The following is a 111,653-nucleotide window of genomic DNA, read 5'->3' on the forward strand; positions in this document are numbered from 1 at the left end:
CCGTCTGAAGGATTGGCGGCGCGTCGCCACCCGATACGACCGCTGCCCGGAAACCTTCTTCTCCGCGATCATGCTCGCCGCAACCGTCTTGTTCTGGCTGTGAAATTCAATGAGTCTGGACCCTAGCAGACAGTCCGGCCCTGTGGGAGCCTCGGAGCTTCTTCCGTCCGGGACCAACCGATCTTGGCGTGGCCTCCAGCCTCTTGAACTTCGCCCCGGCATTCGGGGTGCGAGAGGCGCTCTTGCATTGCCGGAGCGGGCTTGCACGGCTGGAGGGGCATCCTGCGCCTTCGCCGACCTGATCCAAAAGAGCGATGCGTCAGCCCGGCGCCGCATGGCAACCGGGCCTTCGAATGCGTTTCTGGTGAAGCCCGGCCTGGTCAGGACTCCCGCAAGCGCAAGGGGGCGCGGCTCCGGTCGTTGACCCCGTCAACGGCCTTCTTCAGCAACACAAGGAAGGCTTGCTGTTCGCTCTCGTCCAGTCCGGCGAGGATCTCGCCCTGAATCTTCACGATCAGTGGGTAGAGGCTGTCCAGCACGGCCTCGCCCGCATCGCTCAGGCGCAGCTCCCGTGCGCGGCGGTCGCGTGTGCTCACCACACGTTCCATCAGGCCCTTCTGCACCAGCCGGTCGATGACCCCGCCTATCGTCGTGCGGTCGTAGGCGATCATTCCGGCCAGCGTTGCCTGGTCGGTTCCCGGATTGAATCGCGTTGCGTTCAGCGCTGCGAACTGCACGGGCGTCAGGCTGTGCCCGACCTCGCCGAGATCCTCCACGAAGATCGACACCGACGCCTGATGCAGGCGACGTATCAAGTAACCCGGCAATTCGCTCAGATCTCTCAAGATTCTTCTCCGGTTTTCCTCGCAAGGCTGGCTCGTTCTTCTAGCGATTTGACGCCTGATCGCCAACCATCAAGCGGTTACCACCATTTGACAGGTATGCTGATGATCGGTATACTTCCTAAATTGCCGGAAAGCCACGGGATCGTGGCGCGACGGCCAGGGTTGCTCTGGGACGGAGGAGGAGACGATGCAATCTGCCGGGGATACGACGGAACATCCGCTGTCGAATGACGAGGCTGCCGCGCTGCGCCAGCTCTATGCGGATTTCGAGGCGAATCATCTGATGCCGCTGTGGACGCAGACCAACGATCTGATGCCGTTCCACCCCAAGCCCAAGGCGGTGGCCCATGTCTGGAAGTGGTCCGATCTCTATCCGCTCGCGCAGCGTTCGGGCGACCTCGTGCCGGTGGGGCGGGGTGGCGAGCGCCGGGCGATCGGACTTGCCAATCCGGGTCTCGGCGGCAACGCCTATGTCAGCCCGACGCTCTGGGCCGCGATCCAGTACCTTGGCCCCAAGGAAACCGCGCCCGAGCACCGGCATTCTCAGAATGCATTCCGCTTCGTCGTCGAGGGCGAGGGCGTCTGGACCGTCGTCAATGGCGACCCGGTGCGAATGAGCCGGGGCGATTTCCTGCTGACGCCCGGCTGGCATTTCCACGGCCACCACAACGAGCTCGACAAGCCCATGGCCTGGATCGACGGGCTCGACATTCCGTTCTCGCAGCAGAACGACGTCGGCTTCTTCGAGTATGGATCGGAGCGCGTGACCGACTACGCCACCCCCGATTTCTCGCGCGGTGAGCGGCTTTGGTGCCATCCCGGCCTGCGTCCGCTTTCCGGCCTGCGAGACACCGTGTCGTCGCCCATCGGCGCTTACCGCTGGGAATACACCGATCGCGCCCTGACCGAGCAACTGCTGCTGGAAGAGGAAGGCCAGCCCGCGACCTTCGGGCCGGGCCATGCCGGGGTGCGTTACGTCAACCCGACAACCGGCGGCGACGTGATGCCCACGATCCGCGCCGAGTTTCATCGGCTCCGGGAAGGCGTCGCGACCCGACCGCGGCGTGAAGTCGGATCCTCGGTCTTTCAGGTGTTCGAGGGCCGGGGTGCTGTCACGCTTGGCGAAACCGAGCACAAGCTGGAGAAGGGCGATCTCTTCGTTGTGCCCTCCTGGGTGCAGTGGTCGCTGCAGGCGGAAACGCAGTTCGACCTGTTCCGCTTCTCCGACGCGCCGATCATGGAGCGGCTGCATTTCCACCGCACCCAGGTGGAAGAAAAGTGAGCGGCCTCGCAGAGGCGCGGGAGGCGCTTCGTCAACGGCTTGGCAAGGGGGCGCGCTATGACGATCCCGCGGCGCCTGCGCGCGAACTCGCGTTGGCGCGCATGGGGACGGCGTATTTTGCCCGCAAGCTCAACGAGCTGTCGGATGCGGCCCTTGCCCTGCCGGCGCTGCCTGCCGGGTTGACCCGACGCCATGTCATCGCCGGGATCAGCTACGAGGCGCGGGCGCTGGCCCAACTCGCCGAATGGGCGCGAACCGGGCAGGATGTGGCGGAGGGGGATCCCTTCGCCGCCATCGCCCCGGCGGTCGAGCTGGCGGTGACCCTGCCGGCCGAGGCGTTGCGCCACCTTTTCCGCCATTCAGAAGTGCATCTCAATGTCGAATGGCGGGATCTGACGGCAAAGGACTGGGATGCGCCGGTGCGTTTGCCCGGCGGCAGGGTCGTGACAGCGCGCGGCATGGCCTCTCGCCGGGCGCGATCCATCTGGCTGGGCGCGATCGATCTGGACAATGGCGGCGCCTTCGATGACTTGCCGCCGGACCTGATCGACGCGCTTCTTGCCGATCCGACCGGTGCCGCGGGCCATCCGTCACCCGTTCTTCGGCCGGATGATCGCCCCGCCCCGTCGCAGCTCGATCCCGCCGGGGGCGACGTGACGGTCTCGGGATCTGCTGGCGATCTGGCGCGCTGGATCACCGGCCGGGGCATTCGCCAGATTGCCTTCGACGGCGGGCCGGCCTTCGAGCCCCCGCTCCGTAAATTCTACAACGATCTCGAACATCAAGGATAACACCATGTCCGCAGCACAGAACGCCTCGGAGAGCCCCGAGGCCAGACTGTTCGCCTCGCCCACCTACCCGGTGGTTCCTGTCGAAGGGGAAACCGCCGCCTATCCGGTGCACCGCATCTTCTGCGTGGGCCGCAACTATGCCGAACACGCCAAGGAAATGGGTGTCGAGGTGGATCGGGAGGCGCCGTTCTACTTCCTCAAGGATGCGCAGAGCCTCGTCCTGACAGGCGCGACCGTGCCCTATCCGCCCGGCACCTCGAACTATCACTACGAGATGGAGCTGGTCTTCGCCATCGGCAAGCCTGTGTTCCGCGCCTCGGTCGAAGAGGCGGCGGCGGCGATCTATGGCTACGCGACCGGGCTCGACATGACGCGCCGCGACCTTCAGCTCGAGGCGCGGGCGAAGCAGCGGCCCTGGGATCTGGGCAAGAACCTCGAGCAATCTGCGATCATCGCACCGATCACCAAGGCGGACGCCTTTGGCGAAGTCGGCCCGCAGCGTATCTGGCTTTCCGTCAGTGACGCGGTGAAGCAGGACGCGCATCTGTCCGATCTGGTCTGGTCGCCGGTCGAGCTGGTGGCCCATCTTTCGCGGTTCTATCATCTGGCGCCGGGCGATCTGATCTATACCGGCACGCCCGCCGGAGTCGGGGCGGTGGTCGCCGGCGACCGCATCCATGGCGAAATCGACGGGCTCGCGCCGGTCGATCTGACGGTCGGGCCGGCGGAATGAAGTTCCACGGCTATTTCCGCAGTTCGGCCGCCTATCGCTGCCGTATTGCCTTCAACCTCAAAGGCCTTTCGCCCGACTTCGCTTCGGTGCATCTGCGGCGCGGCGGCGGCGAGCAGAAGTCCGAAGTCTACCGCACGCTCAATCCCCAGGGCCTCGTTCCGGCGTTGGAGGTGGACGGGCTGGTGCTGACCCAGTCGCTGGCCATCATTGAATGGCTGGACGAGACCTGGGCCGAGCCGCCGCTGCTGCCGGCCGACAAGGATCTGCGGGCGCGGGTGCGCGCCTTTGCCCAGGCCATCGCCTGCGACATCCATCCGCTGCAGAACCTGCGGGTGCTGGCCTACCTCAAGGAGGAACTCGGCCACGGCCAGGACGTGGCCGATGCCTGGTGCCGGCGCTGGATCGGCGACGGGCTGGCGGCCTGCGAGGCGCTGCTCGCCCGCGAGGAAACTCAGGGCGACTTCTGCTTCGGCGATGCGCCGGGGCTGGCTGATATCTGCCTGGTGCCGCAGATGTTCTCGGCCATCCGCTTCGGGGTGAACATCTCGAACCTGCCGCGGCTGGGCGCGATCCTTGCCGCATGCGAGGCGCTGCCTGCCTTCGCGGATGCCCGGCCCGACCGTCAGCCCGACGCTGAAGCGTAAGCGGGCCGCAAAGATGTCGAGGTCGGGCGCCAGTTTGCCCGGCCCCGACATAGCTTGTGGGGCCGCCCGCGAGAACTATGCCGGTAGCTGGCGAAACTGCCGGGGCACGAATGTCTCGGCATGCTCGATCATCGTCCGGTATCCGTCGGAACCAACGGCCAACGGTTCCGGCCGGTTCGAGACCAGGGTGATGACGGCCTCGGCATAGCCCTGAACATCGAGGACCGGAATCGCCAGCGCGTAGAGTCCGGGGATGAAGGTTTGCAGCGCCTCGGTCACCACTTCGCGCCTGGCCGCTTGCCGCAGGTCCGAGAAACTGCCCGGATCCATGTCGGGCGCCTCGATCGCCAGCCGCTCGATCGCTAGGCGCTCGGGCAGCCAGGCCATGAAGCTGCGACCCGTCGCCGAATGCAGCATCGGCAGGGTGGAGCCCACCCCCAGCGCGGTGATCAGCTGCGCGGAGGATTTTTCCCAGCGTACTACCGTCGCGCCAAAGGCCCCCCAGACCGACAGCATCCCCGTGCAGCCCGAGTGCTCCACCAGATCGGGCAGGGCGTCAGCAGCGCGGTTGACCACGTCGATGCGGGCGATCGCCGCTGTGCCGATGCGCGCCGCCGCCGCGCCCAGATCATAGGTTCCGCTTTTGCGGTGCTGCACCATGCCGGTTTCGACAAGACTGGCCAGATAGCGGTGCGCCTTGGCCGGCGCCATCTCCACTGCCACCGCGATCTGCGAAAGCGTCATCGGCCCCGAGGCACCCGACAGGGCCAGCAGAATTCCTACCGAGACCTCGACCGACTGTACCCCGCGACGGCGCTCCGTTTCATTGTCCATCACCGAACCGCTCAAGCTCCATCCTGATTGCCGCAGGGATGTCGGCCTTTTGCAAAGCCGGGGGCTTGCCCGCGACGAAGGCCCGCACCTCGCGGCCTTCTGCAACCGTCACCGTGTCTACCGCGAAGGCATATAGCAAGGTGAGGCTTGTCCGGGTCAAGCCATCGATCCGCGCGGCAATGGTCAGCGGGTCATAGAAGCGCGCCGGGGCCAGGAACTGACACTTCGCCTCGATGAGCGGCGTCCCCAAAAGGTCGTGTTCTGTCGCCAGGCTGTTCTGGTCGAAACCGCATTCCTGAGAAAGAAGGTGAAATGTCGCGTCCATCCATCTGAAATAATTTGGATAAAAGACGATACCCGCAGCATCGCATTCACCCCATTCTATGATCCTTCTGGTCCGGAAAGCTGGCATGGGCACCTCCTGAGGCTTGACAAATTACGCATTGCGAAACTAATTACGTCATACATCTTTGGCAAGTGGCCGCGAGGGGGAGCCGATGGGAGAGACCGGACATATGAAGATCACCATTGCCGGGGCGGGGCCGGCGGGGCTCTATGCGGCAATCCTGATCAGGCGTCACAGGCCGGACATCGCTCTGCGTGTCGTCGAGCAAAACCGCGCCGACGACAGCTTCGGCTTCGGGGTCGTCTTCAGCGAACAGGCGCTTGGGTTCCTGGAAGCCGAGGATCCCGAGACGGTGGCGTTGATCGCGCCGCATATGCAGCACTGGTCCGATATCGCCGTCGTCCACCGTGGCGAGCGCATCGTGATCGACGGCGTCGGCTTCTCGGGCATCGGGCGGCTTCAGCTGATCCAGCTTTTCCAGAAGCGGGCGGCCGAGCTGGGGATCCACCCTGAATATTCGACCCGCATCGAAGACCCGGCGGCGCTCGACAGCGATCTGGTGATCGGGGCGGACGGGCTCAACTCGGTGGTTCGCGCCAGCGGCGATCATGGGGAAAGCGTGGTGTCGCTCGACAACCATTTCGTCTGGTATGGCGCCGACCGCCCGTTCGATGCGCTGACCCAGACCTTCATCGACACCGAATTCGGTCCGATGAACACGCATCACTATTCCTACATGCCGGGCCGCTCGACCTTCATCATCGAGATGCGCCCCGAGGTGTTCGCGCGCACCGGCTTTGCCGATATGGCCGAGCCCGAATACCGCGCCGTCTGCGAGCGGCTGTTCGCCGGAACGCTGGAAGGCGCGCGGCTGATCGAGAACCGCTCGGCCTGGCGGCGGTTTCCGAAGCTGTCCTGCGCTCGCTGGCACGACGGCAACCGGGTGCTTGTGGGGGATGCCCTGCATACCGCACATTACTCCATCGGCTCGGGCACGCGGCTCGCACTCGAGGATGTCGTTGCCTTGATAGCGGCGCTGCGAGAGCATGACTGGAATGTCGCGGCGGCGCTGCCGGCCTATCAGGCCCGGCGCGCGCCGGTGCTGGCCAAGATCGTCGATGCCGCAAACCGCTCGGCGGATTGGTATGAGGGGTACGACAGGCATATGGCGCTGGAGCCATGGCCGTTCGCGTTGTCCTATATCCGCCGGGCCGGCAGGCTCGACGCGGCACGGCTGCGGGCGCTTGCGCCGCAGTTCAGCGCCAGTGCCGAAGCGCGGGGCCTCAGCCTCGACGCGGAGGTCGCGGCATGAGCGTCGAGGCCCGGACCCGCACCCCCGATATCGAAAGCCTTGCGGCGGAGGTGGGCTTCGATCTGCCCGCGGATTACAATGCCGGCCGCATTCTGTGGGACAATCTCGACCGCAACCCGGACGCGACGGCGATCATCCACGATTCCAGGAACTGGACCTATGCCGAACTGATCGCCGAGGCGGCGCGGATCGGCAATTACCTGCGCGATCGCGCAGCACCCGGCGACAGGGTGCTGCTGTTCATGGACGACGAACCGGCCTATCCGGCGACCATCATGGGGGCGATGCGCGCGGGCCTTGTGCCGATGCTCATCAACACGCTGTCGCCGCGCGAGCTGATCGACTTCTTCCTCGAGGACAGCGGCGCGTCGTTGGTCGTTACCTCCTCTGCCTTCCGCGCGGCTTTCGACGCCGATGCGCCGGTGATCGATGCCGGTCAGCGCCCTTGGGCCGGCGCGCCCGACACGTTGGCAGAACATCCCACCACTCGGAACGACATGGCGTTCTGGATGTACTCCTCGGGCTCCACCGGCCGGCCCAAGGGCGTCGTCCACCGGCACGAGGATGTGCCCTACATCAACGCGACCTATGCCGCGCATGTGCTGCGTCTGGTGCCCGGCGACATCTGCTTTTCCGTTCCCAAGGTCTATTTCGCCTATGGATTCGGCAATTCGGTGGTGTTTCCGTTCTCGGCCGGCGCGGCGGCGCTGCTGCTGTCGGGGCGTCCTGACCCGGCGGCGATCTTCGACCAGATCGGTCGCCATCGCCCGACCGTGTTCTTCGGCCTGCCGACGCTCTATACCGCGCTCATGCACCACAAGGGTGCGGACGGGGCCGATCTGTCGTCGCTGCGGCTCTGCCTTTCGGCGGCCGAGGTGCTGTCGGCCGATATCGCTTCCGCTTGGCGCAAGCTGTCCGGCCTGCCCATCGTCGAAGGGCTGGGCTCTACCGAGATGCTGCATATCTACCTTTCCAACACCGAGGCGCGGCAGGTCATCGGCTCGTCCGGCCGGATCGTGCCGGGCTATGCCGTGCGGCTTGTAGCCCCGGACGGTCGCGAACCTGGTCCCGGTGAAGAGGGTGTGATGCAGGTGCGTGGGCTATCGTCGACGCAGGGATATTGGAACCGCCCGGACAAGACGGCCGAGACCATTCGCGACGGCTGGCTGGACACCGGCGACCGCTTCGTCAGGGATGCCGAAGGATACTACTTCTACAAGGGCCGCGCTGACGACATGGTGAAGGTCTCGGGCCAGTGGGTCTGGCCGATGGAGATCGAGCTTGCGCTGAACGAGCATCCCAAGGTGCGCGAAAGCTGTGTCCTGGCGGTGCCCCTGGCCGATCAGCGCCTGACCATCCGGGCCTTTGTGGCGCTGGTGGACGGAGTTTCCCCGGACTCTGAACTGACGCGCGAGCTCCAGGCGCACGCGCGGCGCAACCTGCTGCCGCACAAATATCCGCGCGAGGTATTCTATCTGCCGTCGCTGCCCAAGACCGGCACCGACAAGATCGACCGCCAGGCACTGCGGCGCGATCCGGCGGCCGCGGGCGCATCGCAGGGATAGCAGTTTCTCCCGGCGGCGATGGTTCGCCGCCGGGGCTGCGACAGGCCGCCGCCGCATCAGTCCTTGCGGCCGCTCACGACGTCGATGTCCGGTGCATCCACCGCCTTCATCCCGACCACATGGTATCCGGCGTCAACATGATGCACCTCGCCGGTGACGCCGGTTCCCAGGTCCGACAGCAGAAAGAGGGCCGCGTTGCCCACTTCTTCCTGGCTGACGTTGCGGCGCAGAGGGCTGTTCAGCTCGTTCCATTTCAGGATGTAGCGGAAATCCCCGATACCGGCTGCCGAAAGCGTCTTGATCGGCCCGGCCGAGATCGCGTTGCAGCGGATGCCCACCTTGCCCAGATCCTCGGCGATATAACGCACGCTCGCCTCCAGCGCGGCCTTGGCTACGCCCATCACATTGTAATGCGGCATCACCTGTTCAGCCCCGTAGTAGGACAGAGTCAGCAAGCTACCGCCCTCGGGCATCAGATCCGCGGCGCGGCGGCAGACGGCGGTGAAGGAATAGACCGAGATGTCCATCGTCACCCGGAAATTGTCGCGGCTGGTATCAACGTAACGGCCGCGCAATTCGGCTTTGTCGGAAAAGACGACAGCATGGACGACGAAATCGAGCTTGCCCCAGATATGGCCGAGATGGTCGAAAAGCGCGTCGATCGAGGCCTCGTCAGTCACGTCACATTCGTGGATCTCGGTAGCGCCGATCTGTGCCGCCAGCGGCTCGACCCGTTTTCTGAGCGCGTCGCCTACATACGAGAACGCAATCTCTGCCCCGGCATCGGCAAGCGCTTTGGCAATTCCCCAGGCAATGGACTTTTCATTCGCCAGGCCCATGATCAGCCCGCGCTTTCCCGCCATCAATTTGTTCGACATTCGCTTTTCCTCACCGATCTCATCAGTCCTCGGGTTTTCCTAAGTCAGATGAGAGTCATAGGCAAGCATGTGAAACATATTGGAAATATTCGTATATCTCCGGCATTCCGTGCGAAAATCCTGTGCCAAAGGGCACAGCTGAAAAGCCACGGGTGAGCGATTGATCGAGACAATTCAGGCAAGCAGTTGAGCCGTGACTACATGTCTCAAGGCAGACGCCTGCCGCGTCATCCTTTGCGCAAGCCCGGTGATCGACAATGTCTTTATTTTGCTTATGAAACTTGCCTTCATCCCGTAACGGTAATCATCGTACCCCACGGATCGCGCAGTTTGAGCGCGGCGCCTTCGGGGGTGATCTCGACGCCATGTGCCGCTGCTCGGGCAAGGATTCCCGCGCGTTCAGCCGGATCGCGGAGGACGATCTCGAAGGACTCGAGCCCCGCCATATGCTCTGGCCGCGCTCCGGCGCCCCGGCTGTTCCAGGTATTGCTGCCGATCTGGTGGTGATAGCCGCCGCTACCGAAGAAACTTGCGTTGGGGATGCGGGCCGTCACATCGAAGCCGAGAACATCGCGGAAAAAATCTTCGGCCACCCTGGTATCGCCGACCTGAAGGTGGATATGGCCAACGATCCCGCCTTCGGGAAACCCTGTCCAGCGCGTTCCGTCTGCGGCGCGCAACAGGTTCTGTCCGTCCAACAACCTGCTGGAGAGGCGTAGCCCCCCATCGGGATTGCTCCAGCCCGACGGCGGTCTGTCGGCGTAGATTTCGATCCCGTTTCCTTCTGGATCCGCCAGATAGATCGCCTCGCTGATCGTGTGGTCGGTGGCGCCTTCCAGTGCGACGCTATTTTCCGTGGCGAAGGCAAACCAGCGGGCGAGATCGCTCCGACTGGGCAGGAGGAAGGCGGTGTGAAACAAGCCGGCTTGCCGGGGGTCGCGCGGTGCAAGCCCCGGGTCGCCGATCAGTTCGAGCAGTGGTGCCGTGCCGGTTCCGAGCACTGTCCGGTCGCGACTTTCCCCGATCAGAGACAGGCCGAGCATGCTGCGATAGAACGTCGACACCAGCGCCAGGTCGCGCACCCGCAGACGAACCCTGCCGATCCGCATCGGCGCGGCGGACATCTCGAACCTGTCGGCGACCATGCTGTGGGATACGGTCATGCTCGATCTCCCTCATGAACCGATGGGTGGGGCAGGTCGCTTGCGACCGCCGAGACTGGATCAGTCCCTTTTGCGACGAAGCGCAAAGGCGCCATCGCCCAGCAGCGCCTGCACGATCAGCGTGATGGCCCAGAAGGCGGGAAACTCCCAACCACCCCCCTCGTTTGAGAAGAAGAAACCGGCGGCCCAATGCGGTGCATAGATCGACCCAAGCAGAATCGGCAAAAGTGCGAGCGAGACCCAGCGTGTCCATACGCCGAGGATCAGGGCGATACCGCCAAGAAGCTCCGCGGCGATGACGATGTAGGCAAGCGCTGCAGGAAAGCCGAGGCTCGCAAAGAAACCGGCCGCTCCTGCGGGCGTGAAAACAACGATCTTCAACAGGGCATGTGCCAGAAACAGGATCCCCATCGAGACGCGCAGAATGGTGGCGGCCAGGTGGGCATTGTCGACTCCGGCGATCAGGGGCCGGTGAGGCTCCCCGGTTGAAAGCGCAAAGGTCATGTCAGGTCTCCATGAAGGATTCGCCTTGAAGCGGCACGAGAAAAGACATGGCCCTGTTCTGACGACATGATAATGCCGCTTTCGAGAAGATAATTGCATCCAGAATGGAAGCAATCGCACGACCTTCTCTACCAAGACGCCGTGCTGCGATAGCGTGCAGTCAGGAAGTCCACCAGCACGCGCACCTTGGCAGCCAGATGCCGGTTGTGCGGATAGAGGACATGGACGCCGTAGGCTGTGGGTTCAAAAGGCTGCAAGAACCTCTGCAACTTGCCCGACCGCACAGATGGACCGACGACGAAACTCGGCAAACAGGCGAGGCCCAACCCGGCCTCGGCGGCCCGCAGGCAGGCTTCGGCGTTCGAATAGCGTATCCGGCCAGTCACGGGTGCCAGGAAGTCAGCACCGTCAGCAGTCCGGAACGGCCAGCGGTTGGGTTCACGGAAGTTGGTGTCGATGATGCAGTCGTGCCCAGCCAGGTCGCCGGGTGCGTGCGGCTCTCCTCGCCGCGCCAGATAGGTGGCCGAGCCGACGACAAGCAGCCGGACATCGCAGAGCCGGGTAGCGACCAGCGACGAGTCCGCAGGCCGCCCCACCCGCACGCCCATGTCGAATCCTTCGTCGACCAGATTGACCACCCGATCCGTGAAGTTCACGTCGAGTTCGATTTCCGGGTAGCGGGCCGCGAAGTCGTTCAATGCCTGAGCGAGTTCGAGCGTCCCGAAAGTGAGCGGTGCGGTGAGCCGCAACAGGCCGCGCGGCTCCTGCGAAATGTTCCGCACCGAGAGGTCGAGTGCGGCCAGATCATCGAGGATCGGACGGATGCGAGCATAGTATGCTTGGCCCGCCTCGGTAGGGGAAACCGCCCGCGTGGTGCGATTCAAGAGGCGCACACCCAGTTCGGCTTCCAACCTCGAGACAAGCTTGGAAGCCTGTCCTGACCTTGTGCCAAGCCGCTCGGCGGCAGCCGTGAAGCTGCCAGCCTCCATCACCGCCACGAACATTCGATCCGAATCCAGTCGGTCCATCTATTCACCACGTTTTCGCAAGGTATCAGTGCCAAAACTGGCGCATTACATCTGCTTTGGCATAAATGGAACATCCATTTCTGGATGCCGATCAGACTGTGGCAAGGCAGCTATCCAGTTCCCCACGCCCGAAGTTCATGCGGCCACCTATGCGAATAAAACCACCGGGCAGCTATACGGCCGAGGCGAAGCACAGGACACTCTGATGAAGTTCGGTTCGGGCGGTAGCAACGGAAGGCGCGGCCTCCAGCGCTGTGACTTGTGGCCCAAACGTGTGTGAAACTGTCGGCCCACGATCCGACGGTCGTCCGTTCGGCACCGCGTTCGGATCTACGCCAGACTACCCTACGATACGAATCGAACTGCTTACACAGTGCTTACATTGTGATGATCGGTTCGCTCTGTAAGCAGATGGCGCCCCTTGGGGCGCCATCTATGCTTTTGAAAAGTCTACCGAATATTGGAGCGGGCGAAGGGATTCGAACCCTCGACCCCAACCTTGGCAAGGTTATGCTCTACCCCTGAGCTACGCCCGCATCCTTGGGTGAGCGGTGATTTACAAACTCGGCCCGGGACCCGCAAGGGGGAAATACGCATCGCCGCGGAAATTTTCCCCCAATGCCGGACCGGCGCGCGAGACAGTACCTATTCCAACTCGACCAGAAGATCCTTCGCATCCACCTGCGCGCCCGGTGTCACATGCACGGCCTTCACCACGCCTTCCCGGTCGGCATGTATCCCGGTTTCCATCTTCATCGCTTCGATGGTCAACAGCAGATCGCCGGGCCTGACCTTCTGACCCGCCGCAGCCGCGACCGACGCGACCGATCCCGGCATCGGTGCCCCGATATGCGCGGCATTTCCGTCGCTCGCCTTGGGTCGTGCGGCCGTCTTGGCCTTGACCTGCCGGTTGGGAACCCGAACCACGCGGGGCTGGCCGTTGAGGTCGAAGAACACGCGCACCTCGCCGTCGTCGCCGGTTTCCCCGACGGTCTGCAGGCGGATTTCCAGCGTCTTGCCCGGGTCGATCTCGGCCGTGATCTCTTCGCCCGGCGTCATCCCGTAAAAGAAGGTCCGCGTCGGCAGCGCGCGCACCGGGCCATAGGTCGCATGGCGGGCACGGTAATCCATGAAGACCTTCGGATACATCAGGTAACCGTTCAGATCCTCGTCATCGACGATGACTTCGGCGCCGTCTTCGGCATCCTTGGACAGTTCGGCCGCAACCTGCGCCCGCGTCGCTTCCAGGTCGACGGGCGGCAGATGCGCGCCGGGACGGTCGGTTATCGGTGCCTCACCCTTCAGCACCTTGCGCAGGATCGGTTCGGGCCAGCCGCCATGAGGCTGGCCGAGATTGCCGCGCAGCATGTCGATCACGCTGTCGGGAAAGGAAACCTCGACCGCCGGGTCCTCGACCTGTGCGCGGGTCAGCCCCTGCGCGACCATCATCAGGGCCATGTCACCCACGACCTTGGAGCTTGGCGTGACCTTGACGATATCTCCGAACATCCGGTTCACCTCGGCATAGGCTTCGGCGACCTCGTGCCAGCGTTCCTCAAGGCCCAGACTGCGGGCCTGCGCCTTGAGGTTGGTGAACTGCCCGCCCGGCATTTCGTGCAGATAGACCTCGGATGCCGGGGCCTGAAGGCCGGATTCGAAAGCCGCATAGTGGGCGCGCACCGATTCCCAGTAGTTGGAGATTTCGCGGATCGCACCGATATCGAGCCCCGTATCGCGTTCGGTGCCCTTCAGCGCCTCGACGATCGAACCGAGCGTGGGCTGCGAAGTATTTCCCGAAAGCGCGTCCATCGCGCAATCGACCGCGTCCACACCCGCCTCGGCGGCGGCAAGGATCGTCGCCCCGCCAAGTCCCGATGTGTCATGGGTGTGGAAATGGATCGGCAGGCCCACCTCTTCTTTCAGCGCCTTCACCAGCAGACGCGCGCCCGCCGGTTTCAGAAGGCCCGCCATGTCCTTGAGGCCGAGCACATGCGCCCCTGCGTCCCGCAGCGCCTTGCCCATCGTCACATAATAACCCAGGTCGTATTTCGAACGCGCGGGATCAAGCAGATCGCCGGTGTAGCAGATCGTGCCCTCGCATACCTTCCCCGCCTCGACCACCGCCTCCATCGCCACGCGCATGTTCTCGACCCAGTTCAGGCTGTCGAAGACGCGGAACACATCGACGCCCGTCCGGGCGGCCTGTGCCACGAAGGACTGGACGACATTGTCCGGATAGTTCGTATAGCCGACCCCGTTAGAGGCGCGCAGCAGCATCTGGGTCATGAGGTTGGGCATCGCGGCGCGGATATCGCGCAGCCGCTGCCACGGACATTCCTGCAGGAAGCGGTAAGCCACGTCAAATGTCGCGCCGCCCCAGCATTCGACGCTGAAAAGCTGCGGCAGGTTCGCGGCATAGGCCGGCGCGACCCGGATCATGTCGATCGACCGCATCCGCGTCGCCAACAGCGACTGGTGACCGTCGCGCATCGTCGTGTCGGTGATCAGAAGCTGCGTCTGCGCCGCCATCCAGTCTGCCACCGCCTGCGGGCCCTTCTCCTCCAGCAGGGTGCGTGTGCCGGGGGCGGGGCTATCGGTGCGCAGCGTCGGGGGGCGTGGTGTCTTTATGTCGGCGGCAGGCAGCGGGCGGCCCGAGGTCTCGGGATGCCCGTTCACGGTGATGTCCGCGATATAGGTCAGGAGGCGCGTCGCACGGTCGCGCCGCTTTCTGAACGTGAAAAGCTCGGGCGTCGTGTCGATGAACTTGGTCGTGCACTCGTTCGCAAGGAAGGTCGGATGCTTGAGCAGGTTTTCGACAAAGGCGATGTTGGTCGAAACGCCCCGGATACGAAACTCGCGCAGCGCCCTGTCCATCCGGGCTATGGCCATCTCCGGCGTCGCGGCCCAGGCCGTCACCTTGACCAGAAGCGAGTCGTAATAGCGGGTGATCACGCCGCCTGAATAGGCCGTTCCGCCATCGAGCCTGATCCCCATCCCGGTCGCGGAACGATAGGCCGTGATCCGGCCATAATCGGGAATGAAGTTGTTCTGCGGATCCTCGGTCGTCACGCGGCATTGCAGCGCGTGGCCGGAGAGCGTGATCGCGGACTGGTCGGCGGCGCCGGTAGCGTCAGCCAAGGTCGCGCCCTCGGCAATCAGGATCTGGGCGCGCACGATGTCGATGCCCGTGACCTCCTCGGTCACGGTATGTTCGACCTGAATGCGAGGGTTCACCTCGATGAAATAGAACTTCTCCTCATCCATATCCATGAGGAACTCGACCGTGCCGGCATTCTGATATCCGACCTGACGCGCGATCTTCAGGCCGAGCTCGCAGATCTCCGCGCGTTGCGCGTCGGTCAGATAGGGGGCGGGTGCCCGTTCAACCACCTTCTGGTTGCGGCGCTGGACCGTGCAATCCCGTTCGAACAGGTGATAGATCTGGCCATGCGTGTCGCCCAGGATCTGCACCTCGACATGGCGCGCGCGCTGGATCATCTTTTCCAGATATCCCTCGCCATTCCCGAACGCCGCCTCGGCCTCGCGCCGCCCCTCGCGCACCTTGTCGGCCAGTTCCTCCGGATTCAGGATGGGGCGCATCCCGCGCCCGCCGCCGCCCCAGCTTGCCTTGAGCATCAGGGGATAGCCGATTTCCGCCGCCTCGGCCCGGATCGCGTCAAAGTCATCGCCCAGCACTTCGGTTGCGGGGATCACGGGCACGCCCGCCTCGATTGCCACGCGGCGCGCGCTCGCCTTGTCGCCAAGGGCGCGCATCGTATCGGCGCGTGGCCCGATAAACGTGATACCGGCAGCATCGCAGGCCTCGACGAAATCCGGATTTTCGGACAAGAGGCCATAGCCGGGGTGGATCGCATCGGCGCCCGACATGCGGGCGACGCGGATGATTTCAGGGATAGAGAGATAGGCGCCCACCGGCGACAGACCTTCGCCGATGCGATACGCCTCATCGGCCTTGAAACGGTGGAGGCTCAGCTTGTCTTCTTCGGCAAAGACGGCGACGGTTTTCTTGCCCATCTCGTTCGCGGCGCGCATCACGCGAATGGCGATCTCGCCCCGATTGGCGATCAGTATCTTTTTGAACGATGTCATGAAAACCCCTCCCGGCACCTCGGCGCTCCTGCGACAGGTTGCCTCATTCGTGGTTTATTTTGCAACTGCAGAAATTTTACAAAGATGACCGGCGGCGCGAACGGAAGTGGAACAAACCTTTCCCTTTCCGAGCGAAGCGTCTAGATTGCCCGGCATGAACGATTTCGACGAATTCGATGCTTTCGAGGCCGGGGCGCACCAGTCCCTGTCGGCCCGCGCCCTGGGCGCGCGTCAGGTCGCCTATCTGGATGACCTCAACCCGGCACAGCGCGCCGCAGTCGAGGCGCTGGACGGCCCCGTGCTCATGCTTGCCGGGGCGGGGACGGGCAAGACCAAGGCGCTCACGACCCGAATCGTCCATCTGCTGAATACCGGCCGTGCCCGTCCGAACGAAATCCTCGCCGTGACCTTCACCAACAAGGCAGCACGCGAGATGAAGGACCGGGTCGGCCGGATGCTGGGCCACGCGGCCGAGGGGATGGGCTGGATGGGCACGTTCCACTCGATCAGCGTCAAGCTGTTGCGCAGACATGCGGAACTTGCGGGCCTTCGTTCCAACTTCACCATCCTCGACACGGATGACCAGATCCGGCTTCTCAAGCAGTTGATCCTGGCCGGGAATATCGACGAAAAGCGGTGGCCGGCCCGCCAGCTTGCCGGAATCATCGACAACTGGAAGAACCGGGCCTGGACCCCGACGCGTGTCCCCGCGTCCGAGGCGTCGGCCTTCAACAACCGGGCCGTCGAGCTCTATGCGGCGTATCAGGAGCGTCTGCGCACCCTGAACGCAGTCGATTTCGGCGACCTCCTTCTGCATGTCGTGACGATCTTTCAGGCGCATCCCGATGTGCTGGAACAGTATCAACGCTGGCTGCGCTACATTCTGGTGGACGAATATCAGGACACGAACGTCGCGCAGTACATGTGGCTGCGGCTTCTGGCGCAGGGCCATTGCAACATCTGCTGCGTCGGCGACGACGATCAGTCGATCTATGGCTGGCGAGGGGCCGAGGTTGGCAACATCCTGCGGTTCGAAAAGGATTTTCCGGGCGCGCAGGTGATCCGGCTGGAGCAGAACTACCGCTCTACCCCCCATATCCTCGGCGCGGCGTCCGGTCTTATCGCCTCGAACAAGGGTCGGCTTGGCAAAACGCTCTGGACCGACGCGCCCGAGGGTGAGCGGGTGCGGCTTATCGGCCATTGGGACGGTGAGGAAGAGGCGCGCTGGATCGGCGAAGAAGTCGAGGCGCTGCAGCGCGGAACGCGCGGCCTTGATCCGATCAGCCCCGATCACATGGCGATCCTGGTGCGGGCCAGCCACCAGATGCGCGCCTTCGAGGATCGTTTTCTGACCATCGGTCTTCCCTATCGCGTAATCGGCGGCCCCCGGTTCTATGAGCGGTTGGAGATCCGCGACGCGATGGCCTATTTCCGCCTCGCCGTGGGTCCGACCGACGATCTTGCCTTCGAGCGGATCGTGAACACCCCGAAACGGGGCCTTGGGGACAAGGCCCAGCAACTGATCCAGCGCGTCGCGCGCGAGGCGGGCGTGCCCCTGCTGGAAGGCGCGCGCCGGGTTGTTTCCGAAGGATTGCTGGGCGGCAAGGGGCTGGCCGAGCTTCGCAGGTTGGTGACGCAGATCGACCAGTGGCACGACCGGGTGCGCCGGGGCGAGCAGAACCACATCGAACTTGCGGAACAGATCCTCGACGATTCGGGCTATACCGCCCATTGGCAGAACGACAAGACGCCCGAGGCCCCGGGCCGGCTCGAAAACCTCAAGGAGCTGGTCAAGGCGCTGGAGCAGTTCGAGAACCTTCAGGGATTTCTCGAACATGTCGCGCTGATCATGGATAATGAGACCGAGGACACCGCCGAGAAGGTCAGCATCATGACGCTTCATGCGGCGAAGGGGCTGGAGTTTCAGGCGGTCTTTCTGCCGGGATGGGAGGACGGGCTTTTCCCCAGCCAGAGATCGATGGATGAAAGCGGGCTTTCCGGCCTCGAAGAAGAACGGCGCCTTGCCTATGTCGGGATTACCCGGGCCGAGGTGATCTGCACGATCTCGTTCGCCTCCAACCGCCGCGTCTACGGGCAATGGCAATCCGCGCTTCCGTCGCGCTTCATCGACGAACTGCCCGAAGACCATGTGGAGGTTCTGACGCCGCCGGGGCTTTACGGCGGTGGATATGGCGCGGCCGGCATGACCTCTGGCGTCGAGGCGCGGGCGGCCTCGGCCAATGTCTATAATTCACCGGGGTGGAAGCGCCTTCAGGAACGCGCGGCGACGCGCCCGGTCGCTCAGCCGCGCGAAAGCCGCAACGTGGTCATAGATCTGGAGGCCGCGTCGAGCTTCACGCTGGGCGACAGGGTGTTTCACCAGAAATTCGGCTATGGAACGGTGCAGGGGATCGAGGGCGACAAGCTTGACGTGTCTTTCGACAAGGCCGGGTCAAAAAAGCTGGTCGCGCGTTTCGTGGTCGCAGCGGATCAGGCTGACGACGTCCCCTTTTGATTGGCCCTTTTGACCGGTCTTGAGGGGGTGCCGGCGGGTCCGCAGTAGCGGGCATGTCGATGTGCACGCCCGACCTTCGCGCAACAGGAGCGCGGTCTTCGCAACACAGGGCCTTCCCGACACAGGGCGATCTTCGCCAACTCGGATCAAGCCGCTGCAAGCGTCCCGCGATCAAGCTCATCTCTGGGGGTTGGGGTGCGGCGACCTCCAGGGAGGAGGAGGGGAGGTCGCCGCTTGTAGCGTGGCCCCAGGGAGGAGGAGGGGGCCGTCGCATACCGTCTGGACCCGAAGGTCCGAAATTCAGGTGCGGTGACCTCCAGGGAGGAGGAGGGAGGTCACCGCCTGTAGCGTGGCTCCAGGGAGGAGGAGGGAGCCGTCGCATACCATCTGGACCCGGAGGTCCGAATTCAGGTGCGGCGACCTCCAGGGAGGAGGAGGGGAGGTCGCCGCCTGTAGCGTGGCCCCAGGGAGGAGGAGGGAGCCGTCGCATACCATCTGGACCCGGAGGTCCGAATTCAGGTGCGGCGACCTCCAGGGAGGAGGAGGGGAGGTCGCCGCCTGTAGCGTGGCCCCAGGGAGGAGGAGGGGGCCGTCGCATACCGTTTGAGCCAAAGGCCCGAATAAAAGGACGGCGACACAGGGAGGAGGAGGTATCGCCGTCAGTCAGAAAGCCCTGGGAGGAGGTAGGGCCCTCTGTAGGAAACTTACTTGCGCCAGGCTGCTTCGAGCGCGACGCGGGTGATCATCGACCGGCTGATGCCGAGGTCGTTCAGTTCGCGGGTTGACAGCGCACTGAGTTCGCGCACAGTCTCGCGGTAGATGCGCCGGCGTTCGAGCGTCTCACCGAGGCGAGCAACCAGTGCTTGGGCGCGTTCTGCCAGACCGATGTGGCCGGCGCGGATGTTCGATGCATATGCCATTTCAGGCCTCGTCTTTGAAACTCTGTGCGAAGGCGCTTGGGCGTCAGCATTTCCGTTCGCTGTTAGGGCAAACATAGCCAATTGCTGCGAATGCACAATGCGGCAAACCGTCAATGCTGCCATGCGGCAAATGCATAACGTTCGCTGACCTATTTTCATCGCCAATTATCGCCTTTGCCGATTTTGCGGGCAGGATGCGAATGACCTGCGGGCGCCCCTTGTGTCCCCCGCAATAACTGACAAGTAAGGTGGCGTGTTTGCGCAAGGAGAGAACCATGACCATTTCCCGCGAGGCTGTTCTTCAGGCACTCGAATCTGTTTCGGTCGCCGGCGGCGGCACGCTGGTATCCCGGGATCTGGTTCGCGCCTTGTCGGTCGAGGGCGGGACGGTCAGATTCGTGATCGAAGCGGCCACCCCGGAACAGGCGCGGGAACTGGAGCCCGCGCGCCTTGCAGCGGGTGACGTCTTGCGCGCCCTTGCGGGCGTCGACAGCGTGTCCGTGGTCATTACGGCGCATGGTCCGGCCCCGCGCCCGAATCCTGCGCCGCAGCCCGCTGGTCCTGCGCCCAGCCTCAAGATCGGCCAGCACCCCACGCCGCAGGCCGGCGCGCAACCGGTCGCCGGTGTCGCGCGGATTCTGGCGATCGCTTCCGGCAAGGGCGGTGTGGGCAAGTCGACCGTGTCCAGCAACCTTGCCGTGGCGCTTGCGCGTCAGGGGCGTCGGGTGGGCCTGCTCGACGCAGATATATACGGTCCGTCGCAGCCCCGGATGATGGGCGTGAACAAGCGTCCCGCCTCTCCGGACGGCAAGACGATCATTCCGCTTCAGGCGCATGGCGTCACGATGATGTCCATCGGTTTGATGCTCAAGGAAGACGAGGCGGTGATCTGGCGCGGCCCGATGCTGATGGGGGCGCTGCAACAGATGCTGGGTCAGGTCGCCTGGGGCGAGCTTGACGTGCTGATCGTCGATCTTCCCCCGGGGACGGGGGATGTTCAGTTGACGCTGTGTCAGCGGACGCGGGTGACGGGGGCCATCGTGGTGTCCACGCCGCAGGACGTGGCGCTGCTGGACGCACGCAAGGCGCTCAAGATGTTCGAGACGCTCAAGACGCCGGTCCTCGGCCTGATCGAGAACATGTCCACCTATATCTGCCCCAAATGCGGCCATGAGGAGCACATCTTTGGCCATGGCGGCGTTCAGACTGAGGCGGCCCGTCTCGACCTTCCCTTTCTGGGCGCGATTCCCCTGAGCCTCGACGTCCGGCTCGCAGGTGACGCTGGCACACCGGTCGCCGCCGGAGAGGGTCCTATAGCCGACGCCTATGCGCAGCTTGCGAAGGGTCTGGTGCTGGGCGGAATGGCCTGACTTCGACACCCCTCCGGGAATTCATGGGAAAAGATGCTGGACGCGCGACGCGCGCTCGAATCACGGGCGCGTGTGGCGCGTGTGAGAGCCGGAAAATCTCCCTAATCGAGCGACGCGCACGCCAATCAGGCGGACTTTCTGTTGCCTGCCTGCATCACCTGAGGATCGATGTTTCGGGGGCGCCGGGAATTCTTGGAAATTCTTTCATCTCACCGCCCCAACTATATATGGGGACCTCCTGCCCAGATGACGCAATTTATGCGCCTCTGCTCCCGATCTGTTCTCCCGAGCGCTCGCGTTTTCGCGAGCAATCCCGCCAATCCTCCCGAAAATAACCGTTGCTTCCCATGATTTCCCATGGCATTCCGGTTCCAGACGATGGGACGGGCAGACAAGGGGCGACAAAGAACCCCGAGGCGACCAAGCAGGCTTCATACAGGCACCCCGCTTCATCATCACAACGAAGAAGATCCGGCCCGCGCGAGCAGCATCCCCCAAGGTGGTAAGCGTAACCGGACGAACCCGATTGACGGGACGAGGGCGGCGGATCGGGCAGTGGCAGCAGCCCGATCCGCCGTTTCATTTCCGGCGGGTCAGGAACGGAAAAAGCCGGAATACCGGCATAAACGGGACAGTTGAAAGGCCGCAGCAAGTGGCGCACACGTTCAGAGGCGAGTTCAACCAGAAGGTTGATGCGAAGGGCCGGGTCTCCATCCCCGCGCCCTTCCGCCGCGTTCTGGAGGCAGGCGACCCCGACTGGGCCGACGGGCACCGCCCGCGCTTCGTGATCGTCTATGGCGATGAGCGGCGCAAGTTCCTGGAATGTTACACGATTTCCGCCATGCGAGAGGTCGAGGCGCAGATCGCCCGGCTGCCGCGCGGCTCGGGCACGCGGCGGCTGCTCGAACGGGTCATGATCACCCTGTCGCATTCATCCGAGGTCGATGAGGACGGGCGCATCGTTCTCCCGCAGAAGTTGCGCGACAAGATCGGTCTTTCGGCCGAAGCCGTCTTTGCGGGGGCACTCGATACATTCCAGATCTGGCAGCCGGAAACCTATGAGGCCGATCTGGTCGAGGCGGCGCAGGCAGAGCTTGAGGCCCTGCCCGAAGGCGCGGATATCCTGTCGCTTCTGGGCGACCTGCCGGGGGATTGACCCATGGCGGATGGCAGTCCCCATATCCCGGTTCTGCTGCGCCCCCTCCTTGCGGCCGTGGCCCCGGTTCACGGCATCTGGCTGGACGGAACTCTGGGTGCCGGCGGCTATGCAAAGGGGCTGCTGGAGGCCGGTGCCGCGCTTGTGATCGGAATTGATCGCGATCCCCTGGCGCTGGAACTGGCCGGGGCCTGGGCGCAGGGGTTCGGGCCCCGCGTGCAGCTTGTTCAGGGGACTTTCAGCGAACTTGATGCCCATGCGGCGGAACCGTTGCAGGGCGTGGTGCTGGATCTTGGCGTGTCCTCCATGCAACTCGATCAGGCAGAGCGCGGCTTTTCCTTTACCCGGGAAGGCCCCCTCGACATGCGGATGAGCCAGTCAGGCGAAAGCGCCGCCGATCTGGTGAACTCCCTGCCCGAAGGTGAGCTTGCCGACATCCTGTTCCAGTTCGGCGAGGAGCGCGCCTCGCGCCGGATCGCGCGCGCGATTGTCGCGGCCCGCGTGGTCAAGCCGTTCGAGACGACGCTCGAACTCGTCCGCGTCATCGAAGGTTGCCTGCCCCGCCCCAAGCCCGGCCAGAGCCATCCGGCGACGCGCAGCTTTCAAGCCATCCGCATCGCGGTGAACAGGGAATTCGAGCAGCTTGTCGCAGGGTTGGAGGCCGCGGAACGCGCGCTTGCACCTGGGGGCAAACTTGCTGTCGTGACCTTCCACTCGCTTGAGGATCGCATCGTGAAGCGGTTCCTCCAGGTGCGGTCGGGGCAGGGCGGTAACGCCAATCGTTATGCCCCCGAACAGGCCGCGGATGCGCCGCGTTTCCGCATCCTTACGCGCAAGGCGGTGGGCGCGGATGAGGAAGAGCTTGCAGCAAATCCGCGCGCCCGCTCGGCGCTTTTGCGGGTAGCCGAACGGACGACGGCACCGGCGGGGCCGGTGGACCGTTCCGCGCTCGGCGTGCCGCGTCTCGCAGGGGGGGCAGGCTGATGCGTTCGGTCCTTTATGTGCTGACGGCCCTTTCGGTGATGGCGCTGGCCTACTGGGCCTATAGGGAAAACTATCAGACCCAACAGGCGCTGCGCGAAATCGGGGCGCTCAACCGTGAAATCCGCGCGCTGAATGAGGCGCTGAGCGTTCAGCGCGCCGAATGGGCCTATCTCAACCGGCCCGAACGCCTGCGCGAGCTGGCCGATCTCAACTTCGACCGACTGGGCCTTTTGCCCCTGGCGCCCGAGCAGTTCGGCACGGTCGAAGGCGTTCCCTTCCCGCTGCCACCCGAAGCCGTGATCGACCCCGGCGCCCTGACCTCTGATCTGGAGAGCGAGATATGATCCGCACGCCCCTGCGTCCGCTGGCCCGCATCCTGCTTGCCCGTCAACGCGGTGAAAACCCCGACGCGATCGAGCGCGAGAACCTCCGCCTGCGGCACGAGGCGATGCGCGACCGTGCGCGTCTCCGGGCCGAGAGCCGTCTGTTGCTGCTGGGGGTCTTCTTTTTCGCAGCCTTCACGGTGATCGGCGCGCGCATGGGGCTGATGGCCGCCTCGGAACCGCAGGAGCCGCGCGTGGCCTCCTCGGGGGCGGATATCGTGGCGCAGCGGGCCGATATCGTGGACCGCAATGGCCGCATTCTCGCCACCAACCTCGTTACCCATTCGCTTTACGCCCAGCCGCATCAGATGATCGATCCTGAACGGGTCGCGGTAAAGCTGGTCGAGCTTTTCCCCGATCTGAACCACGATACCCTCGTGCGGCAGTTCACCGATCCGGAGCGTCGGTTCATCTGGATCAAGCGCCGCCTGTCGCCCGAACAGGTTCAGGCGGTTCACGACATTGGCGATCCCGGTCTGCTGTTCGGCCCGCGAGAGATGCGGCTTTATCCCAACGGCAGGCTTGCGGCGCATATTCTGGGCGGCGCGGGTTTCGGCCGTGAAGGCGTGAACTCGGCCGAGATCATCGGCGTTGCGGGGGTCGAGCGTCAGTTCGACGAATATCTGCGCGATCCGGCCAATGCCGCCGACCCGCTCGAACTGTCGATCGACCTTTCGGTCCAGGCAGCCGCGCGCGAGGTTCTGGAAGGCGGGATGCGCCTGATGAACGCCAAGGGCGCCACCTCGATCATCCTCGATGTCCGGACGGGCGAGGTGATCTCGATGGTCTCGCTCCCGGATTTCGACCCCAATACGCGGCCACAGCCCCTGACCGAGGGCGACGCCTCGGACAGCCCGCTGTTCAACCGGGCGGTTCAGGGGGTCTATGAACTCGGCTCCACCTTCAAGGTCTTTACCACCGCGCAGGCAATTGATGAGGGGCTGGTCAATGCCGGTACCCGGATCGACACGCGCGGCCCGATGACCTGGGGTCGGTTCCGCATCCGCGACTTCCGCAACTACGGGCCGGAACTGACGGTGACGGACGTGATGGTCAAGAGCTCGAACATCGGCACCGCGCGGATTGCCATGATGTTCGGGGGACGGCGTCAGCAGGAATTCCTGCGCACGCTGGGGTTCCTCGATCCCTTGTCGGTCGAGTTGTCCGAGGCGCCGGGTGCCCGGCCGTTGTTGCCGCGCCAGTGGTCAGACATCTCGACCATGACGATTTCCTATGGCCACGGACTGTCGGCCAGCCCGCTGCATCTGGCCGCCGGCTATGCCTCGATCGTCAACGGGGGGACGCTGGTGCGGCCCACGCTCTTGCGGCAGGATCAGCCGCAGGTCGGCGAGCGGATCATCTCGGAACATACCTCTGCGGTGATGCGCGACATGCTGCGGCAGGTGGTGACGCGGGGCACGGCGAGCTTTGGCGATGTGCCCGGCTATGCCGTGGGCGGCAAGACCGGGTCCGCCGACAAACCGCGTCCCGAGGGGGGCTATTACCGCGACCGCGTCATGGCGACCTTTGCAAGCTTTTTCCCCGCCCATGATCCCCGCTACGTCCTTGTCGTGACGCTGGACGAAGGCGTCGAAACCTCGGGGCCGGAACCGCGCCGCACTGCCGGCTGGACGGCGGTTCCTGTCGCGGCCGAGATGATCCGCCGCACGGCGCCGTTGTTGGGGATGCGCCCGGTCATTGAACCCCGAGTCGAAGATGCAGTAACACTCGTCCGCAACTGAAAGGCGGGCATATGACACAGACGAAATCCCTCGCAGAGCTTGGCCTGCGCGCGCAGAACGGCGAAGAGGCGCGGATCACCGGGCTTTCGGTCGACAGCCGCGAGGTGAGGGAGGGGCACCTGTTTGCTGCGCTGCCGGGCGCAAGGCTGCATGGCGCCGAATTCATCCAGTATGCCCTGCGGATGGGGGCGGGCGCGGTGCTGACCGATCCCGCCGGGGCTCGCGCCGCGCGCGAGGTTCTGGCGGGCTCGCCCGTGCCGGTGATCGTGACGGAAGACCCCCGCGCGGCGCTCGCCTTTGCGGCGGCGCTGTGGTTCGGGCGCCAGCCCGAGGTCATGGTGGCCGTCACCGGCACGAACGGCAAGACCTCCGTGGCGACCTTCGTGCGCCAGATCTGGACGGCGCTGGGGCATAATGCCTGCAACTTCGGGACAACGGGCATCGAGGGCGCCTTTGCCGCGCCCCTGAACCACACGACGCCCGAACCCATCACCCTGCATCGCCTGCTGGCCCAAATGGCCGACGAGGGCGTGACCCATGCCGCGATGGAGGCATCCTCCCACGGTCTGGACCAGCGCCGGCTGGATGCGGTGCGGCTGCGGGCGGCGGCCTTCACGAATTTCACGCAGGATCATCTGGATTACCACGAGACCTTTGACGCATATTTCGCAGCCAAGGCAGGGCTTTTTGCGCGGGTGCTGCCGGATGAGGGCGTCGCGGTCATCAATATCGACGATCCGCGCGGAGAGGATATGGCCGCAATTGCCCGGCGGCGGGAACAGGATGTGATTACCGTGGGGCGTGCCGAAACAGCCGACCTGCGCCTGATCGGCCAGCGTGCCGAAACCGTGGGGCAGGAACTGCGGTTCGCATGGCAGGGCCAGGCGCGGCAGGTGCATCTGGATCTCATCGGTGATTTTCAGGCCTCGAACGTTCTGGCCGCCACCGCACTGGCGATCGCGGCGGGCGAAAGGCCGGATGCGGTTTTTGACGTGCTGCCCGGCCTCGTGACGGTGCGCGGACGGATGCAGCATGTAGCGACACGGCGGAACGGCGCGCCGGTTTTCGTGGATTATGCCCACACGCCCGACGCGCTCGCGACGGCGCTGCGCGCGCTGCGTCCACATGTGATGGGGCGGCTTCTGGTGGTGTTCGGCGCCGGCGGGGATCGTGACAAGGGCAAGCGCCCGCTCATGGGCGTGGCGGCGCGGGATCATGCGGATGTGGTCTTTGTCACCGACGACAATCCCCGGTCCGAGGTGCCCGCGGATATCCGCGCCGCCATCCTTGCGGCCTGCCCCGAGGCGAATGAGGTCGGTGACCGGGCCGAGGCGATCCTGCGCGCGGTCGATGCCCTGGGGGCGGGCGACGCCCTGCTGATCGCGGGCAAGGGCCATGAGACCGGGCAGACCATCGGCGATTCCGTTTTTCCGTTCGATGATGCGGAACAGGCCAGCGTCGCGGTCGCAGCACTGGACGGAGGCTTCTGATGGGGCGGCTTCTGATGGCGCCGCTCTGGACATCGGATGACGCGGCGCGGGCGATGGGCGGCGAGGTGCGCGGCAGCTTCGACATCACCGGGCTTTCGATCGACACGCGCAGCCTGAAACCGGGCGATCTGTTCGTCGCGCTGACGGCGGCGCGCGACGGCCATGACTTCGTCGCGCAGGCGTTGGAAAAGGGCGCCGCCGGGGCGCTGGTTTCGCGCGTGCCGCCGGGGGTGGCGCCGGATGCGCCCTTGATCGTCGTGCCGGATGTTCTGCCCGCGCTCTGCGATCTGGCGCGGGCCGCCCGTGCCCGGACAAGGGCGCGGATCGTGGGCGTCACCGGCTCGGTCGGCAAGACATCGACCAAAGAGATGCTGCGCACGATGCTTGCGTCGCAGGGGCAGGTCCATGCCGCCGAGGCGAGCTTCAACAATCACTGGGGCGTTCCCCTGACGCTTGCCCGGATGCCGGCAGATGCGGATTTCGCCGTGATCGAGATCGGGATGAGCAATCCGGGCGAGATTTCACCGCTTGCCCGGCTCGCGCGGCCGCATGTCGCGATGATCACCACGGTTGCACCGGCGCATCTTGCCGCCTTTGGCAGCCTTGAGGGGATCGCGCATGAGAAGGCCGCGATCCTTGACGGGTTGGAGCCGGGCGGCACGGCTGTCTTGCCCGCCGATCTGGGCGTGACGCCGATCCTGACGGCAAAGGCGGCAGAGGTCGGGGCACAGGTCGTGCTTTTCGGCACTGGCGCTGCCGCGGATCTGCGGATGATCAGCGCGACTGCGGCGCAGGATACGCTCGTCGTTCGGGCCGAGGTGATGGGTGAGCCGCTTCTCTACAAGGTTCTCGCCGCAGGGCGCCACTTTGCCATGAACGCGCTCGGCTGCCTCGGGGTGGCCGGCGCGCTGGGGGTGGACCGGACGCTGGCCGCGCTCGACATCGGGCTCTGGAGACCGCCGGGCGGGCGCGGGTCGCGCGAAACCATCGTGCTCGATCTTGTCGAGGACGATTTGCGGTTCGAGCTGATCGACGACGCTTTCAACGCCAATCCGGCCTCGCTTGCGGCGGCGCTCGAGGTGCTTGCGGCGGCGAAACCTGCCGACGGGATCGGCCGCGTCTCGGGCGGACGTCGCATCGCGGTCCTGGGCGACATGCTGGAGCTTGGCGCCGACGAGGCCGTCCTCCACGCCGAAATCGCCAATTGGAAAGATCTGCGGGCGGTGGACCGTGTGCATTGCGTCGGCCCGCGGATGCGCCACCTGTGGCAGGCGCTGCCTGCCCGCAAACGCGGCGAATGGGCCGAACGGGCCGAAGACATGGCCGCCCGTGCGCGGCATCTGGTCGATGCCGGCGATATCGTGCTGGTCAAGGGGTCCAAGGGAAGCAAGGTCAGCCTGGTTGTTGACGCGCTGCGGAAATTGGGCCAAGCGGACGCGGAACAGAACCGGGGGACGGCCTAGGAATGCTATATTGGTTGACGGAGTTCGGTGATGGCGGGATGTTCAACCTCTTCCGCTACATCACCTTCCGTGCGGGCGCTGCCTTTTTCACGGCGCTGCTGTTCGGGTTCATTTTCGGCCGCCCCCTGATCGACCTGTTGCGCCGCAGCCAGCGGAACGGGCAGCCGATCCGGGACGACGGCCCGCAAAGCCATCTGTCGAAGGCCGGCACACCGACGATGGGGGGCGTGCTGATCCTCGGCGCGGTGCTGACCTCGACCCTGCTCTGGGCGCGGCTCGACAACCCCTATATCTGGATCGTTCTTCTGGTGACGTTCAGCTTCGGCATGATCGGCTTTGCCGACGACTATGCCAAGGTGAGCAAGAACAACACGCGCGGCGTGCCGGGCCGGGTCCGGATGGGCCTCGGTCTTGCGATTGCCGCCTGTGCGGGCATTGCCGCCGCGGCCTTTCATCCGCCGGAGCTGACGAACCAGCTTGCGTTTCCGGTGTTCAAGACGGTCCTCCTCAACCTCGGGATATTCTTTGTTCCGTTCTCGATGCTGGTGATCGTGGGGGCGGCCAACGCGGTGAACCTGACTGACGGGCTGGACGGGCTGGCGATCATGCCGGTGATGATCGCGGCCGGGGCGCTTGGCGTCATCGCCTATGCCGTCGGGCGGGCGGATTTCACGCAGTATCTGGACGTGCATTACGTTCCGGGCACGGGCGAAATCCTGATCTTTACCGCGGGGCTGATCGGCGGCGGGCTCGGGTTCCTCTGGTATAATGCGCCACCGGCGGCGGTCTTCATGGGCGACACCGGCAGCCTCGCGCTTGGCGGCGCCCTGGGGGCCATCGCGGTCTGCACCAAGCATGAGATCGTGCTTGCCATCGTGGGCGGCCTTTTCGTGGTCGAGGCGCTGAGCGTCATCATCCAGGTGCTTTACTTCAAGCGCACCGGCAAGCGGGTCTTCCTGATGGCGCCGATCCATCATCACTTCGAAAAAAAAGGCTGGGCCGAGCCGCAGATCGTGATCCGCTTCTGGATCATCTCGCTGATCCTCGCGCTGATCGGACTTGCGACGCTGAAGGTGCGGTGAGCCTTGCGGCGAGGCCGGCCCGCGTGCAGGCTCGATATCATGGGTGAAGCTTTATGATTCCCGTTCGTGGATATGAAGGGCGCCGGGTTGCGGTGCTGGGCCTTGGACGCTCCGGGCTTGCCACGGCGCATGCCCTGCGCGCAGGCGGGGCGGAACCGCTTGTCTGGGACGACAGCCCCGAGGCGCGCGACAAGGCGGTGGCCGCCGGGTTCGCGCCGCATGACCTGACGCGGGAACAGGCGTTTGACGGCGTGGCCTCGCTGATCGTGAGCCCGGGCATCCCGCATCTTTACCCGAGCCCCAATCCGATCATTGCCCGCGCAATGGCCGCCGGCGTGCCGGTGGACAATGATATCGGGCTCTTTTTCCGGTCCTGGGGGGCCCGCGGCTGGGAATCGATGGACCAGACGCCGCGCGTCGTTGCCGTCACAGGCTCGAACGGGAAATCCACGACGACCGCCCTGATCCACCACATCCTCTCCGTCTCGGGCCGTCCGTCGCAGATGGCAGGCAATATCGGGCGTGGGGTTCTGGACATCGAGCCCGCGCAGGACGGTGAGGTCGTGGTGCTGGAGCTTTCCAGCTATCAGACCGAACTCGCCCGGGCGCTGACGCCGGATATCGCGGTCTTTACCAACCTGTCGCCGGATCACCTCGATCGCCATGGCGGCATGGGGGGCTATTTTGCGGCCAAGCGGCGCTTGTTCTCCGAAGGTGGGCCGGATCGGGCGGTGATCGGGGTCGATGAGGTCGAGGGACGCTTTCTGGCGAACCAGATGGCCGAGGCGCCCGAGGACGACCGCCTGATCCGCATCTCCTCGGGGCAAAAGCTGGAAGGCGCCGGCTGGTCGGTCTTTGCGCGCAAAGGCTTTCTGGCGGAATGGCGCAAGGGGCGGCAGGTGGCATCCGTCGATCTGCGGGGCATCCGGGGCCTGCCGGGTGCGCATAACCATCAGAACGCCTGCGCGGCCTACGCTGCGGCGCGGGCGCTCGGGCTTGCGCCGCGCGTCATCGAAGAGGCCTTTCATTCATTCGAGGGATTGCCGCACCGGACCCAGATCGTGGGGGAACGGAACGGCGTCACATTCGTCAACGACAGCAAGGCGACGAATGTCGACAGCGCCGCCAAGGCACTTCAGGCTTTCCCTCGCATCCGCTGGATCGCGGGCGGGCTTGGCAAGGATGGCGGCATCGCGGCTCTTGCCGGTTATCTGGCCCCCGTGGTCAAGGCATATCTGATCGGCCATTCCGCCCGGGAATTTGCGCTTCAGATCGGCACCACCCCGCATGAGGTATGCGAGACGATGGAACGCGCCGTCGAAAGCGCCATGGCCGAGGCCGAGCCGGGCGAGGTGGTTCTTCTGGCCCCGGCTGCGGCGAGCTTTGATCAATACCCGAACTTCGAGAAGCGCGGCGAACATTTCACCGCGCTGGTTCAGTCCCGGCTCTGACCGTTCTTTTTCTGCGCGGCCAGCGCCTCGATCTGCGGGCGCAGGTGTTCCAGTTGATAGCCATGCCGTGCGGGTAAGCCTATAAGGTCATCGGTCGGCTGATCGCCCGCCTGCGACAGGGCCCAGACGGTGGATGACCGGTTGCCCGACGCGCAATAGGCCAGGATGGGGCCATCCGCCGCCGCAATCGCCTCGCCCTGGGCGATTACGTTCTCCATCGTAAGCGCACCGCTGATCACGGGATTTTCCACAAACTTGAGGCCCGCCGCCTCGGCCGCCGCGCGGATCTCGCTCGCGTGATGATCGGGCGCGACCTCGGCATCCGGACGGTTGCTGATGATCGTGGTATAGCCCGCGTCCCGGATCGCCGCGACATCCTCCGCCGCGATCTGTGGCGAGACGGCGTAACCGGGGGTAAGGGGGCGTATCTGCATCGGCGCGTTCCTTTTTTGCTCGGGTCTGGCTTGTGGGCGAGGCTTTGTCGCAGGTTATCCGCCAGCGGGCAGAGAAGAAAGTGCTGCCGCACGCCGCGATCTGCATAAAAACATGACTGCGCCGGATCGGCGGGCCAACAGCGCCTGCCTTTCTGCGACATTTTATTCAACCTTGACCTGTATCAATTCCGGAAACGGGGGAATCAGCGTATGCTTGGTCATTACAGAAGACATGCTTGGAAGAACCCCGATGGCCACGCCGCTTGAACGCCGCAGGGCACAGCTTGAACAGCGTCTGCAAGAGCTGGGTCTGCGACTGGAACGCATCGAAGAAGAGCTCGACAGTCACGACAGCCGTGACTGGCCCGAACTGGCGACCGAGCGCGAACCCGATGAGGTGCTGGAACAGATGGGAAGCGCCGGATTGCGTGAGATGCGGATGATCGAGGCGGCGTTGCAGCGGATCGAGGCCGGCGATTACGGCCGTTGCCAGCGCTGCGGTGCCGCCATCGCCGAAGAACGACTGGACCTGCTGCCTTTTACGCCGTTCTGCCAGCGTTGCGCGTCCTGATGCGGCAGCCCGGTTGACGATGTAATTTTGAACGAGAGGAGGAGACGATGCTTCACACCCCCAAGCGCATGGCCGATCTGGCTGAACAGATCGCGACCCGCGCCGAAACGCTCGCCCCCCAGGATGAAAAGCTGCGCGCCCTGCTGAGCGAAATGCAGGAACTTGCCCGCGTGCTGCCGCCGGAAACCAGGGAGCGGGCCGGTGCCGAAGACGACTGCGAATATGAGGCGATGTTCAACAACATGCCGATCTGAGCGGGGCAGGGGCTGGTGCCGCGCTTCAGCCGCCGCCGATGCGGGGGCGTAATGCGGTGCGGTTGTTGCTATGCATTCGCCTCGTCTGACCTCAGCCGAGGATTATGCCCGTGACGACCAGTGCCAGCCCCAGCGCGGAAAGGCCAAGGGACGATATGTTGATGATGACCGCACGCTGAAGCCGCGCGCGCTGCTCTTCCTCGCTCAGGGCGGCGCGGCGCAGGCGCAGCGCGATGGTTACGCACCAGCCGATCCCCGCGATACCCGCCACGGTCATTGCGGCCCCGATCCAGACAAGCCAGTCCATCATCCCTCCTTGTGATCCTTTCGCCTGCCCTAGCCCAGCGGGGACGGGGCGGCAAGTGGCTCCACCCTGAAGCGCGGCCCCTTGAAGCGCGGCGGCACGGCCGCTAGGAAGCACAAAACTTCAGGAGAGAGCGATGAGCGATGTGATCAGCGACGAGACCTATAACGTCACCGCAGAAGAGCTGCGTCAGTTCATCGAGCGCTACGAACATCTGGAAGCCGAGAAGAAGGACATCACCGAGCAGCAGAAAGAGGTGATGGCCGAGGCCAAGGGGCGCGGCTATGACACCAAGGTGCTGCGCAAGATCGTCGCCCTGCGCAAGCGTCAGCCCGACGACATCGCCGAGGAAGAGGCGGTGCTGGAAATGTACAAGGCCGCGCTTGGCATGAGCTGAGCGCGCGACCGCATCAGGGGCGCGGGGTCAGGGGCGCAGCACCCGTACCCCGGGCATCCGCGCCATCGCCTCGACATCGGCATCGTAGATCGCGTCGAGCTGGTCGATATAGTCCTGGGTCCAGTCCGGCATGTCGATTTCCATGTCGAGCGCGTCGGCCTGACCGAATTTTTCCAGATGTGCGGCGATGATCCGGTGGCGGTCGGCAGGCGCCATGCCCGGTGCGATGGCCTGTCGCAGGCTGCGCATTCCCCGCTTGTTTATCAGCGTTTCGACGAGGTCGAATGCCCCTGCCAGCTCCAGGCTATCGTCGATGCCTGCCATGTCGCGCATCACCGTTTCCCAGATCACAGGCGCGTCTTCGTCACACCAGACCGTCACGGTCGCATCCGGGCAGGCCTCGCGGATCGAAGCGACCGTATTCGACCAGCGCAGCGTCGCGGGATCAAGGAGCAACGCGGCCCCGGTCTGTTTCGGCGCGTTGCCCTTGCTGATCAGCGTCTGCAGAAAGGTCGCCGGACTGCGCATGGAGAGATAAAAGGCCGTGGGCGCGTCAGGGAAAAGCTGACGCAGGCCGCTCGTCTTCTCGCCGGCGCGGGCATAGATCTGGTTCTGCGCCAACGCCCAGTTCGGCTGGCCGAGGAAATTCTCGTTGCAAAAGATGATGCGGTCCGGGCTGTCCTCATCCATCACGTTTTCCAGCAGGAAGGCCTGCGTCTCGGCCGAGGCCGGCGCCCCGCCGAGCGTTTCCAGCGCCTCGCGCAGCACATGCCTGAACCGGGCCGGACCGGCGACGACCGTCCCCGCCTTCGAAAGCGGCCCCCGATCGCGCAGAAGGGATCGGCAAAGGCGCTCTGACTCGGTGCAATGGGCGCCGAGGTGATAGATGATCTGCATCGTGAACCGCTTTCCGGACTTCCTTTGCGCCGGTTATACCTGCATTTCTGGACAGGAAAACGCCTTTCCTGTAACCGGGGCGCCATGCAAGCGCAGGATCCGTCACAAACTTCGTTGCTGCGACCCGGTTCAGGAGGCGCGCGCGGCGTCTTCAACCTGTGGTCCCTCGGTGCGATTCTGATCGCGCTGCTTGTTCTGGCGCCCATCGCGACGGTGATCTGGCTTGCGTTCAACCCGGTCGAGAATATCTGGCCGCATCTGACGCGCACGACGCTGCCGCGCTATCTGTCGAACACGCTGATCCTGATGCTGGGGGTGGGTGCTGTCACGGCGGCGGTCGGTGCGACGACAGCCTGGCTTGTGTGCATGTACCGCTTTCCGGGCGCGCGTGTGCTGGAATATGCGCTTTTGCTGCCGCTGGCGGTGCCGGCCTATGTCGGGGCCTATGCGCTTGTTGATCTGCTGGAATATTCGGGTCCGGTGCAGGTCGCGCTGCGAGAGGCCTTTGGCTGGGCATCGGCGCGGGACTACTGGTTTCCGCGCATCAGAAGCCGCGGCTTTGCCATTCTGGTCCTTTCCGCAGCGCTTTATCCTTATGTCTATCTTCTGGCCCGGGCCGCGTTCCGCGAACAGTCCGGCGCGTCCTATGAGGTTGCGCGCGCCCTTGGCAGCGGCGGCCTGAGGCTCTTTTTCCGGGTGGGGCTGCCGCTTGCGCGGCCGGCCATCGCGGTCGGCGTGGCGCTGGCGATGATGGAAACCGTGAACGATTACGGCGTGGTCAGCTACTTTGCGGTCCAGACGCTGACCACGGGCATCTTTACCGTCTGGCTCTCTGCCGGCAATCCGGGGGGGGCCGCGCAACTTGCCACCGTCATCCTGGGGCTCATCCTGCTGCTTGTCGCGCTGGAACGGCTGAGCCGCCGTCGCCAACGCTATTTCCAGAGCGCGCGGCACAGCCGCCCCATCGAAAAGCGCCGTCTGAGCGGCGTTGCGGGTCTGGGTGCAATGTTCGCCTGCGCGGTTCCGGTGGCGTTGGGGTTTGTGGTGCCGCTGGGGGTCATCCTCTGGCACGCGCTGCAACGCCCCGATCTGTGGCTTGCGCCCGGATTGCTGCGGGCGCTGCGGCACACGCTGGTTGCAGGCGGTGCGGCGGCCTTTCTGGCAGTGCTGGCGGCGCTGTTCCTTGTCTACGGCGTGCGGCTGACGGGGCGCAGCCTGCCGAGGCTTCTGTTGCCCTTTACCACCATCGGCTATGCCGCGCCCGGGGCGGTGCTGGCCGTGGGGTTGCTGATCCCGCTGGCGGCAATGGATCATCGCCTTGCCGACGGGATCGCCGCGCTGACCGGGAACGATCCCGGGCTCATCCTGACCGGCACGGCCTTTGCGGTCGTGCTGGCCTATGTGATCCGCTTTTTCGCGATCGCGCAGGGTGCGGTCGATGCCGCATTCGGCCGGGTCTCGCCCAGCCTGCCGATGGCCGCCCATTCGCTGGGACGCGGGCGGACAGGGGTTCTGACGGCGGTCTACCTGCCCTTGATGCGGGGGACGGTGGGCACGGCGCTGCTGCTGGTCTTTGTGGATTGCGTCAAGGAACTGCCCGCGACGCTGCTGCTGCGCCCGTTCAACTACAACACATTGGCGACGCTTGTGCATGAAAAGGCCAGTACCGAGGCCCTGACCGAAGCCGCGCCTGCGGCGGTTCTCATCGTCCTGGTGGCTTCGGCCGCGGTGGCGCTGCTTGCACGCGCCAATCGCTGAAAGACTTGCACCCGCCCCGCCCCGCTTGTATCTGAGGCGCGTGCCCCTATAGCTCAGCTGGTAGAGCGTCTGATTTGTAATCAGAGGGTCGGCGGTTCAAGTCCGTCTGGGGGCACCATCTTGATCGGAAGAAATCGACCTGCTGAAGGCGCTCCCTAACCCGCTTTCCTCAGCCGCTCTGCTGCGCAATCGGCAAGGTCATTTTCGGCAGCGGTGCCGGGCTTGAACTCGGGCCGGGGCGCATCCTTGGCTTGGGTGGAAACAGGATTGCGCAACACGCTGACCTGATGCGCCGTGAGGTTCTGGAACGAGGGAAGGGCCATCTTGCGAACTCCATCAACATGAAACCGGAAAAACTCGTGCAGGCATCACCCGCAATGCGTGAGAGCGGCGGGCGATGACGCACGACGTTTATCATGAAAACGATTTCTCACAAAGGTTGTATCTTTGGTTTGAACTCGCTTTCTTTGACCGGTTGGTCAGATCAGCGTGACGGCAAAGCGGTTGATCTGCAATTCCTGCGGCGGATGGCGCAGTTGCACGATCAGCCGGCGCTGGACGTCCCCGCCGGTCACCGGCAATGGCAGTCGAAGCAACGTAAGCTCCGGATTCAGATGCCATTCGGTGACGGGGCCGTCGCTGGGCTGATCGCCCGTCATGTCCCGCAGGAACACATCCGCCACGAGATCGGAACCACCGCGCAGATCAGCCTCAATATAGCAGGTGCCTGCCGCCGCAAGCGAGGGCCCGCCCAGTTCGATCGTCATCCAGTCGGCGTGGGTCCGGCTGATGACAGTGATGGCCTGATCCGAAGGAGTCACGAGCGCGCCGATGTCCGACGGCAGGCAGATTCCGAAACGGGGTCCAAGCGCCTGAAACCCCTGCATCTGGATGCTGCGCGCGGAACCGGCCTTCGTGCCTTGCAGGTCCTTTTTCAGGTCGAATCGTTCCGCCCCAAATGTGGCGAGCATTGCGGCGGCCGCGTCGAAGTTCCGCACTGCAGCTTGATAGAGCGTTGTCACCCGTGTCTTCCTGTTCATGATTTCCAGTTGCGGCAAGCTTGCATCACGCACGCGGGGAGTGCAAACGACAACAGGCATTCTTATTCCACGCAGCATCGGAAACCGTGATCTGAAACCGGGCTTCCATTGACCTGATGATGGTGATCTGCGATGCCGGCCGCGCTTCAGATCGGAGATGCCATGCAGGACAAGACGCAGGACAAAACGCTGGACCGGGCCGAGTCGGATCTTCTTTCGGTGATCCTGCGGCTGCATGCGGCGGGCGGCAGGGTGGAGCGCGACGCCCTTTCTGTCGAGGCCCGCGGACGTGGGCTGGAGGTCGGCCGCCCACTGGCGCGCCTCAAGACGCTGGGATTCGTTGAGGAATGGGAGCGGCGGCCGTTCTTCCTGCGGCGCTGGTTCGGCGCGCGTGCGGTGGCCCTTGTGCGGCCGACTGAGGCGGGCCTTGCGTGGGCGCCCGCGCCTGAGCCTTCTGAAGGTGCTGAGTCCTTTGCGGACGATGCCCTCGCGGACGCTGCGGTGTCGGAAACTGCGCCTCCGGTTCCGCCTGCGGATGCGCCCGTTGCCGTCCCGTCTGTGCCGGACTCCCCCGCCGACCTTCAGTCAGAAACGCCCGCGCAGGATGTCCCCGAGGCTGTTGAAGCCCCCGAGATCACGGAAGCCCCGGCGGCGCCTGTGTCGCCCGAGGCGCCGCAGCCCACCCCTGTCATTCCGCCGCGCGCCCGTGCGCCTGTGCGCCCGCCCGTCGGCTATAGCGACGAACTCGGCGGTGTGCCGGTCGAAGTCGCCATTCGCATGCCTGTGGATGAAGAGGTTATGGAGGGGCTGCGCGACATGCTTTCGGTGGTGGGCATGGAACTGACCATGGCGGGCGAGGCGCTGATCGCCGACCGGATAGGCAAGGGCGCCTCGGCCGGTGAGGCGCTGTCGCAGGTGGTCCTCTTTGCCTTTGCCCATGCCATCCAGCTTGAGCACATGTCCGCCGGCGGGCTGGAGGCAGCTGGGCTCCGCGATTACGCGGTCGAGGTCATGCGCGAGATCGAAAAGCTGCGTGACGGCGGCGAGATCGGCGATGACCGGTTCGAGGCCGACATGCGCAGTCTCTGGTCTCTGGTCGAGGATGCACCGGATCAGGCGGCGCGGGCGGCTGCGCTGCTGCTCGATCCCGTCGGGGGGGCGGCGCCGACGGCGATTCTGCCCGACGATCTGCGTCAGGCCGATGAGGACGATACCGACAGCGAAAGCTACTGATCTCCGCAAACCGCGCTTGCCTGCGCCGCGGGCGATGGGGCAGTCTGCATCCAGGGCCGCACGGCAGCGGGACGGGGAGAACGAATGGCACCTGTGGTGGAACGGCGCGGGACGCTGACGCGGCGCGGCTTTCTGGCGGGCAGCGCCGGCGGGCTGGCTGCGGCGGGCATTTCGCGACCCCTCTTGGCCGCTGGCCCTGACCGTGCCACGGATGTGCTGTTGAACTGGTATCGGCTGGTGCTGGAACTTGTCCGTCACACCGCGACCTATTCACCCCCCGTCGCCAGCCGGTCCTTCGCCTATCTGGGTGTGACCGCGCATGAGGTCTTTGCCGCAACAGGGGCCGCAACGCAGAGCCTTGGCGGGCAATTGCAGGGCCTGAACGCGCCGCCCGCCGATCCCGGATGCGATACCGCTGCGACGCTCAACGCCGCGCTTCTGCATGGGGTCCGGGCGCATTTCGGCAATACAGGGCCTACGGGCCAGCGGGCGATGGATGCGATGGAGGCCCGGCTGGCCGCCCGCGCGCAATCGGGGCTGGGGGCAGGGTCCATCCGCCAAAGTCAGGAACTGGGAGAGGCCATCGCCCACCACATCGCCGCCTGGGCGGCAGAGGATGGCGGTGCCGAGGTGGCGAACATGGGCTTTCCGCTGGAATGGCCCCGCAAGGATGCGGCGGGCATCTGGGTTCCCACCAGCACGCTCGGCCAGCAACAGGCGCCGCTGTTGCCGCATTGGGGCGCGAACCGCAGCTTTGCGATGCCCGGCGGCGGCACCTGCGGCCTGCCACCGCCCCCGGATTATTCGGAAGAGGCGGGTTCAGCCTTTTACGCCGAGGCGCTGGAGGTGTTCGAGGTCACCACCCGGCTGACGGATGAACAAAAGCTGATCGCGCGTTTCTGGTCAGACGATCCGATGCTGTCGCCGACCCCCCCGGGACACTGGATCGCGATCCTGCTGCAGATAGCGGAGCGGGACGGTCTGCCACCCGAACGTATCGCGGCAGGGCTCGCCTTGCTGGGGGTTGCGGTGGCCGATGCTTTCATCGCCTGCTGGCATGAAAAATATCGCCACGATCTCGTGCGGCCCGTCACCTATATCCGCAAAGTGATCGACCCGGCGTGGCAGCCGCTTCTGATCACGCCTCCGTTTCCGGAATATCCATCGGGCCATTCCACGCAGTCAGGGGCGGCCGTCGCGGTGCTGGAATCGCTCTTCGGCACGGATTTCGCCTTTGTGGACACCACGCATGTAGATGATGGCCTGCCGGCGCGGTCGTTCCCATCGTTCCGCACCGCCGGGGCCGAGGCGGGGATTTCCCGGCTTTACGGTGGTATCCACTTCCGCGCCGCGATCGAGCGCGGTCTGGAACAGGGTTATTGCGTGGGCGCCTATGCCGCGGCGTTGCAGTGGCAGGCCTGAGATGACGATGCGTGTTCTTGCCGCCCTGATGATGGTGCTGCCGGGCCAGCTTGCCGCCGGCGCGCCCGCCGTTCCGCGCTTTGAAGATGCCACTGCGGCGGCCGGCCTCGTTGCCGGGTTTCACGGCGGCTGGGAATATATGGTGGGGGGCGGCACCGCGGCCTTCGACTGTTCGGGCGACCTGCTGCCCGATCTCTTCATCGCGGGCGGTGAGGGGCCGGCGACGCTGTGGCAGAATGCGTCAGAGGTTGGCGGCGCTCTCTCGTTCCGCGAATTGCCGCTGGCGGAACTCACCGGGGTGACCGGGGCCTGGCCGCTCGATATCGACGGGGACGGGATCACCGACCTCGCGGTGCTGCGGGTGGGGGAGAACCTCCTATTGCGGGGGTTGGGCGACTGCCGGTTCGAACACGCGAACGAGCTTTGGGGCTTTGACGGGGGCGATGCGTGGTCCACCTCTTTCGCCGCGACGTGGGAGCCGGGGAGCGACTGGCCCACCCTTGCCGTCGGGAACTACATCGACCGGACCGAGGATGCCTTTCCCTGGGGGTCCTGCACTGAAAACTGGCTGCATCGCCCGGGCGAGGGGGCACGTTTTGCCCCGCCCGTGCCGCTGTTGCCAAGCCACTGTGCGCTCTCGATGCTCTTTACCGACTGGGATCGTTCCGGCCGCCCCGCGCTGCGGATCTCGAACGACCGGGAATATTACAAGGGAGGTGAGGAACAGCTCTGGCATCTTCCGCCCGACGGTCCGCCGGTTGCCTATACCGAGGCCGAAGGCTGGCAGCGCCTGCGGATCTGGGGCATGGGCATCGCCTCGACCGATCTCACGGGGGACGGATATCCCGACTACTTCCTGACAAGCATGGCGGATAACCGGCTGCAGACGCTGGCGCCTCAGGATGCCGGCCTTCTGCCGCGCTATGTGGATATCGCCTTTCCCCGGGGCGTGACGGCGCATCGCCCCTATTTCGGCGAGGTTTTGCCCTCGACCGCATGGCACGCGCAGTTCGCCGACGTGAACAATGACGGCCGGGCGGATCTGTTCATCGCCAAGGGGAACGTGGACAAGATGCCCGATTTCGCCCGCGAAGACCCGAACAACCTGCTGCTGCAGCGTGCCGACCGCACATTCGAAGAGGCGGGGGATCGGGCAGGCGTCGCCAGCACCCGTGCCGGCCGGGGCGGTATCCTGGCTGATTTCAACGCCGACGGCCTGCTGGATCTGTTGGTCGTGAACCGGGGGGCGTCGGTCGAGCTGTGGCGCAACGCGGGACCGGACGGGGGGCCGATGAACTGGATCGCGCTGCGCCCCCGGCAAGAGGGGGGCAACCGCGATGCCATCAACGGCTGGATCGAGGTGCGGACGGGCGCCCATGTGCAGCGGCACGAGATCACCGTTGGCGGTGGTCATGCAAGCGGGCATCTGGGCTGGCATCACTTCGGCCTCGGGCCGCAGGAAACGGTCGATGTCCGCATCCTCTGGCCCGGACAGGTGGAAGGGGACTGGCAGAGCCTTGCCGCAAACGGACACTACCTGATCGACCGGGCCGATGGCGTGCAGCGGCTGCAGCCGGGGCGCTGAGGCGCCGCGCCCCGTCAAGCGTTGAGAGGTTACGCGTTGAAGAGGAAGTGCAGCACGTCGCCGTCGCGGACCTCGTAGGTCTTGCCCTCGACGCGCATCTTGCCGGCCTCTTTCGCTCCCTGCTCGCCGTTCAGCGTGACGTAATCGTCATAGCCGATCGTCTCTGCCCGGATGAAACCGCGCTCGAAATCGCCGTGGATCACGCCGGCCGCCTGGGGAGCGAGCGTGCCCTTGCGGATCGTCCAGGCGCGCGCCTCTTTCGGGCCGACGGTGAAATAGGTCTGAAGGCCCAGCAACTGATATCCTGCCCGGATCAGGCGATCGAGTCCGGCCTCCTCCAGCCCCATTTCCGAAAGGAACATCTCGGCCTCGTCCGGGGCAAGCTGGCTCAACTCTTCCTCGATCCGGGCCGAGATGATGACATGGGCCGCGCCTTGTTCCGCGGCCATTTCTGCCACGCGCGCCGTCTGGCTGTTGCCCGAGGCGGCGCTCGCTTCCTCGACATTGCAGACATAGAGCACCGGCTTGGCGGTCAGAAGCTGGAGCATGTTCCACGCGCGCCGGTCTTCCTCATCCACAGCAACGGTCCGGGCGGGCTTGCCATTTTCGAGCGCCGCCAGCGCCGCGCGCAGCAGCCGGTCCTGCGCCACCGCGTCCTTGTCCCCGCCCTTGAGCTTGCGCGCAAGGTTCGCAAGACGCCGCTCGATGCTCTCCATATCGGCCAGCATCAGTTCCGTCTCGATCGTGTCCGCATCGGCGATGGGGTCGACGCGCCCCTCCACATGGGTGATGTCGTCATCCTCGAAGCAGCGCAGCACATGGGCAATGGCGTCGCATTCGCGGATATTGGCAAGAAACTGGTTGCCCAAGCCCTCACCCTTTGACGCGCCGCGCACAAGGCCCGCGATATCCACGAATGTCATGCGGGTGGGGATGATCTGTTTCGATCCGGCGATGGCCGCCAGCCGGTCAAGACGTGCGTCCGGCACCGCGACCTCGCCGACATTCGGTTCGATCGTGCAAAAGGGAAAGTTGGCAGCCTGCGCCGCCGCCGTCCGGGTCAGCGCGTTGAACAGCGTGGACTTGCCGACATTCGGCAAGCCGACGATCCCCATCCTGAAACCCATTTTCATCCCCTTGCGCGGTAAAGTCGCCGCTTCATAGGCAAGCGGCCGCAGTTTCGCAAGCGCGGGCTGCGCCATGGGGCGGGGCCCTTGCCGCTGTGCCCGCGCGGATTTCCGGAGGCCGTCCAAAACTGAATCGCCGCCATTGATTTTCCGCGCTCGTTTCTGCACTACCCAGTGAACCGTTGCAGGAGGTGCAGATGACCCGGATCGACCAGAAATTCGCCGCGCTGAAGGCCGAAGGCCGCAAGGCCTTCGTCGCCTATATCATGGCGGGCGATCCGGATTACGACGCGTCGCTCGCCGTGATGAAGGGGCTGCCCGGGGCGGGGGTGGACGTGATCGAACTGGGGATGCCCTTTACCGACCCCATGGCCGACGGTCCCACGATCCAGTTGGCCGGTCAGCGTGCGCTGGAGGCCGGGCAGACGCTGGAACGGACCCTGCAGATGGTGCGAGAGTTCCGCAAGGACGACAGCACCACCCCCATTGTCATGATGGGCTACTACAACCCGATCTACAGCCGTGGCGTTGACCGCTTCCTGGCGGATGCCAAGGAGGCCGGGATCGACGGGCTGATCGTGGTCGACCTGCCGCCCGAAGAAGACAGCGAGCTTTGCCTGCCCGCGCAGGCTGCGGGGCTGAACTTCATCCGCCTGGCGACGCCCACAACCGACGCAAAGCGCCTGCCCAAGGTGCTCGAAAACACCAGCGGCTTTGTCTACTACGTCTCGATCACCGGGATCACGGGCGCCGCAGCAGCCCAGGCCGCCGATGTCGCGCCGGAAGTCGCCCGGATCAAGGCCGCAACCGATCTGCCCGTGATCGTGGGCTTTGGCATCACCACGCCTGAAAGCGCGCAGGCGATCGCCGGCGTCGCGGATGGCTGTGTGGTGGGGTCCGCCATCGTCAAGCTGATCGGCGAGGGGAAACCCGCCGCCGATGTCCTGGCAGAGGTCGCCCGGCTGGCAGGCGGGGCCCACGCCGCCTGATCGCGCGCGCGGAGCGGTAGAAAGAAATTGCCAGAAACCAGCGGCAACTGGTAGGAAAAGCTTACCAGTTTCCAGGAAGCGCCATGCCCGTCATCACCTGTATCGAAGATCTTCACCGACTCTATCGCCGCCGCGCGCCGCGCATGTTCTACGACTATGCGGAATCGGGCAGCTGGACGGAACAGACCTTTCGCGACAACACGACCGATTTCGGCCAGATCCGCCTGCGCCAGCGCGTGGCCGTCGACATGACGAACCGCAGCACCCGCACGACCATGATCGGGCAGGATGTGGCGATGCCCGTTGCGCTCGCCCCGGTCGGCCTGACGGGGATGCAGCACGCGGACGGAGAGATCCTCGCCGCCCGCGCGGCCGAGGCGTTCGGCGTGCCCTTCACGCTTTCGACGATGTCCATCTGCTCGCTCGAGGATGTGGCAGAACACACGACGGCACCCTTCTGGTTCCAGCTTTATGTGATGAAGGACACGGATTTCGTATCGCGCCTTCTGACCCGGGCCCGTGCCGCGCGGGTGTCGGCGCTGGTCCTGACGCTCGATCTCCAGATCCTCGGGCAGCGCCATCGCGATCTGCGGAACGGGCTGTCGGCCCCGCCAAAGATGACGCTGCCGACCGTCATGAACCTTGCCACCAAATGGCGCTGGGGCATGGGGATGTTGCGGACCCGGCGACGGTTCTTCGGCAATATCGTCGGTCACGCGAGCGGCGTCACCGATGCATCATCGCTCATGAGCTGGACGGCGGAACAGTTCGATCCGCAACTCGACTGGTCCAAGGTCGCGCGGCTGCGCGACGAATGGGGCGGCAAGCTCATCCTCAAGGGCATCCTCGATGCCGAGGATGCGCGTATGGCCGCCGACATCGGGGCGGATGCGATCATCGTCTCCAACCATGGCGGGCGGCAGCTGGACGGAGCGATTTCCTCGATCCGGGCGCTTCCCTCGATCCTCGATGCGGTGGGCGACCGGGTCGAGGTCCATCTGGACGGGGGTATCCGGTCCGGGCAGGATGTGCTCAAGGCGGTCGCGATGGGCGCACGCGGAACCTATATCGGCCGGGCGTTTGTCTATGGGCTGGGCGCGCTGGGACAGGCAGGTGTCACGCGCGCGCTTGAGGTGATCCACAAGGAACTCGATGTCTCGATGGCGCTTTGCGGCGAACGTGACATCCATAACCTCGGGCGGCACAATCTGCTTGTGCCGCGGGGGTTCGAGGGCGACTGGCAGGTCTGACCGGCCGTCAGGGCTTCATGCGATAGCCGATCCGGAACCAGTACCAGCAGAGCGCCAGCAGCCCCGCCGAAACGCCGGTGCAGACCACGAGGCCGAGCACGGGTGAGCTGTCGGATTGGCCGATGATCCCGTAGCGCACCCCGTCGATCAGGTAAAAGACCGGGTTCCAATGGGTGATCGTGTACATCGGCTCCGGAAGCACCTCGGCCGAATAGAAGGTGCCTGACAGGAACGAAAGCGGCGTGACGACGAAGTTGGTGATCGCTGCCATCTGGTCGAACTTGTTGGCATAGATCGCCGCGATGATCCCGAGCGCCGAGAGCATGGTCGCCCCCAAGAGAACGAAGGCAAGCGCCCAGAGCGGATGCGCGACGCCCATCCCCAGCACGAGCACCATCACCAACCCGATCACCACCGCAACCAGAAGACCGCGCGCGACGCCGCCCGCGACATAGCCCGCCACCAGTTCGCCCGCCGAGAGCGGCGGCATCAGCGTGTCGACGATATTCCCCTGCACCTTTGCGATCACGATGGATGAAGACGTGTTGGCAAAGGCGTTCTGGATCACTGTCATCATCAGGATGCCAGGCGCAAGGAAATGGAGAAACGGCACCCCCATCACCTCGCCGCGTGCCGGGCCGATGGCAAGCGCGAAGATCCCGATAAAGAGGCCGGCCGTCACCAGCGGCGCGGCCAGCGTCTGTTGCCAGACCGACAGGAAGCGACGGATTTCCCGTTCGGCAAGCGTGCGCATCCCCAGCCAGTTGACGCGCCCGAAACGCCGAATGCCCAATTCAGGCGCCGATGCGCCAAGTTCCTGGTTCATGCCATGCATCCCGTCTTCCCCTGTCCCGAAGTCGCGTGTCTTGAAATCGCGGCCCGCGCCTTGTATCTCGGACCGTCCTTACTAAAATAGGGGCTCAACAGAATTCTCCAAGGTGGTGCAGCCCTCTCGGTTGCCGCCCCGGATGGCAAGACCCGGAGGCCATGTATGTCCTGGACTGACGAGCGTGTCGAGACGCTCAAGAAGATGTGGCAGGAAGGCCAGAGCGCCAGCCAGATCGCAAAGGAACTGGGCGGGGTGACCCGTAATGCCGTGATCGGCAAGGTGCACCGGCTTGGCCTGTCAAACCGCGTCAGCGGTGGGCGACCCGAAGACGAGGCGCCGGAACCCGTCGCCGCTTCCCCGGCGCCGGAACCGGCACCCGCGGCCAAGGGTGCGGCGCCCCGTCCGGCGGCGGCCCCCCGCCCCGATCCGGTCGCGGAACCTGCCGCGGCCGTTCGCGAAGAACCGCGCCCTGCGCCCGCCGCCCAGCCCCTGCCGCCGCGCCGCATGGTGGTTCCGGCGGGCCAGCCCCTGCCGCCGCAGCCCTCCGCGAATGAAATCAGTCCCGAGGCGTTGGCCTCGGTGCGAGAGGTGGAAAAGAAGGCGCGCAAGCTGACGCTGATGGAACTGACCGAACGGACCTGCAAATGGCCGATCGGCGACCCGGCGACCGATGATTTCTGGTTCTGCGGGCTGCCCAGCCTTCCGGGCAAGCCCTATTGCGACGCCCATGTCGGGGTGGCGTTTCAGCCCATGTCGTCGCGCCGCGACCGGCGCCGCTGAACGCGCCATAAGGTGACAAAGGCCCGGCCCGCGCCGGGCCTTTTCAGTTGCGACCCAGAAGCCGTTCGAGCCCGCGCCCGAGCTCGCGTTCGATGATTTCGCGGCCCTCTTCCTCCAGCCGGCGGCGCGCGGCATCTTCAAGCCGTTCGCCTTCCTGCTGTTCCACGCCCAGCCGTTCCAGCGCGCGGCGCGCTTCCGCCTCGGCCTGCTGTTCCAGCGCCCGCCGGTCGATCTGTTCCTCCAGGATGCCCTGAAGATCGAGCCGGACCGAAGGATCGGCCCACGGCCCCGTCACGATCACCGGGACGCGCAACCCGCCGCTGCCATCGGCGCCCGTCAGGGCGGTCGGCAAAAGCCGGTAGTCGAGCGTCCGGGCGCCCAGATCGACCTGTCCCTGCCCGGTGGCGCGCAGCAGCGGCGCGCTGAACAGAAGGTCGTCGTTGCGCATGATGCCCCCCTGCATCGTGAAGCTGCCGGAAATGCCGTCAAAGATCGTCTGTGCGCCTTCGCCGACATAGCTCGCGTCGAGCCGCCGCAACATCCCCACAAGGTCGAGCCCCTGAATGGCGCCCTGACCAAGGCTGATGCGACCCTCACCCGACAGGCTGCGCATGATCGCCGCGACCGAGTTTCCGGACCCCAGAAAGCGAACCTGCCCCGAGGCGTCCGCGATCAGCCGGTCCTGCCCCGCAAGCCAGCGCAGAAGCGGCTGCATCCCGATATCGTCCGCGCGCAGGTTGCCGCCGACCGAAAGGCCGCCCCGCGCATTGATGACGAATTCACCACTGACACGCCCGTCAAACGGCCGCAGGTCACGCAGGTCGAAGACCGCGCGCCCGGCGTCGAGGCGCATCAGGATGTCGGTCGGGCCCAGTTGCAGACCCGCCGCCTCGATCCGGTTCGCCGCAAGGGCGATTTCGGCATCAACGAGGTGAAGTGCGCTGAAATCAAGCGGATCGGTCGACCAGCCGGTCGCAGCCGGGGTGGTGGCGCCAGAGGTTCCGCCGGATGTTCCGCCCGCGGACGGCCCCGCCGCTTGCGGCAGCCGCAGGTCATCGGCGTTGATCCGTGCCGTGATCCGCGGACGCTCGGGCCCCGGGCGCATATCTGCCGAGAGCCGCATCTGCGTCCCGCCCAACCGGAGATCGCCGTTTCGCAGATGAAGGCTGCCCTCGGGCGTATAGGACAGATCGCCCGCAATCATCGACGCACCGTCAACCGGCAGGGATGCACCCAACAGGGGCACCAGCGCCCGGGCGTTTTCGGCGCGCAGCTCGGTCCGGCCCTCGGCGGCAAGCGGCGCGTAGCCCGCGCGGCCGTTGAACGTGACCGAGGCCGCACCATATCGTGCCTGCAAGGATAGTGGCGCAACCGCCCCGGTCAGGGCCGCATCGGGATCGCCGATCCGCGCCTCGAAGATCGCAGGCTGGCCCTGATGCAGGGCAGAACCCCGGAGGTTCACTGTCTCGGCGCCCCGCTCCAGTTCCAGATCGAGCGCGCTGACCGTCTGTTTCTCACCCGTCCCATGGTCGATATAGGTGATCTCTCCGTCCTGCAGGGTGATCCGTGGCAGAGCCGTCGGGGTGCGGGACGTTTCGGGGGCGGGTGTGCTCCGTGCGGCTGACGGCGTGTCGGCCGACTCCAGCTGCCAGTTGACGCGCCCGTCGCGGGCACGCTCCAGCAGCAGGCGCGGTTCCACCAGCACGAGATCCCGGATTTCCACCCGACCGGACAAGAGCGCGGCAGGCTCTATCCCGACCTCCAGCCTTTCCGCCCGCAAAAGCGGCGTGTCAGCGGCCCAAGGGGCATTCCCGACCTCGACCCCTTCGACCCTGACGCCCATGACGGGCCAGAGGCTGGGGCGAAGATCGCCCGTGATGATGAGGGTGCGGCCCGTCGCGGCCTCGAACCGTGCCGCGGCCACGGCGGCCACGCGGTCGGCGGGCATCAGGATGATGACCAGAAAGGCCGCAATGCCAAGCGCGAACAGGGCAAGGATGAACCGGAACAGAATACGCATGGGCCCCCGCAGGATCTTGCCGGCCCATTGTAGCAGGGCCGGCCCGAGAATACTTGCGGTAAGCGTCGTTCCGGTGGCAAGCCCCCTGACTTGGAGACCGGGGGTTTCCGCGCAAATCCCCGTCAGGCGGCCGGCGCGGGTTCCGGCACAAGCGTCGGGCGCTGCGGTTCGAGATGCGAAAGATAATCCGCACACCAATGGGTTACGTCATGAGACAAGAGCCGTTTCATCATGTGCTCCCACCGTTCCTTCCGCTCGGCCAGCGGCATGGAGAGGGCGCGGGCGATGGCACGCCCCGTCCCCTCGGCGTCATGGGGGTTGATGAGAAGTGCGGAGTCGAGTTCGCGCGCGGCCCCGGCAAAGCGCGACAGGACCAGCACGCCGGGATTGGCCGGGTCCTGTGCCGCCACGAATTCCTTGGCCACCAGGTTCATCCCGTCGCGCAGGGGGGTTACTAGGCCCACCTTCGCCATCCGGTAAAGGCCCGCAAGCAGCGGCCGGCGCAGCGATCGGTTGATATAGCGCATCGGCACCCAGTCGAGCGAGCCGAGCGAGCCGTTCAGCCGCCCGGCAAGCGACGCGACATTTTCCTGCATCGCGGCGTATTCAGGCACCTCGGAACGCGACTTGGGCGTGACCTGCAGGTAGACCACCTTGTCCTGAAACTCGGGATTGCCCTTCAGAAAGGCCTCGTAGGCCGCGATCCGTTCGGGGATGCCCTTGGAATAGTCCAATCGGTCCACCCCGATCAGCAGGTCGCGCCCCTGCATCGAACGGGCCATCTCCCGGATGCGTCGGTCATGGGCGGCATCCTCGGCGAGTTCCGCGAATTCGGCCGTCTCCATGCCGATGGGGAAATCGGCTGCGATGAAACTGCGCCCATAGGCGCGGAACCGCCCGCCCCCGATGCGGTCGCCCGACCCTTCGCGACGCAGGCAGGCGGCAAAATTGTCCACGTCATAATCGGTCTGGAACCCGACCACATCATAGGATGCCAGTCCACGCAGGATGGATTCGTAGACCGGAACCGAAAAGAACACATCCGCGGGCGGCCAAGGGATATGCAGGAAGAACCCGATCCGGTTCTGGACCCCGCGGCGGCGCAGCTCCTCGGCAAGGGGGATCAGGTGATAGTCATGGACCCAGATCACGTCATCGGGCCGCAGCAACGGGACCAGCCGGTCGGCGAAAAGCCGGTTTACCCGGAAATACCCGGCCATTTCGCGGCGCGCGTATTCCGCAAGGTCAATACGGCAATGGCAGATGGGCCAGAGAACCCGGTTCGCGAACCCGTTGTAATATTCGGCGACGTCGCGATCGGTAAGATCGGTCAGCGCATACTGGATTGCGCCGTTGTTCATGATGCTCAGCGGTCCCGGCTCTGCCTCGCCGGTAGATTTGCCGGACCAACCCATCCAGATGCCGCCACGCTCTTTCAGGGCGGCGTGAAGGGCGACCGCAAGACCACCTGCCGGTGGATTGCCTGCCTTGTCCGGAACGGGGACTCGGTTTGAAACGACCACCAGGCGGCTCATGTCTCAGGCCTCCGGTCGTCGGATGATGCGGGCAAGGCGGGTCATGATGCGATCTCCTCCAGTATCTGCCGGAGCCGTTCCGGTGAGCGCAGCGTTGCCTGCGCGGAGGAGGGTTGTTCCTGTTCGGTAATGCGGATCGAGACCCCGCCCAGCCCGTTTGCCACGGCAAACATCGCCTCGTCGGTCACGTCGTCGCCGATGGTCAGGGGTCTGCGTCCCGTGAAGGGGCTGCTGTCCAGAAAAGCCCGGATTGCACGTCCCTTGTCCTTTGATGCAGGCCGAAGTTCCACGACCATCTTACCGTGCAGAAGCTCCCACCCTTGTCCGATACGGTCCAGCTGCTTTTCCATCAACGCGGCGACCGTGGCGGCGGTTCCCGGCGCCTGCCGATAATGAAGGGCAAGCGCGCCGCCTTTATCCTCATAAAGCACGCCGGGAAGGTCCGTGGGCACGGCCGCCAGATCGGCGCGCACGTCGTCCAGCGCGGGCGGGTTGTCAGAAGGTGTAAAGACGCCGTCGGCACCGCGCCGTTCCGCGCCATGAAGCCCCGCGACCGCGAAACGGGCCGGGTCGAAAAGCTGGTCGACAAAGGCGACCTGCCGGCCCGTCACCAGCGCCAGCGCCCCGCCCATTCGGGTGCGCAACCGTTCGAGCGTGTCGATCAGGCCGGGCGGCACGCGCACATCCTCTGGCCGTTCGGCCAGATCCAGAAGCGTGCCGTCGATGTCGAGGAAAAGCGCCCAGTCGCCGGGCGCATCGGCCAGCGCGGCAAGCAAGGGCTCGCCATCCGCGCGGGGAATGGAGGTGGGGGTTTTGACTGTCATGCAGGGGAGGGTAGGCAGAAGGCGCTGCCGCTCAACCCCCGGCGGAGAAATTTATCGGTGGGGAAATTTATCCGGCCCGACAAACAAGACAGCCGGCAAATAAAAAAACCCGGCAGCCCTGCGGCGCCGGGTTCTCGGGATCATGTACCTGAAATCAGGCTTCCGCAGCCTCTTCGGCGTCGGCCGACCGCAGACCCGAAGGCGCCGCGATGTTCGCGATGACGAAGTTCCGCTCGATCGTGGGCTTTGCGCCTTCCGGCAGGGCCACATCGCTGATGTGGATCACGTCGCCGATGTTGCGGCCCGACAGGTCCACCGTGATGTGATCCGGGATGTCACCGGCGGTCACTTCCAGTTCGACCTCGGCGCGCACGGTCACGAGCGTGCCGCCACGCTTCAGCCCGGGGGCCGCTTCGTGGTTGATGAACTCGACCGGAATGAACAGGTTGATCCGGCTCGTGCGGCGCAGGCGCATCAGGTCGAGATGCGTCGGCAGGTCCTTGACGACATCGCGCTGCACGTTGCGGCAGATGACGCGCACGTCTTCCTGACCTTCGACCTTCAGGTTGAAGAGGGTCGAAAGGAAGCGGCCTGCCTTGAGGCGCTTCAGAAGAGCGTTGTAGTTGATGTTGATGGGAAGCGGATCGACGCCGCCACCATAAACGATACCGGGTACGTTGCCCTCACGACGAGCTTGACGAGCGGCCCCCTTGCCTGTCCCCGTCCGTACCTCGGCGTGAAGATCAGGGATCTCACCAGCCATAGAGGTTCTCCTAGAATGAGGCGGGCATCCTCCAAGGGTGCATGCCCGCGTGAGCCTGCGCCTATAGGGCAGATTCGCCGCGCTGTGAAGCGGAAAAGCGGCCCGGCCCATATCCGTGCTGGACATGCGGCGCCGGGGGCGCTAAGGGCGCAGCATGATCAACAGCGCCCCCCATATCCTGACGCTGCGACGCCGACGCCCTGTCTGACGTCTGATCCCGCGCGCCTGCGCATTTCCTGCATCTTTCCGAAATCATGACGCCGATTGGGTGCGTTGACTTGGCCCTGTGCCTTTGGCACGTCTTGTGGCCTGACAAAAGGATGTTTCACATGATCCCCTCCGTTCTGCCGACCTATAACCGTGCGCCGCTCACCTTTGTCAAAGGTGAGGGAAGCTGGCTGATCGCAGAGGACGGGCGCCGATACCTGGATCTGGCGGCGGGGATCGCGGTGAATGCCCTGGGCCACGCCCATCCCGCGCTTGTGCAGACGCTGACCGAACAGGCCGGGCGGGTCTGGCATGTGTCGAACCTTTACCAGATCCCGCAGCAGCAGGCGCTGGCCGACGCGCTGGTGGAAAAGACCTTTGCCGATACGGTCTTCGTGACCAACTCGGGCACCGAGGCGGCCGAACTGGCGATCAAGATGGCCCGCAAGTTCTGGTATGAGCAGGGCGCGCCCGAACGGGTCGAGATAATCACCTTTCAGGGGGCGTTCCACGGCCGGTCCAGCGGCGCGATCGCCGCTGCCGGGTCGGAAAAGATGACCAAGGGCTTTGGCCCGCTGCTGCCGGGCTTCGTTCATCTGCCCTTTGGCGATCTGGAGGCGGTCAAGGCCGCGCTGAACGACCGGACCGCCGCGATCATGGTCGAACCCATTCAGGGCGAAGGCGGCATCCGTGCGCTGGACGATGCCTTCCTGCGCGGTCTGCGGGACCTGTGCGATACGACCGGAACGCTGCTGATCCTGGATGAGGTGCAGTGCGGCATGGGGCGGACCGGGCGGCTCTTTGCCCATGAATGGGCCGGGATCACGCCGGATATCATGATGGTGGCCAAGGGCATCGGCGGTGGTTTCCCGCTGGGCGCCGTCCTCGCGACCGAACGGGCCGCGGGCGGCATGGTCGCGGGCAGCCACGGCTCGACCTATGGCGGCAACCCGCTGGCCTGCGCCGTCGGAACCAAGGTGATGGAGATCATCGCCGATGACGCCTTCCTCGCCGAGGTGCGGCGCAAGGGCGCGCTGTTCCGCCAGCGGCTGGAGGGGTTGGTCGCCGCCCATCCCGAGGTGTTCGAGGAGGTGCGTGGCACCGGGCTTATCCTCGGGCTCAAGTGCCGGGTCACCAATACCGATGTCGTGCAGGCCGGCTATGGCGCCGAGGTGCTGACCGTTCCGGCGGCCGACAACGTCATCCGACTTCTGCCTGCCCTGACCATCAGCGACGAAGAGATTGCCGAGGCGGTGGCCCGGCTGGATCGTGCCGCATCGGCGGTGGAGGCAGCGGCCTGACATGAAGCACTTTCTGGATATCCACAAGACGTCGAAATCCGACCTTCGCCAGATGCTCGATCAGGCAGCGGCGATGAAGGCGGCGCGCAACGGCCATCCCAAAGGCACCAAAGATGCGGATCAGCCGCTGGCGGGGCGTATGGTCGCGCTGATCTTCGAAAAACCCTCGACCCGGACGCGGGTGTCGTTCGACGTCGGCGTCCGTCAGATGGGCGGCGAGACGATGGTGCTTTCGGGCAAGGAGATGCAGCTCGGCCACGGCGAAACCATCGCCGACACGGCGCGGGTGCTGTCGCGCTATGTCGACATGATCATGATCCGCACGTTCGAGGAGGCCGTCCTGCTCGAGATGGCCGAATATGCCACTGTGCCGGTCATCAACGGGCTCACCAACCGCACCCATCCGTGCCAGATCATGGCCGATGTGCTGACCTATGAGGAGCATCGCGGTCCGATCGCCGGGCGCAAGGTGGTCTGGTCGGGCGATGGCAACAACGTCTGCGCGTCCTTCATCCATGCGGCGGGGCAACTGGGGTTCGACTTTACCTTCACCGGCCCGCCCACCCTTGACCCCGAGGCCGAGTTCATCGACCTCGCCCGCGCCCAGGGCGTGCGGGTGGAGGTGGAGCGTGACCCGATGAAGGCGGTCGAGGGCGCCGATCTGGTGGTCACCGATACCTGGGTGTCGATGCATGACAGCCAGTCCACCCGGGAACGCCGCCACAACCAGTTGCGCGGCTATCAGGTGAACGAGGCGCTGATGGCGCTCGCCAAGCCCGATGCGCTCTTCATGCACTGCCTGCCCGCCCATCGCGAGGATGAGGCGACGAGCGCCGTCATGGACGGCCCCAACTCGGTCATCTTTGACGAGGCGGAAAACCGGCTTCATGCGCAAAAGGCGATCATGCGCTGGTGCCTCGGCGTCTGATTCCGACGTCTGATCAGGTTCCGCGCGGCTTGGCCCGAACGGTGGGTTCTGCCACGCGCGGATCCTCGGGCCACGGGTGGCGGGGGTAGCGCCCCCGCATGTCCTTGCGCACGTCGGCATAGGAATTTGCCCAGAAGCCCGGCAGGTCCATCGTCACCTGCACGGGCTTGCCGCCCGGCGACAGCAGTGTGATCCGCAGGGGCAGGCGGCGCGGCCCGACCGTGGGGTGTTCGGTGACGCCGAAGAGTTCCTGCAGGCGGACGGTGATGCCCGGCGCCTCTCCGTCGTAGTCAATCGGCACGCGGCGGCCGAGCGGGGTCTCGAACTGCGCCGGGGCCAGCCGGTCCACCATCTGCAACTGGTCCCAGCTCAGGCTCTGGCGCAGGGGCTCCAGCAGGTTCAGCCCGCGCAGGTCGTCGGCTGTGCGGCAGCGCCCCAGATGCGGCAGCAGCCAGTCCCCGGCCCGGTCCAGCAGCCCGGCGTCGGTCATCTCGGGCAGGTCGGCGCCCTGGGTGCGGAGCAGTTCCACCCGCGCGGCAAAGCGGCGGGCGGCGTCGGTCATCCCGCAGGCCGCAAGCCCGAGGTCGCGCACCCCGTCCAGCGCTGCCTGCGCTACGGCCTCTTGCGGCACGTCGCGCCAGATCCGGTCATCGAGAACCAGTGCCCCGAACCGTTCCTGCCGCCGCGCGAGCACCCGGCGGTCGCGCCGCGACCATTCGCACAGGTCGTTCCGCGCGATCTGGTCGGAAAAGAGGCGGCGCAGGGCGGCCTCCGGCAGCTCGATCGCCTGACGGATGCGTGCCTCTCTCGTGTCGCCGTCAAGATCGGTGGCGACGATCAGCCGCGCGCGGGCAAGCGGATCGCCCGCATCCATCGCAGCGCCCTTGCCGCCCGAAAGCACCCAGCGGGGCGCGTCACCCGATCGCCGCAGCCCGACGCGGTCGGGATAGGCAAGTGCCGCCATCTCGGCCGTATCGAACTGCCCGGCAGCCGCCGTCATCCGCTTCAGGCGGCGTGCCTCTTGCCGGATACGGTCCACGGTGGCGCGGTTCACGTCAAAAGGCCGGCGCGCGGCAAAACCCTTGGGGTCGGTCACGGCCTCCAGCCGCAGCGCGAGGTCCGGCGGTGCCCCGCGCAGCGGATCGCGGTCCGCCAGCAGCGCGGCCAGCGGCGCGGCATCCTGCCCGGCGGTCATCAACATATGCCCCAGCCGGGGATGCAGCGGCAGCGCGGCCAGCCTGCGTCCGTGATCGGTAATCCGCCCGCCCGCATCCAGCGCGCCCAGATCGGCCAGCAGCGCCCGCGCCTCGGCCAGCGCCGGGGCCGGCGGCGGCGTCAGGAAGGCCAGACCGCTGTCCCCGCCCCAAAGCGCAAGTTCCAGCGCAAGGCCAGAAAGGTCAGCCGCCTCGATCTCGGCGGGGGGAAAGGGCAGCAGCGCGCCTTCCTCCCCCCTGGTCCAGAGCCGGTAGCAGATGCCGGGTGCCACGCGTCCGGCGCGCCCGCGACGCTGTTCCGCCTCGGCCCGCGTCACACGTTCCGTGACCAGCCGCGACATGCCCGATCCGGGATCGAAGCGCGCCCGCCGTGCCCGGCCGCCATCGACCACCACCCTGACATCCGGAATGGTCAGCGAGGTTTCCGCGATGGCCGTCGCCAGAACCAGCTTTCGCCCCTCGGCCGCCGGGGCAAGTGCCGCGCGCTGCGCACCCTGTTCCATCGCCCCAAAGAGCGGGAAGGCATGCACATCCGCCGGCAGGTGCGGGCGGAGCAGCGCCTCCACCCGGCGGATCTCACCTTCGCCGGGCAGAAAGGCGAGCACGCTGCCCGGGGTCTCGGAGAGCGCCTGAAGGATGAGTTCTGCGATCGCCGGCTCAAACCGCGTCCCCACGGGCAGGGGGCGGGGCAACCAGCGCGTTTCGACCGGAAAGGCGCGCCCGGCCGATGTGACGACCGGCGCGTCGTCCAGCATCGTGGCGACCGGCCCGGCATCGAGGGTCGCGGACATCACGAGAAGAAGCAGGTCGGGCCGCAGCGCCGTCCGCAATTCCCATGTCAGGGCAAGCCCGAGATCGGCGTTCAGGGACCTTTCGTGAAATTCGTCGAAGATGACAAGGCCGATGCCCTCCAGCGTCGGGTCGGCCTGTATCTGCCGTGTGAGGATGCCTTCGGTCACGACCTCGATGCGGGTGCGGGGGCCGACCTTTGCCTCGCCCCGGATACGGTAGCCCACGGTTTCCCCGACGGGCTCGCCAAGCGTTTCCGCCATGCGTTCGGCCGCGGCGCGCGCCGCAAGACGTCGGGGTTCCAGCATGACGATGCGCCCGTCCACATGGGGCAAAAGCGCGAGCGGCACGCGCGTCGTCTTGCCCGCGCCCGGCGGGGCCTGCAGCACGGCACGGCCCTCCCGCAGAAGGGCCGCAATCAGGTCGTCGAGAACGGAATCAATCGGAAGTGTCGTCACCCGGCCCTTATCGCCGGCGCATCACCGCGCGTCCATAGATCGAGTCGGTGGTGACCTCGGTCACGCGCGCGATATCCCCGTCGACGACATAGGTCATGTTGAAGGGGAAGACCCGGCGTTCCGCCATGTCGCGTTCGGAATAGCCGGCGACGCGACGGTATTCGCCGTTGCAGGTGATGCGGTTGCCGTTCGCCTGCGCATTGCCTACCGCAACCTCGCTCCGGCGACGGCCGTCAAAGATCGCAAGCCGCGCCTGGCAGGCCTCGGCCACCGGCACGTCGCGCAGGACCGCGTAAAGCGCGGTCAGCGGATCCACGGTGCCGGCCTGCGTCGCCGGGTCGACGTCGCGTTCGCTGGGTTCGCGCGGGGGGCTGTAGCTCATGACCTGGGGAACACCGGCCTGAAAGTTCATGCGGGACTCGACCTGCCGGCGGCCGTTGTCGCTCGATTCCTGATAGCTGGCGGGGACGAAGCGGTCGGCGGCGCGGCGCCCCGTCACCTGCGCGTCATAGCGGACCTTGCGGATCGCGCCCACCAGGCCGGTGCTTTCCAGGCGCCCGGTCACGGCATAATCGGCATCACGCTCGGCCGCGGAAAAGGCAAAGGCGCCGGCGCGCAGGCCCATGAAGTGAAGATCGAAGGCGACCCGGCTGTCCTGCGCTATGGCAGGCAACGGAAGGGCCAGCGAAACGGCCAGTGCGGCCATCAGGGGGCGGAAGGATTTCATTGGCGGTTCTCTGTCGACAGGGGCGGGCAGCCTTGGCCCTTTGGTCTGGACATACAACGCCCGCCCGGGGCATCAAAGCCACGGTGGTTCACCAATGGTGACAGTTTCGTAATGCAGACAGCAGCATGAGGCCGGAAATGGATGTCGCCGCGCTTGCCCGGGGGGTGGCGGCGGGCGACCGGCGCGCGCTGGCGCGGGCGATCACGCTGGTCGAAAGCGCGCGCGCCGATCATCGCCTTGCGGCGCAGGACCTGCTTGATCGTCTGGGGCGGCGGCGGCGGGCGCTGCGGATCGGCCTGTCGGGAACGCCCGGTGTGGGCAAGTCGACCTTTATCGAGGCGTTCGGCCTGATGCTCGTAGGGCAGGGGCTGCGGGTTGCGGTGCTGGCGGTCGACCCGTCCTCGGCGCGGACGGGCGGCTCGATCCTCGGCGACAAGACCCGGATGGAGCGGCTGAGCCGCGCGCCAAAGGCCTTCATCCGCCCGTCGCCCAGCGGTTCGGAACTGGGCGGGGTCGCCCGCCGCACGCGTGAGGCCGTGGCGCTGTGCGAGGCTGCGGGCTTTGACATCGTCCTGATCGAGACCGTCGGGGTGGGACAATCTGAGACGCTGGTCGCGGGGATGAGCGACGTCTTCGTCCTGCTGCTCGCACCCGCAGGGGGGGATGAGTTGCAGGGCGTCAAGCGCGGCATCATGGAGATGGCAGACCTGATCCTTGTGAACAAGGCGGATGGCGACCTGCGCGACGCGGCCCTTCGCACCTGCGCCGACTACGCCGGCGCGCTGCGCTTGCTGCGGCGGCGCCCGCAGGACCCGGATGATTTCCCAAAGGCCATGACCGTTTCGGCATCATCCGGCGACGGGCTGCCCGATGCCTGGGCTGCGATCCGGGAACTGGCGGAGTGGCGGCGGAAGACGGGCGTTCTGGACGCGATGCGGGCGGATCAGTCGCGCCGCTGGTTCGAGGAAGAGGTCCGCGCCGGCCTGCTGCGTCGCCTGACCGGGGACGATACCCTGCGGCGGGCGATGGACTCGCTGGGCGCGCGGGTCGCGGCGGGCGACCTGGCACCGTCTGCGGCGGCGGCCCGGATGCTTGCCCGGATCGAAGAGGGTGTTCGGGGGCGGGCCGAAGAGCAGGATGAATCGCTTGACGCCCCAGAGGATTGCCCTTAAACGGCCCCGATGGAATTCGGGCGCGTCACCGGCGGCGCCCCTTGACGGTACAGNGTCACCGGCGGCGCCCCTTGACGGTACAGGACAAGGATAAGAACCATGTCGCGCGTTTGCGAACTGAGTGGAAAAGGGCCGATGACTGGCAACAATGTCAGCCACGCCAACAACAAGACCCGTCGTCGGTTTCTGCCGAACCTCAATGAGGTGACGCTGATCTCGGACGCGCTGGGTCAGTCGTTCAAACTGCGGGTGTCGGCTTCGGCGCTGCGCTCGGTCGATCACCGTGGCGGCCTTGACGCCTTCCTTGCGAAAGCCAAGGACGAAGAGCTGTCGGCCAAGGCGCTGAAGATCAAGAAAGACATCCAGAAGGCACAGGCCGCCGCCTGAGCCCCGCCCGCCGGTGAGCGGTAAGGCCCCGCGCAAGCGGGGCTTTTTGCGTTTCCGGCTGGAACCGTGGCGGGCTCGGCTGCGCGCTTTTGCCTCTTTCTGAAAAGCGCCGGTTGGGCTATCGCGGGCACATGATGCCGTGGTCGCGAATTCTGTCTGGCGTGCTGCTTGCGTTGACGCTCTTCCTCGGGGCGGCAGCGACCGGTCAGGCGCGCGGGGCGATGGCCGCGGGCCTCCAGATCACGATCTGCACCACCGCCGGGACCGAGACGATCCGGCTGCACGACCCCGCCCATATGCCGCAGGGGGCGGGTCACTGCCCCGACTGTGTTCTTGGAGTCGCCGATCTTTGCCCCGACACTCCCGCGGCGCTGCCGGACGGGTCCATCGGGTCCATCCGCTATCTGCTTGCCGGCCAGGGCGCCGCCGGTCAGCCGCCGCAGGTCGCGCGCGCCCGCGATCCGCCTTTCCTGCTCTGACGTTCCGAACCTCAGACAACGAAAGGACCGACCATGTTTCCGAAACTTGCCCATCTTGCGGCTGTGGCCGCGCTTGCCCTGCCCATCACCGCGCCTGCCGTGCTTGCCCATGACGGGATGGCCGTGCGGGACGCCTATGCCCGCGTGACCATGCCGACCGCACCCACCGCGGCCGCCTTCATGGTGATCGAGAACCACCGCGCCATCGACGACCGCCTGATCGCGGTCCGTTCCGACGCGGCAGAGCGGGTCGAACTGCACACCCATCAGCAGGACGATGCAGGCGTCATGCGCATGATCGAACTGGAGGACGGCATCGCGATCCACGCGGGCGGAGAGCACGCCCTGGTGCGCGGGGGCGACCACCTGATGTTCCTCGGGCTGACGCGGCCGCTGTCGGATGGTGACATCGTGCATGTCACGCTGACCTTTGAACAGTCAGGCGATTTGGAGGTGGAAATCCCCGTGGACCTGAACCGTGCCGAAGATGCCGCGCCCCATGATCACGGCGCGGGCCACGGTCATTCGGGGGGACACTCGTCCGGGACCAGCCACAGCCACTGAGGCATCAGACCTGAACCTCAGCCCAGCATCTCTGCGACCCAGGCCGGCACCACCTCGGTTGCCGGCCCATAACGCCCGTCGGAAAAGTCACCGGCGCCTGCCGATCGTTCGAGGTTCAGCTCGACCGTGTGGGCCCCGGCGCGCGCGGCGTCCTGCACAAAGGCCGCTGCGGGAAAGACCGTCCCGCTGGTGCCGATCGCCACGAATATCTCGGCCTCGCGCAGTGCCTGCCAGATCGTTTCCATGTGATAGGGGTATTCGCCGAACCAGACGATATCCGGCCGGGTCTGCGCAAGGCTGCATTCGGGGCAGGGGTCGGCGGGCGACATGCGCGCGGGCGCAGGCCAGCGATGCCCGCAATCGGCGCAGAGCGCGCCTGTAAGGCTGCCATGCATGTGAAGAACGTTCCGGCTGCCGGCGCGCTCATGCAGGTCATCGACATTCTGCGTCACGATCAGGACATCGCCGGGCCATTCGGCCTCCAGCCGCGCCAGCGCGTGATGCGCCGCGTTCGGCGCGGCACCAAGTGCGTTTTCCCGTCGCGCGTTATAAAAGTCGTGCACCAGTTGCGGGTTTCGGGCAAAGCCCTCGGGAGTGGCAACCTCGGTCAGGTCATAGCGGGTCCAGAGCCCCGACTTGTCCCGGAATGTTCCGAGGCCGCTTTCGGCGGAAACGCCAGCCCCGGTGAGCAGGAAAATCCCCCCACCGGCCCCGCGGCGGATCATTGCGTGCAGTAAGCTTCGGCGGTCTGGCTGAAGCGGTTGTAGCGCGCCCAGAACTCGCTGTCGCGCGTCGTGCGGGATGTGCGGATTTCCTGAGACTTGTGCGGGTCACGGAAGAACTGGGCCGCCTGCCGCTGATCGCCCCGGGTCAGGGTCGCGTTCGCCGCCTGCTGGATGCACCGGCACAGCTGCCGCGTGGCGGCCTGCCGCCCGGACTGGAGGCACGCCGATTCTATCGGACCTGCGGATGCCATTGTGGGGACGAGCGGTAGGCAAACCGCGGCGATGAGCGCCGCAAGAGCTAGGTTCTTCATGCACTGCCTCGTTCATGGGGCGCAGAGGTTTGCCCCCTGTCACCCGATCCATGGGATTGCCTCTGGCACCACCTATAGCAAATTGACGCAAAATCATCAATCTGGCCGCAATTTCCGTGAAACGCTACATCTGCCACCGCGCGCGGCCGTGGCTACAGAAAGCTGTAGCCGCCCGGGGCCGCATCATCGGCCGCGCGAATCGTCGCGTCCGCTGGCGCATCGCCTTAATTTCCATTGACCGTGCACGGGTTCCAGCGCATATCCCGGCCCATGACCGAGCTCGACAAGATCCGCAATTTCTCCATCGTGGCGCATATCGACCACGGCAAATCCACGCTTGCCGACCGGCTGATCCAGATGACCGGCACCGTCGCCGCGCGGGAGATGAAGGACCAGCTGCTCGACAGCATGGACATCGAGCGTGAGCGTGGCATCACGATCAAGGCCAACACGGTACGGATCGAATATCCGGCGAAGGACGGCCAGACCTATATCCTGAACCTGATCGACACGCCTGGCCATGTCGACTTTGCCTACGAGGTCAGCCGCTCGATGCGCGCGGTCGAGGGGTCGCTTCTGGTCGTCGATGCATCGCAAGGGGTCGAGGCGCAGACGCTCGCCAACGTCTATCAGGCGATCGACGCGGATCACGAAATCGTCCCCGTCCTGAACAAGATCGACTTGCCCGCGGCCGAACCCGATCGCGTGAAGGCGCAGATCGAGGATGTGATCGGCATCGACGCAAGCCAGGCGATTCCGATTTCCGCCAAGTCCGGGCTCGGTATCCCCGAGGTGCTGGAGGCCATCGTCCACCGTCTGCCGCCCCCCAAGGGGGACCGGAACGCGCCGCTCAAGGCGATGCTGGTCGACAGCTGGTATGACGCCTATCTGGGCGTCGTCGTCCTGATCCGTGTGATGGACGGGGTGATCCGCAAGGGCGACCGCATCAAGATGATGCAGACGGGCGCAGTCTACGGCATCGACAAGCTTTCGGTTCTCAAGCCCCAGATGGTGGACATCCCTGAACTCGGGCCGGGTGAGATCGGGATCTTTACCGCGTCGATCAAGCAGGTGCGCGACACCCGCGTCGGCGATACCATCACGACCGAGAAAAAGGGCACGGACAAACCGCTGCCTGGCTTCAAACCGGCGCAGCCGGTGGTCTTCTGCGGGCTTTTCCCGGTCGATGCCGCCGATTTCGAGGATCTGCGCGACGCCATCGAAAAGCTCGCCCTGAACGATGCGAGCTTCAGCTACGAGATGGAGACCTCGGCCGCGCTTGGTTTCGGCTTCCGCTGCGGCTTCCTGGGTCTGCTGCATCTGGAGGTTATCCGCGACCGTCTTGAACGCGAATATGACATCGACCTGATCACGACGGCGCCGTCGGTGGTCTATCACGTCCATATGCGCGACGGGTCGGTCATTGACCTGCACAATCCCGCCGACATGCCCGACCTGACCCATGTGGACCATATCGAAGAGCCGCGCATCAAGGCCACGATCATGGTGCCGGACGACTATCTGGGCGATGTGCTCAAGCTTTGTCAGGATCGCCGGGGCGTCCAGCTCGACCTGAGCTATGCCGGATCGCGCGCGATGGTCGTCTATGACCTGCCGCTGAACGAGGTGGTCTTTGACTTCTATGACCGGCTGAAGTCGGTGACCAAGGGCTATGCCAGCTTTGACTATCAGATGATCGGCTATCAGCAGGATTATCTGGTCAAGATGCAGGTTCTGGTGAACGACGAGCCGGTCGATGCCCTGTCTATGATGGTGCATCGCGACCGCGCCGAGATGCGGGGCCGGGCGATGTGCGAAAAGCTGAAAGAGCTTATCCCCCGTCACATGTTCAAGATCCCCATTCAGGCCGCCATCGGTGGACGCGTCATCGCGCGCGAAACCATCGCGGCATTGCGCAAGGACGTGACGGCCAAGTGTTACGGTGGCGACGTCACCCGAAAGAAGAAGCTCCTGGAAAAGCAGAAGGCCGGGAAAAAGAAGATGCGGCAGTTCGGCAAGGTCGAAATCCCGCAGCAGGCCTTCATCAACGCGCTCAAGATGGACAGCTGAGGCCAGCAATCATCCCGGAAGGCCGGCTTGCGTATCCCGCAGCCGGTTTTTCCATGTGCGCAGGCTGGTTCCGTGAGACTGTTCCTGCCGCTGTCGCAAATCAGGTCGCTTAGGTCACGCCCCGGGTTTGTGCCGCCACGGCCGACTTGTCGATCACGGACCAGACCGAGACGATCTTGCCGTCCTGGTACTCGTAAAAGACATTCTCCTGGAACCGCACCCGCGCCCCGTTCACCGGCAGCCCGAAGAGCTCGCCTACAGGGGTGCAGTCGAAAATCAGTCGGCTCGCGATCATCGGAGGATCGCAGATCAGGGTTGCGATATTGAAGGAAAGATCGGGGATCGCGCGGAAATCTTCGACGAGCATGTCCTTGTAGCCCTGCAGGCCGATGACGCTGCCGTTGTATCGCACCCCGTCGGCAACATGCTGATGCAGCGTCGCCCAGTCCTGACGGTTCAGGCAGGCAATGTAGGCCCGGTAGGCCTCTGTGGTTTCGTCGCGCGTCATGTGTCCACCTCCTGCAACCCGTCCGTTTGTTCCTACAGCCAGTTCGGCGAGATCGCCAGCCTGACGCGTTGTCCGCTCCCGTCTCTACATCGCGCATAAAAAAAGCCCCGGCATATTGCCGGGGCTTTCTGGTCAAACCTTGGCGGTTACTCGGCCGCCTGCAGGCCCGCGCCGAGGGCCGCGCGCGCGGCGCGGATGCCGTCGGCATAGGCCGGGCTGATCAGCGCGAAATGGCCAAGGGCACGTTCGGCGATCTCTTCCGGGATGCCCTGCATCGCCTCGGCAATGTTGCCATAGAGACGCTGACGCTCGTCATCGTTCATCACCCGGTCATGCAGCGCCCGCGCCTGGCTGTAGTCGTCATTGCCTTCGCGGTGGTTATAGCGCGCGGCATCGCCCGAAATCCGCAGCGGCGGTTCTGCCGTGCTCGGATCTTCCTTGGCGGAGGCGGGGATCGAGTTCGGCTCGTAATAGGCGTCCAGATGCCCGGTGCGCTGCCCGAAGAAGTTCATCTGCCCGTCCTTGTGGTAATGGTGGACGGGGCAGCGCGGTGCGTTGACCGGCAGGGCCTCGTAATGCGTGCCAAGGCGATAGCGATGCGCATCGGCATAGCTGAAGACCCGGGCCTGAAGCATCTTGTCGGGCGAATAGCCGATGCCCGGCACCTTGTTAGAGGGGCTGAAGGCCGCCTGTTCGATCTCGGCGAAGTAGTTTTCGGGGTTCCGGTTCAGCTCCATGATGCCGACCTCGATCAGCGGATAGTCGCTGTGGGGCCAGATCTTGGTCAGGTCGAACGGGTTGTAGGGCGTCTGTTCCGCATCAAGTTCAGGCATGACCTGCACGCAGAGCTTCCATTTCGGGAAGTCGCCGTTCTCGATCGTGCCGAACAGCGCCTCCTGATAGCCCTCGCGGGTGCGGCCGATCACGGCTTCGCCCTCACGGTTGGTGTAGTGGGAATGGCCCTGCATGGTCTTGAAGTGGAACTTGACCCAGAACCGCTCGCCGTCCTTGTTCCAGAACGAATAGGTGTGGCTGCCATAGCCGTTCATCTGCATCGGTGTCCGGGGAAGGCCGCGATCGGACATCAGGATCGTGACCTGATGCAGCGCCTCGGGGCTCAGGCTCCAGAAATCCCACATCGCGGTGGCCGAACGCAGGTTCGATTTCGGATGACGCTTTTGCGTGTGGATGAAGTCCGGGAACTTGTACGGATCGCGCACGAAAAAGATCGGGGTGTTGTTGCCCACGACGTCCCAGTTGCCCTCGTCGGTGTAGAACTTCACCGCAAAGCCGCGCACGTCGCGTTCATGGTCGGCGGCGCCGAGTTCACCGGCGACCGTCGAAAACCGCGCCAGAAGCTCGGTCTTCTTGCCGACGTCGGCAAAGATGCTCGCGCGGGTATAGCGGGTGATGTCATTGGTGACCGTGAATGTCCCGTAGGCGCCCCAACCCTTGGCATGGACCACACGCTCGGGGATACGCTCGCGGTTCTGATGGGCCAGTTTCTCGATCAGCTGGTAGTCTTCCAGCAGGACCGGGCCGCGCGGACCTGCGGTCAGGGTGTTCTGGTTGTCGGCGATCGGCGCGCCGCCCGTGGTTGTCAGTCGCGTGGTCACGTGAACCCTCCTGGCTTCTTCATGTCGATTCCCGGGTGACTATGCCGGCTTCTTTGAATAATTATAAATCGTATTTTCTTCTCATGATGATAAGTTGGCCTTATGAGGGTGACGCTCAAACAACTCGCCTATTTCATCGCACTTGCCGAAGAAGGGAACTTTGGACGGGCGGCCGCGCGGGTGCATGTGACGCAGCCGGCGCTCTCGATGCAGATTCGCGAACTGGAACAGGCGCTGAATGCGCCTTTGGTCGAACGCCGTCCGCGTGATATCCGCCTAACCCGCGTGGGCCGGGAGGTTCTGGCCCGCGCCCGCCGCATCCTGTCCGAGACCGAAGAGCTTGAGGCAGCGGCGCGACGTCAAGGGCTCTTGGGCAGGCTGAACCTTGGGGTGATTCCGACCGTGGCGCCCTATCTTCTGCCACCTGTCCTTGGCGCCCTGCGCGACTCGGGCATCACGCGCGACCTGCGCGTGAGAGAGGCACAGACCGCGCAATTGCTGGCCGCGCTGGACGCGGGGCAGCTCGATGCGGTGGTGATCGCGCGTCCCACCCCGGCACCGGATCGTGCGATCCTGCCTCTCTTTACCGATCGGTTTCTGCTTGCCGGGTCTGCCACAGGGCTTCGCGGCCTTGCGCAGGTGTCCGAGCATCTGCGGCCCGTCGCGCTCGATCCCGAGCAGTTGTTGCTGCTGGACGAAGGGCATTGCCTCGCCGATCAGGCGCTGGAGGTTTGCGCCATCGACCGCCGGCAAACGCGGATCGACCTCGGCGCGTCCTCGCTCTCTACGCTCTGTGGTCTGGTGGCGCAGGGGTTCGGCCTGACCTTCCTGCCCGAGATTGCCCTGCGGTCCGAAGAGGCCGCCGCCCCCGACATGCGTGTCCTGCGCTTTGCGGCGCCGGAACCGGCGCGCGACATCGCCCTTGTGCGACGGGCCAAGACAACGGATGACGGTTGGTTCGCTGCGCTGGCCGAGCTCATCTCGGGCGCGGCGGCGGGGCTGCTGGATCATGCACGGCGGGTATGTCCGCCTGCCACCTGATCCGATTGCCGAGCCTTGGCAAAGCGCCTATGTTGACGGGAACGACGATCACGGGGGAAGTCCGTTGCGCGACCTGAAGATACCCGACCAGCGCCATCCCGAAAAAGCGCGCCGCCCGGTCAATGAACAGCCCAAGAAGCCCGACTGGATCCGGGTCAAGGCGCCCACGTCGGCGGGCTACAAGCAGACGCGCGACATCATGCGGGAAAACCGTCTGGTCACGGTCTGCGAAGAGGCCGGTTGTCCCAATGTCGGCGAATGCTGGAGCCAGGGCCACGCCACCATGATGATCATGGGGGAAATCTGCACCCGGGGCTGCACCTTTTGCAATGTCGCCACCGGCAAACCCCAGACGCTCGACGCATTCGAGCCGGGCCGCGTCGCCCATGCGGTGGCCAAGCTGGGCCTGAACCATGTGGTCGTGACCTCGGTCGACCGGGACGATCTGGACGATGGCGGGGCCGATCATTTCGCCCAGACGATCCGCGCGATCCGGCATCGTTCGCCCGCGACCACCATTGAGGTTCTGACACCGGATTTCCTGAAATGCGATCCGTCGGTTCTTGAAACGGTTGTGGCCGCGCGGCCGGACGTGTTCAACCACAACCTTGAAACCGTGCCGGGCCTTTACCCCGAGGTGCGGCCGGGCGCGCGGTATTTCCACTCCCTCCGGCTGCTGCAGCGGGTCAAGGAACTCGATCCGTCGATGTTCACCAAGTCGGGCATCATGGTCGGCCTTGGCGAAGATCGTCAGGGCGTGCTTCAGGTGATGGACGACATGCGGGCCGCCGATGTCGATTTCCTGACCATCGGCCAGTATCTTCAGCCAACGCCGCGCCACCACCGCGTGGACCGTTTCGTGACGCCCGACGAATTCAAGGCCTATGAAAAGGCGGCCTATGGCAAGGGCTTCCTGATGGTTTCTGCCACGCCCCTTACAAGGTCGAGCTATCATGCCGGCGACGATTTCGCGCAGCTGCGCGCGGCGCGTCTGGCAAAGCTGGGGCAGGCCTGACAATCAGGCCTGCGGTCACTGCACCGGCGCGACCCGCAGCAGATAGTCGGCCAGCGCCTCACGGTCGGCTTCGGGCAGTTGCGCGAGGTTTTGGACCACCTCTGCCATGCTGCCCCCGGCGCTGTCGAAGTCGGGGGTGAAGCCATAGGTGAAATAGGCCACCAGATCTTCGCGGCTCCAATGCAGAAGGGCCGGGCTGATATTGGGGATGCGGCCCTCGCCCGCGGGGTTGGGCGCGCCCGCAAACCAGCGCGACGTTTCCAGCGCCCCCAGCGCGTTCCGTGGCGTATGACATTCCCCGCAATGGGCGAGCGCCTCGGCGATATAGCGCCCGCGGGTTTCTGACGGGGTCAGATCGCCCTCGACCGCCCAGCCCTCCGCCTCGAAGAACAACGTCTTCCACAACCCGGCGGCGGTGCGGACGTTGAACGGAAAGGCGAGTTCATGCGGTTCGGTCGGGCGGTCCGCAGGGGGAAGCGTGCCCATGAAGGCGTAAAGATCCACAAGGTCCTGCGGCTCCATCCGCGCATAGGCGGTATAGGGGAAGGCCGGGTAGTAATGCGCCCCGTCCGGCGACACGCCCCGCATCACGGCATTGCCAAAAGCCTCAAGCGACCAGTTCCCGATCCCGTAGGTCGGATCGGAAGAGATATTGGGCGCGACGAAGGTGCCGAATTCGCTGGCAAAGCGGCGGCCACCGGTCAGGACAAGCCTGTCATCGCCTTCCGCGCCCTCGGCGGAATGGCAAGAGGCGCAGCCGGCCGCCCAGAACACGTTTTCACCGCGCGCGGCATCGCCTTCCAGCCCTGCGAACCTGTCCGGCGGCAGGGTGTCCGGTTGCGTCAGCCAGAGTATCGCCGCCCCCACGAGCAGGAGCAGCGCGACCAGTCCTGTCAGAAGCCGCCGCAACCCAAAGCGGCGCTGTCTGCTGCGTTTGAAATCCACGCCTTACTCCGGCGCCCGGTAGTCGCGGTGGCAGGCGCCACAAGCCCCGGACAGCCCGCCCATCGCGCCCTGGAGCGAGGCGAGATCGGTCCCCGCCGCCGTCTCCATCTGCGTCGCGGCGGTGCGGAGCGTTTCGAACCGGCTCAGGAAATCCTCGTAATTGTCCCAGATGACCGGCAGTGCCCGTGTGCCGCTGATCGAGGCGCTGTCCGTCCCTTCGGGCCAGAGCCCGTCCTGATCGCGGGCCGCGGCCTCCGACAGGGCCGCCGCGGCCGCGCTTGCCGTCGCGGCGTCATAGGGTGTCGTGCCCCGCGCCATGTTCCCGAGCGTCGCGAGCTGTTCCTGAAACAGCTTGAACTGCGCCTGACGGGTCGCGACCGCCTCTTGCTGCGACTGGGCCGAGGCGAGGCCACCCAAGGCCAGCGTCGCCGCGATTGCCGTGCCAAAGAGAAGGAAGTTCAATCGCTTCATGCCGGGCCTCCTGCCGTGATGATGCATTGCCATTCGCGGAAACGCTAACACGCGACCGGGCCAAGGGCAAACGGCAGCTTGGGCCGGGCGGCGCTGACCCGCCGCCCTTGCGCGGTGACCGCTCAGAAACGCGGCGCGCAGAAACGGGGCGTTCAGAAACGCGGGGCGCGGCCCCGGACGGGCTCCATCGTCGCCCAGTCGGGCCAGAGGCCGAAAAGCTCGATCCCGGCCAGGATGAGGCAGACCGCGATGATTCCCAGAACCAGCTTGACCCGTGCGGCCGAGGGCGGCCTGCGCGCCCATCTCGCCATCCGGAGAAGCCAGATCAGGTTCATTCCGGAAATCTCACCTTGCCGATATAGGGCAGGTTGCGGTTGCGCTGCGCATAGTCGATGCCATAGCCCACCACGAATTCATCGGGGATCGTAAAGCCTGTCCAGGTGGCGGCGATATCGACCTCTCGCCGCGACGGCTTGTCGAGCAGCACGCACACCTCCAGCCGCTTCGGCTCGCGCGTTTGCAGCAGCGAGACCACATGTTTCAGCGTAAAGCCGGTATCGACGATATCCTCGACGACCAGAACGTCGCGCCCCGCGATTTCGCCGCGCAGATCCTTGAGGATCTTGACCTCGCGGCTGGAACTCATCGCGTCGCCATAGCTTGATGCCTCAAGGAAATCGACTTCGACCGGCAGGTCGATTTCCCGCACCAGATCGGCGATAAAGACGAAGGACCCACGCAGAAGCCCCACCACCACAAGCTTGTCGGTCCCCCGGAAATGCTCCGTAATCTCGGCCGCCAGTTGCTCTACCCGCGCGGCAATCGCCTTTGCCGAGATCATCTGGTCAATCACATAAGGTCTTGTCGGCATGTCCGCCCCTTGATTTCGCAGCCGCATCATAAGAGAACGCAAGCCACATTGAACAGTCCCGGGGGCCTCATGCCGACCCACACAGAAAAGCGCAAGCTGCCCTATACGCCGCAAGAGATGTATGACCTCGTGGCCGATGTCGGCAGCTATCCGAAGTTTCTTCCGTGGAACTCTGCCGCGCGCATCCGTTCCCGCACCCCGATCGAGGGCGGAGAGGTGATGGAGGCCGATCTGGTGATCTCGTTCAAGGTATTCCGCGAAAGGTTCGGCAGCCGGGTGACGCTCTGGCCCGATCGGCGCCGGATCGACACGGAATATCTGGACGGGCCGTTCCGCTATCTCAAAAGCTACTGGCAGTTCAATGATCTGGACGGCGGGTGCGAGGTCGAGTTCTTTGTGGATTTCGAGTTCCGCAACGCGATCCTGCAGGGGATCATCGGGGTGGTCTTCAACGACGCCATGCAGCGGATCGTGCGGGCGTTTGAGCGGCGCGCGGTCGAGCTCTACGGCGTTCGTCCGCCTTTGCGGTGACCTGCCGTCAAGTAAGCGCCGCGACCAAAAGCCTCAGCGCATGTTCGACGGATTCGGCGCGCACCCGCGACCGGCCGAGCGGCCCGAATTCCACGGTCTGTGTCACGGTTGAACTGCCGCGGGTGGCGATGCCAAAGCAGACGCGTCCCTCTGGTTTGTGCTCCGACCCGCCGGGACCGGCGATGCCCGTGACCGCCACAGCCAGGTCCGCGCCGGAACGGGCAAGGGCACCCAGGGCCATTTCGCGTGCGACCTGTTCCGAAACGGCGCCATGGGCGTCGAGCGTCGCCCCGGCCACGCCGAGCATATTGACCTTGGCCGCGTTGGAATAGGTGACAAAGCCACATTCGAACACATCCGACGCGCCTGCGATTTCGGTCAGCGCGCCTGCCACAAGGCCACCGGTGCAGCTTTCGGCGGTCACGATGCGGACGCCGTTCGCCCGCGCGGCGTCGATCAGCCGGGTCGCCGTCATGCCATCAGCACTCCGTGCGCGACCGCAGCGGCGGCCATCACCACCAGTGCGGCCAGAACGCCGGCGATCACGTCGTCCAGCATGACGCCCATCGGCCCGCTTTGCCGGTCCGCCCAGCCCACCGGGCCGGGTTTCCAGATGTCGAAGAGGCGGAACATCAAAAACGCCCCAACCCAGCCCGGCCAGGGAAAGACCCACGGGTCCTGCGCCATGTACCACATCCCGAAGGACAGCGGCCAGAGCGCGACCCATTGGCCCGCGACCTCATCCACCACGATCCAGGAAGGGTCATGGTCGTCCTTGCCGGCAGTTTCCACACCGACCGCCCACCAGCCCAGCCCGAACACCACGACGGTCGCCAGAACCAGCAGCGGAAAGCCCCCCGCGACATGGATCAGGTACCCAAAGGGCAGGGCGGCAAGCGACCCCCACGTCCCGGGACCCGGGCGCAGATAGCCGACATAGAGGAACGACGCGATCACCCTCGTCATGCGGATACCAGCGTTACGGTCGCGATGGCGGCAATCCCCTCTTCCCGACCGGTAAAGCCGAGTTGTTCGCTCGTCGTGGCCTTGACGCTGATGCGGTCGGTCCCCACCGAAAGAATGGTCGAAAGCGTGGTGCGCATCGCCTCGGCATGGGGCGTGATCTTGGGCCGCTCGCAGATCAGTGTCACGTCGGCGTTGCCGATCCGGAACCCCCGGCTTCTGGCAAGTGTTGCAGCATGGGACAGGAAAATATGGCTTTCGGCGCCCTTCCACTGCGGATCGCTGGGCGGGAAATGTCGTCCGATATCGCCCTCGGCCAGCGCGCCATAGATCGCGTCGGTCAGCGCATGCATCCCCACATCCGCGTCCGAATGTCCCTGAAGCCCCCGCCCATGCGGTACCTTGACGCCGCAGAGCCAGACATGATCGCCGGGCCCAAAGCGATGAACATCGAACCCGTTGCCCAGCCGGATATCCATAGACATTGCCCTTTCCGGCAGCAGCCTGGCGGCGCGGGCAAAGTCGCCCGGCAGCGTGATCTTCAGATTATCTTCGTCGCCTTGGACGATGGCCACGTCAAGCCCCGCCGCACGGGCAACCGCCACATCATCCGCGGCATCGCCGCGATATGCGCGATGGGCGGCGAGGATTGCCGCAAAGTCGAAGCCCTGCGGTGTCTGTGCCCGCCAGAGCCCTTCGCGATCCTGCGTGCCTGTGACCCGCCCGCCCTCGCCACGCCAGAGTGCATCCGTCACGGCAAGCGCAGGGGCAGCCGCCGGCGATTGCTCCAATGCCGCGAGCACCCGTTCGACCAGCGCGACAGTCACGCCCGGGCGCGCGCCGTCATGGATCAGCACCTGTCGCGGCGGCGCGTCCGAGAGCGCCTCCAACGCGTTGCGGACAGACTCGGTCCGGCTCGCCCCCCCTTCGACCAGCCTCAGATCGACATGCAGGTCTTCGGCCAGCGCCCTTGCACGGGGGATGTCATCGGGGTGGACCACCAGAACAATGCCGGACGGGTTGGCGGCCCTTACGGCGCGGATAGTATGCGCCAGCACAGGCATCTCACCAAGCTGTTGCCATTGTTTGGGAATCTCTCCGCCCGCCCTTGTGCCGCGGCCTGCGGCGACGATGATCGCTGTCCATGTCATGGCGCTGTTCCTTAGCTGCAGGATTGTCTAAAAGATACCCGGACTGGTGACAATCCTGCCGCGTCGGCACCTTTGTCGCACAAAGTTTAAGCGAATGATGTTTCGTGGCCTCGGTTTTGCCCGGCTGAATTGCCATCGCATACGTGAGAGCTTACGAACCGTAAGCAAGCGCACAAGGAATGAGCAGTTGACCGTTAAGATGGCAGATATCGCGCTGACGCCGCCCGTTTTTCTGGCGCCGCTGGCGGGCATTACCGATCTGCCTTTCCGCAGGATCGTGTCCCGTTTCGGGGCGGGACTGGTGGTTTCCGAAATGGTCGCAAGCCAGGAGCTTGTGACGGCGCGCCCATCGGCCAAGGCGCGCGCGCGGATGGAGCTGGGCCTTGGCGAGGCCAATACTGCCGTGCAGCTTGCCGGCCGCGAAACCCACTGGATGGCCGAGGCCGCGCGCATGTCTGAGGCCGAAGGCGCCCGGATCATCGACATCAACATGGGCTGCCCGGCCAAGAAGGTCGTGAACGGCTATTCAGGCTCGGCCCTGATGCGCGATCTGGACCACGCCCTGCGGCTGATCGAGGCGGTCGTGGGCGCGGTTTCGGTTCCCGTCACGCTCAAGACCCGCCTGGGTTGGGACGATGCGCTGATGAACGCGCCGGACCTTGCCCGCAGGGCGCAGGGGGCGGGGGTGCGGATGGTGACGATCCACGGCCGGACCCGCTGCCAGTTCTACAAGGGGAGCGCGGACTGGGCAGCGATCCGTGCGGTGAAAGAGGCCGTGTCGGTGCCCGTGATCGCCAATGGCGACATCGTGGACAGCGCCACGGCGCGCTGCGCGCTGGAAAGATCGGGCGCTGATGGCGTGATGATCGGGCGCGGCGCGCAGGGGCGTCCGTGGCTGCTGGCCGAGGTCGCAGCCGATATCTGGGGGACGCCGCGCCCAACTGTGCCGCAGGGCGCGGCGCTCGCCGATCTGGTGGCCGAGCACTACGAGGCGATGCTTGATTTCTACGGTCCGGAACTGGGCCTGCGCACGGCGCGCAAGCATCTGGGATGGTACGCTGCCGCGGCCGATGCGCCGGACGCGCTGCGCCATGAACTGCTGACCCTATCGGCCCCCGCGCAGGTGCTGCGCCGTCTGCCGATGGCCTTCGACGAAAGGCAGGCAGCATGAATGGCGCACCCGTGACCGGCGTGATCTGGACCTCGCTGCCGATCCCGGCCTTCCTGATCGACGGGCGGGATTGCGTGATCGAGATCAACCCTGCGGCCGAACTCTTCATGAATACCTCCAGCAAGGCGCTGGCGGGGCAGAAGGTGCTGGACCGGATCGCCGTCGATGCCCCGATGGAAGAGGCACTGGGACGCGTGCGCATCAACCAGTCGGCGCTGTTCGTGAATGACGTGGACGTGGGGACGGGGGACAAGCCGCCGGTCCATTGCAACATGCAGATCGCCCCGATTGCGGACGCGCCCGAACATGTGCTCTTGCTCATTACGCCCCGGGAAATCGCAGGGCGGCTCGGCCGGGCCTCCTCGGTCAAGTCGGCGGCGAAATCCGCGATCGGCATGGCCGAGATGCTGGCGCATGAGATCAAGAACCCCCTGGCGGGCATTTCCGGCGCGGCGCAGTTGTTGTCGATGGGGCTGTCGAACGGCGACCGGGAACTCACCGACCTGATCGTCGAGGAAACGCGCCGGATCGTGAAGCTGCTGGAGCAGGTGGAACAGTTCGGCAACCTGCGGCCACCGGATTGCCGCGCGGTCAACATCCATGACGTGCTTGACCGCGCCCGCAAATCGGCGCGGATGGGCTTTGCCGCCCGGATGCAGGTGGTCGAGGATTACGACCCGTCGCTGCCGCCCACCTGGGCCGATCCGGACCAGTTGTTGCAGGTGTTCCTGAACCTGCTCAAGAACGCGTCCGAGGCCGCGGGGCCAGAGGGGGGCACGATCCGCCTGCGCACCTTTTACGACCTGTCGCTGCGCCTGCGCCAGAAGGACGGCAAGGGCGGTCGCCCCCTGCCGCTGACCGTCGAGATCATCGATGACGGCCCCGGCATCCCGCCCGAGATCGCCGGCGACATATTCGAGCCCTTCGTCTCGGGACGCGAAAACGGCACGGGGCTTGGCCTCGCGCTGGTGTCCAAGATCATTTCCGACCACGACGGCTGGATCGCGGTGGATTCGGTGCCCGGGCGCACCGTCTTCCGGCTCTCGCTGCCCATGGTGCCCAAAGAAAAGGAGTCTGACTGATGGACGGCACGGTACTTGTCGCCGATGACGACCGCACCATTCGCACGGTGCTGACCCAGGCGCTGACCCGGGCGGGGTGCAAGGTGCACGCGACATCGAGCCTCATGACGCTCATGCGGTGGGTTGAAGAGGGCAAGGGCGATCTGGTCATTTCCGATGTGATCATGCCGGACGGAAACGGGCTCGAGATGCTGCCGAAGATCGGTGAGGCCCGGCCCGGATTGCCGGTGATCGTCATCTCGGCGCAGAACACGATCATGACGGCGATCCAGGCGGCCGAGGCAGAGGCCTATGACTATCTGCCGAAGCCCTTCGACCTGCCCGATCTGATGAAACGTGCGGCCCGTGCGCTGGAAACCAAGCGCCGTACCGCGCCGCGCAAGGCCGAGGTGCGCGAAAGCGAGGACGATCTGCCGCTGGTTGGGCGTACGGCCTCGATGCAGGCGCTTTACCGGCTGGTCGCCCGGGTGATGAACACGGATATTCCGGTTCTGGTGACGGGCGAAAGCGGCACCGGGAAATCGCTCATCGCGCGCGCGATCCACGATTTTTCCGACCGGCGCAGCCTGCCTTTCGTGGTCGCCTCGGCGGCGGATCTGGCGGGCGCGGATGGTCCGTCGCTATTGCTCGGCCGGGCCAAGGGCGGCAGTCTCGTGTTCGACGAGGTCGCCGATTACGACGAGGACGCGCAGGCCCGGATCGTGCGGATGCTGGACACGATGGGCGACAACGCGCCCCGCATCATGGCGACCTCGCAGGCAGATCTGATGCGCCGGATGGAGGCGGGGCAGTTCCGGCAGGATCTGTTCTACCGGCTGGGTGGGGTGGCTATCGCGGTCCCGAGCCTGCGCGAAAGGGTCGATGACATTCCGCTTCTGGCGGACCACTTCCTTGCCCGGGCCGAGCGGGAAACCGGCACCCTGCGCCGTTTCGCGCCGGCGGCCATGGACCTGATCCGGGCCTATAGCTGGCCGGGCAACGTGCGGCAGTTGGAAAACACCATCCGCCGCCTTGTCGTCACCAGCCCGGAAGAGGAAATCACGCGGGCCGAGGTCGAGGCCGTCCTTGGCAACCAGCCCGCGATGGAACCGCTGCGCGGCGATGGCGATGGCGAGAAACTCTCGACCTCGGTCGCACGACATCTCAAGCGGTATTTCGACCTGCATGGCGGACAGCTTCCGCCGCCGGGGCTCTACACCCGCATCCTGCGCGAGGTCGAGTTGCCGCTGATCGAGATCGCGCTGGACGCGACCGCCGGTAATCAGGCGAAATGCGCCGATCTCCTGGGGATCAATCGCAATACTTTGCGCAAGAAGATCACGGATCTGGATATTCGCGTGACACGGCGCCGGAAGTTGATGTAAAACCGCAACACAGGCGTGGCAGTTCGGTGCCACGACAAGCGGAAGGTCGCATGGCAGCGACCCATAACTGAGGGCAGGGCCGGTGCAACGGGCCGGACGCATATTGACCTGGCAGCAGATCGACCGCTTGCGTCGGATGCGAAGGGTTCAGAACGGCCTCACGCTGGGCCTTGTGCTGCTGGCGCCGGTTCTGGTGGCCGCCACGCTCTATGCCTTTGGACCGTTCGGGCGCGGCACTTCCTCGATGGCATTGCGGCTGATCGTCCTTGCGGATCTGGTCTATATCCTGCTGGTCGCGACGCTGGTGCTGTCGCGGGTGGCCCGGATGATCGCCGACCGGCGCCGCAGATCTGCCGGCTCGCGGCTCCACCTGCGGCTGACCGGGATCTTTGCCAGCGTCGCGCTGGTTCCCACGGTTCTTGTCGCCGTCTTTGCGGTCTTCACGATCAATATCGGGCTTGAGGGATGGTTTTCGGACCGCGTGCGACAGGTGGTCGGCGCATCGCTCGCCGCGGCCGAAGCCTATGAGGGCGAACACCGTCGCGACCTGACGCAGGACACGCAGGCGCTTGCCGGCTACCTGGTATCGGCGCGGCGCGCGAGCTACTTCATGTCCGATGGCGATTTGCGCCAGTTGCTGACCCAAGGTCAGGCGCAGATCCAGCGGGGCCTGCGCGAAGCCTTCGTGATCGACGGGGCGGGCGAGATCCGCGCCCGGGGCGAACGGTCCTATCTCTTTGATTTCGAGGAGCCGACGGCGGCCGAGATCGCGCGCGCCGATGCGGGCGAGATCGTCATCATCGAGGACTGGACCGCATCCGAGTTCCGGGCACTGGCGCGGCTGCCGGAGTTTGTGGATCGCTACCTCTATGTCTCGCGCACCGTCGATGCCTCGATCCTGAGCCTCTTGGACGACACGCAGGAATCCGCCCGGCTTTATCAGCAGCTGGAGCGGGAGCGCGGGCGGCTGATGTTCGAATTCGCGCTTCTCTACCTTGGTTTCGCGGTCATCCTGATCCTCGCCTCGATCTGGGCGGGGCTATGGCTGGCGGAACGGCTGGCGCGGCCCGTGGGGCGTCTTGCGGCGGCGGCCGAACGTGTGGGCGATGGCGACCTGAACCAGCAGGTGCCCGAGGAAAAAAGCGATGACGAGATCGCCACCTTGGGTCGCGCCTTCAATGAGATGACCAGACAACTCCGTCATCAACGCGCCACGCTGCTGGACAATACCCGCCAGATCGAGGAACGGCGGCGCCTGTTCGATTCCGTCCTGTCATCGGTGACGGCGGGGGTGATCGGGCTTGATGCCGCGGGCGGGATCGAATTCGCAAACCCCTCGGCGTTGCGCCTGCTGGAGCTTCCGGACGGGGTCGAGGGGCGCCATCTGGCCGAGGCGGTGCCGGAGTTTGCCCCGCTGCTCGAACGCCTGCAGGAAAGCGGACAGCCGGCGGCGCAGGAAGAGCTGCGCCTGTCGCGTGCCGGACGGTTGGAAAACCTGCTGGTGCGCATGGCCGTGCGCCGCGCCGAGGCGAATGGCGACGAGGGGCATGTGGTCGTATTCGACGATGTGACCGACCTTGTCAGTGCGCAGCGGATGGCGGCATGGGGCGATGTCGCGCGGCGGATCGCCCATGAAATCAAGAACCCGCTGACGCCGATCCAGCTTTCGGCGGAACGCATCAAGCGCAAGTTCCGCCTTGCGGTCGGGGATCAGGCGCCGGACCTCGAACAGCTTTCGGATGTCATCATCCGTCAGACCAATGACCTGCGCCGCATCGTGGACGAGTTTTCCAAATTCGCCCGTATGCCGGAACCCGACCGGCGCAGCCATGACATCGTCAAGCTGGCCCGCGATGCGGTGGTCCTGCAGGAAGGGGCGCTGCACGGGGCGCAACTCACGGCCGAACTTCCGCCCGGCGAGATCGTGGTCGAGATCGACGCGACGATGATCTCTCAGGCGCTCGGCAACCTGATCAAGAACGCGGGCGAGGCGATCGAGACCCTGACCGAAGCGGGTGCGCCCGAAGGCTATCGCCCCGAGGTTCGCGTGACGCTCGATGGTGGCGACGACATGCTGGTCATCCGGGTGATGGACAATGGCGTGGGTCTGCCGGAAGACCGCGCGCGCCTGTTCGAACCCTATGTGACGACGCGGGAAAAGGGCACCGGCCTCGGCCTGCCCATCGTGCGCAAGATCATCGAGGAACATGGCGGGACGCTGATCCTCGCCGACGCCCCTGTCTATGGTGGCAGCGACCGTCCCGGTGCGATGGCGGAAATCCGGCTGCCGCGGCTGCGGCGCCGGGAAAAGACACTAAGGAAAGCGGTATAGAGGAACGGAATGAGCGATATCCTGATCGTTGACGATGAGCGCGACATCCGCGAACTGATCGGCGACATCCTGCGGGACGAGGGGTTTTCGACCCGCCTTGCCGCCAATTCGGACGAATGCGCGGCCGCGATCAACGCCGAGGCGCCGGGGTTGATCATCCTCGACATCTGGCTCAAGGACAGCCGGATGGACGGGATCGACATCCTGAAGACTGTCAAGCGTGACAATCCCGACATTCCGGTGGTCATCATATCGGGCCATGGCAATATCGAGATCGCGGTCGCCGCGATCAAGCAGGGTGCCTATGACTTCATCGAAAAACCCTTCAACATAGACCAGTTGCTGGTCGTGATCCGCCGTGCGATGGAGACGTCGCGGTTGCGGCGGGAAAACTCGGAACTGCGCCGCCGCGACCTGACGTCCTCCGAAATGGTGGGGGTCTCGGCCGCGTTCCGCACGCTCAAGGCGCAGCTCGACAAGGTCACCAAATCGAATGGCCGTGTGATGCTGAGCGGCCCGTCCGGTTCCGGAAAAGAGGTCGCGGCCCGCTATATCCACGCCAATTCGGCACGTGCGGGCGGGCCCTTTGTCACCGTCTCTTCCGCCTCGATCGAGCCGGAGCGGATGGAAGAGGTGCTGTTCGGCCGCGAAACCCCCGAACGCGGGATCGAACCCGGCCTTCTGGAACAGGCCCATGGCGGCGTGATCTATTTCGACGAGGTGGCCGACATGCCCCCCGGGACGCAGTCAAAGATCCTGCGGGTGCTGGTCGACCAGACCTTTACGCGTGTGGGGGGCGCGGACAGGGTGCGGGTCGATCTGCGCGTGATCTCCTCCACGACGCGCAACCTCAAGGCAGAGATCGCCGCCGGTCGGGTCCGTCAGGAACTCTATGACCGGCTGAACGTGGTCCCGGTGCAGGTGCCCGCCCTTGAGGAACGGCGCGAGGATGTGCCGGAACTGGCCCGGCACTTCATCGAGTATTTCAACAAGTCGCAGGGCCTGCCGCTGCGTCAGATCAGCCCCGAAGCGCAGGCGGTCCTGCAGACGATGACCTGGCCCGGAAACGTGCGCCAGCTACGCAATGTGATCGAACGCGCCCTGATCCTTGGCGACAGCACCGGCCCGATCGAGCCGCGCGATCTGCCGGGTCAGGAAGAACCGGCGGCGGGCGAAGGCCGTATCGTTCTGGGCGGTGGCCTTGCAACGCTGCCCCTGCGCGAAGCGCGGGAACTGTTCGAGCGGGAATATCTGCTGACCCAGATAAACAGGTTCGGGGGCAATATCAGCCGGACGGCCTCTTTCGTCGGGATGGAACGTTCGGCGCTCCATCGCAAGCTCAAGTCGCTGGGCGTCGCGACCGGCACCAAGTCCAGCGGCCGGCTGGTGCTAATCGAAGACGAATAGGGCGCGATTGACCCGGCGCGCCGGTTCTGCGATGCAGAAGGCTGAACCGCAAGGGACCTGCATCGCATGAAGGTAATCATCTGTGGCGCCGGGCAGGTCGGCTGGCAGATCGCCCGCCATCTTTCGGGCGAAAAGAACGACGTCACCGTCGTCGATAACAACGTGGAACTGGTCCGCCGCGCCGCCGACACGCTTGACGTGCAGGGCATCGCGGGTTTTGCAAGCCATCCTGACGTGCTTGAAAAGGCCGGTGCCCGGGACGCGGACATGATCATTGCCGCGACCTATTCCGATGAGGTGAACATGGTCACCTGCCAGGTGGCCCATTCGGTCTTCGACATCACGCGCAAGATCGCGCGAATCCGGTCCCAGAGCTATCTGGACGCGATCTATTCCGACCTCTACCGGCGCGAACATCTGCCGATCGACGTGATCATCAGCCCCGAACGAGAGGTGGCCGAAGCCGCGCTTCAGCGACTGGCCGCGCCGGCTGCCTTTGACACCGAAAGCTTCATGGGCGGCCGGGCGCAGCTTCTGGGGATCGCGCTGGATGAGGATTGCCCGGTCCTGAACACGCCGCTTCGGCAGCTCAACGATCTCTTTTCCACGCTGCGTGCCATCGTGGTGGGGGTCCGGCGTGACGGCACGCTTTTCGCGCCCGAGGCGAATGACCAGCTGTTTGCCGGCGACCAGATCTATGTCTTCACCGATACCGAGGACGTGAACCGCGCGCTCGAGATATTCGGCAAGACCAACAAGAAGCAGGAGCGGCTGGTCATCATCGGGGGCGGGAATGTCGGGCTTGCGGTCGCCCAGGCGCTGGAGCGCCGGACTCAGCGGGTGCGCGTCAAGATGATCGAGAAGGACCGCGCCCGCGCCGAACGTGCCGCCGATGCGCTGGAACGCACCATCGTGCTGCATGGCGACGGGATGAACATCGACCTGCTGCAAGAGGCGAATGTCGAACGCGCCGACGCCGTTCTGGTCGTGACCGATGACGACAAGACGAACATGCTTGCCGCCGTGCGGGCCAAGTCGGCGGGCGGGGCGATGGCCATCGCGCTGGTGAACGACCCGACGCTGGTGCCGCTGATGGGGCCGCTCGATATCGACGCCTATATCAACCCGCGCGCCACAACCGTTTCCTCGATCCTGCGCCACATCCGGCATGGGCGTGTCCGGGCGATCTATTCCATCGGCGATGCCGAGGCCGAGGTGATCGAGGCGCAGGTCCTGTCGACCTCACCGCTCGCCGGGCAGGAGATCCGCGACATCGACTTTCCGGAAGGCGTTCTGGTGGGTGCAATCCTGCGGCAGGGCAAGCTGATCAAGCCGTCGGGGGACAGCCGCATAGAGGAAGGCGATATCATCGCCCTTTTCGCGATGGCCGCCGATATCCCCGAGGTGGAGCGCCTGTTGCAGGTCTCCATCGACTATTTCTGACGATGCGCCGCCTTCTGGACCTGCCGCTGCCGGTGATCCTGATGGGAATCGGGGCGGTGGCGATGTATGTGCCGGCCGCCCAGGGGTTCGCGGCGCGCGATTATCTTTCCGCGCGCTCGTTCTTCTACTCCGGCACGATGTTTCTCGTCCTGACCGTGATGGTGGGCATTGCGACCGCCAACCGTGAACCGCGCGATCTGGCCCGGGCCCATCTGGCGACGCTTCTGGGCGCCTATCTGCTTTTGCCGCTGATGTTCGCCGTGCCGTTCCAGCAGGCGGTGCCAGACACGACCTTTCTGAACGTCTGGTTCGAGATGGTGTCGAGCTTCACCACGACCGGCGCCACGATCTTCGACACACCCCGCCGTCTGCCGTCCAGCGTGCATCTGTGGCGGGCGCTGGTGGGCTGGGGCGGGGGGTTCTTTATCCTTCTGGCGGCGGTCGCCGTGCTCGCGCCGCTGAACCTCGGCGGGTTCGAGGTCGCGACGGGCGCCTCGGCCGGGCGGGGCGCCGTGGGCACGACGCAGATCGTCCGGATCGCCGATCCCTCGGCGCGGCTCTGGCGCTATTCGCGCGTGCTCTTTCCGGTCTACGGCGGGCTCACCCTCCTGCTCTGGATCGCCTTGCTGATCGCCGGGGAACGCTCGCTCGTCGCGGCCTGCCACGCGATGTCCACCATCTCGACCAGCGGCATCTCACCGGTTCTGGGTCTTGAACGTGCGCAGGCGGGCGTGGCTGGCGAAATGCTTGTTTTTGCGGCCATGCTTCTGGCGCTGTCGCGCAGGTTCTGGCCTGCGGCGCCCCTTGTGGGGATGCAACCGACGCACCGCGATCCCGAAATCCGGCTCGGGCTCCTGATCCTTGTCGTCGTTCCTGCGGTTCTTTTCCTGCGGCACTGGTTTGCGACGCTCGACGATGCCGAGCCGGGCGATCTGCCCTTCGCGCTGAGCGCCGCCTGGGGGAGCCTCTTCACGACGCTTTCGTTCCTTACCACCAACGGGTTCGTCTCGGCCGACTGGGCGGAGGCACGCGTCTGGTCGGGGCTGCGATCGCCCGGGCTCATCCTCCTTGGTCTTGCGATGATGGGCGGCGGCATCGCGACGACCGCGGGCGGCGTGAAACTGTTGCGGGTCTATGCGCTGTCGCGCCACGCCGAGCGAGAGCTGGAGCGGCTGGTCTTCCCGTCCTCGATCGGCGGGGCAGGCCCGGCAGAGCGACGGCTGAGGCGTGAAGGCGCGCAGGCGGCCTGGGTGTTCTTCATGCTTTTTGCCGCCTCGATTGGCGTCGTCGTGGGCGCGCTGGCCCTGACAGGGCTGAGCTTTGAGCCCGCCCTGATCTTCAGCATCGCGGCGCTTTCGACCACCGGGCCGCTTGCAACCGTCGCGGGCGATGCGGCGCTCAGCTATGCGACGCTCGGCAGCAGCGCCAAGGCGGTCCTGGCGGCGGCGATGGTTCTGGGACGGCTGGAAACGCTTGCCATGATCGCCTTGCTTGCCCCCGTGACCTGGCGTAACTAGCGTCGTCCGATGCCGCATCGCGGCAGAACGTGCAAAGCGCGGATTTGGGGCTGGAATCTGATGCTAAGGCGCAGCATAATCGCTTTGCCTGCCCATTTGGCTGGCCACGGGTGAGGGACGGCCCGGCAACGAGACGCCGGGACAAGGCGAGTGAAGGCACAACAAAAAAGGCAAAGCAATGGCCTCTGACAAGCAGAATTTGCAGGACGCATTTCTGAATCACGTTCGCAAGGCAAAGATTCCGGTCACGATCTTTCTGATCAACGGGGTCAAGCTTCAGGGCGTGATCACCTGGTTTGACAACTTTTGCGTCCTGCTGCGCAGGGACGGGCAATCGCAGCTTGTCTACAAGCACGCGATTTCCACCATCATGCCCGGGCAACCCATCAGCCTGTATGAGGCCGAAGACTGACCGATCCCATAGATAACGGGCAGGGCGGCGTGACCCGCGCCCTCGTCCTGCATCCCGACATAAAATCCGACCGCGATCGTCGGCTGCCTGAACATGGGCTGGCCGAGGCCGTTTCTCTTGCCGCGGCACTGCCGGGGCTGGAGGTGGCGGGCGCCGAGATCGTGCGTCTGCCGCAGGTCCATCCCGGGCACCTCTTCGGGTCGGGCAAGGTCGAGGAGCTGAAAGCCCGGATCGAGGCGCTGGAGGTGACGCTGGTTCTGGTGGACGGGCCGGTAAGCCCCGTCCAGCAGCGCAACCTGGAAAAGGAATGGGGCGTCAAGCTTCTGGACCGCACCGGCCTGATCCTCGAAATCTTTGCCGACCGCGCGCGGACCCGGGAAGGCGTGCTGCAGGTTGAACTTGCCGCGCTCTCATACCAGCGGACGCGGCTTGTCCGCGCCTGGACGCACCTTGAACGTCAGCGGGGTGGCCTTGGCTTTGTCGGCGGTCCCGGCGAGACGCAGATCGAGGCCGACCGCCGTGCCATCGACGAGGCGGTGACGCGCATCCGGCGCCAGCTTGCCAAGGTGGTCAAGACCCGGGAACTGCATCGCGCGGCCCGCAAGAAGGTGCCGTTTCCGGTCGTGGCGCTGGTCGGCTACACCAACGCGGGCAAGTCGACGCTGTTCAATCGCATGACGGGCGCCGAGGTTCTGGCCAAGGACATGCTTTTCGCGACGCTCGATCCGACGATGCGGGGTGTGACGCTGCCGTCGGGGCGCAAGGTGATCCTGTCGGATACGGTGGGCTTCATCTCGGACCTGCCGACGCAGCTTGTCGCGGCGTTCCGTGCGACGCTGGAAGAGGTGCTGGAGGCCGACCTCATCCTGCATGTGCGCGACATCGCCCATCCCGAAACGGCGGAACAGGCGCAGGACGTGGCGGATATTCTGGCCGAACTGGGCGTGGCCGAGAATGTCACGCAGATCGAGGTCTGGAACAAGCTCGACCTCGTGACCGGCGAGGCGCGATCCGCGCTGGAGGTTCAGGCTGCCCGGTCCGAGCGGATCTGCGCCATCTCGGCCCTGACAGGCGAGGGGACGCCGGAACTCCTCGATCTCGTGTCGGAACTGCTGGACGAGGAGAAGTTCAGCCGCAGCCTGCACCTCGGCTTCGAGGACGGACGGCGCCGCGCATGGCTGCACGAAGAGGGCGTCGTCGAAAGCGAGGCGCAGGACGATACGGGCTATCAGCTTGAGTTGCGCTGGACCGCGCGGCAGGAAAAGCGCTTTCGTGATCTTTAGGGGTGGCTGGCGCTTAGGGGCGGCTGGCGCCCGGGTTTGACCGTCCGCCGGTCAGCCGTGAGGGGGAGAGCGCCATTGCGCCTTCCCCCTTCGTGTTTTTACTCTGCTTCGTCGGCGGGCAGGGCGTTCAGCAGGCCATAGCGCTCGTCGCCCAGCTTGCCATGCAGGTCGATCTGGGTTTCGAGATAGTCGATATGCCCTTCCTCATCGGCGATCAGTTCCTCGAACAGGACCTTGGAGACATAGTCGCCGACTTTCTCGCAGTGATCGCGCGCCTCGATATAGAGGTTGCGGGCATCGTGCTCGGCGGCAAGGTCTGCCTCCAGCGTTTCGAGCAGGTTCTGGCCGATCCGCAGCGGGTCGAGCTTCTGCAGGTTCGGGTGGCCCTCCAGGAAGATGATGCGCTGGATCAGCTTGTCGGCGTGGTTCATCTCTTCGATGCTTTCCGCGCGCGACTTGCGGGCCAGACGGCCAAAGCCCCAGTCTTCCTGCAAACGGTAATGCAGCCAGTACTGGCTGACGGCGGTCAACTCACTCCGGAGTGCTGCGTTCAGGTACTCGATAACCTGCGGATCGCCCTTCATTTCGTCTTCCTGTGTTTGACACGCGGCGCAAGCCGCGGAGGTTCATGGGTACCTCCAAGCTGTCACATCTGCGCATGGTGTCAAGGAAGAGAGGCAGGCAACCGCCGCAGTCGGGCCTTTTGCCGAGGGCGCGGTACACCTTTCCCGGGGTGATGATCGTCTCGCTGTCCGAGGCGCGCATCCAGTCGACGGCGGCCCGGATCTCGTTGTCGGTGATCGACATGCAGTGGCACACGATCATGGCCTGCTCCCGTTTCCTGTCCCCGCCAATCTGACCATTTTTGTCGGACTGTCAATTCCGACTTGTTTGCTCGGCTATCACGAATTCTTGCGCCTTCCCTTTCAGAGGGGGTATGGTGGCCGCTCTTGTCAGCGAACCGGAAACCGATGACCCCCGAAGACCCTGCCCGACGTATTCCCCGCATCATTGCCCAAGAGATCGGGGCGCGCCCCGATCAGGTGATCGCGGCGGTCACGCTGCTGGATGAAGGCGCGACCGTGCCCTTCGTCGCGCGCTACCGCAAAGAGGTCACGGGCGGCCTTGATGACACGCAGCTTCGCACGCTTGCCGAACGGCTTGGCTATCTGCGGGAACTGGAGGCACGGCGGGCCTCGATCCTTGGCTCGATCGGGGAACAGGGCAAGCTGACGGACGAGCTGCGCGCCAGCATCGCAGCGGCCGTCACCAAGGCCGAGCTGGAGGATATCTACCTTCCCTACAAACCCAAGCGGCGGACCCGCGCGACGATTGCGCGCGAAAACGGGCTGGAACCGCTGGCCGAAGCGATCCTGAACGACCGCGCCGCCGATCCGCAGGCGCTGGCTGCGGGCTATCTGTCCGAGGCCGTGCCGGATACCAAGGCGGCGCTGGACGGCGCGCGGGACATCATCGCCGAAGGACTTGCGGAAGATGCGGCACTTCTGGGGCGCCTGCGCGATCACATGCGGCAGGCGGCGGTCCTCCGCGCCACGGTTCTTGCGGGCAAAGAGGCTGAGGGCGCCAAGTTTTCCGACTATTTCGCCCATTCGGAGCGTTGGGCGACGGTGCCGAGCCATCGCGCGCTTGCGATGCTGCGGGGGCGGAACGAGGGTTTTCTGGCGCTCGATCTGGAGGTCGATGCCGACGCCCCGGCGGGACAGGCCCCGGCCGAGAGAATGGTGCGCTCGGCGCTGGGGGTCGGCACGGCGGGACCGGGGGACCGCTGGCTTTCGGACGTGGCGGGCTGGACATGGCGCGTCAAGCTGCGGCTGTCGCTCGGCCTCGATCTGATGGCGGAACTGCGGGACAGGGCCGAGGCCGAGGCGATCCGCGTCTTTGCCCGCAACCTGAAGGACCTGCTTTTGGCCGCACCCGCCGGAAGCCGCGTGACGATGGGGCTCGATCCGGGGATCAGGACCGGCGTGAAGGTGGCCGTGGTCGATGCGACCGGAAAACTGCTTGCGACTTCGACGGTCTATCCGTTCCAGCCGCGCAACGACCTGCGGGGCGCGCAGGCCGAGCTTGCCGCGCTGATCCGGCGTCACGGGGTGGAGCTGATCGCCATCGGCAACGGAACGGCCAGCCGAGAGACGGAAAAGATGGTGGCCGACCTTCTTTCGGCCCTGCCTGCGCCGCGCCCGACCAAGGTGATCGTGTCAGAGGCAGGCGCATCGGTCTATTCCGCCTCTCCGCTTGCCGCGGCAGAGTTCCCGGATCTCGACGTATCGCTTCGCGGGGCGGTGTCGATTGCGCGGCGTCTGCAGGACCCGCTGGCGGAACTTGTGAAGATCGAGCCCAAGTCGATCGGGGTGGGGCAGTATCAGCATGACGTGGATCAATACCGTCTGGCCCGGTCGCTGGAGGCTGTGGTCGAGGATGCGGTGAACGCGGTGGGCGTCGATCTCAACACCGCTTCGGCGCCGCTGCTTGCGCGCGTTGCGGGGCTCGGGCCGTCGCTGGCCGAAGCCATTGTGGCCTATCGTGACGCGCAGGGCGCCTTTGCGACACGAAAGGACATTCTGTTGGTCCCGCGGCTGGGCAAGCGGACCTTCGAGCAATGCGCTGGCTTTCTGCGCATCCCGGGCGGGGCAGAGCCGCTTGACGCCTCGGCCGTCCACCCGGAGGCCTACGGCCTTGCGCGGCGCATCATCAAGGTCTGCGGACGCGACCTCCGCAGTGTGATGTCCGACCCGGAGCGGTTGCGCGCGCTTGACCCGCAGAGCTTTGTCGATGACCGCTTTGGCCTGCCAACCGTGCGCGATATCCTTTCTGAGCTCGAAAAGCCCGGTCGCGACCCGCGCCCCGGATTCCGAACGGCAAGCTTTGCCGAGGGCGTGGACGAAGTCGGCGATCTGCGGCCCGGGATGCTGCTGGAGGGCACGGTCACCAATGTCGCGGCCTTCGGCGCCTTTGTGGATATCGGGGTGCATCAGGACGGGCTTGTCCATGTCTCCCAACTCGCCGACCGGTTCGTGAAGGACCCGCATGAAGTCGTGAAGGCCGGGGATGTGGTCAAGGTCCGGGTGGTCGAGGTGGATGTGGCGCGCAAGCGGATCGGTCTCTCGATGCGCAAGGATGCCGACAGGGGCGCCGGTGCGACGGCAGGTAGGCCGGCCCAGGGTGAGAAACCCTCGAAGCCCGATCCGCGCGCCGGTGGCAAGGCGGCCCGTCCGACGCAGGCTGCGGCACGATCCGATGAGGGCGCGCCGGGCGCATTGGGCGCTGCGCTGCTTGACGCGATGCGCCGACGATAACGGGATCGCCAGCGGGATGCAGCGCAGGGCGGGGTATCAGGTGCCCCGCCCGCGCAGCACGACGCCGACGGTCTGCAAGAGAATCCGCAGATCGGCCCCAAGGCTGAGGGTTTCCCAATATTGCGCATCATAGGGCGCCCGGTCGGCAAAGCTGCTGTCCTGCCGGGGGCCGACCTGCCAGGCACCCGTCAATCCGGGTCGCATCCGGTAATAGGGTGGATCGGCGGGATGCGGCTGCGCCATAAGTTTCGCCTGCGCCGAATGATAAAGGGCCCGTTGCGCCGGCGTGAAGGGGCGCGGGCCGATCAGGCTCATGTCCCCACGCAGGACATTCCAGATCTGGGGTAATTCATCGAGGCTGAAGCGGCGCAGGATCGCACCGAGCCGGGTGATCCTCGGGTCGCTCACCAGCTTTTGCCGGGCGGTCCAGTCGGCTGCCGCCTGCGGGTCATGGCGCAGGTGGTCGGCAAGCATTGCCTCGGCATCCGGGTGCATGGTGCGCAGTTTCCAGCAGTGGAACAGCCGCCCCCCGCGCCCGACCCGGGGTTGCGCGTAAAAGGCGGGGCCGCCGCCCATCCGGACCATCATGGCGAGCAAGAGGACGACCGGCAGCAGAAACGGCAATGCCCCGACCACCAGAAGGAGGTCGAGGCACCGTTTTCCGTGCCGGCGATAGAAGCCCGCGATGGCGGGTCTATGAACGGGTGCTGCCGCCAGTTCGAGCGGAAGCCCCGCAGGATCGGCAAGTCGGGACATTCTGCCCTCGCTTCGGCGTCCATTCGGGTTGCACGCTATGGTTGTGCGGCACTTTCCTTAACGAATCGCTAACGGGCGAGCCTTCGCGCGGCGATTGACGGCGAACCGCAGGCGCGCTACTTATTGAACGATCGTTCATTAAATGGAGGGGGCCGCCATGTTCCTCGCATCGATGCGGTTCGACCTGGGTGAAGAGGTCGCGGCGCTGCGTGATGCGGTGCATCGCTGGGCGCAGGACCGGGTCAAGCCGCTTGCCGCCCGGATCGACCGTGAAAACGGTTTTCCGCGCGAGCTTTGGCGGGAAATGGGGGACATGGGCCTTCTGGGCATCACGGTGCCCGAGGAAGACGGCGGATCGGGCATGGGCTATCTGGCCCATGTCGTCGCGGTGGAAGAGATTGCGCGCGCCTCGGCGTCGGTCGCGCTCAGCTACGGCGCCCATTCCAATCTTTGCGTCAACCAGATCAAGCTGAACGGCACGCCGGACCAGAAGGCGCGGTATCTGCCGGCGCTTGTCAGCGGCGATCATGTCGGCGCGCTCGCCATGTCAGAGGAGGGTGCGGGCTCGGACGTCGTTTCCATGCGGCTCCGGGCCGAGCGGCGGAACGGGTATTACCTGCTCAACGGAACGAAGTTCTGGATCACCAACGGACCCGATGCCGATGTGCTGGTCGTCTATGCCAAGACCGATCCGGGGGCCGGCGCGCGCGGCATCACCGCCTTTCTGATCGAGCGGGGGATGGCAGGGTTCCGCACCGGCCCGCATCTCGACAAGCTGGGGATGCGGGGGTCGAACACCGGCGAACTGATCTTTGAGGATTGCGAGGTTCCGTTCGACAACGTGCTGGGCGAGGCGGGGCAGGGGGTGCGCGTGCTCATGTCCGGGCTCGACTACGAACGGGTGGTTCTGTCGGGCATCGGCACCGGCATCATGGCCGCCTGCATGGATGAGGTGATGCCCTATCTGCACCGACGCCATCAGTTCGGGCAGAAGATCGGGAACTTCCAGCTCATGCAGGCCAAGGTGGCCGACATGTACACCGCCATGAACAGCGCCCGCGCCTATGTCTATGAGGTCGCCAAGGCCTGCGACCGGGGTGTCGTGACGCGGCAGGACGCTGCCGCCTGCGTCCTTTACGCAAGCGAACAGGCGATGGTGCAGGCGCATCAGGCCGTCCAGGCGATGGGCGGGGCGGGGTTTCTGAACGACTCGCCCGTCTCGCGGCTGTTTCGCGATGCCAAGCTGATGGAGATCGGCGCGGGCACCTCCGAGATCCGCCGGATGCTGATCGGGCGAGAGCTGATGGGGATCACGGGATGAGGTTGCAATCGCGTATCCTTGCCGGGTCGGAAGAGTTCCGCGCCAATCAGGCCGCGCATGAGGCGGCCCTGGCCGAGATGCGCGCCGCGGCGGAACTGGCAGCCGCCGGCGGCGGGGAGGCGGCCCTTGCCCGCCATCTGTCGCGGGGCAAGATGGCCCCGCGCGACAGGGTGGCGAACCTTCTTGATCCGGGCAGCCCGTTTCTAGAAATCGGGGCGACGGCGGCGCATGGGATGTATGGCGGGGCCGCCCCCTGCGCCGGGGTGATCGCGGGTGTCGGGCAGGTGATGGGCCAGGAGGTCATGGTCGTCTGCAACGACGCGACCGTGAAGGGCGGCACCTATTACCCGATGACGGTAAAGAAGCACCTGCGCGCCCAGGAGATTGCCGAGGCGAACCATCTGCCCTGCGTCTATCTGGTCGATTCCGGCGGCGCGAACCTGCCGCAGCAGGATGAGGTCTTTCCCGACCGCGATCATTTCGGCCGCATCTTTTTCAATCAGGCGCAGATGAGCGCAAAGGGCATCCCCCAGATCGCTGTCGTCATGGGCAGTTGCACCGCGGGCGGGGCCTATGTTCCGGCGATGTCGGATGTGACGATCATCGTCCGCGATCAGGGCACGATCTTTCTGGCCGGGCCGCCGCTGGTCCGTGCCGCGACCGGCGAGGTTGTCAGCGCAGAGGATCTGGGCGGCGGCGACGTGCATACCCGCCTGTCGGGCGTGGCCGATTATCTGGCCGAGGATGACGCCCATGCGCTGGCGCTCGCTCGCCGGGCCGTCGGAAACCTCAACCGCCGGAAGCCGGAAACGGTCGTGTGGCAGGCCCCGGAAGAACCCGCCTATGACCCGGCCGAGATGCTGGGGGTCGTGCCTGCGGGCCTGCGAACCCCATATGATATCCGCGAGGTAATCGCCCGTATCGTCGATGGCAGCCGGTTCGACGAATTCAAGCCGCGCTACGGGGAAACGCTTGTGACCGGGTTTGCACATGTCCGTGGCTGCCCGGTGGGGGTGGTCGCGAATAACGGCGTGCTCTTTTCCGAAGGCGCGATCAAGGGCGCGCATTTCATCGAGCTTTGCAGCCAACGCCACATTCCGCTGGTCTTCCTGCAGAACATCACCGGCTTCATGGTCGGCCGGCGGTATGAGAATGAAGGCATCGCCCGTCACGGCGCCAAGATGGTGACGGCCGTCGCCACGACCGCCGTGCCAAAGATCACGATGCTTGTGGGCGGGTCGTTCGGGGCCGGCAACTATGGCATGGCGGGGCGGGCATTTTCGCCGCGGTTTCTGTGGACCTGGCCGAACAGCCGTATCTCGGTTATGGGCGGGGAGCAGGCGGCGGGGGTGCTTGCCACCGTCCGGCGCGACGGCATCGAGCGGGCGGGGCAAAGCTGGTCGCCCGAGGAGGAGGCCGAGTTCAAACGCCCCACCATCGAGATGTTCGAAAGGCAGAGCCACCCGCTCTACGCCGCCGCCCGGCTTTGGGACGACGGGATCATCGACCCGCGCAAGACGCGCGAGGTTCTTGCGCTCAGTCTTTCCGCCGCGCTGAATGCCCCGATCGGGGACACGCGCTTTGGCGTTTTCCGGATGTGAGGGGCAGATGTTCGCAAAGATCCTGATCGCCACCCGGGGTGAGATTGCCTGCCGCATCATCCGCACGGCCCGCCGCATGGGGGTCGCAACGGTCGCGGTCTATTCCGATGCCGATGCAGGGGCGCAGCATGTCGCGCTGGCCGATGAGGCGTGGCATATCGGCGGTGCGGCCCCGGCCGACAGCTATCTGCTGGGCGACCGGATCATCGCCGCAGCGCAGGAGGCCGGGGCAGAGGCGATCCATCCCGGCTATGGTTTCCTGTCCGAGAACCCGGATTTCGTGGACAGCGTGACGGCGGCGGGGCTCGTCTTTATCGGACCCTCGGCCGAGGCGATCCGGGCGATGGGCCTCAAAGACGCGGCCAAGGCGCTGATGGCGGATGCGGGCGTTCCGGTCGTGCCGGGTTATCACGGCGGCGAACAGGGGGCGGATGACCTCGCCGCGCGGGCTGCCGAAATCGGCTATCCGGTTCTCATCAAGGCGGTGGCCGGGGGCGGCGGCAAGGGGATGCGGCGCGTGGATCACGCCGACGATTTCGCCGGGGCGCTGGCAAGCGCGCAGGCCGAGGCGCGCGGCGCCTTCGGGAACCCGGCGGTGCTGATCGAGAAATACATCTCCAAGCCCCGGCATATCGAGGTGCAGGTGTTTGGCGACGGGCGCGACGCCATCCATCTGTTCGAACGGGACTGTTCGTTGCAGCGTCGCCACCAGAAAGTCATCGAAGAGGCGCCGGCCCCCGGCATGACGCCGGACCTGCGTGCGGCGATGGGCGATGCGGCAGTCCGGGCGGCGCGCGCCATCAACTATTCCGGCGCGGGCACTGTCGAATTCATCGTGGATGCGAGCGATGGCCTGCGCCCGGATCGCTTCTGGTTCATGGAGATGAATACCCGCCTGCAGGTCGAGCATCCGGTGACCGAGGCGATTACCGGCATCGATCTGGTCGAATGGCAGCTGCGTGTCGCCGCCGGCGAGGCCCTGCCTGCGCGGCAGGAGGATATCGCCACCACCGGTCACGCTTTCGAGGCCCGTCTTTACGCCGAGGATGTGGCGGCGGGTTTCCTGCCCGCGACGGGGCGGATCGAGCATCTAGGCTTTCCCCCCGGACTGCGCGCCGACAGCGGCGTCGTTGCGGGGGACAGGATTTCCCCATGGTATGATCCGATGATTGCCAAGATCATCGTCCACGGCCCCAACCGTGCGGTTGCGCTGCGCCAGCTTGCCCGGGGGCTGGACGAAACCGAGGTGTCGGGCACGGTGACAAACCTCGGTTTTCTGGCGCGGCTCGCGCGGCATCCACGCTTTCTTCGGGGCGATGTCGATACCGGGCTGATCGAGGCTGCGCTGCCCGATCTCGCTCACGATGCCGCGCCCCCGGTCACGGCCCTTATACGCGCGGCACTTTCGGTTGCCGGCATGGCGCGCGCGCGTCCCTTTACGCTTTGGCAGCCCCTGCGGCAGGTCGTGGCGCTGCGACACGGACAGGTGCTGCATTCCGTGGTGATCGAAAGCGGCGCGAATGAGATCGTGGCCGAGGTGTGCGGGGGCCGGCATGTCTGCGAGAACCGCGCCGATGGCTGGTGGATCGACGGGCGCAAGGCGCGGGGGAACATCGTGCCCGGGCCGGGCCGCGTCACCGTGTTCGACCAGGGCGCCCACGAATTCATGATCCCCGACCCGCTGGAACGTCAGGAACAGTCGGCGGTTTCGGCGGATGTGGTCCTGGCACCGATGCCCGGTCTTCTGCGGGACGTCATGGTCAGGGTCGGGGAACGCGTGGCGGCGGGCGAACGTCTCGCCATTCTGGAGGCGATGAAGATGGAGCATGCGCTGACGGCGCCCCGAGAGGGTCAGGTGGCCGAGGTTCTGGCGCAGCCCGGCGCGCAGGTTGAGGCCGGCGCGTCCCTGATCCGGCTTGCGCCCGAGGAGGACGCACATGGAAACGGTTGAGATTGTCGAGGTCGGCCCGCGCGACGGCCTTCAGAATGAGCCGCGTCTGGTCCCGTTGCAGGAAAAGCTCGCGCTGATCGACCTTTTGTCCACGGTCGGGTTCCGACGGATCGAGGCGGCAAGTTTCGTCTCCGCCCGGCGGGTGCCGCAGATGGCGGATGCGACCGCGGTCATGGCAGGGATCGTGCGCGTCCCCGGCGTGCGTTATGCGGCGCTTGCGCCGAACCGGCAGGGCGCCGAGGTGGCAATCGCGGCCCGCTGCGATGAGATTGCGGTTTTTGCGTCGGCCTCGGAAGGGTTCAGCCGGGCCAACCTGAATTGCTCGGTGGATGAAAGCGTTGCGCGTTTCGGACCCGTGGCCGAACTTGCCCGCGCGGCTGGGATACCGCTGCGGGGCTATGTCTCTTGCGCGACGGATTGTCCGTTCGACGGGGCCGTCGCGCCGGAACGGGTCGCGCGGGTCGCGGCGATGCTGCGTGATCTTGGCTGCCATGAAGTGAGCCTTGCCGACACGCTGGGCCGCGCGCACCCCGAGGCGGTGGACGCCATGCTTGCCTCCGTGCTGGAGGAGCTGCCGCCAGGGCAGCTGGCGGCGCATTTTCACGATACCGGCGGCGGTGCTCTGGCAAATATCGACGTGGCGCTGGCGCGTGGCCTGAGGGTTTTCGACGCGGCGGTGGGGGGCTTGGGCGGCTGTCCCTTTGCGCCAGGCGCGCCCGGGAATGTCGCGACCGAGGCGGTGCATGACCATCTGGTGGCCGCAGGCTATGCGACGGGGCTCAACCGGGACATTCTGCTGCAGGCGTCGGGGATGGCCCGGGCGCTCCGGATCGGATGATGACGATGGCAGAAACGGTATCGCTGAACGTGGACGGGCGCGGGGTCGCGACGCTGCGGCTGTGTCGCGGGGCGCAACACAACGCGCTTTCGGCGCAGATGATGGATGATCTTGCCGCAATGGCACATCGGCTCGGGCGTGATCCGGCGGTGCGGGTCGTCGTGCTGGCGGCCGAGGGTGAAAGCTTTTGCGCCGGCGCCGATCTGGGCTGGATGCAGGCGCAGACAACAGCCGACAGCGCGGGGCGCCTGCGCGAGGCGCAACGGCTGAGCGGGATGCTCCAGGCGCTCGACACACTGCCTAAACCACTGGTCGGCTGCGTACAGGGCAGCGCCTATGGCGGGGGGCTTGGGCTGTTATCTGTCTGCGATGTCGCCGTCGCGACCGAGAACGCCCGGTTCGCCTTTACCGAAACGCGGCTGGGGCTGATCCCGGCCACGATCGGTCCCTATGTGGTGGCGCGGATGGGCGCGGCGATGGCCCGCCGCGTCTTCATGTCGGCGCGCCGGTTCACGGCGGCCGAGGCGGTGGCGCTGGGATTGGTCGCGCGCGCCGTTCAGTCGGAGGGTCTTGGGGCGGCGGTGGAGGCAGAGGTCGCGCCCTATCTTGCCTGCGCGCCCGGGGCGGTCGCCGATGCCAAGGCGCTCTTGCGGCGGTTGGCCGGGCCGATCGACGCCCCCCTGATCGCCGAAAGCATGGAGGCCCTGATCGCCCGCTGGGAAAGCCCGGAGGCGGCCGAGGGCCTCGCGGCCTTTTTCGGGCGTCGCCCGGCGCCCTGGGCGACCGACGGGCGCAGCGACGGCTGAGTGGCGCCCGGCGACTCGGGCCGCCGCGGCGCAGCATCCGCGATGCTCCCTGCCTGCCGAAAAAGCGGGCAGCGGATGCCAGCCGCTGAAAATCCCATGTTTTTAACGATGGCGCCACGTCCGGCTTTGGTTGACCCCGCATCGGGGCAGGAGTAAACCGGGCGCAGCCAAAAGTCCGGCGCGCCGCGCCAAGCCGAAGGAGCCACCAGTGGATGCTCTGCTGAGAGAATACCTTCCCATTCTTATCTTTCTGGGGATCACGGTCGCCTTCGGCCTCATCCTTCTGCTGTCGGCAGCGATCGTCGCGGTGCGCAACCCCGATCCGGAAAAGGTCTCGGCCTATGAATGCGGGTTCAACGCGTTTGACGACGCGCGGATGAAGTTCGACGTCCGGTTCTACCTCGTCTCGATCCTCTTCATCATTTTCGACCTTGAGGTCGCGTTTTTGTTCCCTTGGGCTGTCGCCTTTGCGGACATATCTATGGTCGGCTTCTGGTCGATGATGGCCTTCCTCGGCATCCTGACCATCGGCTTTGCCTATGAATGGAAGAAAGGAGCCCTCGAATGGGAGTGAGCACCGCAGCCCATGACGCCGGCCCCGACAAGGAGGTCGCGACCCAGGCCCTGAACCGCGAGCTGCAGGACAAGGGCTTTCTGCTGACCTCGACCGAGGACATCATCAACTGGGCCCGCACCGGCTCGCTCCACTGGATGACCTTTGGTCTGGCCTGCTGCGCGGTCGAGATGATGCATACCTCGATGCCGCGCTACGATCTGGAACGGTTCGGCATGGCGCCCCGCGCCAGCCCGCGTCAGTCCGACCTGATGATCGTCGCGGGAACGCTGACGAACAAGATGGCCCCTGCGCTCCGCAAGGTCTATGACCAGATGCCCGAGCCGCGTTATGTGGTCTCGATGGGATCCTGCGCAAATGGCGGCGGATATTACCACTACAGCTATTCCGTGGTGCGCGGCTGTGACCGCATCGTCCCGGTCGACATCTATGTGCCGGGTTGCCCGCCGACGGCCGAGGCGCTGCTTTATGGTCTGCTGCAATTGCAGCGCAAGATCCGCCGCACCGGCACCATCACCCGCTGAGGAGAGAGCCCATGTCCGAGGCCCTGCAAGAGCTTGGCGCGCATATCGAACTCAAGCGGCCGGATGCCATTGTCGGCACCCGCGTGGCCAATGGTGAGCTGACGATCGAGGCGACCCTGCCGGGGCTCGTCGATCTGGTCGCCTTTCTGCGCAACGATGCAAATTGCCGTTTCTCGACCCTCATCGACATGACGGCGGTCGACCATCCGGAACGGGCGCGGCGGTTCGATGTCGTCTATCATTTCCTCTCGATGTACCGGAACCAGCGGCTGCGGCTCAAGGTGCAGGCGCGCGAGGAAGACATGGTGCCCTCGGTCACCGCGATCCACCCCTCGGCCAACTGGTTCGAGCGGGAGGTGTTCGACATGTTCGGCATCCTCTTTTCGGGCCATCCCGACCTGCGCCGCATCCTCACCGATTACGGCTTTCGCGGGCATCCGCTGCGCAAGGACTTTCCGACGACGGGCTATACCGAGGTCCGCTATGACGAGGCGCAGAAGCGCGTCATCTATGAGCCGGTGAGCCTGGTGCAGGAATACCGGATGTTCGACTTCATGAGCCCTTGGGAAGGCGGCGATTACATCCTGCCCGGCGACCAGAAAGCGGAGGCGAAATGATGGACGGTTCGTTCAACGACGCGGAAACGCAGGAACAGAAGATCCGCAACTTCAACCTCAATTTCGGCCCGCAGCACCCTGCGGCGCACGGGGTGCTGCGTCTGGTGCTGGAACTCGATGGCGAGATCGTGGAGCGCTGCGACCCCCATATCGGGCTTTTGCACCGCGGCACCGAAAAACTGATGGAGACGCGGACCTACCTGCAGAACCTGCCCTATTTCGACCGTCTCGACTATGTTGCGCCGATGAACCAGGAACATGCCTGGTGTCTGGCGGTCGAGCGGCTGACGAACACGCAGGTTCCGCGCCGGGCAAGCCTGATCCGCGTGCTTTATTCCGAGATCGGGCGCGTCCTGAACCATCTGCTGAACGTGACGACGCAGGCCATGGATGTCGGCGCGCTGACGCCGCCGCTCTGGGGGTTTGAAGAGCGTGAAAAGCTCATGATCTTTTATGAGCGGGCAAGCGGGGCGCGGCTGCACGCGGCCTATTTCCGGCCGGGTGGGGTGCATCAGGACCTGCCGCCTGATCTGATCGACGATATTGAGGCCTGGGCGGATCAGTTCCCGTCGCGGCTGGACGATATCGACAGCCTGCTGACCGAAAACCGGATCTTCAAGCAGCGCAACGCCGACATCGCCATCGTGACCGAGGAAGACATCCAGAACTGGGGCTTCTCGGGCGTCATGGTTCGTGGGTCGGGCCTTGCATGGGACCTGCGCCGGGCGCAGCCCTATGAATGCTATGACGAGTTCGATTTTCAGATCCCCGTCGGCAAGAATGGCGACTGCTATGACCGCTATCTCTGCCGGATGGCCGAGATGCGGGAGTCGACCAGGATCATCCGGCAGTGCATCGAAAAGCTGCGCGTTGAAAAGGGCGACGTCCTGGCACGCGGCAAGATCACACCCCCGAAACGCGGCGAGATGAAGACGTCGATGGAGTCGCTGATCCATCACTTCAAGCTCTATACCGAGGGCTTCCGTGTCCCCGAGGGTGAGATCTATGCCGCGGTCGAGGCGCCCAAGGGCGAATTCGGCGTCTATCTTGTGGCTGACGGGACCAACCGGCCCTATCGCGCCAAGATCCGCGCGCCGGGCTTTCAGCATCTTCAGGCAATGGATTACCTCTGCAAGGGGTATCAGCTTGCCGATGTGTCCGCCATTCTCGGGAGCCTCGACATCGTGTTCGGCGAGGTCGATCGCTGATGCGCGGCCTGTTCCTCATCTCTCTGCTGGCGCTTGCCGGCTGCTGGCAGGCAACCCAGCCGCCCGTGCCGCAATACACGGGCACCCCGCGGGAACGTCTGGTGCAGGCGGTCGAGGCGAGCGGTTGCGCGATCAATCCCGCGAATTCCGCCCGTATCCAGCAATCCACCGGGCTGACCGAGGCGCAGATCCGCGCGCTTGTGCTTGAAGAGGCGCAGGCGGGCATGGTCGAGATAACCGGCCCGGATACGGTCAAAATCATTACGGAGAACTGTCGCTGATGCTGCGCCGTCTTCACCCAGAGCAGCCGGAGAGCTTTGCCTTCACGCCTGCCAACCAGGAATGGGCACAGGCCCAGATCAGCAAATACCCCGAGGGTCGGCAGGCTTCGGCGATCATCCCGCTGCTCTGGCGCGCGCAGGAACAGGAAGGCTGGCTGACCCGTCCGGCGATCGAGCATGTCGCGGAAATGCTGGGGATGGCCTATATCCGGGCGCTTGAGGTCGCGACATTCTACTTCATGTTCCAGCTTCAGCCGGTCGGTTCGGTCGCCAATATCCAGATCTGCGGCACCACGTCCTGCATGATCTGCGGCGCCGAGGATCTGGTCGGCGTCTGTCAGGATCTGATCGCCGCGAAGCCGCACACGCTTTCGGCCGATGGCAAGTTTTCCTGGGAAGAGGTGGAGTGTCTGGGCGCCTGCGCTAACGCCCCGATGGCCCAGATCGGCAAGGATTACTACGAAAACCTGACGGCGGAACGCCTGCGTGAGATCATCGCCGAACTGGCGGCTGGCAAGGTGCCGGTGCCCGGCCCGCAGAACGGGCGCTACGCCTCGGAACCGGCAGGTGAACCCACGACGCTGAAAGACCATGTCGAGGGGCGCGATGCACATAACGCCTCGGTCCGGCTGGCGCTCGATATCGGCGACACCGTCAAGCGGATCGACGGAACCGAAGTCCCGATCCTGACACCCTGGATCAAGCCGGCCGAACCCACCGCAGCCGAGGGTGAGCCGCAGCAGCCCGAACCCGGCGCTGGACTTCCCGCCGACGAGACCGGGATCACGGTCGAAGAGGCCCCGGCCGAAGCAAAGGCGCGCCCAGAGGCGACCGAACCGGCCAAGGCCGCGGATCGTGCCAGCGGGGCAGGGGTAAAGCCGGTGACGCTTTCGTCGCCGCGCCCCGACCAGCGGGAAGATCTGACCCTGCTCGACGGCATCGGGCCCGATGAACAGGCGGCGCTCAACGCGCTCGGGGTCTGGCATCTGGACCAGATCGCGGCCTGGACGCCGGAAGAACTGGAATGGGTCGATGCCAATCTTCAGGGGTTCGGCGGACGGGCGACCCGCGACGGTTGGGTCGCAGTGGCCAAGGCGAAGCTTGCCGCCGAAAAGATCGACGAAGACAAGGGCTGAGGACGACGGGTGACGGGCGGGTCGGATCAGGATCGGGAACTGGCGCGGCAGGTTCGGCTGGTGGCGATTGTTCTTGTGACGACCATGGTGGTCTGGATGGGGCTGCAATGGCTCGGGGGGCAGATGGGATGGGAAGCGCGGTATGTCTTCCTTTTTGATCTTGCCGCGCTGGCTGCCTTTGTCTGGTCGCTGGTGGTGACATATCGGATCTGGCGCAGGCGTCAGGAGAAGTGAGAGCGAAGCGATGCTGAAGGATCAGGACCGGATCTTTACCAACCTTTACGGGATGCACGAACGCACCCTCGCTGGCGCGAAGAAACGCGGGCATTGGGACGGGACCGCCGGCATCATCGAAAAGGGGCGCGACTGGATCATCGACCAGATGAAGGCCAGCGGGCTGCGTGGTCGCGGCGGCGCCGGCTTTCCCACCGGGCTCAAGTGGTCCTTCATGCCCAAGGAAAGCGACGGACGCCCGGCCTATCTGGTCATCAACGCCGACGAATCCGAGCCCGCGACCTGCAAGGACCGCGAGATCATGCGTCACGATCCGCACACGCTGATCGAGGGCGCGCTGATCGCGAGCTTTGCGATGAATGCGCACACGGCCTACATCTATATCCGCGGCGAATATATCCGCGAACGTGAGGCCCTGCAGGCCGCGATCGACGAATGCTATGATAACGGCCTTCTGGGCCGGAACGCGGCGGGTTCGGGCTGGGACTTTGACCTGTTCCTGCATCACGGTGCCGGCGCCTATATCTGCGGCGAGGAAACCGCCCTGCTCGAAAGCCTTGAGGGCAAGAAGGGCATGCCGCGGATGAAACCGCCCTTCCCGGCCGGGGCCGGCCTTTACGGCTGCCCAACGACGGTGAACAACGTGGAATCCATTGCGGTGGTGCCGACTATCCTGCGTCGTGGGGGTGAGTGGTTTGCAAGCTTTGGCCGCCCGAACAACGCGGGCGTCAAGCTCTTTGGTCTGACCGGGCATGTGAACACCCCTTGCGTGGTCGAGGAATCCATGTCGATCTCGATGAAGGAACTCATCGAGCGGCATGGCGGCGGCGTCCGCGGCGGCTGGAAGAACCTCAAGGCGGTGATCCCGGGCGGGGCCTCCTGTCCGATCCTGCCGGCCGATCTGTGCGACACCGCGATCATGGACTATGACGGGATGCGCGAGCTCAAATCGAGCTTTGGCACCGCCTGCATGATCGTGATGGACCAGCAGACGGACGTCATCAAGGCGGTCTGGCGGCTCGCGAAATTCTTCAAGCACGAAAGCTGCGGGCAGTGCACGCCCTGCCGCGAAGGCACGGGCTGGATGATGCGGGTCATGGACAGGCTGGTGCGCGGCGAGGCCGAGGTCGAAGAGATCGACATGCTGCTCGACGTGACCAAGCAGGTCGAAGGGCATACGATCTGCGCCCTTGGCGATGCGGCGGCCTGGCCGATCCAGGGCCTGATCCGGCACTACCGGAACGAGATCGAGGACCGCATCAAGGCGAAACGGACCGGCCGCGTCAGCGCGGTCGCGGCGGAGTAAGGCGATGAGCAACCTGCGTAAAATCATCATCGACGGGATCGAGCTTGAGGTCGATCCGGCGATGACCCTCATTCAGGCGGCCGAGCAGGCGGGGATCGAGATCCCGCGTTTCTGCTATCATGAACGCCTGTCGATCGCCGGGAACTGCCGCATGTGTCTGGTCGAGGTCGTCGGCGGCCCGCCGAAGCCTGCCGCGTCCTGCGCGATGCAGGTCAAGGACCTGCGGCCGGGGCCGGAAGGCCAGCCGCCGGTGGTCAAGACGAACTCGCCCATGGTCAAGAAGGCGCGCGAAGGGGTGATGGAGTTCCTGCTCATTAACCATCCGCTCGATTGTCCGATCTGCGACCAGGGGGGCGAATGCGACCTTCAGGACCAGGCGATGGCCTATGGCGTGGATTTCAGCCGCTATCGCGAGCCGAAACGGGCATCGGAAGACCTGGACCTCGGGCCGCTGGTCGAAACCCACATGACGCGCTGTATTTCGTGCACCCGCTGCGTGCGCTTTACCACCGAAGTCGCCGGCATCACCCAGATGGGCCAGACGGGCCGCGGTGAGGACAGCGAGATCACGAGCTACCTGAACGAGACGCTCGCCTCCAACCTGCAGGGCAACATCATCGACCTCTGCCCGGTGGGGGCCCTGGTCAGCAAGCCCTATGCCTTTACGGCCCGGCCGTGGGAACTGGTGAAGACCGAGACGGTCGACGTGATGGATGCGCTCGGCTCGAACATTCGCGTGGATACGCGCGGGCGCGAGGTCATGCGCATCCTGCCGCGCAACCATGACGGCGTGAACGAGGAATGGATCTCCGACAAGACCCGCTTTGTCTGGGACGGTCTGCGGCGGCAACGGCTGGACAAGCCGTATATCCGCGAAAACGGGCGGCTGCGTCCGGCCACCTGGGCCGAGGCGCTGACGCGCGCGGCAGAGGCGATGAAGGGCCGGAAGGTCGCGGGCCTCGTGGGCGATCTGGCCCCGGTCGAGGCGGCTTTCGCCCTGAAGGACCTGATGGATCGCATCGGCGGCGTGACAGAATGCCGGACTGATGGCGCCAAGCTGCCGGCGGGCAACCGTTCCGGCTATGTGGGCAACGCGGCAATCGAAGATATCGACAGCGCGGCAGCGATCTATCTGATCGGCACCAACCCGCGGCTTGAGGCGCCGGTGCTCAATGCGCGGATCCGCAAGGCATGGATCCATGGGGCGGTCGTGCATCGGGTCGGGCCTGTGGCCGACCTGACCTATGACGTCACCGATCACGGGATCGACCGGGCGGCGCTGACCACGCTGGCCTCGGCTGCAGACGCGGCGGAAGGTGCGGTCGTGATCGTGGGGCAGGGCGCCCTGAACGAATCCGACGGGGCAGCGGTGCTGTCGCAGGCGATGAAACTTGCCGAACGTCTGGGCGGCCGGATGCTCGTGCTCCACACGGCTGCGGCGCGCGTGGGCGCGATGGACGTGGGTGCCGTGACCGAGGGTGGAATTTCCGCCGCCCTCGACGGGGCCGAGGTCGTCTATAACCTTGGCGCGGATGAGGTGGAGATCGCGCCGGGTCCCTTTGTCATCTATCAGGGCAGCCATGGCGACCGGGGCGCGCATCGAGCCGATATCGTTCTGCCCGGCGCCGCCTATACCGAGGAACCGGGGCTCTTCGTGAACACCGAAGGCCGGCCGCAGCTTGCCCTGCGCGCAGGCTTCCCGCCGGGCGACGCCAAGGAGAACTGGGCGATCCTGCGGGCGCTTTCGGCGGAACTGGGCGCGGTTCTGCCCTATGACAGCATCGGCCAGCTGCGCCAGACGCTGATCGCCGCCGTTCCGCATCTGGAACATGTCGATGAGGTGGCGGAAAACGCCTGGCAGCGTGTGCCGCTGCAGGAACCGGCGACGGCCAGCTTCCGCTATGCGGTGCGCGATTTTTATCTGACGAACCCCATTGCCCGCGCCTCGGCCCTGATGGCCGAGCTTTCGGCGATGGAGCAGGCGCGCCATGCCGCGCCGCTTGCGGCAGAGTAAGGAAAACCCGGTGCGGAACCTTCTGCGCCGGATGCGAAAAGGGTGGCACGCGGCGTCCGGATGCTGTTTACAGCGGGCATCGCGCAGCCAGAGCGGATGACGCGCTGAGGGATGTGAGGCACTATGGCTGACTTTCTGCAATCGGGTCTGGGGATCGCTTTGACGATCGCGGCACAGGGCCTTCTGATCATCATGTTCGTGATGATCTCGCTTCTGTTCCTCGTTTATGGCGACCGCAAGATCTGGGCAGCGGTGCAGATGCGCCGGGGTCCGAACGTGGTCGGTCCCTTTGGTCTTCTGCAATCCGTGGCCGACGCGCTGAAATATGTCGTCAAGGAAATCGTCGTGCCCGCCGGCGCCGACCGCCCGGTCTACTTCCTCGCGCCGATGCTCTCCTTCGTGCTGGCCGTCACGGCCTGGGCGGTGATCCCGTTCAACTCCAGTTGGGTGCTGGCCGATATCAACGTCGCGATCCTCTTTGTCTTCGCCGTCTCCTCGCTCGAGGTTTACGGCGTCATCATGGGGGGCTGGGCTTCGAACTCCAAATACCCGTTCCTTGGCTCGCTTCGGTCGGCGGCACAGATGATTTCCTATGAGGTGTCGCTGGGCCTGATCATCATCGGCATCATCATCTCGACCGGCTCGATGAACTTCGGCGCGATTGTCGCGGCGCAGGATGGCCCCTATGGCATCTTCAGCTGGTACTGGCTGCCGCATCTGCCGATGGTGGTGCTGTTCCTGGTGTCGGCGCTCGCGGAAACCAACCGCCCGCCCTTCGACCTGCCCGAGGCGGAATCCGAACTCGTCGCCGGCTTCATGGTCGAATATTCCTCGACGCCGTACCTTCTGTTCATGGCGGGGGAATATATCGCCATCTTCCTGATGTGCGCCTTGATGAGCCTCCTGTTCTTCGGCGGCTGGCTGTCGCCCATTCCCGGGCTGCCCGATGGCGCGCTCTGGATGGTCGCCAAGATGGCGTTCTTCTTCTTCGTCTTCGCAATGGTGAAGGCAATCGTGCCGCGCTACCGCTATGACCAACTGATGCGGATCGGCTGGAAGGTGTTCCTGCCTCTTTCGCTCGGCTGGGTCGTGCTGGTGGCGTTTCTGGCGAAATTTGAAGTACTCGGCGGCGCCTGGGCCCGCTGGGCAACCGGAGGCTGACAAATGGGGATCGATATCACCCGCGCCGTCAAGTACTTCCTCCTGACGGATTTTCTCAAGGGCTTCGCGCTCGGGATGCGCTATTTCGTGGCGCCCAAGCCGACGCTGAACTACCCGCATGAAAAAGGCGCACTCTCGCCCCGGTTCCGGGGGGAACATGTGCTGCGTCGCTATCCGAATGGTGAGGAACGCTGCATCGCCTGCAAGCTTTGCGAGGCGATCTGCCCCGCCCAGGCGATCACGATCGAGGCCGAACCGCGCGAGGACGGCAGCCGCCGCACCACGCGCTACGACATCGACATGACGAAATGCATCTATTGCGGTTTCTGCCAGGAAGCCTGCCCGGTCGATGCCATCGTCGAAGGTCCGAACTTCGAGTTTTCGACCGAGACGCGCGAAGAACTTTTCTACGACAAGGCCCGCCTGCTCGAAAACGGTGAGCGGTGGGAGGCACGGATCTCCCGCAACATCGAACTGGACGCGCCCTACAGATGAGCAACGACTTTTCCAAGCTCTTTGAGGCAATGATGCAGCAAAGCCAGGAGATGGCGCGGAAATTCAATCCCGCGCTCGAGAACTTCCGGCTTTCGGGGTATGAGGATCTCATGCCCACGCTCTCCAAGAGCTTCATGGAAATGGCGTTCGGCAAGACCTTCAACCGGGAGGGGCTGGATGCCAAGACGCGGCTTCTGGTCATCATCGCGGCGCTGACGGTGATGGGCGCGCAGGCCGAACCGCAGCTCAAGCTCACGATCCGCCATGCGCTGGAGGCCGGCGCCCGCAAGCGCGAGATCGCGGAAGTGATCCATCAGATGACCATGTTCGGCGGGTTGCCCGCCGTGACAAAGGCGCTCCAGATCGCACAGGGCGTCTTTGCCGAAACCGAGGAGGACAGCGCGTGACTGTCGCGGATTATGCCTTTTATGCCTTTGCGCTCGTCACCGTTGCGGCGGGCTTCCTTGTGGTCGTGGCACGCAACCCGGTACATTCGGTGCTGTGGCTGATCCTTGCGTTCCTGTCCTCGGCGGGGCTTTTCGTGCTTCTGGGCGCGGAATTCGTGGCGATGCTGCTGATCATCGTCTATGTGGGCGCGGTCGCGGTGCTGTTCCTTTTCGTGGTGATGATGCTCGACATCGACTTTGCCGCGCTGAAGGCCGAGATGGCGAAATACGTGCCGCTCGCGGCGCTGATCGGTCTGGTGATCCTGATGCAGCTGGCGCTGGTCTTCGGTGCATGGCAGCAGGCTGACGGGGCCCTCGGGCTGCGGCAGGCCGTGACCCCGGATATGGAAGAGATCCACAACACGCACGCGCTGGGGCTGCTGCTTTACGATCAGTATGTGTTCCTCTTCCAGACTGCCGGCCTGATCCTGCTGGTCGCGATGATCGGGGCGATTGTGCTGACACTGCGGCACCGCGAGGGGATCAAGCGGCAGGACGTGCTGTCGCAGATGTATCGCGATCCGGCCAAGACGCTGGAACTCAAGGATGTAAAGCCCGGCCAGGGGCTCTGAACAGGACCCGGTCCGCGCCAAGGCGTGGCCCGGACGCGCGGAAAGAAGCAGGGCGCAGGCCCGGAGGGACGATGATGGTGGGACTGGAACATTACCTGACGGTGGCGGCGACGCTGTTCGTCATCGGCATCTTCGGCATCTTCCTCAACCGGAAGAATGTCATCGTGATCCTGATGTCGATCGAACTGATGCTGCTTGCGGTCAACATCAACCTTGTCGCGTTTTCGAGCTTCCTCGGCGATCTGGTCGGGCAGGTCTTCACGATGTTCGTTCTTACCGTCGCGGCCGCCGAGGCGGCGATCGGCCTTGCGATCCTGGTCTGCTTCTTCCGCAACAGGGGCACGATTGATGTCGAGGACATCAACGTGATGAAGGGGTAAGGGCCGATGGAAACGATCATCCTTTTCGCGCCGCTGGTCGGCGCCCTGATCTGCGGTTTCGGCTGGCGCTTCATCGGTGAAAAGGCCGGGCAGGTCACGGCGACGGCGCTGGTGTTCCTTGCGGCGCTGCTGTCCTGGGTCGTCTTCTTTTCCTTCCATGGCGAGGCGCAGCAGATCACCCTGTTCCGCTGGGTGGAATCCGGCAGCATGGTATCGGAATGGGCGATCCGGCTCGACCGTCTGACCGCGATCATGCTGGTGGTGATCAACAGCGTCTCGGCGCTCGTGCATCTCTATTCCTTCGGCTACATGGCCCATGACGAGAACTGGAAGCACGGCGAGCATTACAAGGCGCGCTTCTTCGCGTATCTCTCGTTCTTCACCTTCGCCATGCTGATGCTGGTGACGGCCGACAACCTCTTGCAGATGTTCTTCGGGTGGGAGGGCGTGGGCGTCGCCTCTTACCTTCTGATCGGGTTCTACTGGCGCAAGCCTTCGGCCAGCGCCGCCGCGATGAAGGCCTTCATCGTCAACCGGGTCGGCGATTTCGGCTTTCTCCTTGGCATCTTCGGGCTGTTCTATCTGACCGATGCGATCGACTTCGACACGATCTTCGCGTCGGTTCCGCAGATCGCCGAAACCTCGATCACCTTCCTCTGGACGGAATGGAATGCGGCGAACCTGCTGGCTTTCCTGTTGTTCGTGGGCGCGATGGGCAAGTCGGCGCAACTCTTCCTGCACACCTGGCTGCCCGACGCGATGGAGGGGCCGACACCAGTCTCGGCGCTGATCCACGCCGCGACCATGGTGACCGCGGGCGTGTTCCTTGTCTGCCGCATGTCGCCGCTGATCGAATATGCCCCCGGCGCCGCTGCCTTCATCGTGATCATCGGCGCGACGACGGCCTTCTTTGCCGCGACCGTGGGTCTGGTGCAGAACGACATCAAGCGCGTGATCGCCTATTCGACCTGTTCGCAGCTTGGCTACATGTTCGTTGCGGCTGGCGTGGGTGTCTATTCGGTGGCCATGTTCCATCTTTTCACCCATGCCTTTTTCAAGGCGATGCTGTTCCTTGGGGCGGGGTCTGTCATCCATGCGATGCATCACGAACAGGATCTGCGGAATTACGGCGGGCTGCGGCACAAGATCCCCTATACCTACTGGGCGATGATGATCGGCACGCTTGCCATCACCGGCGTCGGTATTCCGCTGACCCATATCGGCTTTGCGGGCTTCCTATCCAAGGACGCGGTGATCGAGAGCGCCTATGCAGGCGGTACGGCCTATGCCTTCTGGATGCTGGTGATCGCGGCTGCGATGACGAGCTTCTACAGCTGGCGGCTCATGTTCCTCACCTTCTTCGGCACGCCGCGGGGGGACAAGCATACCCATGACCATGCGCATGAAAGCCCGATGGTCATGCTGATCCCGCTTGGTGTGCTGGGTGTGGGCGCGGTCCTGGCCGGGATGATCTGGTATGGCCCCTTCTTCGGATCGGAGGAGGCGGTGCATGAATGGTTCGGTGCCGCGATCCATGCCGGCCCGGAAAACCACGTCCTGCATGACGCGCATTACGTCCCGGCCTGGGTCCGGCTCTCGCCCTTCGTCGCAATGTTGCTTGGCCTGGCGCTGGCGTGGCAGTTCTACATCCGCAGGCCGGACCTTCCGGGCAAACTCGCTGCAAACCAGGATCTGCTCTACAAGTTCCTGCTGAACAAATGGTATTTCGACGAGATCTACGATTTCGTCTTCGTTCGCCCCGCCAAGGCGCTTGGCCGCATCCTGTGGAAAAAGGGCGATGGTGCGGTGATCGACGGCGGGATCAACGGGCTTGCCTTGGGCGTCGTGCCCTTCTTCACGCGCCTCGCGGTCCGGGCGCAGACCGGCTACATCTACCACTACGTTTTCGCCATGGTGATCGGCATTGCCGTTCTCATCACATGGATGACGCTCTCGGGGGGCGCTGAATAATGGAAAACCTCCTTTCCATCATCACTTTCACGCCCATGGTCGGCGCCCTGATCCTTGCCGTGTTCCTGCGCGGCAACGATGAAGCTGCGCAGCGCAACGCGAAATGGCTCGCCTTGGTCACGACCTCCGCGACCTTCATCGTCTCGCTGTTCCTGCTGGCGGGGTTCGACGCGGCCAATACCGGGTTCCAGTTCATTGAGGACCGCGAATGGATCATGGGACTGCGCTACAAGGTCGGCGTGGACGGCATCTCGATCCTCTTTGTGCTGCTGACGACCTTCCTGATGCCGCTGACCATCGCCTCGGCCTGGGATGTGAAGCACCGGGTCAAGGATTACATGATCGCCTTCCTGCTGCTCGAGACGTTGATGATCGGCGTTTTCGTCGCGCTCGACCTCGTGCTCTTCTACCTCTTCTTCGAGGCGGGGCTGATCCCGATGTTCCTGATCATCGGGATCTGGGGCGGAAAGGACCGGATCTACGCAGCCTTCAAGTTCTTCCTCTATACCTTCCTCGGTTCGGTCCTCATGCTCGTGGCGATGATCGCCATGTATGCGGATGCCGGAACGACGGATATCGTGGCACTTCTTCGCCATGAATTCAGCGCCGGGACGATCACCCTGTTCGGATGGCAGATCGTCGGCGGCGCGCAGACGCTGATGTGGCTCGCGTTCTTCGCCTCTTTCGCGGTCAAGATGCCGATGTGGCCGGTCCATACCTGGCTGCCGGATGCACACGTTCAGGCGCCGACCGCGGGGTCGGTGGTGCTGGCGGCGATCCTGCTGAAGATGGGCGGCTATGGGTTCCTGCGTTTCAGCCTGCCGATGTTCCCGGTCGCGAGCGATCTTCTGGCGCCGCTGGTGCTGTGGCTCTCGGCGATCGCGATCGTCTATACGAGCCTCGTCGCGCTCATGCAGGAGGACATGAAAAAGCTCATCGCCTATTCCTCGGTGGCCCATATGGGCTTTGTGACCATGGGGATTTTTGCGGCGAACCAGCAGGGTGTCGATGGCGCGATCTTCCAGATGATCAGCCATGGCTTCATCTCGGGCGCGTTGTTCCTTTGCGTTGGTGTGATCTATGACCGGATGCACACGCGGGAAATCGACGCCTATGGCGGCCTTGTGAACCGGATGCCCGCCTATGCGCTGGTCTTCATGCTGTTCACCATGGCCAATGTGGGCCTTCCGGGAACGAGCGGTTTTGTGGGCGAATTCCTGACCCTCATGGGCGTGTTTCAAGTCAATACCTGGGTGGCGTTCGTCGCCTGTACCGGGGTCATCCTGTCGGCGGGCTATGCGCTCTGGCTTTATCGCAGGGTGGTCTGGGGCGACCTGATCAAGGAAAGCCTCAAGTCGATCACCGACATGACCCGCCGTGAAAAGGCGATCTTTGCGCCGCTCGTCGTCATGACGCTGCTTCTGGGCGTCTACCCCTCGCTTGTGACCGACATCATCGGCCCCTCGGTTGGCGCGCTGGTGAGTGATGTGCAGACGGCCCTGGATGCGGCGCAGACCGCCGCCCAGACCGCTGCGAACTGAAGGATCGGACCATGATCTCTGCCGATATCTCTGTCATCCTGCCCGAGCTTCTGCTCGCCCTCTATGCGATGGGGGCGCTCATGTTCGGCGTTTATGCCGGGAAGGACCGGACGGCCGGGCTGCTGATCTGGGTGACAGCCGGCGTCATGGTGGCGCTTGCGGTCTGGCTGGGCGTGACGGGCGCGGGCAACCGGACGGCCTTTGGCGGCATGTTCATCAACGATGCCTTTGCGCGCTTTTCCAAGGTTCTGATCCTTCTTTCGGCGGCGGCCGTGCTGGTGATGGGCCAGGACTGGATGCAGCGGCGGGACATCCTGCGCTTCGAATATCCGGTTCTCGTGACGCTCGCGGTCGTCGGCATGATGCTGATGGTGTCGGCGGGCGACCTGATCGCGCTTTATATGGGGCTCGAACTGCAGTCGCTGGCGCTTTACGTGCTCGCCTCGATCCGGCGCGATCATGCGAAGTCGACAGAGGCGGGGCTGAAGTATTTCATGCTCGGCGCGCTTTCGTCGGGTATCCTGCTTTACGGCGCCTCGCTTACCTATGGCTATGCGGGCACGACGCTTTTTGCCGGCATCATCACCACGGTTCAGTCGGGTGACGTACCGCTGGGGCTGCTGTTCGGGCTGGTGTTCATCATCACCGGGCTCGCCTTCAAGGTCTCGGCCGTGCCCTTCCACATGTGGACACCCGATGTCTATGAAGGTGCGCCGACGCCCGTGACGGCCGTTTTCGCGACAGCCCCGAAGGTCGCCGCAATGGCGCTTCTGGCGCGGGTGGCGCATGATGCCTTTGGCACGGCGACGGCCGATTGGGGGCAGATCATCGCGCTCCTGGCGGTGCTGTCGATGTTCTTCGGTTCGATCGCGGCGATCGGCCAGCGCGACATCAAGCGGCTGATGGCCTATTCCTCGATTGCGCATATGGGTTACGCGCTGGTGGGGCTCGCGGCCGGGACGGCGGCGGGGGTGCAGGCGATGCTCGTCTACCTCGCCATCTATGTGACGATGAACGTCGGCACCTTTGCCTTCATCCTCTCGATGGAGCGTGATGGCCGCCCCGTGACCGATATCCGCAGCCTCAACATGTATTCGCGGCAGGAACCGCTGCGGGCGATGGCGCTTCTGGTGCTGATGTTCAGCCTCGCGGGCGTGCCGCCGATGGTCGGGTTCTTCGGCAAGTTCTACGTGCTGCGCGCGGCCGTGGGGGCGGACATGATCTGGCTTGCCGTGGCAGGTGCGCTGGCATCAGTGATCGGCGCCTATTACTACCTCCGGATCGTCTATTTCATGTATTTCGGCGAAGAGACCGAGGGCCTGGACCGGCGGATGCCCGCCGCGCAATGGGGGCTGCTGATGGCCTCTGCGGCAGTGATGGTCCTGGGGATCGTGAACCTCTTTGGCATCGACCCGCTGGCAGCGGCGGCGGCACAGACGCTTGTCCGCTAGGGTGACATGGCCCGCTGGCGTGGGCCGCCACATCCTTGCCGAGGTCGACAGCACGATGAGCGAGGCCGCGCGTATCGCGCCGGGCCTGCGCGCGCCCACCTGGGTTCTGGCGCTTCGCCAGACGGCCGGGCGGGGACGTCGCGGTCGCGGCTGGGTCGATCCTGAGGGTAACTTTGCGGCCACGTTGGCCATCCCCACCGCCGAGCCGCCGGCGCAACTGGCGCTTCGGTCTTTCGTCGCCGCGCTCGCCCTGCACGAAACCCTGGTCACGCTGACGGGCAGGGGGGCCGTTTTTGCGCTGAAATGGCCCAATGACGTCCTTCTGAACGGGGCCAAGGTGTCGGGGATACTGCTTGAAAACGATCCGCGGGCGGGCGTGTTCTCGATCGGCATCGGCGTCAATCTCGTGTCTGCCCCCGCCCCGTGCGAGCTGGAGGCAGGTGCGGTCCGCCCCGTCTCGGTCCTGGCGGAAACGGGCGTGCGCCTCACACCTGAGGAATTTCTCGATCATCTCGCCCCCGCCTATGCCGGTTGGGAGGCAGCGTTCACCGCGGCCGGGTTCGGTCCCATCCGGGACGCCTGGCTGAAACGCGCCGCGCGTCTGGGCGAGACGATGCTTGCCCGCGTCGGGACTGCCGTGCATGAGGGTCGATTTTCGGATGTGGACGATCAGGGCGCGCTTGTCCTGACCACGGCGCGGGGCCGGATGACGATCCCGGCCGGCGATGTTTTCTTTGCCTGAGGGAGAGAGATCAATGCTTCTGGCAATCGACTGCGGAAACACCAACACTGTCTTTTCCCTGTGGGACGGGACGCGGTTTCTGGCGACCTGGCGCACCGCCACGGATCACCGTCGCACCGCCGACCAGTATTTCGTCTGGCTGACCAGCCTGATGCAGTTGCAAAAGGTCGAGGCCCGTATCACCGATGTCATCATCTCTTCGACGGTGCCCCGGGTCGTCTTCAACCTGCGGGTTCTGTGCAATCGCTATTTCGATTGCCGCCCGCGCGTCGTGGGTAAGCCCGATTGCCGTTTGCCTGTCGATGTACGGGTCGATCCGGGCACGCTGGTGGGGCCGGACAGGCTGGTGAACACCGTCGCCGGGTTCGACCGCCATGGCGGCGACCTGATCGTGGTGGATTTCGGAACGGCGACGACCTTTGACGTGGTGGACAGCGATGGCGCCTATATCGGCGGAGCGATCGCACCGGGGGTGAACCTCTCGATGGAGGCGCTGCACATGGCGGCCGCCGCCCTTCCGCATGTGGATGTGACCCGCCCCGAGGTGGTCATCGGCAAGAATACCGTGGCCTGCATGCAGTCCGGCATTTTCTGGGGCTATGTCGGGCTGGTGCAAGGCATCAGCAACCAGATCAAGGCAGAGCACGGCCGACCGATGAAGGTCATCGGGACCGGCGGGCTCGCACCGTTATTTGCCAGCGGCGAGGCACTGTTCGACGCGATAGACGACGATCTGACCATGCACGGGCTGGTGGTCGTACATAACTACAACAAGGAAAATGAACCGTTATGAGTGACCGACTGATATATCTTCCCCTTGGGGGCGCCGGCGAGATCGGCATGAACTGCTACGTCTACGGCTATGGGCCGACGGGGCGCGAAAGGCTGATCGTCGTCGATCTGGGCGTATCCTTCCCGGATATGGAAACGACCCCGGGCGTGGACCTGATCCTGCCCGATATCAGCTGGCTGATCGAACGCGCGGATCGGATCGAGGCGATCTTCATCACCCACGCGCATGAGGACCACATCGGCGCGCTTGCGCATCTCTGGCCGCGTCTCAAGGCGCCGGTTTATGCGCGCCGCTTCACCGCCCGGATTGGCACGATGAAGTTCGACGAACAGGGGCTTCCGCGCGATGCCATCACCACCGTCGCGCCACGTCCGGAGACGATCGAGGCTGGCCCGTTCCGGGTGCAGTTCCTGCCGATGAGCCATTCGATCCCCGAAAGCTCGGGCCTGATCATCGACACGCCGGCCGGGCGTGTCGTCCATTCCGGCGATTTCAAGCTGGATCCCGATCCGCTGGTCGGTGAGCCCTTTGATCCGGCGGTGATGGCTCAGATCGGGGC

The 111,653-nt window shown here is 65.1% G+C and carries 108 protein-coding genes, 2 tRNA genes and 1 pseudogene (1 of these 111 running past the window's edge); 74 read left to right on the forward strand and 37 right to left on the reverse strand.

Annotation, left to right across the window (positions count from 1 at the left end):
- Positions 1-103, forward strand: a pseudogene (locus ACFSGJ_RS14195) (IS5/IS1182 family transposase); the annotation flags it as partial.
- Positions 104-380: 277 nt separating this feature from the next.
- On the opposite strand, the gene ACFSGJ_RS14200 reads toward ACFSGJ_RS14195, so the two are convergent.
- A complete protein-coding gene (locus tag ACFSGJ_RS14200) occupies positions 381-845 on the reverse strand; it encodes a MarR family winged helix-turn-helix transcriptional regulator (RefSeq protein ID WP_390263133.1) in 465 nt (154 codons plus the stop codon).
- Between the two features lie 187 nt (positions 846-1,032).
- Between ACFSGJ_RS14200 and ACFSGJ_RS14205 the strand changes: the two genes are divergently transcribed.
- From ACFSGJ_RS14205 to maiA, 4 genes are read left to right on the forward strand one after another with little or no spacing between them, the layout of a single operon-like run.
- Positions 1,033-2,127, forward strand: coding sequence for a cupin domain-containing protein (locus ACFSGJ_RS14205; RefSeq protein WP_390263136.1), 1,095 nt, complete (start codon positions 1,033-1,035; stop codon positions 2,125-2,127).
- Positions 2,124-2,918, forward strand: coding sequence for a maleylpyruvate isomerase family mycothiol-dependent enzyme (locus tag ACFSGJ_RS14210; RefSeq protein ID WP_390263139.1), 795 nt, complete (start codon positions 2,124-2,126; stop codon positions 2,916-2,918). Before ACFSGJ_RS14205 ends, ACFSGJ_RS14210 begins: the two co-directional genes overlap by 4 nt.
- A 4-nt stretch (positions 2,919-2,922) precedes the next feature.
- Positions 2,923-3,651 carry a fumarylacetoacetate hydrolase family protein gene (locus ACFSGJ_RS14215; protein ID WP_390263142.1) on the forward strand — a complete coding sequence of 243 codons (729 nt, stop codon included), beginning with the start codon at positions 2,923-2,925 and terminating at the stop codon, positions 3,649-3,651.
- On the forward strand, positions 3,648-4,295 hold the full coding sequence (gene maiA, locus ACFSGJ_RS14220) for a maleylacetoacetate isomerase (protein ID WP_390263144.1): 648 nt from the start codon (positions 3,648-3,650) through the stop codon (positions 4,293-4,295). The genes ACFSGJ_RS14215 and maiA overlap by 4 nt, the downstream gene beginning before the upstream one ends.
- A gap of 75 nt (positions 4,296-4,370) precedes the next feature.
- Here the strand turns inward: maiA and ACFSGJ_RS14225 are convergent, their stop codons facing one another.
- Entirely contained in the window at positions 4,371-5,129 is a 759-nt protein-coding gene (locus ACFSGJ_RS14225; protein ID WP_390263147.1) for an IclR family transcriptional regulator, read from the reverse strand.
- Positions 5,119-5,541, reverse strand: coding sequence for an acyl-CoA thioesterase (locus tag ACFSGJ_RS14230; RefSeq protein WP_390263150.1), 423 nt, complete (start codon positions 5,539-5,541; stop codon positions 5,119-5,121). Before ACFSGJ_RS14230 ends, ACFSGJ_RS14225 begins: the two co-directional genes overlap by 11 nt.
- A gap of 85 nt (positions 5,542-5,626) precedes the next feature.
- On the opposite strand from ACFSGJ_RS14230, the gene ACFSGJ_RS14235 reads away from it, so the two are divergent.
- Both ACFSGJ_RS14235 and ACFSGJ_RS14240 read left to right on the forward strand, forming a co-directional pair.
- On the forward strand, positions 5,627-6,787 hold the full coding sequence (locus ACFSGJ_RS14235) for an FAD-dependent monooxygenase (protein ID WP_390263153.1): 1,161 nt from the start codon (positions 5,627-5,629) through the stop codon (positions 6,785-6,787).
- Positions 6,784-8,352 (forward strand): benzoate-CoA ligase family protein, encoded by a 1,569-nt coding sequence (locus ACFSGJ_RS14240; RefSeq protein ID WP_390263156.1) that lies wholly within the window; start codon positions 6,784-6,786, stop codon positions 8,350-8,352. Before ACFSGJ_RS14235 ends, ACFSGJ_RS14240 begins: the two co-directional genes overlap by 4 nt.
- A 56-nt stretch (positions 8,353-8,408) precedes the next feature.
- On the opposite strand, the gene fabI is transcribed toward ACFSGJ_RS14240, so the two are convergent.
- The 6 genes from fabI to ACFSGJ_RS14270 all read right to left on the reverse strand — a co-directional run bounded on the left by fabI (position 8,409) and on the right by ACFSGJ_RS14270 (position 16,035).
- Entirely contained in the window at positions 8,409-9,230 is an 822-nt protein-coding gene (gene fabI / locus ACFSGJ_RS14245; RefSeq protein ID WP_390263159.1) for an enoyl-ACP reductase FabI, read from the reverse strand.
- Between the two features lie 287 nt (positions 9,231-9,517).
- A complete protein-coding gene (locus ACFSGJ_RS14250) occupies positions 9,518-10,393 on the reverse strand; it encodes a VOC family protein (protein ID WP_390263162.1) in 876 nt (291 codons plus the stop codon).
- Positions 10,394-10,453: 60 nt separating this feature from the next.
- Positions 10,454-10,897, reverse strand: coding sequence for a DoxX family protein (locus ACFSGJ_RS14255; RefSeq protein ID WP_390263165.1), 444 nt, complete (start codon positions 10,895-10,897; stop codon positions 10,454-10,456).
- Between the two features lie 128 nt (positions 10,898-11,025).
- Positions 11,026-11,925, reverse strand: coding sequence for a LysR family transcriptional regulator (locus tag ACFSGJ_RS14260; RefSeq protein ID WP_390263168.1), 900 nt, complete (start codon positions 11,923-11,925; stop codon positions 11,026-11,028).
- Between the two features lie 461 nt (positions 11,926-12,386).
- Positions 12,387-12,461 (reverse strand) — tRNA-Gly (locus tag ACFSGJ_RS14265).
- Positions 12,462-12,570: 109 nt separating this feature from the next.
- Positions 12,571-16,035 carry a pyruvate carboxylase gene (locus ACFSGJ_RS14270; RefSeq protein WP_390263171.1) on the reverse strand — a complete coding sequence of 1,155 codons (3,465 nt, stop codon included), beginning with the start codon at positions 16,033-16,035 and terminating at the stop codon, positions 12,571-12,573.
- Positions 16,036-16,189: 154 nt separating this feature from the next.
- Here ACFSGJ_RS14270 and ACFSGJ_RS14275 point away from each other — a divergent pair, with 154 nt between their 5' ends.
- Complete coding sequence (locus tag ACFSGJ_RS14275; RefSeq protein WP_390263174.1) at positions 16,190-18,550, forward strand: ATP-dependent helicase; 2,361 nt, start codon at positions 16,190-16,192, stop codon at positions 18,548-18,550.
- A gap of 704 nt (positions 18,551-19,254) precedes the next feature.
- Here the strand turns inward: ACFSGJ_RS14275 and ACFSGJ_RS14280 are convergent.
- A complete protein-coding gene (locus tag ACFSGJ_RS14280) occupies positions 19,255-19,470 on the reverse strand; it encodes a DUF1127 domain-containing protein (RefSeq protein WP_390263177.1) in 216 nt (71 codons plus the stop codon).
- 275 nt (positions 19,471-19,745) lie between these two features.
- Between ACFSGJ_RS14280 and ACFSGJ_RS14285 the strand changes: the two genes are divergently transcribed.
- From ACFSGJ_RS14285 to murD, 9 genes are all read left to right on the forward strand, one after another.
- The gene (locus ACFSGJ_RS14285) at positions 19,746-20,840 is read left to right on the forward strand and encodes an Mrp/NBP35 family ATP-binding protein (protein WP_390263179.1); all 1,095 of its coding nucleotides are present in this window, start codon (positions 19,746-19,748) and stop codon (positions 20,838-20,840) included.
- 652 nt (positions 20,841-21,492) lie between these two features.
- On the forward strand, positions 21,493-21,996 hold the full coding sequence (gene mraZ / locus ACFSGJ_RS14290; protein WP_390263182.1) for a division/cell wall cluster transcriptional repressor MraZ: 504 nt from the start codon (positions 21,493-21,495) through the stop codon (positions 21,994-21,996).
- A 3-nt stretch (positions 21,997-21,999) separates the two neighbouring features.
- Positions 22,000-22,980, forward strand: coding sequence for a 16S rRNA (cytosine(1402)-N(4))-methyltransferase RsmH (rsmH, locus tag ACFSGJ_RS14295; RefSeq protein ID WP_390263185.1), 981 nt, complete (start codon positions 22,000-22,002; stop codon positions 22,978-22,980).
- Entirely contained in the window at positions 22,980-23,324 is a 345-nt protein-coding gene (gene ftsL, locus ACFSGJ_RS14300) for a cell division protein FtsL (protein WP_390263188.1), read from the forward strand. Before rsmH ends, ftsL begins: the two co-directional genes overlap by 1 nt.
- Positions 23,321-25,105, forward strand: a complete 1,785-nt coding sequence (locus tag ACFSGJ_RS14305; RefSeq protein WP_390263191.1) for a peptidoglycan D,D-transpeptidase FtsI family protein — start codon at positions 23,321-23,323, stop codon at positions 25,103-25,105. Before ftsL ends, ACFSGJ_RS14305 begins: the two co-directional genes overlap by 4 nt.
- Before the next feature lie 11 nt (positions 25,106-25,116).
- The gene (locus ACFSGJ_RS14310) at positions 25,117-26,595 is read left to right on the forward strand and encodes a UDP-N-acetylmuramoyl-L-alanyl-D-glutamate--2,6-diaminopimelate ligase (RefSeq protein ID WP_390263194.1); all 1,479 of its coding nucleotides are present in this window, start codon (positions 25,117-25,119) and stop codon (positions 26,593-26,595) included.
- A gap of 14 nt (positions 26,596-26,609) precedes the next feature.
- Complete coding sequence (locus ACFSGJ_RS14315; RefSeq protein WP_390263452.1) at positions 26,610-28,058, forward strand: UDP-N-acetylmuramoyl-tripeptide--D-alanyl-D-alanine ligase; 1,449 nt, start codon at positions 26,610-26,612, stop codon at positions 28,056-28,058.
- 2 nt (positions 28,059-28,060) lie between these two features.
- The gene (gene mraY / locus ACFSGJ_RS14320; RefSeq protein WP_390263197.1) at positions 28,061-29,140 is read left to right on the forward strand and encodes a phospho-N-acetylmuramoyl-pentapeptide-transferase; all 1,080 of its coding nucleotides are present in this window, start codon (positions 28,061-28,063) and stop codon (positions 29,138-29,140) included.
- Between the two features lie 53 nt (positions 29,141-29,193).
- Positions 29,194-30,591, forward strand: coding sequence for a UDP-N-acetylmuramoyl-L-alanine--D-glutamate ligase (gene murD / locus ACFSGJ_RS14325; RefSeq protein ID WP_390263201.1), 1,398 nt, complete (start codon positions 29,194-29,196; stop codon positions 30,589-30,591).
- On the opposite strand, the gene ACFSGJ_RS14330 is transcribed toward murD, so the two are convergent.
- Complete coding sequence (locus ACFSGJ_RS14330; RefSeq protein ID WP_390263204.1) at positions 30,576-31,025, reverse strand: protein tyrosine phosphatase family protein; 450 nt, start codon at positions 31,023-31,025, stop codon at positions 30,576-30,578. The genes murD and ACFSGJ_RS14330 overlap by 16 nt on opposite strands.
- 250 nt (positions 31,026-31,275) lie before the next feature.
- Between ACFSGJ_RS14330 and ACFSGJ_RS14335 the strand changes: the two genes are divergently transcribed.
- Together ACFSGJ_RS14335 and ACFSGJ_RS14340 are read left to right on the forward strand one after the other, a co-directional pair.
- Entirely contained in the window at positions 31,276-31,596 is a 321-nt protein-coding gene (locus tag ACFSGJ_RS14335) for a TraR/DksA family transcriptional regulator (protein WP_390263207.1), read from the forward strand.
- 47 nt (positions 31,597-31,643) lie between these two features.
- Positions 31,644-31,850: a hypothetical protein gene (locus ACFSGJ_RS14340; RefSeq protein WP_390263210.1), complete on the forward strand. Its 207-nt coding sequence runs from the start codon at positions 31,644-31,646 to the stop codon at positions 31,848-31,850.
- Positions 31,851-31,941: 91 nt separating this feature from the next.
- On the opposite strand, the gene ACFSGJ_RS14345 is transcribed toward ACFSGJ_RS14340, so the two are convergent.
- Positions 31,942-32,157 (reverse strand): hypothetical protein, encoded by a 216-nt coding sequence (locus tag ACFSGJ_RS14345; RefSeq protein WP_390263212.1) that lies wholly within the window; start codon positions 32,155-32,157, stop codon positions 31,942-31,944.
- 133 nt (positions 32,158-32,290) lie between these two features.
- Between ACFSGJ_RS14345 and ACFSGJ_RS14350 the strand changes: the two genes are divergently transcribed.
- A complete protein-coding gene (locus ACFSGJ_RS14350; protein WP_390263215.1) occupies positions 32,291-32,551 on the forward strand; it encodes a DUF2312 domain-containing protein in 261 nt (86 codons plus the stop codon).
- 27 nt (positions 32,552-32,578) lie between these two features.
- Here the strand turns inward: ACFSGJ_RS14350 and ACFSGJ_RS14355 are convergent, their stop codons facing one another.
- A complete protein-coding gene (locus ACFSGJ_RS14355; protein ID WP_390263217.1) occupies positions 32,579-33,448 on the reverse strand; it encodes a hypothetical protein in 870 nt (289 codons plus the stop codon).
- Between the two features lie 84 nt (positions 33,449-33,532).
- Between ACFSGJ_RS14355 and ACFSGJ_RS14360 the strand changes: the two genes are divergently transcribed.
- Positions 33,533-35,206 (forward strand): ABC transporter permease, encoded by a 1,674-nt coding sequence (locus tag ACFSGJ_RS14360; protein WP_390263220.1) that lies wholly within the window; start codon positions 33,533-33,535, stop codon positions 35,204-35,206.
- 42 nt (positions 35,207-35,248) lie between these two features.
- Positions 35,249-35,324 (forward strand) — tRNA-Thr (locus tag ACFSGJ_RS14365).
- A 37-nt stretch (positions 35,325-35,361) separates the two neighbouring features.
- Here the strand turns inward: ACFSGJ_RS14365 and ACFSGJ_RS14370 are convergent.
- Together ACFSGJ_RS14370 and ACFSGJ_RS14375 are read right to left on the reverse strand one after the other, a co-directional pair.
- A complete protein-coding gene (locus tag ACFSGJ_RS14370) occupies positions 35,362-35,529 on the reverse strand; it encodes a hypothetical protein (RefSeq protein ID WP_390263223.1) in 168 nt (55 codons plus the stop codon).
- 156 nt (positions 35,530-35,685) lie between these two features.
- Complete coding sequence (locus tag ACFSGJ_RS14375) at positions 35,686-36,228, reverse strand: hypothetical protein (protein ID WP_390263225.1); 543 nt, start codon at positions 36,226-36,228, stop codon at positions 35,686-35,688.
- Between the two features lie 150 nt (positions 36,229-36,378).
- Here ACFSGJ_RS14375 and ACFSGJ_RS14380 point away from each other — a divergent pair, with 150 nt between their 5' ends.
- The 3 genes from ACFSGJ_RS14380 to ACFSGJ_RS14390 all read left to right on the forward strand — a co-directional run bounded on the left by ACFSGJ_RS14380 (position 36,379) and on the right by ACFSGJ_RS14390 (position 40,486).
- Entirely contained in the window at positions 36,379-37,479 is a 1,101-nt protein-coding gene (locus tag ACFSGJ_RS14380; protein ID WP_390263228.1) for a hypothetical protein, read from the forward strand.
- 84 nt (positions 37,480-37,563) lie between these two features.
- Positions 37,564-38,901, forward strand: a complete 1,338-nt coding sequence (locus tag ACFSGJ_RS14385) for a vanadium-dependent haloperoxidase (RefSeq protein WP_390263231.1) — start codon at positions 37,564-37,566, stop codon at positions 38,899-38,901.
- A gap of 1 nt (position 38,902) precedes the next feature.
- Entirely contained in the window at positions 38,903-40,486 is a 1,584-nt protein-coding gene (locus ACFSGJ_RS14390) for an FG-GAP repeat domain-containing protein (RefSeq protein ID WP_390263234.1), read from the forward strand.
- Positions 40,487-40,515: 29 nt separating this feature from the next.
- On the opposite strand, the gene ychF is transcribed toward ACFSGJ_RS14390, so the two are convergent.
- Positions 40,516-41,613, reverse strand: a complete 1,098-nt coding sequence (gene ychF, locus ACFSGJ_RS14395) for a redox-regulated ATPase YchF (RefSeq protein ID WP_390263237.1) — start codon at positions 41,611-41,613, stop codon at positions 40,516-40,518.
- 197 nt (positions 41,614-41,810) lie between these two features.
- Between ychF and trpA the strand changes: the two genes are divergently transcribed.
- Positions 41,811-42,602, forward strand: coding sequence for a tryptophan synthase subunit alpha (gene trpA, locus ACFSGJ_RS14400; protein WP_390263240.1), 792 nt, complete (start codon positions 41,811-41,813; stop codon positions 42,600-42,602).
- A gap of 83 nt (positions 42,603-42,685) precedes the next feature.
- Positions 42,686-43,852 carry an alpha-hydroxy acid oxidase gene (locus ACFSGJ_RS14405; RefSeq protein WP_390263243.1) on the forward strand — a complete coding sequence of 389 codons (1,167 nt, stop codon included), beginning with the start codon at positions 42,686-42,688 and terminating at the stop codon, positions 43,850-43,852.
- Between the two features lie 7 nt (positions 43,853-43,859).
- Here the strand turns inward: ACFSGJ_RS14405 and ACFSGJ_RS14410 are convergent, their stop codons facing one another.
- A complete protein-coding gene (locus ACFSGJ_RS14410; RefSeq protein WP_390263246.1) occupies positions 43,860-44,678 on the reverse strand; it encodes an ABC transporter permease in 819 nt (272 codons plus the stop codon).
- A gap of 165 nt (positions 44,679-44,843) precedes the next feature.
- Here ACFSGJ_RS14410 and ACFSGJ_RS14415 point away from each other — a divergent pair, with 165 nt between their 5' ends.
- On the forward strand, positions 44,844-45,461 hold the full coding sequence (locus ACFSGJ_RS14415) for a GcrA family cell cycle regulator (RefSeq protein ID WP_390263249.1): 618 nt from the start codon (positions 44,844-44,846) through the stop codon (positions 45,459-45,461).
- A 43-nt stretch (positions 45,462-45,504) separates the two neighbouring features.
- Here ACFSGJ_RS14415 and ACFSGJ_RS14420 read toward each other — a convergent pair whose 3' ends face one another.
- The 4 genes from ACFSGJ_RS14420 to ACFSGJ_RS14435 form a co-directional block, all read right to left on the reverse strand.
- Positions 45,505-47,481: an AsmA family protein gene (locus ACFSGJ_RS14420; protein WP_390263252.1), complete on the reverse strand. Its 1,977-nt coding sequence runs from the start codon at positions 47,479-47,481 to the stop codon at positions 45,505-45,507.
- Positions 47,482-47,603: 122 nt separating this feature from the next.
- Positions 47,604-49,016, reverse strand: coding sequence for an alpha,alpha-trehalose-phosphate synthase (UDP-forming) (gene otsA, locus ACFSGJ_RS14425; protein WP_390263255.1), 1,413 nt, complete (start codon positions 49,014-49,016; stop codon positions 47,604-47,606).
- A 41-nt stretch (positions 49,017-49,057) separates the two neighbouring features.
- The gene (otsB, locus tag ACFSGJ_RS14430) at positions 49,058-49,840 is read right to left on the reverse strand and encodes a trehalose-phosphatase (RefSeq protein ID WP_390263257.1); all 783 of its coding nucleotides are present in this window, start codon (positions 49,838-49,840) and stop codon (positions 49,058-49,060) included.
- Between the two features lie 154 nt (positions 49,841-49,994).
- Positions 49,995-50,603, reverse strand: a complete 609-nt coding sequence (locus tag ACFSGJ_RS14435) for a 50S ribosomal protein L25/general stress protein Ctc (protein ID WP_390263260.1) — start codon at positions 50,601-50,603, stop codon at positions 49,995-49,997.
- A 329-nt stretch (positions 50,604-50,932) separates the two neighbouring features.
- Here ACFSGJ_RS14435 and ACFSGJ_RS14440 point away from each other — a divergent pair, with 329 nt between their 5' ends.
- Both ACFSGJ_RS14440 and argF read left to right on the forward strand, forming a co-directional pair.
- Positions 50,933-52,111 (forward strand): aspartate aminotransferase family protein, encoded by a 1,179-nt coding sequence (locus tag ACFSGJ_RS14440; RefSeq protein ID WP_390263263.1) that lies wholly within the window; start codon positions 50,933-50,935, stop codon positions 52,109-52,111.
- Between the two features lies 1 nt (position 52,112).
- Positions 52,113-53,039 carry an ornithine carbamoyltransferase gene (gene argF, locus ACFSGJ_RS14445; protein ID WP_390263266.1) on the forward strand — a complete coding sequence of 309 codons (927 nt, stop codon included), beginning with the start codon at positions 52,113-52,115 and terminating at the stop codon, positions 53,037-53,039.
- A gap of 13 nt (positions 53,040-53,052) precedes the next feature.
- Here the strand turns inward: argF and hrpB are convergent, their stop codons facing one another.
- Positions 53,053-55,500, reverse strand: coding sequence for an ATP-dependent helicase HrpB (hrpB, locus tag ACFSGJ_RS14450; RefSeq protein WP_390263268.1), 2,448 nt, complete (start codon positions 55,498-55,500; stop codon positions 53,053-53,055).
- 7 nt (positions 55,501-55,507) lie between these two features.
- Complete coding sequence (locus ACFSGJ_RS14455; protein WP_390263271.1) at positions 55,508-56,227, reverse strand: DUF3108 domain-containing protein; 720 nt, start codon at positions 56,225-56,227, stop codon at positions 55,508-55,510.
- Positions 56,228-56,364: 137 nt separating this feature from the next.
- On the opposite strand from ACFSGJ_RS14455, the gene meaB reads away from it, so the two are divergent.
- The 4 genes from meaB to ACFSGJ_RS14475 all read left to right on the forward strand — a co-directional run bounded on the left by meaB (position 56,365) and on the right by ACFSGJ_RS14475 (position 58,829).
- Positions 56,365-57,399, forward strand: a complete 1,035-nt coding sequence (gene meaB, locus ACFSGJ_RS14460; RefSeq protein WP_390263455.1) for a methylmalonyl Co-A mutase-associated GTPase MeaB — start codon at positions 56,365-56,367, stop codon at positions 57,397-57,399.
- A 99-nt stretch (positions 57,400-57,498) separates the two neighbouring features.
- Positions 57,499-57,786, forward strand: coding sequence for a 50S ribosomal protein L28 (gene rpmB / locus ACFSGJ_RS14465; protein ID WP_390263274.1), 288 nt, complete (start codon positions 57,499-57,501; stop codon positions 57,784-57,786).
- A gap of 131 nt (positions 57,787-57,917) precedes the next feature.
- Positions 57,918-58,265 carry a hypothetical protein gene (locus ACFSGJ_RS14470; protein WP_390263277.1) on the forward strand — a complete coding sequence of 116 codons (348 nt, stop codon included), beginning with the start codon at positions 57,918-57,920 and terminating at the stop codon, positions 58,263-58,265.
- Between the two features lie 33 nt (positions 58,266-58,298).
- On the forward strand, positions 58,299-58,829 hold the full coding sequence (locus tag ACFSGJ_RS14475; RefSeq protein WP_390263279.1) for a copper chaperone PCu(A)C: 531 nt from the start codon (positions 58,299-58,301) through the stop codon (positions 58,827-58,829).
- A gap of 17 nt (positions 58,830-58,846) precedes the next feature.
- Here the strand turns inward: ACFSGJ_RS14475 and ACFSGJ_RS14480 are convergent, their stop codons facing one another.
- Positions 58,847-59,554, reverse strand: a complete 708-nt coding sequence (locus tag ACFSGJ_RS14480) for an NAD-dependent deacylase (RefSeq protein WP_390263281.1) — start codon at positions 59,552-59,554, stop codon at positions 58,847-58,849.
- Positions 59,551-59,865: a hypothetical protein gene (locus ACFSGJ_RS14485; RefSeq protein WP_390263284.1), complete on the reverse strand. Its 315-nt coding sequence runs from the start codon at positions 59,863-59,865 to the stop codon at positions 59,551-59,553. Before ACFSGJ_RS14485 ends, ACFSGJ_RS14480 begins: the two co-directional genes overlap by 4 nt.
- A 270-nt stretch (positions 59,866-60,135) precedes the next feature.
- Between ACFSGJ_RS14485 and lepA the strand changes: the two genes are divergently transcribed.
- Positions 60,136-61,935, forward strand: a complete 1,800-nt coding sequence (gene lepA / locus ACFSGJ_RS14490; protein WP_390263287.1) for a translation elongation factor 4 — start codon at positions 60,136-60,138, stop codon at positions 61,933-61,935.
- 109 nt (positions 61,936-62,044) lie between these two features.
- On the opposite strand, the gene ACFSGJ_RS14495 is transcribed toward lepA, so the two are convergent.
- Together ACFSGJ_RS14495 and ACFSGJ_RS14500 are read right to left on the reverse strand one after the other, a co-directional pair.
- Positions 62,045-62,443, reverse strand: a complete 399-nt coding sequence (locus ACFSGJ_RS14495) for an ester cyclase (protein WP_390263290.1) — start codon at positions 62,441-62,443, stop codon at positions 62,045-62,047.
- A 146-nt stretch (positions 62,444-62,589) separates the two neighbouring features.
- Positions 62,590-64,059: a catalase gene (locus tag ACFSGJ_RS14500; RefSeq protein ID WP_390263293.1), complete on the reverse strand. Its 1,470-nt coding sequence runs from the start codon at positions 64,057-64,059 to the stop codon at positions 62,590-62,592.
- A 102-nt stretch (positions 64,060-64,161) separates the two neighbouring features.
- Here ACFSGJ_RS14500 and ACFSGJ_RS14505 point away from each other — a divergent pair, with 102 nt between their 5' ends.
- Positions 64,162-65,100 (forward strand): hydrogen peroxide-inducible genes activator, encoded by a 939-nt coding sequence (locus ACFSGJ_RS14505; protein WP_390263295.1) that lies wholly within the window; start codon positions 64,162-64,164, stop codon positions 65,098-65,100.
- Positions 65,101-65,164: 64 nt separating this feature from the next.
- Positions 65,165-66,115: a lipoyl synthase gene (lipA, locus tag ACFSGJ_RS14510; protein ID WP_390263298.1), complete on the forward strand. Its 951-nt coding sequence runs from the start codon at positions 65,165-65,167 to the stop codon at positions 66,113-66,115.
- Positions 66,116-66,130: 15 nt separating this feature from the next.
- Here lipA and ACFSGJ_RS14515 read toward each other — a convergent pair whose 3' ends face one another.
- The 4 genes from ACFSGJ_RS14515 to hpt all read right to left on the reverse strand — a co-directional run bounded on the left by ACFSGJ_RS14515 (position 66,131) and on the right by hpt (position 68,402).
- Positions 66,131-67,024, reverse strand: coding sequence for a c-type cytochrome (locus ACFSGJ_RS14515; RefSeq protein ID WP_390263457.1), 894 nt, complete (start codon positions 67,022-67,024; stop codon positions 66,131-66,133).
- 39 nt (positions 67,025-67,063) lie between these two features.
- On the reverse strand, positions 67,064-67,531 hold the full coding sequence (locus ACFSGJ_RS14520; protein ID WP_390263301.1) for a c-type cytochrome: 468 nt from the start codon (positions 67,529-67,531) through the stop codon (positions 67,064-67,066).
- A gap of 152 nt (positions 67,532-67,683) precedes the next feature.
- Positions 67,684-67,866, reverse strand: coding sequence for a hypothetical protein (locus ACFSGJ_RS14525; RefSeq protein ID WP_390263304.1), 183 nt, complete (start codon positions 67,864-67,866; stop codon positions 67,684-67,686).
- Entirely contained in the window at positions 67,863-68,402 is a 540-nt protein-coding gene (gene hpt / locus ACFSGJ_RS14530; protein WP_390263306.1) for a hypoxanthine phosphoribosyltransferase, read from the reverse strand. The genes ACFSGJ_RS14525 and hpt overlap by 4 nt, the downstream gene beginning before the upstream one ends.
- Before the next feature lie 69 nt (positions 68,403-68,471).
- Between hpt and ACFSGJ_RS14535 the strand changes: the two genes are divergently transcribed.
- Complete coding sequence (locus ACFSGJ_RS14535; protein ID WP_390263309.1) at positions 68,472-68,933, forward strand: type II toxin-antitoxin system RatA family toxin; 462 nt, start codon at positions 68,472-68,474, stop codon at positions 68,931-68,933.
- Positions 68,934-68,940: 7 nt separating this feature from the next.
- Here the strand turns inward: ACFSGJ_RS14535 and ACFSGJ_RS14540 are convergent, their stop codons facing one another.
- The 3 genes from ACFSGJ_RS14540 to ACFSGJ_RS14550 are packed head-to-tail and all read right to left on the reverse strand — an operon-like array spanning position 68,941 to position 71,047.
- Positions 68,941-69,408 carry a CinA family protein gene (locus ACFSGJ_RS14540; protein WP_390263312.1) on the reverse strand — a complete coding sequence of 156 codons (468 nt, stop codon included), beginning with the start codon at positions 69,406-69,408 and terminating at the stop codon, positions 68,941-68,943.
- Entirely contained in the window at positions 69,405-69,899 is a 495-nt protein-coding gene (locus tag ACFSGJ_RS14545) for a phosphatidylglycerophosphatase A family protein (RefSeq protein ID WP_390263315.1), read from the reverse strand. The genes ACFSGJ_RS14540 and ACFSGJ_RS14545 overlap by 4 nt, the downstream gene beginning before the upstream one ends.
- Positions 69,896-71,047, reverse strand: a complete 1,152-nt coding sequence (locus ACFSGJ_RS14550; RefSeq protein WP_390263317.1) for a bifunctional 2-C-methyl-D-erythritol 4-phosphate cytidylyltransferase/2-C-methyl-D-erythritol 2,4-cyclodiphosphate synthase — start codon at positions 71,045-71,047, stop codon at positions 69,896-69,898. Before ACFSGJ_RS14550 ends, ACFSGJ_RS14545 begins: the two co-directional genes overlap by 4 nt.
- A gap of 199 nt (positions 71,048-71,246) precedes the next feature.
- Here ACFSGJ_RS14550 and dusB point away from each other — a divergent pair, with 199 nt between their 5' ends.
- The 9 genes from dusB (at position 71,247) to hflX (ending at position 83,058) form a co-directional block, all read left to right on the forward strand.
- Positions 71,247-72,218: a tRNA dihydrouridine synthase DusB gene (gene dusB / locus ACFSGJ_RS14555; protein WP_390263460.1), complete on the forward strand. Its 972-nt coding sequence runs from the start codon at positions 71,247-71,249 to the stop codon at positions 72,216-72,218.
- The gene (locus ACFSGJ_RS14560) at positions 72,215-73,300 is read left to right on the forward strand and encodes a two-component system sensor histidine kinase NtrB (protein WP_390263320.1); all 1,086 of its coding nucleotides are present in this window, start codon (positions 72,215-72,217) and stop codon (positions 73,298-73,300) included. The genes dusB and ACFSGJ_RS14560 overlap by 4 nt, the downstream gene beginning before the upstream one ends.
- Entirely contained in the window at positions 73,300-74,664 is a 1,365-nt protein-coding gene (locus ACFSGJ_RS14565) for a response regulator (protein ID WP_390263323.1), read from the forward strand. Before ACFSGJ_RS14560 ends, ACFSGJ_RS14565 begins: the two co-directional genes overlap by 1 nt.
- Before the next feature lie 82 nt (positions 74,665-74,746).
- A complete protein-coding gene (locus tag ACFSGJ_RS14570; protein WP_390263326.1) occupies positions 74,747-76,996 on the forward strand; it encodes a sensor histidine kinase NtrY-like in 2,250 nt (749 codons plus the stop codon).
- Positions 76,997-77,005: 9 nt separating this feature from the next.
- Positions 77,006-78,403, forward strand: coding sequence for a nitrogen assimilation response regulator NtrX (gene ntrX, locus ACFSGJ_RS14575; protein WP_390263328.1), 1,398 nt, complete (start codon positions 77,006-77,008; stop codon positions 78,401-78,403).
- Positions 78,404-78,469: 66 nt separating this feature from the next.
- Complete coding sequence (trkA, locus tag ACFSGJ_RS14580; RefSeq protein WP_390263331.1) at positions 78,470-79,846, forward strand: Trk system potassium transporter TrkA; 1,377 nt, start codon at positions 78,470-78,472, stop codon at positions 79,844-79,846.
- 2 nt (positions 79,847-79,848) lie between these two features.
- Positions 79,849-81,363, forward strand: coding sequence for a TrkH family potassium uptake protein (locus tag ACFSGJ_RS14585; RefSeq protein ID WP_390263334.1), 1,515 nt, complete (start codon positions 79,849-79,851; stop codon positions 81,361-81,363).
- A 178-nt stretch (positions 81,364-81,541) separates the two neighbouring features.
- Positions 81,542-81,775, forward strand: coding sequence for an RNA chaperone Hfq (gene hfq, locus ACFSGJ_RS14590; protein WP_377399701.1), 234 nt, complete (start codon positions 81,542-81,544; stop codon positions 81,773-81,775).
- Between the two features lie 29 nt (positions 81,776-81,804).
- Positions 81,805-83,058 carry a GTPase HflX gene (gene hflX, locus ACFSGJ_RS14595; RefSeq protein ID WP_390263337.1) on the forward strand — a complete coding sequence of 418 codons (1,254 nt, stop codon included), beginning with the start codon at positions 81,805-81,807 and terminating at the stop codon, positions 83,056-83,058.
- A gap of 98 nt (positions 83,059-83,156) precedes the next feature.
- Here hflX and bfr read toward each other — a convergent pair whose 3' ends face one another.
- Entirely contained in the window at positions 83,157-83,642 is a 486-nt protein-coding gene (bfr, locus tag ACFSGJ_RS14600; protein WP_390263340.1) for a bacterioferritin, read from the reverse strand.
- Positions 83,590-83,823 carry a (2Fe-2S)-binding protein gene (locus ACFSGJ_RS14605; RefSeq protein ID WP_390263464.1) on the reverse strand — a complete coding sequence of 78 codons (234 nt, stop codon included), beginning with the start codon at positions 83,821-83,823 and terminating at the stop codon, positions 83,590-83,592. The genes bfr and ACFSGJ_RS14605 overlap by 53 nt, the downstream gene beginning before the upstream one ends.
- Here ACFSGJ_RS14605 and ACFSGJ_RS14610 point away from each other — a divergent pair.
- A complete protein-coding gene (locus ACFSGJ_RS14610) occupies positions 83,795-83,917 on the forward strand; it encodes a hypothetical protein (RefSeq protein ID WP_390263479.1) in 123 nt (40 codons plus the stop codon). The two genes, ACFSGJ_RS14605 and ACFSGJ_RS14610, sit on opposite strands and share 29 nt — an antisense overlap.
- 112 nt (positions 83,918-84,029) lie before the next feature.
- Entirely contained in the window at positions 84,030-86,375 is a 2,346-nt protein-coding gene (locus tag ACFSGJ_RS14615) for a Tex family protein (protein ID WP_390263342.1), read from the forward strand.
- A 36-nt stretch (positions 86,376-86,411) separates the two neighbouring features.
- Here the strand turns inward: ACFSGJ_RS14615 and ACFSGJ_RS14620 are convergent, their stop codons facing one another.
- Positions 86,412-87,131 (reverse strand): sugar transferase, encoded by a 720-nt coding sequence (locus ACFSGJ_RS14620; protein WP_390263344.1) that lies wholly within the window; start codon positions 87,129-87,131, stop codon positions 86,412-86,414.
- 157 nt (positions 87,132-87,288) lie between these two features.
- On the opposite strand from ACFSGJ_RS14620, the gene ACFSGJ_RS14625 reads away from it, so the two are divergent.
- The 25 genes from ACFSGJ_RS14625 to ACFSGJ_RS14745 all read left to right on the forward strand — a co-directional run.
- A complete protein-coding gene (locus tag ACFSGJ_RS14625; protein ID WP_390263347.1) occupies positions 87,289-88,452 on the forward strand; it encodes an isovaleryl-CoA dehydrogenase in 1,164 nt (387 codons plus the stop codon).
- The gene (locus ACFSGJ_RS14630; RefSeq protein ID WP_390263350.1) at positions 88,449-90,053 is read left to right on the forward strand and encodes a carboxyl transferase domain-containing protein; all 1,605 of its coding nucleotides are present in this window, start codon (positions 88,449-88,451) and stop codon (positions 90,051-90,053) included. The genes ACFSGJ_RS14625 and ACFSGJ_RS14630 overlap by 4 nt, the downstream gene beginning before the upstream one ends.
- Before the next feature lie 7 nt (positions 90,054-90,060).
- On the forward strand, positions 90,061-92,004 hold the full coding sequence (locus ACFSGJ_RS14635) for an acetyl/propionyl/methylcrotonyl-CoA carboxylase subunit alpha (protein WP_390263353.1): 1,944 nt from the start codon (positions 90,061-90,063) through the stop codon (positions 92,002-92,004).
- A complete protein-coding gene (locus ACFSGJ_RS14640; protein ID WP_390263356.1) occupies positions 91,991-92,842 on the forward strand; it encodes a hydroxymethylglutaryl-CoA lyase in 852 nt (283 codons plus the stop codon). Before ACFSGJ_RS14635 ends, ACFSGJ_RS14640 begins: the two co-directional genes overlap by 14 nt.
- A gap of 5 nt (positions 92,843-92,847) precedes the next feature.
- A complete protein-coding gene (locus ACFSGJ_RS14645) occupies positions 92,848-93,648 on the forward strand; it encodes a crotonase/enoyl-CoA hydratase family protein (RefSeq protein ID WP_390263467.1) in 801 nt (266 codons plus the stop codon).
- A gap of 208 nt (positions 93,649-93,856) precedes the next feature.
- The gene (locus ACFSGJ_RS14650) at positions 93,857-94,222 is read left to right on the forward strand and encodes an NADH-quinone oxidoreductase subunit A (protein WP_390263359.1); all 366 of its coding nucleotides are present in this window, start codon (positions 93,857-93,859) and stop codon (positions 94,220-94,222) included.
- A complete protein-coding gene (locus tag ACFSGJ_RS14655) occupies positions 94,213-94,746 on the forward strand; it encodes a NuoB/complex I 20 kDa subunit family protein (protein ID WP_390263362.1) in 534 nt (177 codons plus the stop codon). The genes ACFSGJ_RS14650 and ACFSGJ_RS14655 overlap by 10 nt, the downstream gene beginning before the upstream one ends.
- Before the next feature lie 11 nt (positions 94,747-94,757).
- Complete coding sequence (locus tag ACFSGJ_RS14660; protein WP_390263365.1) at positions 94,758-95,363, forward strand: NADH-quinone oxidoreductase subunit C; 606 nt, start codon at positions 94,758-94,760, stop codon at positions 95,361-95,363.
- Entirely contained in the window at positions 95,363-96,571 is a 1,209-nt protein-coding gene (locus ACFSGJ_RS14665; RefSeq protein ID WP_390263470.1) for an NADH-quinone oxidoreductase subunit D, read from the forward strand. Before ACFSGJ_RS14660 ends, ACFSGJ_RS14665 begins: the two co-directional genes overlap by 1 nt.
- Entirely contained in the window at positions 96,571-96,852 is a 282-nt protein-coding gene (locus tag ACFSGJ_RS14670) for a hypothetical protein (protein ID WP_390263368.1), read from the forward strand. Before ACFSGJ_RS14665 ends, ACFSGJ_RS14670 begins: the two co-directional genes overlap by 1 nt.
- Complete coding sequence (locus ACFSGJ_RS14675) at positions 96,852-97,988, forward strand: NADH-quinone oxidoreductase subunit E (protein ID WP_390263370.1); 1,137 nt, start codon at positions 96,852-96,854, stop codon at positions 97,986-97,988. The genes ACFSGJ_RS14670 and ACFSGJ_RS14675 overlap by 1 nt, the downstream gene beginning before the upstream one ends.
- Before the next feature lie 9 nt (positions 97,989-97,997).
- Positions 97,998-98,222 carry a DUF5337 domain-containing protein gene (locus ACFSGJ_RS14680; protein ID WP_390263373.1) on the forward strand — a complete coding sequence of 75 codons (225 nt, stop codon included), beginning with the start codon at positions 97,998-98,000 and terminating at the stop codon, positions 98,220-98,222.
- A 10-nt stretch (positions 98,223-98,232) separates the two neighbouring features.
- On the forward strand, positions 98,233-99,528 hold the full coding sequence (nuoF, locus tag ACFSGJ_RS14685) for an NADH-quinone oxidoreductase subunit NuoF (protein ID WP_390263376.1): 1,296 nt from the start codon (positions 98,233-98,235) through the stop codon (positions 99,526-99,528).
- Between the two features lie 4 nt (positions 99,529-99,532).
- Entirely contained in the window at positions 99,533-101,542 is a 2,010-nt protein-coding gene (nuoG, locus tag ACFSGJ_RS14690; RefSeq protein WP_390263378.1) for an NADH-quinone oxidoreductase subunit NuoG, read from the forward strand.
- Between the two features lie 123 nt (positions 101,543-101,665).
- Positions 101,666-102,703, forward strand: a complete 1,038-nt coding sequence (nuoH, locus tag ACFSGJ_RS14695; protein WP_390263380.1) for an NADH-quinone oxidoreductase subunit NuoH — start codon at positions 101,666-101,668, stop codon at positions 102,701-102,703.
- A gap of 3 nt (positions 102,704-102,706) precedes the next feature.
- Positions 102,707-103,198 carry an NADH-quinone oxidoreductase subunit NuoI gene (gene nuoI, locus ACFSGJ_RS14700; protein WP_390263382.1) on the forward strand — a complete coding sequence of 164 codons (492 nt, stop codon included), beginning with the start codon at positions 102,707-102,709 and terminating at the stop codon, positions 103,196-103,198.
- Positions 103,195-103,605 carry a carboxymuconolactone decarboxylase family protein gene (locus tag ACFSGJ_RS14705; RefSeq protein ID WP_390263384.1) on the forward strand — a complete coding sequence of 137 codons (411 nt, stop codon included), beginning with the start codon at positions 103,195-103,197 and terminating at the stop codon, positions 103,603-103,605. The genes nuoI and ACFSGJ_RS14705 overlap by 4 nt, the downstream gene beginning before the upstream one ends.
- Positions 103,602-104,216: an NADH-quinone oxidoreductase subunit J gene (locus ACFSGJ_RS14710; protein WP_390263386.1), complete on the forward strand. Its 615-nt coding sequence runs from the start codon at positions 103,602-103,604 to the stop codon at positions 104,214-104,216. Before ACFSGJ_RS14705 ends, ACFSGJ_RS14710 begins: the two co-directional genes overlap by 4 nt.
- Positions 104,217-104,290: 74 nt before the next feature.
- Positions 104,291-104,596: an NADH-quinone oxidoreductase subunit NuoK gene (gene nuoK, locus ACFSGJ_RS14715; protein ID WP_390263473.1), complete on the forward strand. Its 306-nt coding sequence runs from the start codon at positions 104,291-104,293 to the stop codon at positions 104,594-104,596.
- A gap of 6 nt (positions 104,597-104,602) precedes the next feature.
- Complete coding sequence (nuoL, locus tag ACFSGJ_RS14720) at positions 104,603-106,567, forward strand: NADH-quinone oxidoreductase subunit L (protein ID WP_390263389.1); 1,965 nt, start codon at positions 104,603-104,605, stop codon at positions 106,565-106,567.
- A complete protein-coding gene (locus ACFSGJ_RS14725) occupies positions 106,567-108,108 on the forward strand; it encodes an NADH-quinone oxidoreductase subunit M (protein WP_390263391.1) in 1,542 nt (513 codons plus the stop codon). The genes nuoL and ACFSGJ_RS14725 overlap by 1 nt, the downstream gene beginning before the upstream one ends.
- A gap of 11 nt (positions 108,109-108,119) precedes the next feature.
- Positions 108,120-109,559 carry an NADH-quinone oxidoreductase subunit NuoN gene (gene nuoN, locus ACFSGJ_RS14730; RefSeq protein WP_390263394.1) on the forward strand — a complete coding sequence of 480 codons (1,440 nt, stop codon included), beginning with the start codon at positions 108,120-108,122 and terminating at the stop codon, positions 109,557-109,559.
- A gap of 19 nt (positions 109,560-109,578) precedes the next feature.
- Positions 109,579-110,301, forward strand: a complete 723-nt coding sequence (locus ACFSGJ_RS14735; protein ID WP_390263397.1) for a biotin--[acetyl-CoA-carboxylase] ligase — start codon at positions 109,579-109,581, stop codon at positions 110,299-110,301.
- Positions 110,302-110,314: 13 nt separating this feature from the next.
- On the forward strand, positions 110,315-111,094 hold the full coding sequence (locus tag ACFSGJ_RS14740; protein ID WP_390263400.1) for a type III pantothenate kinase: 780 nt from the start codon (positions 110,315-110,317) through the stop codon (positions 111,092-111,094).
- Positions 111,091-111,653, forward strand: partial view of a ribonuclease J gene (locus tag ACFSGJ_RS14745; protein ID WP_390263403.1) — the 5' end (the start) only. 1,105 nt of this gene lie beyond the right edge of the window; 563 of the gene's 1,668 nt are visible here — the first part of the coding sequence; it begins with the start codon at positions 111,091-111,093; its stop codon lies off the right edge, out of view. Before ACFSGJ_RS14740 ends, ACFSGJ_RS14745 begins: the two co-directional genes overlap by 4 nt.

It is taken from the genome of Halodurantibacterium flavum, assembly GCF_042681825.1.
Lineage (GTDB): Bacteria > Pseudomonadota > Alphaproteobacteria > Rhodobacterales > Rhodobacteraceae > Halodurantibacterium > Halodurantibacterium flavum.

Excerpts from the sequence above, each read along its gene's own strand:
- ACFSGJ_RS14205 (WP_390263136.1), top strand. The coding sequence starts at position 1,033 with ATGCAATCTGCCGGGGATACGACGGAACATCCGCTGTCGAATGACGAG.
- ACFSGJ_RS14215 (WP_390263142.1), top strand. The coding sequence starts at position 2,923 with ATGTCCGCAGCACAGAACGCCTCGGAGAGCCCCGAGGCCAGACTGTTC.
- maiA (WP_390263144.1), top strand. The coding sequence starts at position 3,648 with ATGAAGTTCCACGGCTATTTCCGCAGTTCGGCCGCCTATCGCTGCCGT.
- ACFSGJ_RS14225 (WP_390263147.1), bottom strand. The coding sequence starts at position 5,129 with ATGGACAATGAAACGGAGCGCCGTCGCGGGGTACAGTCGGTCGAGGTC.
- ACFSGJ_RS14230 (WP_390263150.1), bottom strand. The coding sequence starts at position 5,541 with ATGCCAGCTTTCCGGACCAGAAGGATCATAGAATGGGGTGAATGCGAT.
- ACFSGJ_RS14235 (WP_390263153.1), top strand. The coding sequence starts at position 5,627 with ATGGGAGAGACCGGACATATGAAGATCACCATTGCCGGGGCGGGGCCG.
- ACFSGJ_RS14240 (WP_390263156.1), top strand. The coding sequence starts at position 6,784 with ATGAGCGTCGAGGCCCGGACCCGCACCCCCGATATCGAAAGCCTTGCG.
- fabI (WP_390263159.1), bottom strand. The coding sequence starts at position 9,230 with ATGTCGAACAAATTGATGGCGGGAAAGCGCGGGCTGATCATGGGCCTG.
- ACFSGJ_RS14250 (WP_390263162.1), bottom strand. The coding sequence starts at position 10,393 with ATGACCGTATCCCACAGCATGGTCGCCGACAGGTTCGAGATGTCCGCC.
- ACFSGJ_RS14255 (WP_390263165.1), bottom strand. The coding sequence starts at position 10,897 with ATGACCTTTGCGCTTTCAACCGGGGAGCCTCACCGGCCCCTGATCGCC.
- ACFSGJ_RS14260 (WP_390263168.1), bottom strand. The coding sequence starts at position 11,925 with ATGGACCGACTGGATTCGGATCGAATGTTCGTGGCGGTGATGGAGGCT.
- ACFSGJ_RS14270 (WP_390263171.1), bottom strand. The coding sequence starts at position 16,035 with ATGACATCGTTCAAAAAGATACTGATCGCCAATCGGGGCGAGATCGCC.
- ACFSGJ_RS14275 (WP_390263174.1), top strand. The coding sequence starts at position 16,190 with ATGAACGATTTCGACGAATTCGATGCTTTCGAGGCCGGGGCGCACCAG.
- ACFSGJ_RS14280 (WP_390263177.1), bottom strand. The coding sequence starts at position 19,470 with ATGGCATATGCATCGAACATCCGCGCCGGCCACATCGGTCTGGCAGAA.
- ACFSGJ_RS14285 (WP_390263179.1), top strand. The coding sequence starts at position 19,746 with ATGACCATTTCCCGCGAGGCTGTTCTTCAGGCACTCGAATCTGTTTCG.
- rsmH (WP_390263185.1), top strand. The coding sequence starts at position 22,000 with ATGGCGGATGGCAGTCCCCATATCCCGGTTCTGCTGCGCCCCCTCCTT.
- ftsL (WP_390263188.1), top strand. The coding sequence starts at position 22,980 with ATGCGTTCGGTCCTTTATGTGCTGACGGCCCTTTCGGTGATGGCGCTG.
- ACFSGJ_RS14305 (WP_390263191.1), top strand. The coding sequence starts at position 23,321 with ATGATCCGCACGCCCCTGCGTCCGCTGGCCCGCATCCTGCTTGCCCGT.
- ACFSGJ_RS14310 (WP_390263194.1), top strand. The coding sequence starts at position 25,117 with ATGACACAGACGAAATCCCTCGCAGAGCTTGGCCTGCGCGCGCAGAAC.
- ACFSGJ_RS14315 (WP_390263452.1), top strand. The coding sequence starts at position 26,610 with ATGGCGCCGCTCTGGACATCGGATGACGCGGCGCGGGCGATGGGCGGC.
- mraY (WP_390263197.1), top strand. The coding sequence starts at position 28,061 with ATGCTATATTGGTTGACGGAGTTCGGTGATGGCGGGATGTTCAACCTC.
- murD (WP_390263201.1), top strand. The coding sequence starts at position 29,194 with ATGATTCCCGTTCGTGGATATGAAGGGCGCCGGGTTGCGGTGCTGGGC.
- ACFSGJ_RS14330 (WP_390263204.1), bottom strand. The coding sequence starts at position 31,025 with ATGCAGATACGCCCCCTTACCCCCGGTTACGCCGTCTCGCCACAGATC.
- ACFSGJ_RS14335 (WP_390263207.1), top strand. The coding sequence starts at position 31,276 with ATGGCCACGCCGCTTGAACGCCGCAGGGCACAGCTTGAACAGCGTCTG.
- ACFSGJ_RS14340 (WP_390263210.1), top strand. The coding sequence starts at position 31,644 with ATGCTTCACACCCCCAAGCGCATGGCCGATCTGGCTGAACAGATCGCG.
- ACFSGJ_RS14345 (WP_390263212.1), bottom strand. The coding sequence starts at position 32,157 with ATGGACTGGCTTGTCTGGATCGGGGCCGCAATGACCGTGGCGGGTATC.
- ACFSGJ_RS14350 (WP_390263215.1), top strand. The coding sequence starts at position 32,291 with ATGAGCGATGTGATCAGCGACGAGACCTATAACGTCACCGCAGAAGAG.
- ACFSGJ_RS14355 (WP_390263217.1), bottom strand. The coding sequence starts at position 33,448 with ATGCAGATCATCTATCACCTCGGCGCCCATTGCACCGAGTCAGAGCGC.
- ACFSGJ_RS14360 (WP_390263220.1), top strand. The coding sequence starts at position 33,533 with ATGCAAGCGCAGGATCCGTCACAAACTTCGTTGCTGCGACCCGGTTCA.
- ACFSGJ_RS14370 (WP_390263223.1), bottom strand. The coding sequence starts at position 35,529 with ATGGCCCTTCCCTCGTTCCAGAACCTCACGGCGCATCAGGTCAGCGTG.
- ACFSGJ_RS14380 (WP_390263228.1), top strand. The coding sequence starts at position 36,379 with ATGCCGGCCGCGCTTCAGATCGGAGATGCCATGCAGGACAAGACGCAG.
- ACFSGJ_RS14385 (WP_390263231.1), top strand. The coding sequence starts at position 37,564 with ATGGCACCTGTGGTGGAACGGCGCGGGACGCTGACGCGGCGCGGCTTT.
- ACFSGJ_RS14390 (WP_390263234.1), top strand. The coding sequence starts at position 38,903 with ATGACGATGCGTGTTCTTGCCGCCCTGATGATGGTGCTGCCGGGCCAG.
- ychF (WP_390263237.1), bottom strand. The coding sequence starts at position 41,613 with ATGGGTTTCAGGATGGGGATCGTCGGCTTGCCGAATGTCGGCAAGTCC.
- trpA (WP_390263240.1), top strand. The coding sequence starts at position 41,811 with ATGACCCGGATCGACCAGAAATTCGCCGCGCTGAAGGCCGAAGGCCGC.
- ACFSGJ_RS14405 (WP_390263243.1), top strand. The coding sequence starts at position 42,686 with ATGCCCGTCATCACCTGTATCGAAGATCTTCACCGACTCTATCGCCGC.
- ACFSGJ_RS14410 (WP_390263246.1), bottom strand. The coding sequence starts at position 44,678 with ATGAACCAGGAACTTGGCGCATCGGCGCCTGAATTGGGCATTCGGCGT.
- ACFSGJ_RS14415 (WP_390263249.1), top strand. The coding sequence starts at position 44,844 with ATGTCCTGGACTGACGAGCGTGTCGAGACGCTCAAGAAGATGTGGCAG.
- ACFSGJ_RS14420 (WP_390263252.1), bottom strand. The coding sequence starts at position 47,481 with ATGCGTATTCTGTTCCGGTTCATCCTTGCCCTGTTCGCGCTTGGCATT.
- otsA (WP_390263255.1), bottom strand. The coding sequence starts at position 49,016 with ATGAGCCGCCTGGTGGTCGTTTCAAACCGAGTCCCCGTTCCGGACAAG.
- otsB (WP_390263257.1), bottom strand. The coding sequence starts at position 49,840 with ATGACAGTCAAAACCCCCACCTCCATTCCCCGCGCGGATGGCGAGCCC.
- ACFSGJ_RS14435 (WP_390263260.1), bottom strand. The coding sequence starts at position 50,603 with ATGGCTGGTGAGATCCCTGATCTTCACGCCGAGGTACGGACGGGGACA.
- ACFSGJ_RS14440 (WP_390263263.1), top strand. The coding sequence starts at position 50,933 with ATGATCCCCTCCGTTCTGCCGACCTATAACCGTGCGCCGCTCACCTTT.
- argF (WP_390263266.1), top strand. The coding sequence starts at position 52,113 with ATGAAGCACTTTCTGGATATCCACAAGACGTCGAAATCCGACCTTCGC.
- ACFSGJ_RS14455 (WP_390263271.1), bottom strand. The coding sequence starts at position 56,227 with ATGAAATCCTTCCGCCCCCTGATGGCCGCACTGGCCGTTTCGCTGGCC.
- meaB (WP_390263455.1), top strand. The coding sequence starts at position 56,365 with ATGGATGTCGCCGCGCTTGCCCGGGGGGTGGCGGCGGGCGACCGGCGC.
- rpmB (WP_390263274.1), top strand. The coding sequence starts at position 57,499 with ATGTCGCGCGTTTGCGAACTGAGTGGAAAAGGGCCGATGACTGGCAAC.
- ACFSGJ_RS14470 (WP_390263277.1), top strand. The coding sequence starts at position 57,918 with ATGATGCCGTGGTCGCGAATTCTGTCTGGCGTGCTGCTTGCGTTGACG.
- ACFSGJ_RS14475 (WP_390263279.1), top strand. The coding sequence starts at position 58,299 with ATGTTTCCGAAACTTGCCCATCTTGCGGCTGTGGCCGCGCTTGCCCTG.
- ACFSGJ_RS14480 (WP_390263281.1), bottom strand. The coding sequence starts at position 59,554 with ATGATCCGCCGCGGGGCCGGTGGGGGGATTTTCCTGCTCACCGGGGCT.
- ACFSGJ_RS14485 (WP_390263284.1), bottom strand. The coding sequence starts at position 59,865 with ATGAAGAACCTAGCTCTTGCGGCGCTCATCGCCGCGGTTTGCCTACCG.
- lepA (WP_390263287.1), top strand. The coding sequence starts at position 60,136 with ATGACCGAGCTCGACAAGATCCGCAATTTCTCCATCGTGGCGCATATC.
- ACFSGJ_RS14495 (WP_390263290.1), bottom strand. The coding sequence starts at position 62,443 with ATGACGCGCGACGAAACCACAGAGGCCTACCGGGCCTACATTGCCTGC.
- ACFSGJ_RS14505 (WP_390263295.1), top strand. The coding sequence starts at position 64,162 with ATGAGGGTGACGCTCAAACAACTCGCCTATTTCATCGCACTTGCCGAA.
- ACFSGJ_RS14520 (WP_390263301.1), bottom strand. The coding sequence starts at position 67,531 with ATGAAGCGATTGAACTTCCTTCTCTTTGGCACGGCAATCGCGGCGACG.
- ACFSGJ_RS14525 (WP_390263304.1), bottom strand. The coding sequence starts at position 67,866 with ATGAACCTGATCTGGCTTCTCCGGATGGCGAGATGGGCGCGCAGGCCG.
- hpt (WP_390263306.1), bottom strand. The coding sequence starts at position 68,402 with ATGCCGACAAGACCTTATGTGATTGACCAGATGATCTCGGCAAAGGCG.
- ACFSGJ_RS14535 (WP_390263309.1), top strand. The coding sequence starts at position 68,472 with ATGCCGACCCACACAGAAAAGCGCAAGCTGCCCTATACGCCGCAAGAG.
- ACFSGJ_RS14540 (WP_390263312.1), bottom strand. The coding sequence starts at position 69,408 with ATGACGGCGACCCGGCTGATCGACGCCGCGCGGGCGAACGGCGTCCGC.
- ACFSGJ_RS14545 (WP_390263315.1), bottom strand. The coding sequence starts at position 69,899 with ATGACGAGGGTGATCGCGTCGTTCCTCTATGTCGGCTATCTGCGCCCG.
- ACFSGJ_RS14550 (WP_390263317.1), bottom strand. The coding sequence starts at position 71,047 with ATGACATGGACAGCGATCATCGTCGCCGCAGGCCGCGGCACAAGGGCG.
- dusB (WP_390263460.1), top strand. The coding sequence starts at position 71,247 with ATGGCAGATATCGCGCTGACGCCGCCCGTTTTTCTGGCGCCGCTGGCG.
- ACFSGJ_RS14560 (WP_390263320.1), top strand. The coding sequence starts at position 72,215 with ATGAATGGCGCACCCGTGACCGGCGTGATCTGGACCTCGCTGCCGATC.
- ACFSGJ_RS14565 (WP_390263323.1), top strand. The coding sequence starts at position 73,300 with ATGGACGGCACGGTACTTGTCGCCGATGACGACCGCACCATTCGCACG.
- ntrX (WP_390263328.1), top strand. The coding sequence starts at position 77,006 with ATGAGCGATATCCTGATCGTTGACGATGAGCGCGACATCCGCGAACTG.
- trkA (WP_390263331.1), top strand. The coding sequence starts at position 78,470 with ATGAAGGTAATCATCTGTGGCGCCGGGCAGGTCGGCTGGCAGATCGCC.
- ACFSGJ_RS14585 (WP_390263334.1), top strand. The coding sequence starts at position 79,849 with ATGCGCCGCCTTCTGGACCTGCCGCTGCCGGTGATCCTGATGGGAATC.
- hfq (WP_377399701.1), top strand. The coding sequence starts at position 81,542 with ATGGCCTCTGACAAGCAGAATTTGCAGGACGCATTTCTGAATCACGTT.
- bfr (WP_390263340.1), bottom strand. The coding sequence starts at position 83,642 with ATGAAGGGCGATCCGCAGGTTATCGAGTACCTGAACGCAGCACTCCGG.
- ACFSGJ_RS14610 (WP_390263479.1), top strand. The coding sequence starts at position 83,795 with ATGATCGTCTCGCTGTCCGAGGCGCGCATCCAGTCGACGGCGGCCCGG.
- ACFSGJ_RS14605 (WP_390263464.1), bottom strand. The coding sequence starts at position 83,823 with ATGCGCGCCTCGGACAGCGAGACGATCATCACCCCGGGAAAGGTGTAC.
- ACFSGJ_RS14615 (WP_390263342.1), top strand. The coding sequence starts at position 84,030 with ATGACCCCCGAAGACCCTGCCCGACGTATTCCCCGCATCATTGCCCAA.
- ACFSGJ_RS14620 (WP_390263344.1), bottom strand. The coding sequence starts at position 87,131 with ATGTCCCGACTTGCCGATCCTGCGGGGCTTCCGCTCGAACTGGCGGCA.
- ACFSGJ_RS14625 (WP_390263347.1), top strand. The coding sequence starts at position 87,289 with ATGTTCCTCGCATCGATGCGGTTCGACCTGGGTGAAGAGGTCGCGGCG.
- ACFSGJ_RS14630 (WP_390263350.1), top strand. The coding sequence starts at position 88,449 with ATGAGGTTGCAATCGCGTATCCTTGCCGGGTCGGAAGAGTTCCGCGCC.
- ACFSGJ_RS14635 (WP_390263353.1), top strand. The coding sequence starts at position 90,061 with ATGTTCGCAAAGATCCTGATCGCCACCCGGGGTGAGATTGCCTGCCGC.
- ACFSGJ_RS14640 (WP_390263356.1), top strand. The coding sequence starts at position 91,991 with ATGGAAACGGTTGAGATTGTCGAGGTCGGCCCGCGCGACGGCCTTCAG.
- ACFSGJ_RS14645 (WP_390263467.1), top strand. The coding sequence starts at position 92,848 with ATGGCAGAAACGGTATCGCTGAACGTGGACGGGCGCGGGGTCGCGACG.
- ACFSGJ_RS14655 (WP_390263362.1), top strand. The coding sequence starts at position 94,213 with ATGGGAGTGAGCACCGCAGCCCATGACGCCGGCCCCGACAAGGAGGTC.
- ACFSGJ_RS14660 (WP_390263365.1), top strand. The coding sequence starts at position 94,758 with ATGTCCGAGGCCCTGCAAGAGCTTGGCGCGCATATCGAACTCAAGCGG.
- ACFSGJ_RS14665 (WP_390263470.1), top strand. The coding sequence starts at position 95,363 with ATGGACGGTTCGTTCAACGACGCGGAAACGCAGGAACAGAAGATCCGC.
- ACFSGJ_RS14670 (WP_390263368.1), top strand. The coding sequence starts at position 96,571 with ATGCGCGGCCTGTTCCTCATCTCTCTGCTGGCGCTTGCCGGCTGCTGG.
- ACFSGJ_RS14675 (WP_390263370.1), top strand. The coding sequence starts at position 96,852 with ATGCTGCGCCGTCTTCACCCAGAGCAGCCGGAGAGCTTTGCCTTCACG.
- nuoF (WP_390263376.1), top strand. The coding sequence starts at position 98,233 with ATGCTGAAGGATCAGGACCGGATCTTTACCAACCTTTACGGGATGCAC.
- nuoG (WP_390263378.1), top strand. The coding sequence starts at position 99,533 with ATGAGCAACCTGCGTAAAATCATCATCGACGGGATCGAGCTTGAGGTC.
- nuoH (WP_390263380.1), top strand. The coding sequence starts at position 101,666 with ATGGCTGACTTTCTGCAATCGGGTCTGGGGATCGCTTTGACGATCGCG.
- nuoI (WP_390263382.1), top strand. The coding sequence starts at position 102,707 with ATGGGGATCGATATCACCCGCGCCGTCAAGTACTTCCTCCTGACGGAT.
- ACFSGJ_RS14705 (WP_390263384.1), top strand. The coding sequence starts at position 103,195 with ATGAGCAACGACTTTTCCAAGCTCTTTGAGGCAATGATGCAGCAAAGC.
- nuoK (WP_390263473.1), top strand. The coding sequence starts at position 104,291 with ATGGTGGGACTGGAACATTACCTGACGGTGGCGGCGACGCTGTTCGTC.
- nuoL (WP_390263389.1), top strand. The coding sequence starts at position 104,603 with ATGGAAACGATCATCCTTTTCGCGCCGCTGGTCGGCGCCCTGATCTGC.
- ACFSGJ_RS14725 (WP_390263391.1), top strand. The coding sequence starts at position 106,567 with ATGGAAAACCTCCTTTCCATCATCACTTTCACGCCCATGGTCGGCGCC.
- nuoN (WP_390263394.1), top strand. The coding sequence starts at position 108,120 with ATGATCTCTGCCGATATCTCTGTCATCCTGCCCGAGCTTCTGCTCGCC.
- ACFSGJ_RS14740 (WP_390263400.1), top strand. The coding sequence starts at position 110,315 with ATGCTTCTGGCAATCGACTGCGGAAACACCAACACTGTCTTTTCCCTG.